Origin of the sequence: Pseudomonas sp. B22(2017), from assembly GCF_002113105.1 — a bacterium.
GTDB lineage: Bacteria > Pseudomonadota > Gammaproteobacteria > Pseudomonadales > Pseudomonadaceae > Aquipseudomonas > Aquipseudomonas asiatica.
The window spans coordinates 500,633-615,975 of the sequence record NZ_NEJN01000001.1; the positions used below are offsets into that span (position 1 = coordinate 500,633).

The 115,343-nt window shown below is 62.6% G+C and carries 96 protein-coding genes, 2 pseudogenes and 1 riboswitch (2 of these 99 running past the window's edge); of the genes and pseudogenes, 27 read left to right on the forward strand and 71 right to left on the reverse strand.

Annotated features, from left to right (window positions below; all coding sequences use genetic code 11):
• On the reverse strand, positions 1-215 hold the start of the coding sequence (locus tag CAG18_RS02605; protein WP_085720194.1) for a sterol desaturase family protein. Its footprint begins 253 nt before the window's first position; the window shows 215 of its 468 coding nt (coding positions 1-215); it begins with the start codon at positions 213-215; its stop codon lies off the left edge, out of view.
• Positions 216-611: 396 nt separating this feature from the next.
• Here CAG18_RS02605 and CAG18_RS02610 point away from each other — a divergent pair, with 396 nt between their 5' ends.
• Together CAG18_RS02610 and CAG18_RS02615 are read left to right on the forward strand one after the other, a co-directional pair.
• The gene (locus CAG18_RS02610) at positions 612-1,325 is read left to right on the forward strand and encodes an MgtC/SapB family protein (protein ID WP_085720196.1); all 714 of its coding nucleotides are present in this window, start codon (positions 612-614) and stop codon (positions 1,323-1,325) included.
• 17 nt (positions 1,326-1,342) lie between these two features.
• Positions 1,343-1,852 (forward strand): GNAT family N-acetyltransferase, encoded by a 510-nt coding sequence (locus tag CAG18_RS02615; protein ID WP_085720198.1) that lies wholly within the window; start codon positions 1,343-1,345, stop codon positions 1,850-1,852.
• Positions 1,853-2,186: 334 nt separating this feature from the next.
• Here CAG18_RS02615 and CAG18_RS02620 read toward each other — a convergent pair whose 3' ends face one another.
• On the reverse strand, positions 2,187-3,755 hold the full coding sequence (locus CAG18_RS02620) for a sensor domain-containing diguanylate cyclase (RefSeq protein WP_085720201.1): 1,569 nt from the start codon (positions 3,753-3,755) through the stop codon (positions 2,187-2,189).
• 152 nt (positions 3,756-3,907) lie between these two features.
• Here CAG18_RS02620 and CAG18_RS02625 point away from each other — a divergent pair, with 152 nt between their 5' ends.
• Both CAG18_RS02625 and CAG18_RS02630 read left to right on the forward strand, forming a co-directional pair.
• Positions 3,908-4,408: a DUF4142 domain-containing protein gene (locus CAG18_RS02625; RefSeq protein ID WP_013972651.1), complete on the forward strand. Its 501-nt coding sequence runs from the start codon at positions 3,908-3,910 to the stop codon at positions 4,406-4,408.
• Between the two features lie 8 nt (positions 4,409-4,416).
• The gene (locus tag CAG18_RS02630) at positions 4,417-4,668 is read left to right on the forward strand and encodes a hypothetical protein (protein ID WP_015270359.1); all 252 of its coding nucleotides are present in this window, start codon (positions 4,417-4,419) and stop codon (positions 4,666-4,668) included.
• Between the two features lie 174 nt (positions 4,669-4,842).
• On the opposite strand, the gene CAG18_RS02635 is transcribed toward CAG18_RS02630, so the two are convergent.
• The 4 genes from CAG18_RS02635 to CAG18_RS02650 form a co-directional block, all read right to left on the reverse strand.
• Positions 4,843-5,835 (reverse strand): DNA-binding protein, encoded by a 993-nt coding sequence (locus tag CAG18_RS02635; RefSeq protein WP_015270360.1) that lies wholly within the window; start codon positions 5,833-5,835, stop codon positions 4,843-4,845.
• Positions 5,836-6,063: 228 nt separating this feature from the next.
• Positions 6,064-7,305 carry a cytosine deaminase gene (gene codA / locus CAG18_RS02640; RefSeq protein ID WP_085720202.1) on the reverse strand — a complete coding sequence of 414 codons (1,242 nt, stop codon included), beginning with the start codon at positions 7,303-7,305 and terminating at the stop codon, positions 6,064-6,066.
• 178 nt (positions 7,306-7,483) lie between these two features.
• Positions 7,484-8,146: a thiaminase II gene (tenA, locus tag CAG18_RS02645; protein WP_085720204.1), complete on the reverse strand. Its 663-nt coding sequence runs from the start codon at positions 8,144-8,146 to the stop codon at positions 7,484-7,486.
• Positions 8,143-8,790: a TenA family protein gene (locus CAG18_RS02650; protein WP_024087147.1), complete on the reverse strand. Its 648-nt coding sequence runs from the start codon at positions 8,788-8,790 to the stop codon at positions 8,143-8,145. The genes tenA and CAG18_RS02650 overlap by 4 nt, the downstream gene beginning before the upstream one ends.
• A gap of 80 nt (positions 8,791-8,870) precedes the next feature.
• A riboswitch (TPP riboswitch) is annotated at positions 8,871-8,985 on the reverse strand.
• A gap of 225 nt (positions 8,986-9,210) precedes the next feature.
• Here CAG18_RS02650 and CAG18_RS02655 point away from each other — a divergent pair.
• The 4 genes from CAG18_RS02655 to CAG18_RS02670 all read left to right on the forward strand — a co-directional run bounded on the left by CAG18_RS02655 (position 9,211) and on the right by CAG18_RS02670 (position 17,283).
• Positions 9,211-12,603, forward strand: a complete 3,393-nt coding sequence (locus CAG18_RS02655; RefSeq protein ID WP_085720206.1) for an Ig-like domain-containing protein — start codon at positions 9,211-9,213, stop codon at positions 12,601-12,603.
• A 156-nt stretch (positions 12,604-12,759) separates the two neighbouring features.
• On the forward strand, positions 12,760-13,743 hold the full coding sequence (locus CAG18_RS02660; protein ID WP_085720209.1) for an SCO family protein: 984 nt from the start codon (positions 12,760-12,762) through the stop codon (positions 13,741-13,743).
• A gap of 81 nt (positions 13,744-13,824) precedes the next feature.
• On the forward strand, positions 13,825-16,146 hold the full coding sequence (locus CAG18_RS02665) for a bifunctional diguanylate cyclase/phosphodiesterase (RefSeq protein ID WP_085720211.1): 2,322 nt from the start codon (positions 13,825-13,827) through the stop codon (positions 16,144-16,146).
• 186 nt (positions 16,147-16,332) lie between these two features.
• A complete protein-coding gene (locus tag CAG18_RS02670) occupies positions 16,333-17,283 on the forward strand; it encodes a site-specific integrase (RefSeq protein ID WP_085720213.1) in 951 nt (316 codons plus the stop codon).
• Here CAG18_RS02670 and CAG18_RS02675 read toward each other — a convergent pair.
• The 3 genes from CAG18_RS02675 to CAG18_RS02685 all read right to left on the reverse strand — a co-directional run bounded on the left by CAG18_RS02675 (position 17,273) and on the right by CAG18_RS02685 (position 20,815).
• On the reverse strand, positions 17,273-18,190 hold the full coding sequence (locus CAG18_RS02675) for an SMP-30/gluconolactonase/LRE family protein (RefSeq protein ID WP_223998139.1): 918 nt from the start codon (positions 18,188-18,190) through the stop codon (positions 17,273-17,275). The two genes, CAG18_RS02670 and CAG18_RS02675, sit on opposite strands and share 11 nt — an antisense overlap.
• A gap of 165 nt (positions 18,191-18,355) precedes the next feature.
• Positions 18,356-19,495, reverse strand: a complete 1,140-nt coding sequence (locus CAG18_RS02680) for a glycerate kinase (protein ID WP_085720218.1) — start codon at positions 19,493-19,495, stop codon at positions 18,356-18,358.
• Between the two features lie 222 nt (positions 19,496-19,717).
• Positions 19,718-20,815: a sugar diacid recognition domain-containing protein gene (locus CAG18_RS02685; RefSeq protein WP_085720220.1), complete on the reverse strand. Its 1,098-nt coding sequence runs from the start codon at positions 20,813-20,815 to the stop codon at positions 19,718-19,720.
• Positions 20,816-20,978: 163 nt separating this feature from the next.
• Between CAG18_RS02685 and CAG18_RS02690 the strand changes: the two genes are divergently transcribed.
• The 3 genes from CAG18_RS02690 to CAG18_RS02700 all read left to right on the forward strand — a co-directional run bounded on the left by CAG18_RS02690 (position 20,979) and on the right by CAG18_RS02700 (position 25,108).
• Positions 20,979-22,307 carry an MFS transporter gene (locus tag CAG18_RS02690; protein WP_015270371.1) on the forward strand — a complete coding sequence of 443 codons (1,329 nt, stop codon included), beginning with the start codon at positions 20,979-20,981 and terminating at the stop codon, positions 22,305-22,307.
• A gap of 198 nt (positions 22,308-22,505) precedes the next feature.
• On the forward strand, positions 22,506-24,026 hold the full coding sequence (locus CAG18_RS02695) for an FAD-dependent oxidoreductase (RefSeq protein ID WP_085720222.1): 1,521 nt from the start codon (positions 22,506-22,508) through the stop codon (positions 24,024-24,026).
• Positions 24,027-24,097: 71 nt separating this feature from the next.
• Positions 24,098-25,108: an aldo/keto reductase gene (locus CAG18_RS02700; protein ID WP_015270373.1), complete on the forward strand. Its 1,011-nt coding sequence runs from the start codon at positions 24,098-24,100 to the stop codon at positions 25,106-25,108.
• 115 nt (positions 25,109-25,223) lie between these two features.
• Here CAG18_RS02700 and CAG18_RS02705 read toward each other — a convergent pair whose 3' ends face one another.
• The 16 genes from CAG18_RS02705 to hisN form a co-directional block, all read right to left on the reverse strand.
• A complete protein-coding gene (locus CAG18_RS02705) occupies positions 25,224-26,204 on the reverse strand; it encodes an LLM class flavin-dependent oxidoreductase (RefSeq protein WP_015270374.1) in 981 nt (326 codons plus the stop codon).
• A gap of 100 nt (positions 26,205-26,304) precedes the next feature.
• Complete coding sequence (locus CAG18_RS02710; RefSeq protein WP_085720224.1) at positions 26,305-27,216, reverse strand: LysR family transcriptional regulator; 912 nt, start codon at positions 27,214-27,216, stop codon at positions 26,305-26,307.
• Between the two features lie 77 nt (positions 27,217-27,293).
• Positions 27,294-27,986, reverse strand: a complete 693-nt coding sequence (locus CAG18_RS02715; protein ID WP_085720226.1) for a TraX family protein — start codon at positions 27,984-27,986, stop codon at positions 27,294-27,296.
• A 3-nt stretch (positions 27,987-27,989) separates the two neighbouring features.
• Positions 27,990-29,066, reverse strand: a complete 1,077-nt coding sequence (locus CAG18_RS02720) for a metal-dependent hydrolase (RefSeq protein WP_085720228.1) — start codon at positions 29,064-29,066, stop codon at positions 27,990-27,992.
• A gap of 252 nt (positions 29,067-29,318) precedes the next feature.
• Positions 29,319-30,569, reverse strand: a complete 1,251-nt coding sequence (locus tag CAG18_RS02725; protein WP_085720230.1) for an OprD family porin — start codon at positions 30,567-30,569, stop codon at positions 29,319-29,321.
• A 54-nt stretch (positions 30,570-30,623) separates the two neighbouring features.
• Complete coding sequence (locus CAG18_RS02730; RefSeq protein WP_015270379.1) at positions 30,624-31,823, reverse strand: benzoate/H(+) symporter BenE family transporter; 1,200 nt, start codon at positions 31,821-31,823, stop codon at positions 30,624-30,626.
• Positions 31,824-31,954: 131 nt separating this feature from the next.
• Positions 31,955-32,869 (reverse strand): catechol 1,2-dioxygenase, encoded by a 915-nt coding sequence (gene catA / locus CAG18_RS02735; protein WP_054573262.1) that lies wholly within the window; start codon positions 32,867-32,869, stop codon positions 31,955-31,957.
• Between the two features lie 30 nt (positions 32,870-32,899).
• A complete protein-coding gene (locus tag CAG18_RS02740; protein ID WP_054573261.1) occupies positions 32,900-34,228 on the reverse strand; it encodes an aromatic acid/H+ symport family MFS transporter in 1,329 nt (442 codons plus the stop codon).
• A 57-nt stretch (positions 34,229-34,285) separates the two neighbouring features.
• Positions 34,286-35,047: a 1,6-dihydroxycyclohexa-2,4-diene-1-carboxylate dehydrogenase gene (locus tag CAG18_RS02745; RefSeq protein ID WP_013972676.1), complete on the reverse strand. Its 762-nt coding sequence runs from the start codon at positions 35,045-35,047 to the stop codon at positions 34,286-34,288.
• Between the two features lie 145 nt (positions 35,048-35,192).
• Entirely contained in the window at positions 35,193-36,203 is a 1,011-nt protein-coding gene (gene benC / locus CAG18_RS02750) for a benzoate 1,2-dioxygenase electron transfer component BenC (RefSeq protein ID WP_085720232.1), read from the reverse strand.
• Between the two features lie 73 nt (positions 36,204-36,276).
• The gene (benB, locus tag CAG18_RS02755) at positions 36,277-36,762 is read right to left on the reverse strand and encodes a benzoate 1,2-dioxygenase small subunit (RefSeq protein WP_013972678.1); all 486 of its coding nucleotides are present in this window, start codon (positions 36,760-36,762) and stop codon (positions 36,277-36,279) included.
• Positions 36,759-38,117, reverse strand: coding sequence for a benzoate 1,2-dioxygenase large subunit (gene benA, locus CAG18_RS02760; RefSeq protein WP_085720234.1), 1,359 nt, complete (start codon positions 38,115-38,117; stop codon positions 36,759-36,761). The genes benB and benA overlap by 4 nt, the downstream gene beginning before the upstream one ends.
• Positions 38,118-38,200: 83 nt before the next feature.
• Positions 38,201-39,112, reverse strand: a complete 912-nt coding sequence (locus CAG18_RS02765; protein WP_236222134.1) for an RHS repeat-associated core domain-containing protein — start codon at positions 39,110-39,112, stop codon at positions 38,201-38,203.
• Between the two features lie 95 nt (positions 39,113-39,207).
• The gene (benR, locus tag CAG18_RS02770) at positions 39,208-40,164 is read right to left on the reverse strand and encodes a benABC operon transcriptional activator BenR (RefSeq protein ID WP_085720237.1); all 957 of its coding nucleotides are present in this window, start codon (positions 40,162-40,164) and stop codon (positions 39,208-39,210) included.
• A gap of 258 nt (positions 40,165-40,422) precedes the next feature.
• Positions 40,423-41,154, reverse strand: a complete 732-nt coding sequence (locus CAG18_RS02775; protein ID WP_043936158.1) for a hypothetical protein — start codon at positions 41,152-41,154, stop codon at positions 40,423-40,425.
• Between the two features lie 225 nt (positions 41,155-41,379).
• A complete protein-coding gene (gene hisN, locus CAG18_RS02780) occupies positions 41,380-42,171 on the reverse strand; it encodes a histidinol-phosphatase (RefSeq protein WP_061551251.1) in 792 nt (263 codons plus the stop codon).
• A 147-nt stretch (positions 42,172-42,318) separates the two neighbouring features.
• Between hisN and CAG18_RS02785 the strand changes: the two genes are divergently transcribed.
• Positions 42,319-43,209 carry a universal stress protein gene (locus tag CAG18_RS02785; protein ID WP_015270389.1) on the forward strand — a complete coding sequence of 297 codons (891 nt, stop codon included), beginning with the start codon at positions 42,319-42,321 and terminating at the stop codon, positions 43,207-43,209.
• Between the two features lie 446 nt (positions 43,210-43,655).
• The gene (locus CAG18_RS02790) at positions 43,656-45,791 is read left to right on the forward strand and encodes a TonB-dependent siderophore receptor (protein WP_085720239.1); all 2,136 of its coding nucleotides are present in this window, start codon (positions 43,656-43,658) and stop codon (positions 45,789-45,791) included.
• 168 nt (positions 45,792-45,959) lie between these two features.
• Here the strand turns inward: CAG18_RS02790 and CAG18_RS02795 are convergent, their stop codons facing one another.
• From CAG18_RS02795 to CAG18_RS02810, 4 genes are all read right to left on the reverse strand, one after another.
• The gene (locus CAG18_RS02795; protein WP_015270391.1) at positions 45,960-46,481 is read right to left on the reverse strand and encodes an acyloxyacyl hydrolase; all 522 of its coding nucleotides are present in this window, start codon (positions 46,479-46,481) and stop codon (positions 45,960-45,962) included.
• A gap of 197 nt (positions 46,482-46,678) precedes the next feature.
• Complete coding sequence (locus CAG18_RS02800; RefSeq protein WP_085720422.1) at positions 46,679-47,425, reverse strand: phytanoyl-CoA dioxygenase family protein; 747 nt, start codon at positions 47,423-47,425, stop codon at positions 46,679-46,681.
• A 55-nt stretch (positions 47,426-47,480) separates the two neighbouring features.
• Positions 47,481-47,924 (reverse strand): hypothetical protein, encoded by a 444-nt coding sequence (locus tag CAG18_RS02805; protein ID WP_085720241.1) that lies wholly within the window; start codon positions 47,922-47,924, stop codon positions 47,481-47,483.
• A gap of 125 nt (positions 47,925-48,049) precedes the next feature.
• The gene (locus tag CAG18_RS02810) at positions 48,050-48,916 is read right to left on the reverse strand and encodes a LysR family transcriptional regulator (RefSeq protein WP_085720423.1); all 867 of its coding nucleotides are present in this window, start codon (positions 48,914-48,916) and stop codon (positions 48,050-48,052) included.
• Between the two features lie 107 nt (positions 48,917-49,023).
• Here CAG18_RS02810 and CAG18_RS02815 point away from each other — a divergent pair, with 107 nt between their 5' ends.
• Complete coding sequence (locus CAG18_RS02815; RefSeq protein WP_015270394.1) at positions 49,024-50,409, forward strand: aldehyde dehydrogenase family protein; 1,386 nt, start codon at positions 49,024-49,026, stop codon at positions 50,407-50,409.
• 152 nt (positions 50,410-50,561) lie between these two features.
• Here the strand turns inward: CAG18_RS02815 and CAG18_RS02820 are convergent, their stop codons facing one another.
• Both CAG18_RS02820 and CAG18_RS02825 read right to left on the reverse strand, forming a co-directional pair.
• Positions 50,562-52,472 carry an AAA family ATPase gene (locus CAG18_RS02820; RefSeq protein WP_085720243.1) on the reverse strand — a complete coding sequence of 637 codons (1,911 nt, stop codon included), beginning with the start codon at positions 52,470-52,472 and terminating at the stop codon, positions 50,562-50,564.
• Positions 52,473-52,649: 177 nt separating this feature from the next.
• Positions 52,650-53,549: a helix-turn-helix domain-containing protein gene (locus CAG18_RS02825; RefSeq protein ID WP_015270396.1), complete on the reverse strand. Its 900-nt coding sequence runs from the start codon at positions 53,547-53,549 to the stop codon at positions 52,650-52,652.
• A gap of 183 nt (positions 53,550-53,732) precedes the next feature.
• Between CAG18_RS02825 and CAG18_RS02830 the strand changes: the two genes are divergently transcribed.
• The 3 genes from CAG18_RS02830 (at position 53,733) to CAG18_RS02840 (ending at position 57,679) form a co-directional block, all read left to right on the forward strand.
• Positions 53,733-55,091 (forward strand): glutamine synthetase family protein, encoded by a 1,359-nt coding sequence (locus CAG18_RS02830; protein WP_013972693.1) that lies wholly within the window; start codon positions 53,733-53,735, stop codon positions 55,089-55,091.
• A 190-nt stretch (positions 55,092-55,281) separates the two neighbouring features.
• Positions 55,282-56,370 (forward strand): polyamine ABC transporter substrate-binding protein, encoded by a 1,089-nt coding sequence (locus tag CAG18_RS02835; RefSeq protein ID WP_085720245.1) that lies wholly within the window; start codon positions 55,282-55,284, stop codon positions 56,368-56,370.
• Between the two features lie 13 nt (positions 56,371-56,383).
• The gene (locus CAG18_RS02840; RefSeq protein WP_085720246.1) at positions 56,384-57,679 is read left to right on the forward strand and encodes an FAD-binding oxidoreductase; all 1,296 of its coding nucleotides are present in this window, start codon (positions 56,384-56,386) and stop codon (positions 57,677-57,679) included.
• Positions 57,680-57,783: 104 nt separating this feature from the next.
• On the opposite strand, the gene CAG18_RS02845 is transcribed toward CAG18_RS02840, so the two are convergent.
• Positions 57,784-58,089 (reverse strand): DNA-binding transcriptional regulator, encoded by a 306-nt coding sequence (locus CAG18_RS02845; RefSeq protein ID WP_085720248.1) that lies wholly within the window; start codon positions 58,087-58,089, stop codon positions 57,784-57,786.
• A 270-nt stretch (positions 58,090-58,359) separates the two neighbouring features.
• Between CAG18_RS02845 and CAG18_RS02850 the strand changes: the two genes are divergently transcribed.
• Positions 58,360-59,037 carry a DUF3313 domain-containing protein gene (locus CAG18_RS02850; protein ID WP_085720250.1) on the forward strand — a complete coding sequence of 226 codons (678 nt, stop codon included), beginning with the start codon at positions 58,360-58,362 and terminating at the stop codon, positions 59,035-59,037.
• A 158-nt stretch (positions 59,038-59,195) separates the two neighbouring features.
• Here CAG18_RS02850 and CAG18_RS02855 read toward each other — a convergent pair whose 3' ends face one another.
• Positions 59,196-60,572, reverse strand: a complete 1,377-nt coding sequence (locus tag CAG18_RS02855; protein WP_015270401.1) for an L-serine ammonia-lyase — start codon at positions 60,570-60,572, stop codon at positions 59,196-59,198.
• Between the two features lie 146 nt (positions 60,573-60,718).
• Here CAG18_RS02855 and CAG18_RS02860 point away from each other — a divergent pair, with 146 nt between their 5' ends.
• Entirely contained in the window at positions 60,719-61,660 is a 942-nt protein-coding gene (locus CAG18_RS02860; RefSeq protein WP_013972698.1) for a LysR substrate-binding domain-containing protein, read from the forward strand.
• A gap of 226 nt (positions 61,661-61,886) precedes the next feature.
• Here the strand turns inward: CAG18_RS02860 and CAG18_RS02865 are convergent, their stop codons facing one another.
• The 11 genes from CAG18_RS02865 to CAG18_RS02920 form a co-directional block, all read right to left on the reverse strand.
• Positions 61,887-63,308 (reverse strand): undecaprenyl-phosphate glucose phosphotransferase, encoded by a 1,422-nt coding sequence (locus CAG18_RS02865; protein ID WP_085720252.1) that lies wholly within the window; start codon positions 63,306-63,308, stop codon positions 61,887-61,889.
• Positions 63,309-63,457: 149 nt separating this feature from the next.
• A complete protein-coding gene (locus tag CAG18_RS02870) occupies positions 63,458-64,234 on the reverse strand; it encodes a WecB/TagA/CpsF family glycosyltransferase (RefSeq protein WP_085720254.1) in 777 nt (258 codons plus the stop codon).
• Entirely contained in the window at positions 64,234-65,421 is a 1,188-nt protein-coding gene (locus CAG18_RS02875) for a glycosyltransferase family 2 protein (RefSeq protein WP_061551829.1), read from the reverse strand. The genes CAG18_RS02870 and CAG18_RS02875 overlap by 1 nt, the downstream gene beginning before the upstream one ends.
• Positions 65,418-66,620, reverse strand: a complete 1,203-nt coding sequence (locus tag CAG18_RS02880; protein WP_085720257.1) for a glycosyltransferase — start codon at positions 66,618-66,620, stop codon at positions 65,418-65,420. Before CAG18_RS02880 ends, CAG18_RS02875 begins: the two co-directional genes overlap by 4 nt.
• Before the next feature lie 60 nt (positions 66,621-66,680).
• Entirely contained in the window at positions 66,681-67,685 is a 1,005-nt protein-coding gene (locus CAG18_RS02885) for a VirK/YbjX family protein (protein WP_085720259.1), read from the reverse strand.
• Positions 67,686-67,694: 9 nt separating this feature from the next.
• Positions 67,695-68,672, reverse strand: coding sequence for a glycosyltransferase family 2 protein (locus tag CAG18_RS02890; protein ID WP_085720261.1), 978 nt, complete (start codon positions 68,670-68,672; stop codon positions 67,695-67,697).
• A gap of 5 nt (positions 68,673-68,677) precedes the next feature.
• Positions 68,678-69,202 carry a serine O-acetyltransferase gene (locus CAG18_RS02895; protein ID WP_013972705.1) on the reverse strand — a complete coding sequence of 175 codons (525 nt, stop codon included), beginning with the start codon at positions 69,200-69,202 and terminating at the stop codon, positions 68,678-68,680.
• Between the two features lie 8 nt (positions 69,203-69,210).
• The gene (locus CAG18_RS02900) at positions 69,211-70,167 is read right to left on the reverse strand and encodes a glycosyltransferase family 2 protein (protein ID WP_085720264.1); all 957 of its coding nucleotides are present in this window, start codon (positions 70,165-70,167) and stop codon (positions 69,211-69,213) included.
• On the reverse strand, positions 70,160-70,777 hold the full coding sequence (locus CAG18_RS02905) for an acyltransferase (protein ID WP_024087161.1): 618 nt from the start codon (positions 70,775-70,777) through the stop codon (positions 70,160-70,162). The genes CAG18_RS02900 and CAG18_RS02905 overlap by 8 nt, the downstream gene beginning before the upstream one ends.
• Before the next feature lie 105 nt (positions 70,778-70,882).
• Entirely contained in the window at positions 70,883-72,349 is a 1,467-nt protein-coding gene (locus CAG18_RS02910; RefSeq protein ID WP_085720266.1) for an FAD-dependent oxidoreductase, read from the reverse strand.
• A gap of 236 nt (positions 72,350-72,585) precedes the next feature.
• Positions 72,586-73,962, reverse strand: a complete 1,377-nt coding sequence (locus tag CAG18_RS02920) for an oligosaccharide flippase family protein (protein ID WP_085720270.1) — start codon at positions 73,960-73,962, stop codon at positions 72,586-72,588.
• Between the two features lie 96 nt (positions 73,963-74,058).
• On the opposite strand from CAG18_RS02920, the gene CAG18_RS02925 reads away from it, so the two are divergent.
• The 3 genes from CAG18_RS02925 (at position 74,059) to galE (ending at position 79,263) form a co-directional block, all read left to right on the forward strand.
• Positions 74,059-75,585: an O-antigen ligase gene (locus tag CAG18_RS02925; RefSeq protein WP_085720272.1), complete on the forward strand. Its 1,527-nt coding sequence runs from the start codon at positions 74,059-74,061 to the stop codon at positions 75,583-75,585.
• A 5-nt stretch (positions 75,586-75,590) separates the two neighbouring features.
• The gene (locus CAG18_RS02930; RefSeq protein ID WP_085720274.1) at positions 75,591-78,206 is read left to right on the forward strand and encodes a cellulase family glycosylhydrolase; all 2,616 of its coding nucleotides are present in this window, start codon (positions 75,591-75,593) and stop codon (positions 78,204-78,206) included.
• 79 nt (positions 78,207-78,285) lie between these two features.
• Positions 78,286-79,263, forward strand: coding sequence for a UDP-glucose 4-epimerase GalE (galE, locus tag CAG18_RS02935; RefSeq protein ID WP_085720276.1), 978 nt, complete (start codon positions 78,286-78,288; stop codon positions 79,261-79,263).
• 191 nt (positions 79,264-79,454) lie between these two features.
• Here galE and CAG18_RS02945 read toward each other — a convergent pair whose 3' ends face one another.
• The 9 genes from CAG18_RS02945 to CAG18_RS02980 all read right to left on the reverse strand — a co-directional run bounded on the left by CAG18_RS02945 (position 79,455) and on the right by CAG18_RS02980 (position 87,983).
• Positions 79,455-80,261 carry a CpsD/CapB family tyrosine-protein kinase gene (locus CAG18_RS02945; RefSeq protein ID WP_061304483.1) on the reverse strand — a complete coding sequence of 269 codons (807 nt, stop codon included), beginning with the start codon at positions 80,259-80,261 and terminating at the stop codon, positions 79,455-79,457.
• A gap of 10 nt (positions 80,262-80,271) precedes the next feature.
• Positions 80,272-81,834 (reverse strand): Wzz/FepE/Etk N-terminal domain-containing protein, encoded by a 1,563-nt coding sequence (locus CAG18_RS02950; RefSeq protein WP_043935638.1) that lies wholly within the window; start codon positions 81,832-81,834, stop codon positions 80,272-80,274.
• A 19-nt stretch (positions 81,835-81,853) separates the two neighbouring features.
• Entirely contained in the window at positions 81,854-82,969 is a 1,116-nt protein-coding gene (locus CAG18_RS02955) for a hypothetical protein (protein ID WP_085720278.1), read from the reverse strand.
• A gap of 24 nt (positions 82,970-82,993) precedes the next feature.
• A complete protein-coding gene (locus tag CAG18_RS02960) occupies positions 82,994-83,551 on the reverse strand; it encodes a polysaccharide biosynthesis/export family protein (protein WP_085720280.1) in 558 nt (185 codons plus the stop codon).
• A gap of 258 nt (positions 83,552-83,809) precedes the next feature.
• Complete coding sequence (eppA, locus tag CAG18_RS27050; protein WP_013972718.1) at positions 83,810-83,986, reverse strand: EPS-associated small membrane protein EppA; 177 nt, start codon at positions 83,984-83,986, stop codon at positions 83,810-83,812.
• 249 nt (positions 83,987-84,235) lie between these two features.
• Complete coding sequence (locus CAG18_RS02965; RefSeq protein WP_085720282.1) at positions 84,236-84,778, reverse strand: helix-turn-helix domain-containing protein; 543 nt, start codon at positions 84,776-84,778, stop codon at positions 84,236-84,238.
• 222 nt (positions 84,779-85,000) lie between these two features.
• Positions 85,001-86,419 carry a short-chain fatty acid transporter gene (locus CAG18_RS02970; RefSeq protein ID WP_013972720.1) on the reverse strand — a complete coding sequence of 473 codons (1,419 nt, stop codon included), beginning with the start codon at positions 86,417-86,419 and terminating at the stop codon, positions 85,001-85,003.
• 173 nt (positions 86,420-86,592) lie between these two features.
• Positions 86,593-87,249 (reverse strand): CoA transferase subunit B, encoded by a 657-nt coding sequence (locus tag CAG18_RS02975; RefSeq protein WP_015270420.1) that lies wholly within the window; start codon positions 87,247-87,249, stop codon positions 86,593-86,595.
• Positions 87,250-87,284: 35 nt separating this feature from the next.
• Positions 87,285-87,983 (reverse strand): CoA transferase subunit A, encoded by a 699-nt coding sequence (locus CAG18_RS02980; protein WP_015270421.1) that lies wholly within the window; start codon positions 87,981-87,983, stop codon positions 87,285-87,287.
• Positions 87,984-88,123: 140 nt separating this feature from the next.
• Here CAG18_RS02980 and CAG18_RS02985 point away from each other — a divergent pair, with 140 nt between their 5' ends.
• A complete protein-coding gene (locus CAG18_RS02985) occupies positions 88,124-89,029 on the forward strand; it encodes a LysR family transcriptional regulator (protein ID WP_013972722.1) in 906 nt (301 codons plus the stop codon).
• Positions 89,017-89,838, forward strand: coding sequence for an aldo/keto reductase (locus CAG18_RS02990; RefSeq protein ID WP_085720284.1), 822 nt, complete (start codon positions 89,017-89,019; stop codon positions 89,836-89,838). Before CAG18_RS02985 ends, CAG18_RS02990 begins: the two co-directional genes overlap by 13 nt.
• 172 nt (positions 89,839-90,010) lie before the next feature.
• Here the strand turns inward: CAG18_RS02990 and CAG18_RS02995 are convergent, their stop codons facing one another.
• From CAG18_RS02995 to CAG18_RS03015, 5 genes are all read right to left on the reverse strand, one after another.
• Positions 90,011-93,091: an error-prone DNA polymerase gene (locus CAG18_RS02995; RefSeq protein ID WP_085720287.1), complete on the reverse strand. Its 3,081-nt coding sequence runs from the start codon at positions 93,089-93,091 to the stop codon at positions 90,011-90,013.
• Positions 93,088-94,506: a DNA polymerase Y family protein gene (locus tag CAG18_RS03000; protein ID WP_054573245.1), complete on the reverse strand. Its 1,419-nt coding sequence runs from the start codon at positions 94,504-94,506 to the stop codon at positions 93,088-93,090. The genes CAG18_RS02995 and CAG18_RS03000 overlap by 4 nt, the downstream gene beginning before the upstream one ends.
• 6 nt (positions 94,507-94,512) lie before the next feature.
• Positions 94,513-95,133: a translesion DNA synthesis-associated protein ImuA gene (gene imuA, locus CAG18_RS03005; RefSeq protein WP_015270425.1), complete on the reverse strand. Its 621-nt coding sequence runs from the start codon at positions 95,131-95,133 to the stop codon at positions 94,513-94,515.
• Positions 95,133-95,750 carry a transcriptional repressor LexA gene (lexA, locus tag CAG18_RS03010; protein WP_085720289.1) on the reverse strand — a complete coding sequence of 206 codons (618 nt, stop codon included), beginning with the start codon at positions 95,748-95,750 and terminating at the stop codon, positions 95,133-95,135. Before lexA ends, imuA begins: the two co-directional genes overlap by 1 nt.
• 259 nt (positions 95,751-96,009) lie before the next feature.
• A complete protein-coding gene (locus CAG18_RS03015; RefSeq protein WP_085720291.1) occupies positions 96,010-97,059 on the reverse strand; it encodes an alpha/beta fold hydrolase in 1,050 nt (349 codons plus the stop codon).
• Between the two features lie 219 nt (positions 97,060-97,278).
• Between CAG18_RS03015 and CAG18_RS03020 the strand changes: the two genes are divergently transcribed.
• The 3 genes from CAG18_RS03020 (at position 97,279) to CAG18_RS03030 (ending at position 99,599) form a co-directional block, all read left to right on the forward strand.
• The gene (locus tag CAG18_RS03020; protein ID WP_015270475.1) at positions 97,279-97,524 is read left to right on the forward strand and encodes a DUF2790 domain-containing protein; all 246 of its coding nucleotides are present in this window, start codon (positions 97,279-97,281) and stop codon (positions 97,522-97,524) included.
• Positions 97,525-97,749: 225 nt separating this feature from the next.
• On the forward strand, positions 97,750-98,406 hold the full coding sequence (locus CAG18_RS03025; protein ID WP_085720293.1) for an HAD family phosphatase: 657 nt from the start codon (positions 97,750-97,752) through the stop codon (positions 98,404-98,406).
• A 281-nt stretch (positions 98,407-98,687) separates the two neighbouring features.
• Complete coding sequence (locus tag CAG18_RS03030) at positions 98,688-99,599, forward strand: LysR family transcriptional regulator (RefSeq protein ID WP_085720295.1); 912 nt, start codon at positions 98,688-98,690, stop codon at positions 99,597-99,599.
• A 349-nt stretch (positions 99,600-99,948) separates the two neighbouring features.
• On the opposite strand, the gene CAG18_RS03035 is transcribed toward CAG18_RS03030, so the two are convergent.
• From CAG18_RS03035 to CAG18_RS03085, 13 genes and pseudogenes are all read right to left on the reverse strand, one after another.
• Entirely contained in the window at positions 99,949-100,722 is a 774-nt protein-coding gene (locus tag CAG18_RS03035) for an IclR family transcriptional regulator (RefSeq protein WP_013972733.1), read from the reverse strand.
• A gap of 65 nt (positions 100,723-100,787) precedes the next feature.
• The gene (locus CAG18_RS03040) at positions 100,788-102,242 is read right to left on the reverse strand and encodes an amidase (protein ID WP_178075689.1); all 1,455 of its coding nucleotides are present in this window, start codon (positions 102,240-102,242) and stop codon (positions 100,788-100,790) included.
• Positions 102,242-103,552 carry a citrate-proton symporter gene (locus CAG18_RS03045; RefSeq protein WP_015270478.1) on the reverse strand — a complete coding sequence of 437 codons (1,311 nt, stop codon included), beginning with the start codon at positions 103,550-103,552 and terminating at the stop codon, positions 102,242-102,244. Before CAG18_RS03045 ends, CAG18_RS03040 begins: the two co-directional genes overlap by 1 nt.
• Before the next feature lie 82 nt (positions 103,553-103,634).
• Positions 103,635-104,810, reverse strand: a complete 1,176-nt coding sequence (locus CAG18_RS03050; protein ID WP_015270479.1) for a M20 aminoacylase family protein — start codon at positions 104,808-104,810, stop codon at positions 103,635-103,637.
• 406 nt (positions 104,811-105,216) lie between these two features.
• Positions 105,217-105,585: a hypothetical protein gene (locus CAG18_RS03055; RefSeq protein WP_015270480.1), complete on the reverse strand. Its 369-nt coding sequence runs from the start codon at positions 105,583-105,585 to the stop codon at positions 105,217-105,219.
• Between the two features lie 207 nt (positions 105,586-105,792).
• A complete protein-coding gene (locus CAG18_RS03060) occupies positions 105,793-106,377 on the reverse strand; it encodes an imm11 family protein (protein ID WP_137138408.1) in 585 nt (194 codons plus the stop codon).
• Positions 106,378-106,569: 192 nt separating this feature from the next.
• Positions 106,570-107,415 (reverse strand): hypothetical protein, encoded by an 846-nt coding sequence (locus tag CAG18_RS26020; protein ID WP_054573241.1) that lies wholly within the window; start codon positions 107,413-107,415, stop codon positions 106,570-106,572.
• A 66-nt stretch (positions 107,416-107,481) separates the two neighbouring features.
• The gene (locus tag CAG18_RS26025; RefSeq protein ID WP_143492617.1) at positions 107,482-107,736 is read right to left on the reverse strand and encodes a hypothetical protein; all 255 of its coding nucleotides are present in this window, start codon (positions 107,734-107,736) and stop codon (positions 107,482-107,484) included.
• A gap of 119 nt (positions 107,737-107,855) precedes the next feature.
• Positions 107,856-108,173 carry a hypothetical protein gene (locus CAG18_RS26030; RefSeq protein WP_054573240.1) on the reverse strand — a complete coding sequence of 106 codons (318 nt, stop codon included), beginning with the start codon at positions 108,171-108,173 and terminating at the stop codon, positions 107,856-107,858.
• A gap of 311 nt (positions 108,174-108,484) precedes the next feature.
• The gene (locus CAG18_RS03065; protein ID WP_256573334.1) at positions 108,485-109,081 is read right to left on the reverse strand and encodes a hypothetical protein; all 597 of its coding nucleotides are present in this window, start codon (positions 109,079-109,081) and stop codon (positions 108,485-108,487) included.
• 6 nt (positions 109,082-109,087) lie between these two features.
• A pseudogene (locus tag CAG18_RS03070) lies at positions 109,088-113,004 on the reverse strand (RHS repeat-associated core domain-containing protein).
• A gap of 103 nt (positions 113,005-113,107) precedes the next feature.
• Positions 113,108-113,899: a hypothetical protein gene (locus CAG18_RS03080; protein WP_223997961.1), complete on the reverse strand. Its 792-nt coding sequence runs from the start codon at positions 113,897-113,899 to the stop codon at positions 113,108-113,110.
• A gap of 19 nt (positions 113,900-113,918) precedes the next feature.
• Positions 113,919-115,343: pseudogene (locus CAG18_RS03085) on the reverse strand (RHS repeat-associated core domain-containing protein); its annotated part runs 2,042 nt beyond the window's last position; the annotation flags it as partial.

A 115,343-nucleotide genomic window follows, 5' to 3' on the forward strand; every position in this document is an offset into this window, starting at 1 on the left:
GCAAAACCACCCTTGCCCAGGGCCACCAGCAGCGTGGCGATCAGCCCTAGGGCCACCAGGTACAGGTCATTGGTTTCGAGCATGCCCAGTTGCGGCTCATGGTGCGAGCGGTGCAGCCACCAGCCCCAGCCATGCATGATGTACTTGTGAGCCAGCGTGCCAACGCCCTCCATGGCCACCAGGGTGCCGAACAGTACGGCGAGATTGAACAGCATGGAACGGTCCGGGGGATGGCAAGGGAAGGCGCAAGGGTACCGATTGCCCGCGTTTTTTTCCATGCAGGCGTGACCGGTTGCGGGCACTTGCGGATGAAGCCATTGTCATGTTTTTGCCCTTGACCTGGCATGCCACGGGGCGTAACGTCCGCGGCGCAATTTTGCATCCCTGAACAGGAGACCTGCATTGGACAGTAGCCCCAGTCGCATGCGACAGGCCCACGTGGCGCGCTAGTCCGGCAGTGTCCTGCACTGTCTGGCCGGCCTGGCAAGACGGTGGTTTCTTGTAATCCCCCTCTTCTTCCTCCCCCTTCGTGGTCCTGCGCATTTTCTGGTTTTTCAACCGCGCCAGCTGATGGCGTTCTTGCGGGCGTGTGCCCGTGGAAGAGGTTTGCTATGGATTGGAAAGTATTTCTGCTGCGTGTCAGCATCGCCCTGCTGCTGGGGGCGCTGATCGGTGCCGAACGTCAACTGCGCCAGCGCCTGACCGGGCTGCGCACCAATGCACTGGTCAGCACCGGTGCTTGCCTGTTCGTGCTGATGACCCAGGCGGTGCCGGGCATGGCGCCCACCGATGCGTCGCGTATCGCCGCGTACGTGGTATCGGGCATCGGTTTTCTGGGTGGCGGCGTGATCATGCGTGACGGGTTCAACGTGCGTGGCCTGAACACTGCCGCCACGCTGAGGTGCACGGCCGCAGTCGGCGTGCTGTGCAGCCTCGGGCTGCTGCTGGAAGCGACGCTGGGTAGCCTGGTGGTGCTGTGTGCCAACATCCTGTTGCGCGACATTGCCCAGCGCCTGGACCGCCAGGAAGTGGTGCCGGCCAGCGAGGTAGAGCAGCACTTCGAGGTGCGCATCGTCTGCCGCGCCGAGGACGAGATCCAGGTCCGCAGCCTGATGTTGCACAGCCTGGGCGACCCGCAGCTGCGCCTGCAGTCACTGCACAGCGAAGACCTGGCGAACCCCGCACGCCTGGAAGTACGCGCCGAACTGCTCGGCACCGCGCAGGCGCCAGCGCAACTGGAACGGTTGGTCAGCCGGGTGAGCCTGGAGAAAGGTGTAAGCTCGGTGCGCTGGCAATTGCAGCCGCAGGTGCTGGCGGCAGACTAGAACGAAAGGACTTCTTCATGCGCATTCGCCCTACCCTCGTGCAAGACATTCAATGGCTCCCGGGCGTCGAACGTTCGGCTGCCCAGGCCTTTGCCGCCCGGCCGGCGCTGGCATGGCTGGCGCAAGGAGATGTGATGGACTGCGGCGCCCATCAGGCATTTGTCGAAGCTGGCGGGAGCTGGGTGGCCGAGGGGCCAGATGGGCGCATTCTGGGGTTTGCCTGTGCCCGGTTCGTGGATCAGGCGCTGCATCTTCATGAAATTTCGGTGCGCCGGGAGGCCCAGGGGCAAGGTGTCGGGCGCAAGCTGTTGCAGCAGGTGGTCGATGCGGCGCGCCATGCGGGGGCGCGGGAGCTGACCTTGACCACCTTTGCCGATGTGCCATGGAATGCGCCGTTCTATGCGCGGTTAGGGTTCGAGGTGATCGATGAGGGGCTGCTGGATGCACGCTTGCAGCAGATTCTGGCCGACGAGCGTGCCCATGGGCTTGCGGGCCGTTGTGCGATGCGCCTTGGCGTGGATCACTAGACTCCGGGGCCGCTTTGCAGCCCATCGCCGGCAAGCCAGCTCTCATAGAACAATACATGACTCATTGGTTCGGCGAGGCTCTGTAGGAGCAGCCTTGTGCTGCGAAGAGGCCAGTACTGACAAAGCCTGTCTATTGCTTGTACCGGCCTCTTCGCAGCACAAGGCTGCTCCTACAAAGGACGCGTCAGACGAGCGATATTTGTTCTCTGCGCTACAGCGCAGCCCAAAAGGGATGGGCAATCTCCCACAGGTAATGTGCATCTCTTTGGCACTGCGCGGTCCCTGTGGGAGCTGGCTTGCCGGCGATGGGGCCGGTACAGGCAACCAAGGGCCTTTATTCATCTACGCCCACCACTGCACGTTCTGCCAGGCAATACCCGTCCCGACCCCGGCGCTTGGCCTGGTACAGCGCCGCATCCGCTGCCGCCATAAGGCGCTCGGCCGTCACCCCCTCCCGCGCCAGGTCACCCACCGCAATCCCCGCACTGCACGACACCCGCCCCAGTGGGCTACCTGCATGCTCCAGCATCTGACGCCGCAACAGCTGTTGCACTTCCTGCACCAGCAGCTCCGCCCCGCGGGCATCGGTATCGGGGAGCAGCAGTGTGAACTCCTCGCCCCCATAGCGCACAGCCAGGTCGGCCGGCCGCTTCAGTGCCTGCTGCAGCACCTCGGCAAAGCGCCGCAGGCACTGGTCGCCCGCTGGGTGCCCGTAACGGTCGTTGTAGGCCTTGAAGTAATCCAGGTCGAGCATCACCAGCGCCAGCGAGTAGCCCTGGCGTCGTGCCCGACGCAGCTCCGGCTCGAACACTGCGTCCAGCCGCCTGCGGTTACCCAGGCCGGTCAGGCTGTCGGTCAGTGCCAGGGCCTTGAGGGTCTGGTGTGCCTGGTGCAGCGCCCGCTCGATGACAATACGCTCTCGTAACTGGCGCAACACCACACCACCAAACGCTGCCAGCCCCACCAGCAACAGCAGCAACACTGCCACCGACTTGATCGCATCGTGCCGCCAGGGCGCGACGATCGATTCCCGCGACAAGCCGGCCTCCACCACCAACGGGTAGCTGGCCAGCGCGCGATAGCCATACAGCCGTGGCGTACCGTCCACCACGGCCACCGCCTCGGCCACCCCTTCGCTTGCATGCGGCAGGTGCTTGCGGAAGATCTCGCTGCTGCTAAGGCTGCGGCCAATCACCTGTTCGACGAACGGCCGCCGTACCAGGATAGTGCCGTCGCGCTTGGCCACTACCAGCGCGCCGCGTTCGTCGATCTTGAAGTCGCCGTAGTAGCGTACGAACCAGTCCACCTTGATGGTGCCTAGCAACACCCCGGCGAAGCTGCCATCGGCATATTGCAGGCGCCGTGAAATGGGGATGATCAGGTCGCCAGTAGAACGGCTGCGCACCACCGAGCCGATGTGGACCCTGCGGTCGGTATGCTCGCGGTGGTAGATGAAGTAGTCGCGGTCGGCATTGTTGGCATTGGGTGGGACTACCGCCTGGTCGGTAACGATCCAGCTGCCATCCGGGCCATACACGAACAACCCGTGCAACTGCGGCATGATGCTTTTCTGCTGGACCAGCAAGGTATGCAGGCGCGGCCGGTCGATGTGCTCGAAGCCGTCGCCTTCCAGGCGCTCGGCCAGCGCCGCGGTAATTGCGTCGACCTGGCGGATGGCATCTTCGGCATGCTGCGCCGTGGCCCGGGCCAGGTTGGAGACCATGTTCTCGGCATTGGTGAAGGCGTGCCGGTAGTCGCGCCAGATGCGCCAACCTTCCACCACGACGAAGGCGAGCATCACCACCAGCATGAACGCGAGTACCAGGCGGAACAGCGCCACGGCCCGGCCCTCGCCGGTTATCGCGAAGAGCCCGTCCTCATCCTGCTTCCTGGCTGCGCACATTGAAATCCCTAGCCTTACCGCGTTCGCCGCGTTTCACTATAGTTCAGCACCATCTGGGCGCAGCCGGCCAGGAAAAAGATTAAACCTTTGCTCCCCATTCACCCTCAACCGTACGCGACACTGAGGTCGCGCCACGGTTTAAGGAGTGAAGCATGAGCAGTCTCTTCATCAAGCGTGTCGGTTTTTCCATGGTGTTGGGCTTGGCATCGGTGCAGGCAATGGCGGCGAGTTCCGATGACTTCGTTGAAGCGGCCACCGAGGCCGGTATTGCCGAAGTGGTCACCGGCAAGCTGGCTCTGGAAAAAACTCAGAATGCCGAAATCAAGACCTTTGCCCAGCAGATGGTCAGCGACCACACCAAGGCCAATCAGAAACTCGGCGACATCGCTCGCAAGCTCGACATCTCCGTACCCGATGAGGCGGCAATAACCGACAAGGTCAAGAAAATGATCCTGGAATGGCGAGAGGAGTCGTTTGACAAGTCTTACGTCAACAACCAGGTCGACGCTCACGAAAAGGCGGTGGAGTTGTTCAAGAAGGAAGCTGCATCGTCCGACAAGGCTGAATTGAAGGCCTTTGCCAGCGAAACCCTGCCCAAGCTCGAACAGCATCTGGAGCATGCCAAGGCGCTTCAGGCCAAACACGGCAAGTGAGGCCCGCCATGAGTAACGATGCATTGAAAGCCGAAGTGCTGACTCGCCTGTTGCACGCTCACCCCCAAGGGTTGGGCAAGGAAGTGCTGGACAACTACCGGGGCGAGAAAGCCGTGGCCGGCATGCTCAAGACGCTGCAGGAGGCCGGTTTGATCCAGGATGGCAGCGTGGCGGTGAGCAGCGACCACCAGATCAGCGTGAACTACCCCATCAAGCTATCGGCGGCAGGTGTGGAGGCAGCCAGACAAGCCGAAGGCTGAGCGCGCCCTCCCGCCCAACCTTGTCGCACAGGGAACAAGGTTCGAGCGCATGCACATTCCTTGTGGGAGCGGGCGTGCCCGCGAAGGGCCCAACGCGTTGTAGGCACCGGCTCCGCCGGTGTTCGCGGCGGTTCGACGCCTCGACACGCCCGCTACCACAAGGCCTCTTCGCAGTTACTGCGCCGCGTTGGCGGCAGACAACTGCGACTGACACTGGTGCAGCGCTTCGTCTCGTGCCTTGAGTTGCTCTTCAAGCTGCCGCAACTGGCGAGCCTGTTCCGTGCACAAGTCGCGCCTGGCCTCCAGGTTCTGTGCCTGCACATCCAGCTGCCGACGCATTTCCTCGCTTGCACCCTGCGCCTGGGCCAGGATCGTGCGCAAGCCCTGGATCTGCGCATCACGCTGCTCCAGCAATTCGTCCTGCGCCCTGCAGGCGCTGGCGGCCTGGCGATGCTCACCCAGCAAGCGCTCGTTGTCGCGGTGCAGGCGGGTCAGCTCGTCCTGCTTGACGATCATGCCTTGCTGCAGTTGTCGCAACTCCACCTGCAACTGTTGCAGCTGCGCTTCGTGGCGGCGCTGCTCCTGTTCACGCTGTTCGCGGCTGGCGTTGCGATAGTGTTCCAGCGCATCGCGTGCATGACGGTGCTTGTCTTCCAGTGATTTTACCTGCTCCTCCTTGTCGGCCAGGCGCACCTGCAGCTCGCCCAGCGACTGGTTGAGGCTGGCACTGCGCAGCTGTTCGGCCTGCAGGGTGCTTTGGGTGGAAAGCAGTTTTTCCGATTCGGCGGCCAGTGCGGCCACATCGATCTGATGCTGTTGGTGCGCCGCAGCCAGTGCCTGTTGGGCAATGGCCAGTTGTGCCTCCAGCTGTTCGCGCTGTCGAGTGAAGGCGCTTTCGGCCTGCTCGATCTTCAGGTCGGCCTCGTCCTGCAGCTGGGTTGCCAGTTGCCCGACCATTCGGCTCAGCACGTCACTCAGCGCAATGCCGCCCTCGGAAGCCACGGGTTGCTGGCCGTTCAACTCTTTCAGGTAGCGGTGAATCGTGGTCTTGGAGCCGGTGTTGCCCAGCTCGATACGTATCGCATCGATGCTGGGGTTCTCGCCCCGGGCAATCAGCGCCTGACGTGCCTGCTGCACTACAACCTTGTTTATACCGCCCCGGGCCATGCTTGCTCCTACGATTTTGTACCGTGTTATGTACCATGTAATTACATACCGATTATGAATACAAGCAGTTGCCCGAGCAAACATTTCCTATGGTGGAATAATCACGGCTTATCGCATGTGAATGGTTCTTGGGAGCTGTGCGCGGGGATAAACCAGTACGCCAGACAGCAAAGCGCCCCGCTCGGCTTCAAGCCGGCGGGGCGCTGCAGAATGCTGAAGCAGGGAGCGTCAGCTGTAGTGTTCAACCCTGGCAGGTGTTCTACGCATGAGCACCTTGCCGTTGCGTACCGACACCAGCGCATGCCCCTGGCTGCGCACCATTTCGTAATCGTCCGGCGCAGAGAGCAGCAACAGGTTGGCCGGTCGCCCCACTTCGATGCCGTAACGCTCGCCCAGGTTCAGGGTGCGGGCGCTGTTGTCGGTGATCAGGTCCAGGCAACGCTGCAGGTCTTCGTAGCCAAGCATGTGGCAGATGTGCAGGCCGGCCTCCAGAATACGCAGGATGTTGCCATTGCCCAGCGGGTACCAAGGGTCGACGATGGAATCCTGGCCAAAGCACACGTTCATCCCGGCCCGGTCGAGTTCGGCCACGCGGGTGACGCCGCGGCGTTTCGGGTAGTTGTCAAAACGCCCTTGCAGGTGAATGCTCTCGGTCGGGCAAGATACGAAATTGATACCCGACTGCTTGAGCAGGCGGAACAGCTTGTAGCAGTAGGCATTGTCGTACGAGCCCATGGCCACGGTATGGCTGGCTGTCACCCGGGCGCCCATGTCGCGCACCCGCGCCTCTTCGGCCAGCACTTCGAGAAAGCGCGACTGCGGGTCGTCGGTCTCGTCGCAATGCACATCCACCAGGCAGCCGGTACGTTCGGCCAGGTCCATCAGGAACTTGACCGACGACACGCCCTGGTCGCGGGTGTTCTCGAAGTGTGGAATGCCGCCGACCACGTCGGCACCGATGGCCACCGCTTCGGTCATCAGCGCCCGGCCGTTGGCGTACGACTCGATACCCTCCTGGGGGAAGGCGACGATCTGCAGGTCGAGCAGGTGGCGCACTTCGTCACGCACTTCGACCATGGCCTTTAGCGCAGTCAGGGTGGGGTCGGTGACATCGACATGGGTACGCACATGCTGGATGCCATGATCCACCAGCATGCCGATGGCCTTCTTCGCGCGGTTCTTGATGTCGTCGTGGGTGGTGATTGCCTTGCGCTCGGCCCAGCGCTCGATGCCTTCGAACAGGGTCCCGCTCATGTTCCACTGCGGTTCGCCGGCAGTCAGCGTGGCGTCCAGGTGGATGTGCGGTTCGATAAAGGGCGCCACCACCAGGTTCTGCCCGGCATCCAGGTCATCGGCAGCGCGCGCCGCCACCCCTTCGGCCTGGGGCACGATGGCGACGATGCGTTCGCCGCTGAGTTCGATGCGGAACAGGCCAGGCTTGCCGCGCAGGCGTGCGTTGATGATGTTCATGATGCTTCTCCCTGGGCTTTGCGGGTGGCCCTACCAGCATAGTGGCCCAAGCCTTGTGGTATTTGCTACTGGCCCAATCGCCGGCAAGCCAGCTCCCACAGGTAAACCACAGCCCTGAAGTCTGTGCAGTACCTGTGGGAGCTGGCTTGCCGGCGATTGGGCCGGCGCAGGCAGCAAATCAGGCTCCGTCCAACCCCATCTGCCAGAAGTCCGCCTCCAGGCTGGACGCCTGGCCGAAGATCTCCACCAGCTCGGCAAACCGTTGCTCGGTCATGCTCCGCGCTGCCAGCTCGTCCAGATGCTTGCGCGCCGCTGTGGCGACACCCTGGTAGCCCTCGCCGGCATACTCGGCGATCCACTCGCGGTACGGGTGATTGCTCAGATCGCCAATCCGCTCGGACAACGCCCGGCCAATCTCGGCATAACCGATCACGCAAGGCGCCAGCGCCACATGCAACTCCAGCAGGTCACCCGCGGCACCGCAGTCCAGCACATAGCGGGTATAGGCAACCGTGGCCTGGTGTTCGGGCGCGGCCTCGATATCAGCCTGGGTCAGGCCCCAGCGCGCGCACAGGCGCAAGTGCAGCTCGGTTTCATCCAGAATCGCCGCCAGCCCCGCCTGCGCGGCGCGGATGTCGGCCGGTCGACGGCTCTTGTAGGCAGCCAGTGCCCAGGCGCGGGCGAACTGGATGAGGAACAGGTAATCCTGTACCAGGTAGGTGCGGAAGGCGGCTTCGCTCAACGTACCCTCGCCCATCTGGCGCACGAATTCGTGGTCGACGTAGCTGTTCCACTGCGGCGTGGCGGCAGCCTTGAGGCGGTCGAAGATATCCATGCTCATTTGTCCTCCGGGTAGACAGCATCGAAGAAGGCCAGCTCCAGCGCCACGGTGCGCTGGTAGAAGTCACCCGCCAGCACGGCGTCCTGCGGGCCGACGCGGTCGAGTTCGGCTTGCAGGAAGGCAACGAAGTCCTGGAATGCCGGGTTGTCGTGCAGGGTGATCCATTCAGCGTGGACGAAGTTGTCCGGCATCGGCTTTGGCGCCTTCAACGCCCAGTCCAGGTACAGGCCTTCGGCGACGTTGAGCACCGCCAGCGCGGCCGCATAGGATCGGGTGGCCGCCGCTTCGCGCATGATCGCCTTGAAGCCTGCGGTCGGGACGGTGTCGGCTGGTTCGCTGCGTTGTGCGGGGCTTACCCCCAAGGCCTCGAAGGCACGCAGGAAGTAGGTGTTCTCGTCACTGGAGATCATCCCGGCAAAGCGCCCGAAGCGCAGGCGCGCCTCGAAGGTGTCGGCGGTGGCGATGGCCGCGCCCAGCAGGGTCAGGAAGCTGTCGAGGAAGCGGTGGTCCTGCACCAGGTAGTCGACCATGATCGGGTCCGGCAGGCTGCCGTCGCACAATTGGGTGACGAAGCGGTGGCCAACGGCCGCCGACCAGGTCGGCTCGCTGCGGCGGCGCAGGGACTGGCTGAAGCGTTCGGTCATGTTGCTGTCCTTGATGGGGGGTGACAGCGAGACCGCGATGGTTGGCATGGACGGGCCTCGCAGTGAGGCCGGCAAAAAGGCAGGTTTCAAAGTCCCATCCCTTCGCCGGCATGATCCGGATCAGGTTCGAAGGGTCACCGCGCTGCAGCATCCAGCGGTTTCTCAGCCCGGTGCCGGGCTCCCCTTGGTGGCGCTCAGGTATACCCCAGGGCGCCGCGGCTGTCACCACCCAATCTGTGGGCAATGGGTGACCCACTAGTGGGGGCCCTCACCCATTTTTGACGCCGTGGCATTTAGCGCGCATCAGGCGCCACAAGGATTTATTTAGAAACATATTCCTCGTATTTGGGTTGGCACACCCGTTGCTCCAGCCCCGGAAACGGGCAAATAGCCATGACGGCGCAAACGAGGCGCAAGGCAATGAAAACACCTGCCATGATCCACCCTGCAAGGCATGCATTCCAGCTGTCCACCGTCGCTACGCTGATGCTCGGCCTTGGGCTGGTCACGGCGACAGCGGCGCCCATGGACGACAACAGCATGCCCCCGCCGACCGACCCGTCGGCCTACACTGATCAGCCGGCTGACCCGACCCAGCCCTTGCTGGACCTCTATAGCATGCCAGAGGCGAATCAAGGCTCACTCGAACTGACCGATGGCGTGTACGGTGACCGCAACACGGTAAGCGCAAACAACGTGTTGCCACCGGCCCTGCAAACCGGGGAAAAATACCCCACCAATGGCAAGCCAAGCCCGCTGTTCGGCGCGTTGCCGTTTACCCAGCAGTTACTGCTATTCGAGGAATTCGGCACGGAAAGGCTCGACCCCACGCTGCCGCCGCCCACTCTGACCTTCCCGGTGCCGACCCTGGGCGCGGCACCAGCGCAGGACCCCAACGTGGTGGCCCGCAGCGGCCCCAGCGGTACAGCCCTGGAAGCCTTCCTCAAACAGCCGGGCCTGTACCCCTTCCCGACCCAGTATTCCAACGTGCTCGACCGCAACCCATGGAAGGCGCAGATCGAGATGTTCCTCAACCGCCAACCGGTCGGTTCGCCTGCGGAAGGCCGGCCACCAGGAAAAGGTTGGTCGCACCAGCGCTGGAACGAGTTCTACCCGCAGGCGGGGTTCAAGACCGCCCAGGCCGGTGCGCGCATCAACCTCGGCATGCGTGACCGCAAGCAGCTGCACAACTATGCAGTTGGCGAGTTCGCCCCGGGCGGCCTGTACTACCAGACTTCCGATATCCCGAACACACTGGGCACCACCAAGGGCATCGACACCCGCTTCCACCCGAAGATGCCGCTGCAAAACCACAAGTCGCTATGGACCTTCGACGGCACCTTCCCGCCCAAGCTGCTGATGGTGCGCTATGGCCAACCGATCCTGATGCGCCATTACAACGCGTTGCCGATCGACCCCTCGGCCAACGCCGGGTTTGGCCTGCACACCCTTTCGACCCATGAGCACAACGGCCACTCCCCGGCCGAGAGCGATGGCTATGCAAACGCCTACTTCTTCCCGGGGCAGTACTACGATTACCGCTGGCCGCTGCAACTGGCTGGGTATGACACCATCAACACCCGTGCCGAAGACCCACGCGCTGCGTTCCCTTGCTCGGCGGGCGAAACCTTGTTCGTCAACGATGCCAACCCCGGCCTGAAAACCTGCCAGAACGGCAGCATCAAGATTCGTGGTGACTGGCGCGAAACCATGAGCACCCACTGGTTCCACGACCACATGATGGATTTCACAGCGCAGAACGTCTACAAGGGCAACGCCGTGATGATGAACTACTACAGCGCCCTGGATCGCGGCAACGAGGCCCTGCAGGATGGCGTCAACCTACGTTTCCCCAGTGGCTCGGGCATGCCGTGGGGTAACCGCGACTACGACGTCAACCTGGTGATCGCCGACAAGGCCTGGGATGCCAACGGCCAGCTGTGGTTCAACCCGTTCAACACCGATGGCTTCCTCGGCGACCAGATCCTGGTCAACTGGCAGTACCGGCCAACGCTCAAGGTACGCGCGCGCAGCTACCGCTTCCGTATCCTCAATGGCTCGGTGTCGCGCTACCTGAAGCTTGCCGTCGTGCGGGAGATCGCCGGCAACAGCGGGGAGTTCAAAGGCCCAACCGGCTCCAACCTTTCATATGCGCGGGTACCGTTCCACATGATCGCCAACGACGGCAACATCATGGAACACACCGTGCCGTTCGACGGCACCATGGACCTTAATGGTGACGGCAACCTGCAGGACAACAACGGCGTCCTGCCGCTGCAGGGTATCGCCGAACGCTACGACATCATCATCAATTTCGCCAAACACGGCATCAAGGTCGGCGACAAGCTGTACCTGGTCAACCTGGAGGAACATCAGAGCGGCAAGGGCCCGGAGGGTACCATTGCCCTGGCCGATGTGCTGTCGGAAAAATACAAGGCGGTAATCAAGCAGACCAGCAATGGGCCTGAGTGGGACAACGGCGACCCGGCGATCGGCAAGTTCATGCAGTTCGTGGTTCAGCCCTACAGCGGCCAGGACCTGAGCATGGACCCGGTTGCCTATGAACCGGCCAAACCGGGCAAGGCCGAAGGCCTGAAAATGCTGCCGCTGCCGATAGACCGTAATTCGGCCACCGACCAGGCCAAGCTCAAGGATGCCCGCCATCGCGAGTTCATCTTCGGCCGCTCGGACGGTACCGACACCCAGCCCTGGACCATCAAGACAGATGGCAGCTTTGGCTACTCCATGGACCCACGTCGCATCAACGCGGCGCCACAGTTGGCCCAGCAGTCTACCGACGGCGGTTTCAGCGGCGACGGTACCCTGGAAGTATGGAAGATCATCAATGGTGGCAATGGCTGGAGTCACCCGGTGCATGTGCACTTCGAGGAAGGGGTGATCCTCAGTCGCGACGGCAAGGCCCCGCCAGAATGGGAAAAATGGGCGCGCAAGGACGTGTATCGCATAGGGCCGGATACCGACTCGTCCAAAGAGGTGGAAATGGCCATCCGCTTCCGCGAATTCGCCGGTACCTACATGGAACATTGCCACAACACCCAGCATGAAGACTCGTCGATGCTGCTGCGCTGGGACCTGGAACACCCAGGCCAGTTCCAGGTGATGCCGACCCCACTACCGGGTTGGGATGGCGTGGAGTACGTGGCTTCGGTTGGGCTGCCGACCTTCCGCACCGAAGACCATGATAACGACGACCCGACCAACAAACCGCCGGTTGCGGCCAACGACAGCGCGGCTACCACGGCCGGCAAGCAGATCACCTTGAACGTGCTGGCCAACGACACCGACCCGGAAAACAACCTGCCGTTGACCGTAGTCGGCCTCAGCCAGCCGGACTCCGGCCAGGGCACTACCAGTACCGACGGCAGCACGGTCACCTACGTCCCACCGGCCACGGTAACCACAGCGTTCACCGCCAGCTTCAACTACACGGCTCGTGACGCCAAGGGCGCCGAATCGGTGGCCCCGGCCACGGTCAGCATTGCGGTGAGCCCGGCAGCGGCGGTCGACCAGATCCAGGTCACCAGTGCCACGGTGCAGGTGCGCAGCGGCAACCGCTTTACCTGGGATATTTCGGGCACCACCACGGTGGCCACCGGCAACAGCATCACCGTGACTGCGGCAACCACCAGTGGCCCGCTGCTGCTGGGTACGGCCACGCTGAGTACCACTACCAGCGGCGCCCGTTGGCGCTTGTCAACCACAACCACCGGCAGCGGCCCGGCCACACCGGCGACCGTGACCGTGAAATCGGCGCTGGGGCAGAGCGTGACGGCGCCAGTCAGCATCAGGTAATCGAAAAGCGGGGGCCGCTGTGCGGCCCATCGCTGGCAAGCCAGCTCCCACCTCGACCGCGTCGGCTCCAAGCCTTGTGCAGTACCTGTGGGAGCTGGCTTGCCGGCGATAGGGCTGCAGGGCAGCCCCAATACCGTTATTGACGAGGACCGCATCATGTCCGGTTCATGGCGTTTCCTGCTGGTGCTCTCGCTGTTCGCCGCCAGTATCCCGTTCTGGCCGTTGCAACCACAGCAACCCGTGGCCGAGGAAGCTGAAACTCCCTGGGGCGCCGATTACTTCCCCAACATCCCGCTGCTCACCCAGGACGGTGAGAAAGTGCATTTCTTCGACGACCTGATCAAGGACAAGGTGGTCGCCATCAACTTCATCTTCACCGGCTGCTCCGACTCCTGCCCGGTGGAAACCGCGCGCCTGCGCCAGGTACAGAAAATCCTCGGTGACCGGGTCGGCAAGGACATCTTCCTCTACTCCATCAGCATCGACCCCTACAACGACACCCCCGCCACACTCAAGCGCTACGCCGAAAAGTTTGGTATCGGCCCCGGCTGGACGCTGCTCACCGGCGAGCCGGCCGATATCGAACAATTGCGCCGCAGCCTGGGCCTGTACATCGATGGCCTGGAAAACGGCCGCTCCAAGGACCACAACCTGAGCCTGATCATCGGCAACCAGGCCACCGGCCGCTGGATGAAGGCCTCGCCCTTCGAAAACCCGTACATTCTCGCCGACCGCCTGGGCAACAGCCTGCACAACTGGAAACAGGCCAGTGCCATGGCCAATGACTACGCCCAGGCTCCCGAGGTGCGCGCCCCCAGCAGTGGCGAGCAGCTCTTCCGTACCCGCTGCTCGTCCTGCCACACCCTGGGCAATGCCGAGCCAGGGCAGCCCGGCATCGGCCCCGACCTGCTCGGCGTGACCCGCCAGCGTGATGCCAACTGGCTGACCCGCTGGCTGAAGGAGCCCGACCAGATGCTGGCCCAGAAAGACCCCCTGGCCATGCTGCTGTACGAACAATACAACCGCGTGGCCATGCCCAACATGCGCCTGGGCGATACCGAAGTCAGCGCGCTGATGAGTTACATGGAGGAAGAAACTGCGCGCCTGCAGACGCCGCTGGCCGATAAGGGAAATCCTTAAAGGCAATTGGCCACCAGTCATTAGGCTGTCATCTTACTGTCGTATTTTTCGACCATCACCCAGGGTCGGGAACTATCAGCAGTGATTCGCCGTTCGCTTTCATCCGCCAGCCTTCTGCGGCTGCTGATCCTGATGCTCTGTGCAGCCACCCTGGCCTTTGTCTGGGGACTGCATGTTTCGCAGAAGGTTGCCGCCCGCCAGGACGCGCTGTCGGCCAAGGCCGCCGAGCACCTGAACCTGGCCAGTATCGTTGGCGAAAGCCTGCGCCAGTTGGTGGATCGCGCCCAGGCCGTGGGCCGGGTCGCCCAGGACGACATGAAGATGCTGAGCCAGGGCAGCGTCAGCCTGGCGCGCATGCTTGCCGAAGACCCGGTATTCAAGCGCATGAGCCTGTACGACCGGCAAGGCCGGCTGTTGTCGGCCAGCCATGCCGACGAGGCCGCCGAGCTGCCCGAAGACTGGCTGCGCCAGCTGCAGCGGCACGTTGCCCGCTACGGTTTCAAACCGTTCCTGCCCAGCGTGCAGCCCCCCGGGCAAGCGACCACCGTGCCCAACCGGCACCTGCCCTTCCTGCTACCGCTGACCAACCTGCCGGGTCGCGAAATCGACAATATCCTGGTGGTGCAGCTGGACATCGGCTACCTGGCGGTGCTGCTGCAGCACATCGACCTGGGCGGCAGCGGGCTGGTGCGCCTGCTGCAGGATGACGGCCTGGAGCGGGTGCGCATCGATAGCAGCGGCGTGGTGGCCGGTGACGCACTGCTGCCCGGGCTGCCGGACAGCGGCAGTGAAGCAGGCATGCTGACCCAGTACGCGGCCGGCGCCCCCTACCAGAGCCTGTACCGGCGCCTGCCCGAGCGGGGTTTCAGCGTGGTGGTCAGCCAGCGCCAGGACGAAATCCTCGCGCCTTCGACGCTGGCCTATTCCCGGCAGTTCTGGTTGAACCTGAGCATGACCCTGATGATCCTCGCCAGCCTGCTGTGGACCTTGCGCCTGTTGCGCAAGCGCCAGGAGGCCTTCAGCGCGCTGGAACAGGCGCAGCAGGTCAACCAGCAGTTGATCGACCGCCTCGAGGACGAACATCGGCGCAGCAGCCATGCCGCGGCCACCGACCACCTCAGCGGCCTGCACAACCGCCGCCAGTTCGTCGAGGTGGCCGGCCAGGTGCTGACCCGGCAACGCGGCAAGCGCCGGCTGATGGCGATCCTGTTCATCGACATGGACCGCTTCAAGTCGATCAACGACTCGCTCGGGCACAAGATCGGCGACCTGCTGCTGCAGGCCGTTGCCGGGCGTATCCAGCGCCTGCTGGAGCCCGGTGACGAGGCTTCGCGCTTTGGTGGCGACGAGTTCGTGGTGCTGCTGGCCGGCGAGCGCAGCGAGGAACAGATCAATGCCTGGGTCCGCGTACTGGTGCAGAAGCTGTCGGCCACCTACGCGCTGGACGGCCAGGAGGTCAACACCAGCCCCAGCGTGGGCGTGAGTATCTGCCCGCGCGACGGCCAGGACATCGACAGCCTGATCCGCAGTGCCGATGCCGCGATGTACTCGGCCAAGCAGGCCGGGCGCGCGCAGTACCGTTTCTTCGACCCGTCGCTGAACCTGGCCGACATCCACGCCTTCACCCTCGAACAGGCCTTCGGCAGCGCCCTGGCCGAGCGCCAGTTCGTGCTGCACTACCAGCCACAGATCCGCCTCGACACCCAGCAGGTGCTGGGCTACGAAGCACTGGTGCGTTGGGACCACCCCGAGTTCGGCCTGCTGTACCCGGACCGGTTCATTGAACTTGCCGAGCGCAGCGGCTTCATTGTCGAGCTGGGCTGGGAGGTGTTGCGCCTGGCCTGCGAGGCCCTGTCGGGTTGGGACGCCCAAGGCCGGAAGACGCGGCTGGCGGTCAATGTATCTGCGCTGCAGCTACGCCAGGCAGACTTCGCTGCACGGCTACTGAGCGAACTGCAGCAGTACGCCATCGCCCCGCAGCGGCTGGAGCTGGAAATCACCGAAACCACCATTCTCGACCCCGAAGGCACGGCGGTGGCGCACCTGCACACTCTTCGCGACGCCGGCCTGGGCATCAGCCTGGACGATTTCGGCCGCGGCTACGCCGGTTTTGCCCACCTGCATTCGCTGCCGCTGAGCAAGCTGAAGATCGACCGCTCGCTGATTGCGCCGCTGTCCAACAGCCACGACGACAGCCCGATCGTGTCGTCCACCATCATCCTTGCCAAACGCCTGGGCCTGGAAGTGGTGGCCGAAGGCGTGGAAACCCGCGAACAAGTGGTGTGCCTGAAGCTTGCCGGCTGCGATATCGCCCAGGGCTACCACTTCAGCCGGCCGCTGTCACCGGCGCAGCTGCGTGACTACCCGCTCTTCAACGGTGTCGAGGACAAGGCCTGCGTGTAACGCAAGCCAGATTAAGGCCGCTCCCACAGGTATTGCGCTGGACCTGCAGGCAGCGCAACCCTGTGGGAGCGGCCTTGTGTCGCGAAAGGGGCGCAAAGCGCCCCCGACAATCTCGCCAGCATCGCAGCCAGGACAGGCAATCCATTTCGGTTTATCGTGTGCCCATCATCCACTTGCACCCGCACCATGACCGACATCGAGCGCTACCTCCGCGCCGCCACCCGTGACAACACCCGGCGCAGCTACCAGGCCGCCATCGAGCATTTCGAAACCCACTGGGGCGGTTTTCTCCCGGCCACGGCCGAGAGCATCACCCGCTACCTGGCCGACCACGCCGACCAACATGCCGTCAGCACCCTGCGCCAGCGCCTGGCGGCGCTCAGCCAATGGCACGTCGCCCAAGGTTTCCCCGACCCGACCAAGGCGCCGCTGGTGCGCCAGGTGCTGCGCGGCATCCGCACCTTGCACCCGACACCGCCCAGGCAGGCGGCGCCGCTGTTGCTGCAGCACCTGCAAAGCGCAGTGCAATGCTTCGAAGAAGAAGCCCGCCAGGCCCGGGAACAGCATGACCTGGCCTCCCTGCGCCGGGCGCGTCGCGACGCTGCGCTGCTATTGCTGGGCTTCTGGCGCGGTTTTCGGGGTGATGAACTGGCTCGCCTGCGCGTGGAGCACATCCAGGCCGAGGCCGGCGTCGGCATCACCCTGTTCCTGCCACGCAGCAAGGGCGACCGCGAAGCCCTGGGCGTACAGCATCGCACCCCGGCCCTCAAGGCCTTGTGCCCGGTCACGGCCTACCTGCAATGGCTGGAAGTCGCCGGCATCGCCCATGGGCCGGTGTTCCGCAAGCTCGACCGCTGGGGCAACCTCGGCGACACCGCGCTCAACAGCAACAGCCTGGTCGGCCTGCTGCGGCGCATGCTGGAGCGCGCCGGGGTACCGGCGGCGCTGTATACCGGGCACTCGCTGCGCCGAGGTTTTGCCACCTGGGCCACGGCCAACGGTTGGGAGCTGAAGGCGCTGATGAGCTATGTGGGCTGGAAAGACGCGAAGTCGGCGTTGCGCTACATCGACGCGGCGCAGCGCTTTGGCGAACTGGCCGTGCTACCGGCCAGCCAGGCGCAAAAGCTTATTCCTTGAAGGTGTGACGGGCGATGCCGCCAATTTCCGGGTTGATGGCATAGAGGTCGCCAGCGTCGGGGTAATGCTGCAAGTCTTCGGCACTCATGCCCAAGCGCGCGGTGCTGATGAACAAGGTATTCATCCCCTCCCCACCGAAGCAGCAACTGGTGGGGCACGGCACTGGCATCAGTACCTGGTCGGTGAGGTGGCCATGGCGGTCATAGCGTAACAGGCAACTGCCATGGTACTGGCACACCCACAGGCCGCCGTCACGGTCCAGCGCAAGGCCGTCCGGCCGCCCCAGTTCGGCAGGGGTTTCGGCAAACAGAGTGACCGCGCCAAGCCGGCCTTCGGCCAGGTAACTGGCGCGGTAGATCGAGCGCGCCGCCGAGTCCACGAAGTACACCGTGTGGCCGTCCTGCGACCAGGCCAGGCCGGTGGGCAACGCCATGTCGTCGTGGATCACCTGATCATTCAACTGCCCGTCAAAGCGGAACAGTGCCCCGGTGTTGCCGGTCAGGGCATCGTCCATCAGCCCGGTCACGAATCGGCCCTGCGGGTCGCAGGCGCCGTCGTTGAAACGGTAGGTCGACCGCGGGTGAACCGACACCGAATGCCGGCGCACCTTGCGCAGCGACACGTCGAAGATGGCCACGCTGGCGTCTTCGGTGAAAATCAGGTTGCCCTGGTCGGTCAGCGCCAGCGCACCAATGCGTGCCGCGGATTCGTACAGGCACTCGGCCTGGCCATCAGGCGTCAGGCGGTTGATTCGCCCGCCGGAGATATCGACAAAGTACAACGCGCCGCTGCCTTCATCCCAGACCAGGCTTTCGCCCAGGTCGGCGCGGGTGCTGGCGACGTTGACTGGCACGTAGCGGCATGCCTTGAGGCGGTTGCGCAACTCGCCCACCTCCGCCAGCGTCATGGAACAGGCCAGTCCCAGGCCCTGTGCGGCATCGGTAAAGACCGCAACGTTATCGTGGAAAGGCTCTGTGACGGGCATTTGCTGGCTACCTTCGATTCTCCTTTCTACGATAACAACAAAAAAATCAATGACCAAGCGCGGGGTGCGGCAGACTGCAGTGGTCGATCAAGTTCGCGTTGCGCAGCGCCACAGCCGCCCGATATCACAAGCCCGCGCCCGCAGCAGCTCAGCAGCATTGGCACAAGCCTGCTCCAGGCTCATCGGCCCGCTGGCCAAGGCAAAGGCAGCGTCGACGCCATGGGCATACAGCTGCTGGTAGCCTTCACCCAAGGTGCCGGCCAGCACCACCACCGGCACCCCATGGCGCTTGGCAACCCGAGCCACCCCCATCGGCGTCTTGCCACGCAAGGTCTGGGCGTCGAAGCGCCCTTCGCCGGTCACTACCAGGTCTGCACCTTGCACCATGGCATCCAGGCCGGCCAGTTCGGCCACCACTTCCACCCCAGGGCGGAATTGCGCGCCCATGAAGGCCCGGGCTGCGAACCCCATGCCACCAGCAGCGCCACAGCCTGGGTAGTCCCGCACATCCTCACCCAGCAGTTGCGCACAATGGTCGGCAAAATGCCCCAGGGCCTGGTCCAGCGCCTGCACCTGCTGTGGGTTGGCGCCCTTCTGCGGGCCGAAGATCGCCGATGCGCCGTTGGCGCCACACAGCGGGTTGTCGACGTCTGCCGCGACTTCGAACTGCACCTCGGCCAGGCGCGGGTCAAGGTCGCTGGCATCGATGCGGGCCAGCTTGGCCAAGGCCAGGCCGCCCTCTTCCAGCGCTTGCCCGTCGGCGTCCAGCAGGCGCAGGCCCAGCGCCCGCAACATGCCGCTACCCGCGTCGTTGGTGGCACTGCCACCGATAGCCAGCACTACCCTTTGCGCGCCCGCGGCCAGGGCGGCGGCAATCAGCTCGCCGGTACCCCAGGTGCTGCTGCGGCAGGCATCGCGGCGGCCAGTGGGCACCAGTTGCAGGCCACTGGCCTGGGCCATTTCGATGATCGCCGTGCGGCTTTGCGGCAGCCAGCCCCAGCCCGCCTCCACGCTTTGCCCCAACGGCCCGCGCACTGTCTGACGACGCAGCTCGCCGTGGCTGGCGGCAAGAATCGCATCCATGGTGCCTTCGCCACCGTCGGCCATCGGGCACTCGACCAGCTCGGCCTCCGGCCAGGCCTCGCCCAGGCCCGCCGCGATGGCGCGAGCGACACCGGCGGCGTCGAGGCTGTCCTTGAACGAGTCGGGGGCAATGACGATCTTCATGGGGTTTCTCCTGTCCTGATGAGCGGCATGCTGACAGGTGGCCGCAAAGGTGGCCTCGGTCAAATGCACAAAACGCCGGGCGGGTTGTTTGGGCAGATGCCTTTCACCTGCACTGGCCCTATCGCCGGCAAGCCAGCGCCCACAGGTTCAACACAGGCCTGAGAGCAGCATGCATCCTGTGGGAGCTGGCTTGCCGGCGATAGGGCCGGGGCAGGCGGCCCTTCAGTCGGCAGGCAGCAGCTGCAACCCCAGGTACAGGCTAAGCATCCCTTCCATGCGCAGCGGGTCGACCTCGCCCAGCTCGGCAATCCGCTCCAGGCGGTAGCGCAAGCTGTTGCGGTGGATGCCCAGGGCATCGGCACAGGCCTGGCTCTGGCCGTCATGGGCACACCAGGCGCGCAGGGTGGTGAGCAATTGCCCGCTGTTGTCCTTGCTGCGAATACGTTGCAACGGCTCCAGCAATTCATCCAGCGCATCATCGTTGCGATGCCGCCACAACAATGCCGGCAACCGGTAGCGCTGCAGGCTGAGCAAGCGCTCGCCGGGCAGTACCTCGCGCCCATAGGCCAACAGGTCGCGCACCCGGCGATAACCCCGGCGCAGTTGCTCCAGGCTTTGCGCGACACTGCCCAGGGCCAGCCGCTCCACGTCCCAGCCATGGCGCTGCAGGCGTTCCAGCAGGCGAGGTTCGTCCAGCGCCACACCTGCCGGGCGACACCACAACAACGACTGGCGGGCCGGGCTTACGCACCAACTGTCCGGGTAGCGGCTCATCAACCATGCCGCCAGGGTTTCGGCGGCTGGCCCCGAGGCCAGCTCGAACAGGCACGGTACCCGCGGCAGCTGGGGCTTGAGGCCCAGTTGCCGGGCCTCGTCGAGCAACCGGGGGGAATCGCCGCTGCCGCCCAGCAGCAGGGCCAGCAAATCGTCACAGCGCTGCCGTCGCCATTGCTGGTCGGCCTGCAAATGGCGCTGGGCCAGCAGCATTTCGGCGGTCATGCGCACCAGCTCGCCATAAGTGCGCACTTGCTGCGGATCACCGGTAAGGCCGAGTACGCCCATCAATCGGCCATCCAGCATCAGCGGCAGGTTCACCCCGGGCTGCACGCCCTTCAGGCACTTGGCAGCGTCCGTATCCAGTTCGACGATGCGGCCGTTGGCCAGCACCAGTTGCGCACCCTCGTGGCGGGTGTTGATACGCTCAGGTTCGCCACTGCCGAGGATCAACCCCTGGCTGTCCATGACATTGACGTTGCATGGCAGAATGGCCATCGCGCGGTCAACGATATCCTGCGCCAGGTCATGGTCGAGTTCGAACATTGAGCGGTCCTTTGGGTGTCAGGGATTTGGGCTCGGGCACAGCAGCCCGGTGCAAGTGCTGTGCAAAAGCACAAAGACAGGCACGCCGCAGTCCCCGAGACTCGTCAGGGCGAGCGCCGGAACAGGCGACGCGGCGACAACCATAACAACAGAGAACCCGATCATGGCATACAGCCCCGCCCCTGACCAAGGCACGGACACCACCCGCAACGCGCTGTACCGGCGCATCACCCTGCGGCTGATTCCGTTCATTTTCATCTGCTACCTGTTCAACTACCTGGACCGCGTCAACGTCGGCTTTGCCAAGCTGCAGATGCTCGACGCCCTGAAGTTCAGCGAAACGGTGTACGGCCTTGGCGCCGGCATCTTCTTCATCGGCTATGTGCTCTGCGGCCTGCCGAGCAACCTGGCGCTCAACCGCTTCGGCCCGCGGCGCTGGATCGCGCTGATGATGATCGCCTGGGGCAGCCTCTCCACCTGCCTGCTGTTCGTCACCACGCCCACCGAGTTCTACGCCTTGCGCCTGTTGACCGGCGCCGCCGAAGCCGGCTTCTTCCCGGGCGTGGTGCTGTACCTTTCGCGCTGGTTCCCGGCGGCCCGCCGCGGCCGCATCATGGCGCTGTTCATGTCGGCTATCCCGGTATCGGGCCTGCTCGGCGGGCCGTTCTCCGGCTGGATCCTCCAACACTTCGCCGCCGGCCAGCACGGCCTGGCCGGCTGGCAATGGATGTTCCTGATCCAGGGCCTGCCGACCGTTGCCCTGGGTGTACTGGCGGTGTTCCTGCTTAGTGACGGCTACCAGAAAGCCGCCTGGCTGAGCCCGGCCGAACGTCAGCTGATCGCCGCCGACCTGGACGCCGATGCCGCCAGCAAGCCGAGCACCACCGGCGACGGCGTGCTCGCCGTGCTGACCAACCCGCTGATCTGGACCTTCGGCTTTGTCTACTTCTGCATCCAGAGCGGTGTGTATGCGATCAACTTCTGGCTGCCGTCGATCATCAAGAACATGGGCTTCGACAACCCGCTGCTGATCGGCTGGCTAAGCGCCATCCCGTACCTGCTGGCCGGCGTGTTCATGATCCTCTGCGGGCGTTCTGCCGACCTGCGCAACGAACGCCGCTGGCATCTTGTGGTGCCGATGCTGATGGGCGCCATCGGCCTGCTGATCGCGGTGAACTTCGCCGGCAACCCGACCATTGCCATCCTCGGTCTGTCGATCGCCACCATGGGCGCGCTCACCGGCCTGCCGATGTTCTGGCCGATGCCCACCGCGCTGCTCAGCGCCGGCGCGGCTGTCGCGGGCCTGGCGATCATCAACTCGGTGGGCCAGATGGCCGGCTTCCTCAGCCCGTACCTGGTCGGTTTCATCAAGGACCAGACCGGCTCGACCGATGCTGCGCTGTATTCGCTGGCGGCGTTGATCGTGCTGGGTAGCCTGGTGGCCTTGCGGGTTACCCGGGCTGGTGCGCTGAGTACTGCAAGGGCCAGTTGAACCCATTCGCGGGCTCGCCCGCTCCCACAGGATCACCACAAGCTCAAACGCTGTGGTATCCCTGTGGGAGCGGGCAGGCCCGCGAAGAGGCCAGCCCAGGCCACATAAAATCCATACCCTCCACCGATCGTCAGCTCAACGCATCCCCTCCCCAGCCCAGGCGTCAAATGGTTCCAAAGGTCCCTTTGGAGAACCCCCATGACCCAGCACGCCGTGGCTCGCCTGGCCCAACTCGACGAACACCGCCCCCTGCGCGTCCAGGCCGGCAGCGAGGAGATCATCCTCATCCGCCAGGGCGACCAGGTGCACGCCTACCAGGGCAACTGCCCCCACGAAGGCGCGCCACTCAATGAAGGCGTGGTGTGCGGCGGCCTGCTGGTATGCCCCTGGCACAAGGCCGCGTTCGCCGTGGACGAGGGCGCGGTCTGCGAGCCGCCGGCCCTGGCCGACCTGCGTCGCTACAAAACCTGGGTCAAGGGCGACGAGGTCTGGGTCGACGACCAACCCCTGCCCAGAACCGAGCCGCCCCGCCACAGCGACGCCCGCTGTTTCGTGGTAGTCGGCGCTGGTGCCGCGGGCAGTGCCGCAGTGTCCACCCTGCTGGCCCATGGCTTTGCCGGCCGCCTGGTCTGGATCGATCAGGAGCGCCAACCAGCCTACGATCGTACTTCCCTGAGCAAATTCGTGATCGCCGGGCAGATGCCGCCCGATGAAGTGCCGGCCCTGCTTGACGCCGACGCCCTGCGCAAGGGCCAGCTGGAGCGCAAGCATGGCAAGGTGCGCACACTGAACACCCAGAAACGCCAGGTCACCCTGGCCGACGGCCAGCAGATCGACTATGACGCCTGCCTGCTGGCCACCGGCGGCAAGGCGCTGCGGCCCGATATCCCGGGCGTCGACCTGCCTGGGGTATTCACCCTGCGTTCACGGGAGGATGCCGCGCACCTGCTGGATGCTGCCGAGCCCGGCCAGCCGGCAGTGATCGTCGGCGATGGCTTCATCGGCCTGGAAGCCGCGTCGGCCTTGCGCAAGTACGGCGTGCAGGTGCACCTGATCACCCGCCATGAGGTCCCCCTGGCCCGGCAATTGGGCGAGCGCATTGGCCGTAGCATCCGCGAGTTGCACGAACGCAAGGGGGTCACCTTCCACGGCCCTACCGAGGTCGAACGGATCGAGGGCCAGGGCAAGGTCGAGGCCGTGCTGCTGGCCAACGGTGAGCGGCTACAGACGCCATTGGTGCTGCTGGGTACCGGGGTAAGACCTGCGACCGCGTTCATTCAGGGCGTGCTGCTGACCGAGGACAAGTCGGTGCAAGTGGACGCTGAAATGCGCGCTGCAGATGGCCTGTGGGCCGCGGGGGATATCGCCACCTTCCCCCTCAGCGGGCGCCCGGTGCGTATCGAACACTGGCGGCTGGCCCAGCAACATGGGGTGATCGCCGCGGCCAACATGCTCGGCGAGCAGCGCCGCTACGCCGACGTACCGTTCTTCTGGACCTACCAGCACGGCCGCACCTACGAAGTACTGGGCCACGCGCGGGACTGGAACCGTATCGAGTTCGTCGGCGAGCCGGAAAAAGGCGACTTCATTGCCTTGCAATGCGTGGATGAGCGGGTCGAGGCAGTTATCGCCAAGGGCTATTCCGATGCCATGGCGACGCTGTCGCAACGCCTGAAGCGCCCGTTGACCTTGCAGGAGGCCTTGGCGCTGATCGGCTGAAGCTGCCTTTCATTGCGCCCCGGTTGTGTGTAAAACGGGTAGATCTGCCGACTGCACAAGGACCCAAGCGCATGATCTACCGCCCCCTCGGCCACAGTGGCCTGCAGGTTTCCGCCCTTACCCTGGGCAGCATGATGTTCGGCGAGCAAACCAGCACCGAAGACGCCCTGCGCATCATCGACAAGGCCTGGGACCAGGGCATCAACTTCATCGACACCGCAGACGTTTACAACGCCGGGCGTGCGGAGGAAATCGTCGGCGAAGCGGTGGCCCGTCATCGCCATGACTGGATCGTGGCCAGCAAGGTCGGCTTTGGCCCGGCCGATGGCCTTCCCAACCGCAGCGGCCTGTCGCGCAAGCACATCTTCAATGCCCTCGATGCCACGCTGACGCGCATGGACATGGACTACCTGGACATCTACTACCTGCACCGCGAAGACCACAAGGTGCCGCTGGAGGAAACCGTGCAGGCCATCGGCGACCTGCTGCGCCAAGGCAAGATCCGCTACTGGGGCGTGTCCAACTTCCGCGGCTGGCGCATCGCCGAGGCCTGCCACATTGCTGAGCGCCTGGGCGTGCCCAGGCCGGTGGTGAGCCAGCCGCTGTACAACATCGTCAATCGCCAGGCCGAACCGGAGCAGCTCACCGCTGCGGCCGCCCATGGTCTGGGCGTGGTGCCATTCAGCCCGCTCGCGCGGGGCGTGCTCAGCGGCAAGTATGCGCCGGGGGCGGTACCGGATGCCGGTAGCCGTGCCGGGCGCCAGGACAAGCGCATCATGGAGGTGGAATGGCGGCAGGAGTCGTTGGCCATTGCCCGGCAGATCCAGGCCTATGTGCAAGCCAAGGGCGTGGGTATCGTCGAATTCGCGATTGCCTGGGTACTGAACAATCGGCTGGTCAGTTCGGCGATTGTCGGGCCGCGGACCGAAGAACAGTGGGATACCTATGGCGGGGCGCTGGCGGTGAAGATTACCGCGGAGGATGAAGCGTTCATTGATTCGCTGGTCACGCCGGGGCATGCCTCGACGCCGGGGTTCAATGATGTGGCGCATTATGTGAGTGGGCGGTTGGCCCGTAGCTGATCGCTCTCCTGTTCTGCCTCTTCGCGGGTAAACCCGCTCCTACAGGATTGCCCATGACTCCAGGGCCTGTGCAACCGCTGTGGGAGCGGGTTCACCCGCGAAGAGGCCGGTAGCTTTAACCCAGCTGCGCCAGGGCCTGCGCGGCATAGGCATGCGAACGCTGCCGCGCCAGCGGGTCGTGGATGCGGCAGTCGATCATCAGTTCATCCGCACCGGTCTGCTCGATCAGCGTGCGCAACCCTTCCCTTACCCGGTCCGGCCCGCCGGCCACGGTGCAGGCCATCACCTGCTCAAGTACCTCGCGTTCATGGTCCGGCAGGCTCTCGACATAGCCCTCCTGCGGCTTGGGCAACAGGCCGACGCGCCCGACGTGCAAGTCCAGCATCCACTTGCGATGGGAGCTGGCCAGATAATCCGCCTCGGCATCGCTGTCGGCGGCGAACAGGTTCATGCCCACCATCACATACGGCTTGGCCAGTTGTGCCGAAGGCTGGAAGTTGGCCCGGTAATGGGCAATGGCCTGCAGCAGGTAGCGCGGGGCAAAGTGCGAGGCGAAGGCATAGGGCAGGCCCAGTTTCGCTGCCAGGTCGGCGCCGAACAGGCTGGAGCCGAGGATCCACACCGGGATGTCATGCTTGCCCGGCACGCCGCGCACGCGGCGCTGGCCGTTGTCGGCCAGGTAGTCACGCAGCTCGGCGATGTCCTGGCTGAAGTCGCGCTCTGGCGCAGCACCACGCAAGGCGCGCACGGTAGGCCCGGAACTGCCCGGCGCACGGCCGAGGCCCAGATCGATGCGGCCAGGGTGCAGGGTGTCGAGCGTACCGAACTGCTCGGCCACCACCAGCGGCGCGTGGTTGGGCAGCATGATGCCACCGGCGCCGACGCGGATATGCCGGGTGGCGTTGGCGATTTCGTTGATGACCAGTGACGTGGCGGCCGAGCCGATGCCCGGCATGTCGTGGTGCTCGGCGATCCAGTAGCGGCTGTAGTGCTGTTGCTCGACATGGCGCGCCAGTTGGCGGGACTCTTCGATCGCGTCGGCGAAGGTCTTGCCTTCGCCGATCATGACCAGGTCCAGTACGGACAGTGCAGTCATGGGGTCTCCACAGGGATTATCAGTGACTGCCAGTTTCCCTGCTGCGCAGCCAGTGATAAACCCGGCTTCAGGCCCGGCATAGGGGCCTGCCATTCCCCAATCAGTCTTCCCAGGGCACGCCCGGTTCCCAGCTGGCTACCAGCAGGTCGATGAAGCCGCGTACCCGTGGCGACAGGTGGCGCTTGCTTGGGTAGACGATGCGAATCGGGTCCGCTGGCGGCCGATAGGCTTGCAGCACCTCCACCAGGGTGCCGGCGCGCAGGTCGTCGCCGGTGATGTAGGTGGGCAGGTGAATCAGCCCGAAACCCGCCCGGGCGCCGGCGAGCATCGCCTCGGAGCTGTCGATGTTCAGCCGCCCGGGGTCTTCGCACAGGTGCAGCCCCGCTTCGGTATGAAAGCGCCACGGCATGACCTTTTCGCCGGCCAGGAAGGCGATCTTGTCATGGCCGTAGAGGTCGCCGGGCACCTGTGGTACGCCGCGTGCGTCCAGGTATGCGGGCGAGGCGCAGGTGACGAACTGCTGCCAGGCCACCGTACGGGTCAAGAGTTGCGAGTCTTCCTTCGGCACACCGATACGCACCGCAACGTCGATACCCTCCTCGACCAGGTCGACGAAACGGTCGGTGAAGCGTATATCCGCGCGCAGCTCGGGCCACTGCTTCAGGTAGCGGTCGAGAATCGGCAGCACATGGCGCTGGCCGAACGACAGGGGTGCTGTCAGGCGCAGGGTGCCGGTGGGCTTGCCACGGCGCTGGGCCATAGTGCTTTCCACCTCGTCCAGGTCATCCAGAATCTGCCGCCAGCGTTCATAGGCCACCAGGCCCTCGTCGGTCAGGCTCAGCTTGCGCGTGGTGCGGTTGAGCAAGCGCACGGCCATGCGCGCCTCCAGGCGAGCGATGCTCTTGCCCACCGCCGAGCGCGTCAGGCCCAAGGTGGCGGCGGCGGCGGTAAAACTGCCAGCCTTCGCGGCGCTGACGAAGGCGGCGATGTCGCCGAAGCGGTTGGGTTCCATGGGTGGTTCCTGAGTCTGGTGCGGCTGGTTTAGATAGGTATGGATTTGTGAAATGCAAGCAGGACTGTCGAGAGCGATCAAGCGAAGACCTTGATCACCACTAAATGCACCGGATAGAACAGGTAACCCCAACGCCCCACCGCAGGCACCCGCCAACCCTCCTGACGCAGCAACGACCACCCGAGCGGAATCGCCAAGGCCGCGGCCATCAGCGTTAGCACGGTAAACGGCGCCAACAGATGCTCCTGCAACCAACTGTTGGTCAGGTTCCCCCCCATGGCCAACAGGCAGGGCAACAACCAGGCCGCCCCTTCCTTGCGCCGAGCCATCAACCAGGCGCCCGGCAGCATCACCCCCGGCAGCCCGTACATCAGCTGTTCGCTGAACAGCCACCCTGCAAGCAGACCGGCAAAGCCAAGCACGCGCGCTGAAATCAACGGATGATGCACACCCCAGGCAACCAGCAACCCCAACACCAGGGTCGGCATCACACTGAACGTTGACGAACCACTGTCCAGCCAACGGTACGCAGGTTCCGACAGCACCGCGAACACCAGCATCAGCCCCAGATAACGCAGGTTGCCGCGGGTATAGAGCGTCCCGCACCTGGTGCGCGCCACATTCACCGCAATCGCCAGGCAAAACAGTGGAAACGCCAACCGGCCAACCACGAACAGGCCATCGGCAGCAGGCCACAGGAAACGCAGGTGGTCGGCGACCATGGTCAGCATCGCCGTCCACTTGACCAGGTCCAGCCCGGCTGAACGCACGCCTCAGCGCCCGCGCTCGACTGTGGCAGGCCCCAGGTAGCGATCGGTCCAGGCGGCCAGCGGCAAAGGTGGCTGCTGCTCGACGATCCGTCGCCAGATCAGCACCAGGTCGTCGCCATTGAACGCCGCCCCTGGCCCGGCACCCTCCCACAGCGACGGCACATCGGCAATCCAGTGCCCCTGGCTGTCTCGGTGGGCCATGTTGAAGCGGAACGTGTAGTTACCCGGGATACCCATGCGCAGGTCGCTGACCACCAGCGCATCGCCGACCTGGTCGTAGCGCAGCCAGTCGTCGGTGAACCAGCGCAGGCGCTGGTGCAACGGGTGCCCGGCCAGCGCTTGCGCCAGTTGAAGATTACGCGGCAAACGTTGCATTTCTGGCGGGTGCTGGTCGAACCCGCTGCTGATGCCCTCGTAGTAATCGCCATCCGGGGTCTTGGCCAGCACCCGCCAGACCAGGCTGTTGAACGCTATTGGCACGGCACGCACCTGGCTGACGGCGATGCCTTGGCGGTCGAGGGCAGCCTGGAACCGCTGCTCGGCCGCCATGCGTCCGGCCAGGCCGAACCCCAGGTAGGCTGCGCTGAAGAGCAAGGCCAAGGTCATTAGCTGCACCGCCTTGCTTGTCAGCCCCTTGATGCTTGCGTAGATCACCGCGGCCAGCAGCGGCACGGTGTAGACCGGGTCGATGATGAACACCGCCGCCCAGCTTTCCGGGGTGGCCTGCAAGGGCCAGAACAATTGCGTGCCGTAGACCGTGAAGGCGTCGAGCAACGGGTGGGTGACCAGCACCAGCCAGAACGCCAGGAACAGCCTGGGCAAGGTATAGCCTTTGCCTGGCCAGCATTTGTTGACCAGCCAGGCCAGCAGCAAGGCCAGCCCGGTGAGCACGAACAAGGAATGAGAAAAGCCGCGGTGGTAGGTCATCTGCGACACCGGGTCGGCGTAGCGGATGATCACGTCCAGGTCGGGAAGCGTGCCCAGCGCCGCACCATACAACAGTGAGCGGCGGCCCTGGATGCGGCCAAGCACGGTACCTTGCAAGGCCGCGCCGAGTACGGCCTGGGTGATGGAGTCCAAGGGTGGCATTCCTGAAAGGGAGGTTTCCGGAAGCTAACTTCATCCGGGCCCAATGCGCAATTCCTCTTGAAGGTGCATCTGTAACGGGCTGCCTGCACTGGCCTCATCGCCGGCAAGCCAGCTCCCACCCCGACCGCGTTGAGCTCAAGGTATGCGCTATCCCTGTGGGAGCTGGCTTGCCGGCGATGAGGTCAGTGCAGGCAACATAAGACAGCTGCTCCCACCGGGTTTGCACATGCCTCTATGGATGATTCAGAACAACTGCCAGGTGTACACCAGCGTCAAGCGGTTCTCGTCGATGTCGCTGCGGTAGTTGGACCGGGCCATGGCATTGCGCACCCGGATCCCCAGCCCCTTCAGCACACCGCCCTGCACCGCATAACCGATGTCCAGGTCGCGCTCGCGGTCGCGCCCTTCATAACCCAGCCCGGTGTCGACATTGTTACCCGTGATGTAGCGCACGGTCGCTGTCAGCCCCGGCACGCCCATGGCCGCGAAGTTGTAGTCGTAGCGCACCTGGTACGAGCGTTCGTCGGTGTAGGCGAACTCATAGGTCGGTACTTCGTTACCCAGCGGCGAGATGTTGGCGAACATCCGTGGGAAAGGGCTGTCGCCATAAATGCCCTGGTAGCCGACATGTAAGCTGTGCCCGCCATGCCGGGCAGTGAACATCGAAAAGAACGCCTGGTTGTCGATGTTGCCGAGCAACGCATCGCCGTCCTCGCGCGCGGTGAAATACCCCAGGTTGGCACTGAGCACCCAGTTGCCCAGGGGCTTGCTGTGCTTGAGGCCGACAAAGCCCTGTTCGTAAATGTCCTCAAGCTGCCCATACCACAGGCTGACGCTGCTCTGGTTGGCATTGAACGCATAGTCACCGCCCAGGTAGTTGAAGGCGTCGCTTTCTACCTGGCGGATCGGCACATGGCCGAGCATGGCGTTCATCTTGCCGTCACCGCCTTCGTTGCGCAGGTGGGTGCTTGCCAGGTGCCCGGCCTGCACGGTCAGGCCGTCGATTTCCGCCGAGCTAAGGCTGGCGCCCTGGTAGGTCGGTGGCAACAGGCGGATGTCGCTGAAGGTCAGCACCGGCAGGTTGGGTTGCAGTTCGCCGACGCGCAATTCGGTTTTGGACAGCCGGGCCTTGAAGGTGGGCGCCATGCGGCTGTATTCGTCGGCGGCGCGGCCATCGCCGTGCACCGGCAGCAACCCGGTGTTGGTGCGGTCTGGGCTGCTGTCGAGCTTGATGCCCAGCAGGCCCAGGGCATCAATGCCAAAGCCGACCGTGCCCGGGGTGTAGCCCGACTTGAAGTCGAGGATGAAGCCCTGGGCCCACTCCTCGGCCTTGGACTGCCGGTTTGCCCCGACGATGTCGGAGAAGTCGCGGCTGAAGTAGTAGTTACGGGCACTCAGGGTGGCCTTCGAATCTTCGAAGAAGCCGCCTTCGGCGGCCAGCAACGGTTGGCTGAGCAAAGTCAGGCCCAGGGCGACGCAAGGGGTGTGGTTCATTCCGAAGCTCTCTTGATCTTGTTTTTATGGGTAAAGCGTTGGAAGCACGGCGGTTCATGGGGTACGGCGCAGCACCTCCCGGGCACGTGGCTGGCGCAGCCTCAGCAACCCATGGCTCAGCAGGCCGAACAGCAGGCCCCAGAAGGCTGCCGACAGGCCCAGGAAGGCCACCCCCGAAGCGGTGACCAGGAAGGTGAACAGCCCGGCATCGCGCTCGGTTGGTTCCGCCAGGCTGCGGGCCAGGGCTTCGCTGATGGCGCCATACAGGGCCAGCCCGGCCAGGGCGGCGATCAGGGCGGCGGGGAATGCTGCAAACAGCGACATCAGCGTGGCCCCGGCGATCCCCAGCAGCAGGTACAGCGCACTGCCAGCCACCGCCGCGACATAGCGCCGCCGTGGGTTTTCATGGGCCTCATGCCCGGTGCACAGGCTGGCGGTGACCGCCGCCAGGTTCAGCCCGTGGCAACCGAACGGCGCCAGCGCGGCACCGGCCAGGGCGCTAGCGCTGATGATCGGGCTGGCCGGCGTGGGGTAGCCGGCGTTGCGCAGTACTGCCATGCCCGGCATGAACTGCCCGGTAAGGGCCACCAGCACCAGCGGCAGTGCCAGGCTGAATACCGCTGCCAGGCTGAACTGCGGGGTGACCCACTGCGGCGACGCCAGCTCCAGCACCAAGGCCTCGCTGCGAAACGCCCCGCTGGCCACGGTCACCAGCGTGCCCACGCACAGCACCGCCGCCACGGCGTAGCGCGGCTGCACCCGTCGCATCAGCACGTAGGTGACGAACATTGCCAGTACCAGCAGCGGTTGCACCGGCAAGGCGCGGAACACCTCGATGCCGAAGCTGAACAGGATGCCGGCCTGCATGCCGGCGGCGATGGAGCCCGGCAGGCGCGCGATGATGCGGTCGAAGGCCCCGCTGATGCCGATCAGCAGCAGGAACAGGTTGGCTACCAGGTAGGCGCCAACGGCCTGTTCCAGGCCCAGTTGCGGCAAGGCGGTGACCAGCAGCGCCGAGCCAGGGATCGACCAGGCGATCACCACCGGCACCCGGTAGCGCAGGCTGAGCAGCGCGCCGAGTACGGCACTGCCCATGGACACTGCCCAGACCCAGGAGGACAGTTGCCGATGGGACAGGCCGGCAGCTTCTGCGGCGTGGAAGATGATCACCAAGGGGCCTGCGTAGGAGATCATCGTGGCGATGCAGCCGGCGACGATGGCGGACAGTGAACTGTCCTTGATCAGGGTTTTCATGGCACCTCTCGCATCGGTGATGTATGGCAAGGGCTGCGCCCTTGATCGCCGGCAAGCCAGCTCCCACAGGGATCCCACTGGTTTCAGCCCTGTGGTGATCCTGTGGGAGCTGGCTTGCCGGCGATAAGGCCTCAGGCCTCTTGCAAAGCCCGCGGCCGCCCACTGCGCTGCTCATTGGCACCGCCCCGGGCCTGCTGCAACTGGAAGTCGAATTTCAACTCGGCATGTCGCCCCGCCTCGCCCTCGACGAACACCACCTCGCCCACCAGCCCATCCCGCGTGGCATAGGCAAAGTCATCCCACAGGTACTTGTCTCCGGCCAGGTTGATCTGCGTGGTCAGGTGTCGGTACCCCGGTGCCGAGATAAAGAAGTGCACATGCGCCGGACGCTGGCCGTGACGGCCCAGCAGGTCCAGGCACTCCTGGGTCGGCCCCTGTGGATCGCAGCCATACCCGGACGGCACGATGGAGCGCGCGCGGTAGCGGCCTTCGCCATCGGTGATGATGCGTCGGCGCAGGTTGTACTCGGACTGGCTCTGGTCGAAGAACGAATAGGTGCCACGGGTATTGGCATGCCACAGGTCGACCGTGGCCCCAGGCAACGGCCGCCCTTGTGGGTCGAGCACCTGGCCCTCGAGGTACATCGGCGTGGCCACGCCCTCCTCGCTACCGTCATCCATGCGTACTTCACCTTCGGCGATCGGCGCGCCGGCCACGTACAGCGGGCCTTCGATGGTGCGTGGAGTACCGCCGACAAGGCCTGCTTGCTGGTCCTTGGCATCCTGCAGCAGGTCTAGGAAGTGCTCGATGCCCAACCCAGCCACCAGCAACCCGGCCTCGCCGCGGCCACCCAGGCGGTTGAGGTAGTCGACGGCATGCCAGAACTCGTCTTCGCTGATGTCCAGGTCTTCGATCAGCCGCGCGGTGTCTTGCAGCACGCGTTGCACGATGCGCTTAAGGCGCGGGCTGCCGGCATCGTTGCCAAAGCCTGCGGCCTCTTCGAAGAACTGCTGTACCTCGGCAGTGTGGGAAATTTTCACGGTCATGGTGGTTTACCTCATGTTGTTTTTCTGGAGTTACGCCTGTGCCGCAACCGCCTGGGCGTGCCGACGGCCGCTGGCCAGGTGCACGGCCATGGCCAGCGCGGCAATTGCGCCAGGGATGGCGAAAGCAATGAAATTGAGCTGCAGGGGCAGGTTGATGCCCATCAGCGCACCACCCAGCAGCGGGCCGACGATGGCACCGTTGCGGCCGATGCCCGAGGCCCAGCCCAGCCCGGTGGAGCGCACCGATAGCCCGTAGAGTTGAGCGGCGCCGGCATACAGCAGGATCTGCGTGCCGATGGTGGTGGCGCCGGCAATGAAGATCAGCAGGTACAGCACCGGCATCGGGCTGTTGACGCCCAGCAGGCTGATCGACAGCGCGGCGGCGATGAAGAACGCCACTTTGACTTTGACCAGGCTGTAACGGTCGCCCAGCCAGCCACCGAGAATCGCCCCGGCCATACCACCGAAGTTCAGCGCCAGCAGGAACGACAGGCTCGAGCCCAGGCTGTAGCCGGCGTTGGCCATCAGCTTCGGCAGCCAGGAGCTGAGCGCGTAGACCATCAGCAGGCAGCAGAAGAACGCCAGCCACAGCGCCAGGGTGCGAATGGCCAGGCCGTTGCGGAACAGTTCCAGCACCGACGCCCCGCTGCCTTTGCGGTCGGCCGCCTGCAGCGCATCGTCCGCCTTCACGTCGCAATCCGGGTCCAGCCGCTTGAGCAGCTTGCGGGCCTCGTCGGTACGGCCCTGGCGTACCAGGAAACCGATCGATTCAGGGAGGTAGTACAGGATTACCGGCAACAACAGCAGTGGCACCGCGGCGGCGAAGAACATCGATTCCCAGCCGAAACGCGGCAGCATGAAGATGCCGACACCCGCCGAGAGCATGCCGCCCAGCGAGTAGCCACTGAACATGATCGCTACCAACGTGCTGCGCAGTCGCTTGGGCGCGTACTCGTTCATCAGTGCCACGGCGTTGGGCATCAGGCCGCCACAGCCCAGGCCGGCAATGAAGCGGTAGATGCCGAACTCGCTCGGGCTGCTGGCAAACCCGTTGAGGATGGTCGCCCCGGAGAACAAGGCAAAACAGATGGCGATGCCCTTCTTGCGCCCGATGCGATCGGCCAGGCTGCCGAACGCCAGGGCGCCGAACATCATGCCGAACAGCGCATAGCTGCCCAGTGCACCGGCCTGCAACGGGGTCAGGCCCCACTCTTTCATGATGACCGGCAGTACCACGCCGTAGATGAACAAGTCATAGCCGTCGAAGATCAGCAGCAGGCCGCACCAGGCCATGACCATCCAGTGGAAGGGGGTAAAGCGCGCATTATCGATGATCGGGTGTACGTCAAGGGTTCGCATGGCATCTGTCGCTCTTGTTTTTGTTGTGAAAGAAAGCTTTTTGCCTAGGGGTGTCGCTCAGCCGAGGTCGCCGCCCCCTACCGGCAAGGTCACGCCGGTGATGTACGAGGCTTCGTCGGAAGCCAGGAACAGGATTGCGCCCACCTGCTCGTCGATGCTGCCGTAGCGGTGCATCAGGCTGCTGTCGAGGGTCTGGTCGACGATCTGCTGGTACCAGTGCTTTTCCTGTTCGGTCTGCTCGGCACTGTTGCGCGGTACGCGCCGGGGTGGCGCTTCGGTGCCGCCGGGAGCAGTGGCGTTGACCCGGATGCCACGGCCGGCGGTTTCAAAGGCCAGGCACGCAGTCAGCGCGTTGACGCCACCCTTGGCTGCGCCGTAGGGCACGCGGTTGACGCCACGGGTGGCGATGGACGAGACGTTGACGATGGCGCCGCTGCCACGCTCGAGCATGTATGGCAGTGCGGCATGGCAGCACCACAGGGTGGGGAACAGCGAACGGCGTACTTCGGCTTCGATCTGGTCCACTTCGTAGTGTTCGAAGGGCTTGGCCCAGATGGTGCCGCCAACGTTGTTGACCAGGATGTCGAGGCGGCCGAACGCTTCAACCGCGTTGGCCATGACCCTGGCGCAGTCACCATATTGTTCCAGGTCGGCGGTGAGGGTGAGCATGCCCTCGCTGGCCAGTTCGTGAACCAGTTCGGAGCGGTCTACCGCTATCACTTGCGCGCCTTCGGCCTTAAGCCGCCAGCACACGCCACGGCCGATGCCCTGGGCGGCACCGGTGACCAGGGCGACCTTGCCTTGGAATCGGTTGTTCATATCCATCTCTCCGGTTCGCCACGGTTCCTGTGGGAGCGGGCATGCCCGCGAATGCGTCCGACCAGACAAAGTTGTTGAACCTGCTGGCCTCTTCGCGGGCACGCCCGCTCCCACAGGGTCGGCGTATTACTTGGAATAAAAGGAATCAGGCCGCCGCCGCGAACTTCTCGTAGTAGAAGTTCGCCGGGGTAATGCCCTGCTCGCGCACGTACTGGCTGACCGCCTCGACCATCGGTGGCGGGCCGCACAGGTACACATCCACATCACCATCGTTGAGGTGGCGCGGTTCGATGTGCTGGGTCACGTAGCCCTTCTGCGGGTACTGGCTGTCCGGGTTGGCCACGCAGGCACTGAAGGTGAAGTTGGGGATGCGCGCCGCCAGCGCCTGCAGGCGGTCGAGTTCGACCAGGTCGAAGTCGTTGGTCACGCCGTAGATCAGGTGCAGCGGGTGCTCGCTACCCTGCTCGGCGATCTTCTCCAGCATCGCCGTGAACGGCGCCAGGCCCGTACCACCGGCCAGCAGCAACAGCGGGCGCTGGATCGGCCGCAGGTAGAAGCTGCCCAGCGGCCCGGCCAGGGTCATGCTGTCGCCCGCCTTGGCCAGGTTGGTCAGGAAACTGCTCATCAACCCACCCGGCACGTTGCGGATCAGGAAGCTGACCTCGCCGTCCTTCTGCAGCGAGCTGAACGAATAGGCTCGGCTCTGCTCGCTGCCCGGCACCTTGAGGTTGACATATTGCCCCGGCAGGAAGGCCAGGCGGCTGAGGGATTCACCCTTGATCGACAGGGCAATGGTGCTGGCCGACAATTGGCGGACATCACTGATGGCGGCCTCGAAACTGGCCTGTTCGGTCTTGCACAGCTGCGACGAGGCCGGGATGCGGATGACGCAGTCGCTCTCGGCGCGCATCTGGCAGGTCAGTACGTAACCTTCGGCGATTTCATCTTCGCTCAGGGCATCTTCGATGAAGTTGTCGCCCAGGTCGTAGCGGCCGGACTCGGCCTTGCACTTGCAGGTACCGCAGGCGCCGTCGCGGCAGTCCAGCGGGATGTTGATGCCCTGGCGGTAGGCGGCGTCGGCCACGGTTTCATGGCCGGCGGCCTCGATGAAGCGGGTAACCCCGTCTTCGAAATTCAGTGCGATCTGGTAGCTCATGTTGCACCTCGCGGGCGAGCCTGGCCACGGCACGTCGCAGGACGCTCCGGGCAGCGCTCGCAAAAACCCTGGATCAGATGTGGTAGATGTCGATGACCTGGCGAACGTAGTCGTTCTTCAGCACCACCTTCTTGGCCTTGATCAGCGGCTGCTCGCCGCGCAGGTCGAGGGTGTAGAAGCTGGTGCCGAAGTAACTGTCGGTGGTCTTGTAGCGGAAGCTCAGGGTGTGCCAGTTGAAGCGCACCTGGCAGCTGCCCTCGCCCTGCTCGACGATCTCGATGTTGCTGATGTTGTGCGAGGTGCGGGTGTCGGGCACGGTTGCACTGGAGCGCTCGGTCTTGATGCGGAACACCCGGTCTTCCAGGCCGCCTCGGTTGCCGTACCAGATCAGCGAGATTTCGCTTTGTGGGTCTTCGGTAAGGGTGTCGTCATCGTCCCAGCTCGGCATCCAGAAGGTGCAATCACTGGCGTACATTTCCAGCCACTGATCCCACTGGGCGTCATCCAGGTAACGCGCTTCGCGGAAAAGGAAGTCGCGCACGGTTGCATACAGGCTCATTGCACGGCCTCCACGGGGATCAGTTGCTGTTCATCCTTCAAGGCCTGGATCATGGTTTCCTGCCAGTACTTGTGCTGCAGCACGAACAGGCCTTCGTCCTCGGTGCGTACGCCCGACAGCAGCGGCTTGAGCTCGATTTCCCGGGCCGCCTCGTCGGCGCCTTCCACCCAGTGTTCAGCGCCGCGGGACATGTCGTTCCAGCCGGTACCGCCGCCGTAGCCGGTCTGGCACGAGCGAAACTCTTCCAGGTCGTCGGGGGTGGCCATGCCGCTGACGTTGAAGAAGTCTTCGTACTGGCGAATGCGCTTGGCGCGGGCATCGGCGCTCTCGCCTTTCGGCGCGATGCAGTAGATGGTGATTTCGGTCTTGTTCACCGAAATCGGCCGGGCGATGCGGATCTGCGAGCTGAACTGGTCCATCAGGTACACGTTCGGGTACAGGCACAGGTTGCGCGAGTTCTCGATCATCCAGTCGGCACGGGCCTGGCCGAAGTCGGCGGCGAGTTGGTCGCGGCGCTCGTAGGCCGGGCGGTCCTCGGGGTTGGCCCAGCGGGTCCACAGCAGCAGGTGGCCGTGGTCGAAGGAGTAGAAGCCACCGCCCTGCTTGGCCCAGGCACCGGCGCTCATGGTCTTGATCTCGTCACCCGCCTCGCGCTGCTTGCGCTGGTTCTGGGTGGCGGCATAGTTCCAGTGCACGGAGCTGACGTGGTAGCCGTCGGCGCCGTTCTCGGCGGTTAGCTTCCAGTTGCCTTCGTAGATGTACGAACTGGCGCCACGCAGCACTTCCAGGCCTTCCGGCGACTGGTCGACGATCATGTCGATGATCTTGGCCGACTCGCCCAGGTGCTCGACCAACGGCTTGACGTCGGCCTTCAGGCTGCCGAACAGGAAGCCACGGTACGACTCGAAGCGTGCCACCTTGGTCAGGTCGTGGGAGCCGTCGCAGTTGAAGCTGTCGGGGTAGCCGGCGTTGCTTGGGTCTTTGACCTTGAGCAGCTTGCCGCTGTTGTTGAAGGTCCAGCCGTGGAACGGGCAGGTGTAGCTGGCGCGGTTGCCGCGCTTGTGCCGGCAGAGCATGGCGCCGCGGTGGCTGCAGGCGTTGAGGAAGGCGTTGAGCTCACCGTCCTTGTTGCGCGCGATGAAGATCGGCTGGCGCCCCATGGTCAGGGTGAGGAAGTCGTTTTTCTCGGGAATCTGGCTTTCATGGGCCAGGTAGATCCAGTTGCCCTCGAAGATGTGTTTCATCTCCAGGTCGAACAGGCGTGGGTCGGTGAACATCTCACGCTTGCAGCGGTAGATGCCCTTTTCACGGTCGTCCTCGAGCAAGGCATTAAGGTAGTCGAATCCCAGGGACATGGCCAGGGTCTCCCTTGTTATTGTTTAGACCTGGTCAGGTTAGGGAGACGGCTGGCGGGGGACTATCCGGATTGTGCAGAGTATTATCCGCCTTCACGCACTTTCGACGCTTGTTCAGCGGGTTGGGAAAATGGCAATGCATTGATCAATTCGCGCCTTTTGTACACTTCTTTAGCTTTTACCAGCTTTCGATCAACCCAATGCTTGATAGCTAAAATCTCTTTGCGTGTCTCGTGAGCTGCTTGGGCTTCCAAAGGGACCCTCTCAGTTGCAAAATACTTTTCAGCCAACTCGAAACGATTCGCTATGCCTTGCAGAGTAGCCGTAGCACTCTCTAGTCGCTGTACATCGCCCAACTTCCAGGATTGATTTCTTTCTGCATGTTTTATCCTGCCCTTCAGATTAGGGTCAATTTCAGACAATCCCTTCTTCACGCTAAGGGTTTTTAACGCTGGAGCTTTTTGACCAAATGTATAGGACGCAGCCGAACGAAGCCCCCATCGATTGGTGAACAGGCGGCTATTGTTCAGGAAGCTATTGGGTGGCAGGCCGGTGTGTCCACTTGGATCCACTTTATTCACAGGATCATTGGTACAGTAGCAGTACGAATTGGGACCTCCATCACCGAACGGGCTCAAGCTGTCTGGCGCATTGAATCGCATCAACTCCGAACTGTATGCACGATATCCATCCCCCAACAAATAGTGCCCGGTGAGCGTCTCTTTCCGTTGACCGGTGTATTGCAGCATTGACGCACCTTGACGGCTGTCCCACCCATACACTGTGTACTCCATCGAACTCGATGAATTTCGCCAATTCCAGCGGAGAACCGAACCTTGTAAATCCGTTGCGTAAAACGCTAGCTGGCTATCATCACGCTGCCCCAAAACCAGATCAGCAGCGCGCATCAACGCCGAGGCCCCGCCGTCCGGATTCTTGATCAGCGACAGGCCTTTGGAGGAGTAAAAATAGAGCTGTTTTTGCGACATCGACATGGTTGCCACCATTTACCCCGTGATGAAGCAAATAGTGGTTTGGAGCCATCGTGCATGCAACTGGCAGAAATATCAGGTAGACAAGCTAAACGTCTTCACGCGCGCCGCTTGAACGTCTGCGACGGCAACTCACCAAACTGCTGCCGATAGACCTCGGAAAAACGCCCCAGATGAAGGAAACCGTAATCCAGGGCCAGCTCCGTCACACTACGCACGCCACAGGTCGGGTCGCTCAGGCATGCATGCACCCGCTCCAGCTTACGCTGGCGCACGTAATGTTTGGGTGTAGTGCCCAGATGCTGGTCAAACAACGCATACAGCGAGCGCAAACTCATGCAGGCCTGCTTCGCCAGTACCTCAGCCGACAACTCCAGCTTCAGGTTGCGCTCAATGTACTCAAGAATGCGCTCAAGCCCCGCTTGCGGTGCGCTCAGGCATTCGCGACGGATATTGGTGCTCATCAGGGTCAGCAGCTTGCTGGCGACGATCTGGCTGTAGTGGCCCTGCACCCTGGGCAGCGAATCGCTCACCTCTGCTTCCTGGCAGACCATGCCCAGCAGGTTGACGAACCCGTCCAGCTCGTCCAGCCGGTAATGGTTGCGCAAGAACCGCACCCCGCCATCAGGGCGGTGCCAGCGCTGTTCGTCGCAGATCGAATCCAGTAGCCGGGTCGGTACCTTCAGGATGAACTTCTCGCAGTCTTCCGAGTAGGTCAGGTCAACCGGGTCGTCGGGGTTGATCAACAATAGTTCGCCCGGCACCAGGTGGTGCTCGCGCTTGTGCCCGCGCCACAAGCAGTTGCCATTGAGCAGCACCTGCAGGTGGTAGATGGTTTCCAGTGCCGGCGAGGTAACGCGCACGCTGCCGCCGTAGCTGATGCGGCAAAGGTCCAGCTCAGCGAACTTGCGGTGGCTGAGGCTGGCTTGCGGATGAGTGGTGCGAGACAAACCGATGCAATGCTGGCCTACGTGCTGGTTGACATAATCGGACACAGCATAAGGGTCGGCGTGATGAAACACGCTACTGCGCTCGCTCAGCAGGCGGCTTTCCATAGGCAAGGTTACCCGGATCGTTATTGTTCTGGTTGCCGCATCCTACGGCCCGGCGGGCTGTGGTTGCGGTCGTCACGGTCATTCTACCGAGCCGGTTGCGGGTCGCGGGGGCAGGCGACAACCGGTGGATGGGCACACTTAAGCAAAAAGGCGGGGGTTGGGCAATGCGACCTTGGGAATGGATGGGCGGATAGCGAACAGTAAGGACAGGTCAGTGTTCGTTTATCGAACGGCTCAGGCAACCCGGCAACGCTCACTTCACTGCACCGGCAGGAAGTTCATCAACAACAGGCTTTGCGCATAATTCAACCCAATCCTCCTATACCGCTCATCCAGCAACTCCGCCAGCAAATCCAGCCGTGCCACGATCTTGCCGAACTCCACGGCAAAACTCAGGTTGCTGCCCTCTTCCGAGATTTCGTTGGAGAACAACAGCAGCACACCATTGGCATCCTGCCGCTGGCTCAACATCCAGGTGGCCTTCTCGATATTGCGTGCCGCGTTGTTGACGAACAGCGGGTCGATGGTATCGGTCATGTAGAACTCCGTACGGCCGCCGTGCGCGGTAATCAGCATGCTGCCGATGGCGTAGATGAACGCACCGACCCGGTCACCGCGAAACTCGGGGCTCAGGGCGTAGCTCAAGGCTGCCAGGTCGCGACGGTTGCCTAGTTGTGGCAAGGGCTGGCGTTGCTCGATGGCGATACGGATCTGCCCCTCGGCAGTTGCAGCATCCACGTAGCCGGACAGCTTCCACTGATTGGGGTTGCGCAGGTACAGCTTGTTCATCAGCAGGTACAAGCTCTGCAGGTTATCGCGCATGGACAGCGTGGCCAGGCGATCGACGCTGGTCTGGAACAGCTCGCTGGGCTTGCCGTTGCCGAACTGGTCGAGCACGTCGCGGCCCTGCTGCTGGGTGCAGGCGCACAGGCATGTGAGGGCGCCTGCCATTAGCAGGCGGGGGAAGAATTTTGGCTTGCTTGCAACCATCGGCACCGGGTCGATATTCGGCGGCCGCACCGTGGATCAGTGTGGCCTGGCCATGCATAGAGCCCGGAAATTGGAAAAAGTGCGGTGATCGGGGGTTTTGCATACCTGTGCCGGCCGCTTCGCGGGTAAACCCGCGCCCACAGGATCACCACAAATCTTGAAAACTGCGCAGAACCTGTAGGAGCGGGTTTACCCGCGAAGAGGCCGGCGCAGGCATTACATGAATTACATGGCGTGACGCAACATCTCCACCACCTGCGCATGCAGCGCCGGGTCACCACAGGCCACCACGCACCCGCCATTCTGCGCGCTGCTGCCATCCCACGCCGTGATCACCCCGCCCGCCCCTTCGATGATCGGCATCAGCGCCTGCACGTCATATGGCTGCAGGCTCGCCTCGACAATCACGTCGACGAACCCGGAAGCCAGCATGCAATAGGCATAGCAATCGCCACCGTAACGCATCAGGCGCGCCTTGCCGGCAACGGCCTCGAACGCGGCCTTCCGCGCGGCGGTATCGAACATGTCCGGCGTGGTGCACATCAACGTGGCGGAGGCCAGGTCGGCACAGGCGCGGGTCTTTAACGGCGCACCGCTGCGCCAGGCGCCTTCCGGCGTTCCGACAAAGCGTTCGCCGGTGAACGGCTGGTTCATCACCCCGACCACCGGGCGGGTGCCGTCGTTCAGGGCAATCAGCGTGCCCCACAGCGGCAGGCCGGTGATGAAGGCGCGGGTGCCGTCGATCGGGTCGAGCACCCAGGTCAGCGGGCTGCTGCCGACTGCCACGCCGGCTTCTTCACCGAGGATGCCGTGGTCGGGATAGCGGGCCTGGATCAGCTCGCGCATGGCGTCCTCGGCTGCCTTGTCGGCCACGGTCACCGGGTCGTACAGGCGCCCACCCTTGTCCTCGACGTCCAGGCTGGCGCGAAAGTATGGCTTGATCGCCACGGCAGCGGCATCGGCCAGCTGCTCGGCAAAGGCGCGGAATTCGCCGATCTGTTCAGCACTCAGGGACATGGGGCGGGCCTCGTGAAAATGATGGGGCCCGCATCATACCCGACACGCCGTTCCGCGCCAGCCTCCGCCAGGCTGCTCATGCGCCCTGCGCGGTCTAGACTGAACAAGACCAGATCACCGGGGGGCTGCCACACGTGGAGGTGTGAGATGAGCCAGTTCAAGCGTCTGTTCGTCATGCTCGGCCCGCAGATGCGCCACACGCCGGCGCTGCAACGCGCTGCGGCGCTGGCGGAATCCAGCGGTGCCTTGCTGGATATCAACGTGTTCGTCGACGATGTCGACACCTTCGGTTTGATGAGCGATAGCCGCGAGCGGGAACGGCTGCTCAGTGACAACCGCCAATGGCTGGCGGACGAAGCCGAGCAACTGGCCAACGCCGGCCTGGATGTATCTACCGAACTGCTGCTGACCCGCGACCCGCTGAACAGTGTGCTGGAACGGGTCGAGCGACTGGGTTGCGACCTGCTGATCAAGGATGTGCAGCACGAACCGGTGCTCAAGCGCCTGCTGGTAACGCCACTGGACTGGCAGTTGCTGAAGGACAGCCCGGTCGCCGTGCACCTGGTCAGCGATATCCGCCTTCCCCTGCCCCGGCAGATTGCCGCCGCGGTGGACCTGAACAGCCATGGCGCAGGCGAGCATCTGGATGAGCAGGTGATCCGCTGCGCCCATGCCCTGGCCCTGCAGTGCAATGCCGAGTTGCACCTGCTGCATGTGTGCGACGCGGCCAAGACACACATTGCCGACTTCGGCGCTGGCACGGTGACCATGCCCGGCTTCGATGTCAGCGTGCGCACCGCGCAGCGGGCGGCGTTCAACCGGCTGGGCGACCACCACCAGATCCCGCTGGAGCGCAGGCACTTTCTGGAAGGGGCTGCGATCAAGGCGATTGCCCAGTTCGTCGGCCACAGCCGGGCGGATGTGATCGTGATGGGCAGCCACCGGCATGATGCCATGCAGACGTTCCTGGGCGGGACGACAGCGCATGTGCTGGAGCATCCGCTGTGCAATGTGCTGGCGATCAAGGCGGTTCGGTGAGTACTGGTATACCTGCACCGGCTTCTTCGCGGGTGAACCCGCTCTCATTGAACAACACATGACTCATTGGTTCGGCGAGGTTCTGTAGGAGCAGCCTTCTGCTGCGAAGAGGCCGGGGCTGACAAAGCCTGTCTATTGGCTGTACCGGCCTCTTCGCAGCACAAGGCTGCTCCTACAAAGGACGCGTCAGACGAGCGATATTGGTTCTCTGCGCGAAAGCGCAGCCCAAAGGGTTGGGCAATCTCCCACAGGAATTCCACTGACCTCAGGCTTGGTGAAACCCCTGTGGGAGCGGGTTTACCCGCGAAGAAGCCAACACGGATTCTACCCTTGGCATCTGGTACACCAGTGCCACATAAAAAGAATGCATTTGATAATGATTCGTAGTAGTTTCTCGGCGCTTGCCCACCCTACCCTCAGCGCCCTACTCCAGGATCGTACCGTCGATGCGTCGCACGTTCGTTTCGCTTTGTGTGCTTCATGCTGTCTCTCCGCTGGCCTTTGCCGAGCCTGAACCGCTCAGCGAACCCACCCAGATCGAACTCCAGGCCCTGAACATCACCAGCAGCGCCGACAGCGAACGTGCCGAAGGCCCGGTCGAGGGTTACAAGGCTACCCGCTCGGCCAGCGCCACTCGCACCGACACTGCCCTGCACGAAACCCCGCAATCGGTCAGCGTGGTGCCCAAGGATGTACTGGAAGACACCGGCGCCACGCGTCTGCAGGACGGCCTGGACTACGCTGGCGGCGTCGGCCGCGCCAACAACTTCGGCGGCCAGGGCCTGACCACTTTCACCGTGCGTGGCTTCACCACCGGTGAGTTCTACCGCAACGGTTTCCCGATCAACCGCGGCTACCCTAGCGCCCCCGACGCCAACACCGTCGAACGCCTGGAAGTGATCCGTGGCCCGGCCAGCAGCTTGTACGGCCGTGGCGACCCTGGCGGCACTTTCAACGTGGTCAGCAAGCAGCCGCTGCCAGAGTCGAAAGTCACCCTGGGCAGCCAGTTCGATGACCAGGGCATGCACCGCGCTACCCTGGACGCTACCGGGCCGCTGAATCAGGACGGCTCGCTGGCCTACCGCCTGAACCTGCTGGGTGAAGGCGGCGAAAGCTTCCGTGACGATGTGGAAAGCGAGCGCTATGACGTGGCGCCAGTGCTCAGCTGGCAGGTCAACGACAGCACGAAGATCGTCTTCGAGGGCGACTTCATGCGCAACAACCACCCGCTGGACCGTGGCCTGACCCGCCTGCCCGGCCAGCTCGGCACAGCTTCGCGCGACACCAACATCTGGGAAAAAGGCAGCGACAACCTGCTGCACAACGACAACAACATGGCCCAGTTGCGTTTCGAGCACCTGCTCAACGACAACTGGACGCTGGGCGGTGGCATGCAGTGGCTCGACGGCTCGCTCAAGGGCAATGCCGTGGAAGCCAACGCATTGCAGGCTGACGGTCGCACGCTGGGGCGCAACTTCAACTACCGCAAACTCGAGTGGACCGACCGCGACTACCAGCTCAACCTCACCGGCCACTTCGACACCGGCGGCTACGCTCATACACTGCTGACGGGCATCGAGTACGAAGACTACGACTACAACTCGATCATCCAGCGCTCGGCCAGCGGTGCCGATAAGTACCCGATTGACATCTTCGACCCGGTACTGGGCCAGCCACGCCCTGCCCTGACCCGCACCACCACCCATGACAAGGAAAACCTGAAGACCTGGGCGGCATTCATCCAGGACCAGGTGGCCCTGACCGAGCGACTGAAGGCGCTGGCGGGTGTGCGCTTCGAGCGCTTCGAGCACGATTACGACGACAAGCTGCCGACCAACCGCGACTTCAGCAAGGGCGAAAACGGCGTCACCCCACGCTTCGGCCTGATCTACGACCTGACCGATACGGTTGCGGTCTATGCCAACACCGCGCGCTCGTTCAAGCCCAACACCGGCACGCCAAACGGAGGCGGAGGCTTCGACCCGGAGAAAGGCAAGTCCTACGAACTGGGTGTGAAATGGGAGGCACTCGACCGCCAGCTGAGCATCGACGCGGCGATCTATCACATCGTCAAAGAGAACGTCCTGGCGCGCGACCCGAACGACTCAACCGGTACCTACAGTATTGCGGCCGGCGAAGTGCGCAGCCGTGGCCTGGACATCAACATCGCCGGCAACCTGACGCCAGAGTGGCGCGTGATCGGTGGCTATGCCTACGTGGACGCCGAAGTCACCCAGGATACGACCCTGCCCAAGGGCACGCGCCTGGCCAACATCCCGCGCAACAGTTTCAGCCTGCTGAACACCTACGAGTTCCAGGATGGCTTGGCCAAGGGGCTGGGGTTGGGGGTTGGGGTGAAGTACGTGGATGATCGCGCCGGCCAGACGGCAGCCACGACCTACACCATGGAGCGCTACAGCGTGGTGGACCTGCTGAGCTTCTACAAGGTCAACGAACACGTGCGGTTGAACCTGGATGTGAAGAACGTGTTCAACAAGGGCTATGACGAGGGCGCGTTCAACAACTACGTCTACCCGGGTGCGCCAAGGACAGTGCAAGCTGGGGTTTCGTATACCTTCTGACAGTTAATGGGGCTGCTTTGCAGCCCATCGCCGGCAAGCCAGCTCCCACCTCGACCGCATCGTCCCAGCCATACGCAGTCCCTTTAGGGGCCAGCGCAGATCCAAAGAACTGCGCGGTCCCTGTGGGAGCTGGCTTGCCGGCGATGGGCCGCAAAGCGGCCCCCGGTCTCAGAACCCTTTGCTATAGAACAGCGAGTACGACTCGATGCCGTCGTTAGGCTGCTTGAGCCCCGCGTTGGAGTAGTGCATCGCGCGGATCCCCACCTTCTGCTCCCCCGGCAGTTTCAGGCCGAAGCCGATGCGGTCTTCGAAGTTGACCGACGAGCCCAGGCGCTGGTCGCCCACGTCGGTCTTGGAAAACGCCGCCAGGCCAATGCCGGCTTCGATGTACGGGGTATAGGTGAAACCGCTGAACTCGTAGGTGAACACCGGGCTGAACGACAGCGAGTGCGCGCCACTGGCCTCACCGCCTTCCCAATAGGTGTAGGCCGCATCCCAGTACCCGGTCAGATGACCGGTGCTGCTTTCCAGCCATTTCTTGTCCCAGTCAAACGACAGGCCAATACGGTAGGTCATGTCACCTTGGCCAGTGGCGCCAACGGCACCGCTCACCTGCGCTGCCTGGGCCAGATTCGCCCCGGCAAAGGCCAGCACTGCAGCAGCCAGCGAAGCTGCTAGACGGGTTTTCATCAATGACTTCTCCTGATGGTCTATACGGCAAGCGGGGGCTTGAGCCCCTCGATCTTATGCGGTGACCGGATGCATCCACACCGGTCACAGGAAGTAATACTTTTCTGATTATCGTCCAGATAAACAGAAAGTTGAAAGTGAATTGCCACCATTGGCTAATACCCTGCGCCAGCATCTGCCATGCCGAGCAGCAGCACTCAGTCGTATTCCGCTTCTTCGTGCTCGCCCAACAGGCGCCTTTGCCTGGGTGTGGCCTCCTCCAGTACCTGCGGGTTGAAACGCCAGTTCAGGTATGGCGAAAACTTCTGCGCGACCATGCGCCGGCCATAGTGCACTTGCAGCATGTCGCGCTGGCTTGATTGGGTGCAGTTGGCCCCGCCGCTATGCCAGACATCGCTGCGAAACACCAGCGCGTCCCCGGCCTTGCACAGCACCGGCTGGGCCTTTCGGCCCTGCCAGTGTTGCTCGCCAGCCTGCGGTGGCCGCGCCGCGCGGTGGCTGCCGGGCACAATCCAGGTCGGCCCGATGTGATGGTCGATATCGCTGAGGTACAGCTGCGCAGTCAGGATTTGCGGGGGCTGGGTGAAGTCGCCGCGCTCGCTGAGCCAGTCGGGCAACTGCATGGGCAGATGGTCCAGGTGCAGGGCCATGCCGGGGTAGCCCGGGTGGCTGCGCCAGGCAGTCTGGCCGATCACATGGCAGTCGGCGCCCAGTGCCGCTTCGGCCAGGGCAATCAGCGGCGGCAGGTCGAGAAAGGGTAACCACAGCGGGTTGCGGTTGAATACGCACTTGTAGTGTTCCAGCAGACCCTGGTAATCCCAGTGGATGGGCTGCAGGTCATCGATGGCGCAGCGCAGCAAGGCGATACGCAAGGGTTCGAGCACACCGGGGAGCAAAACATAGCCCCGCTCGTCCAACATCTCCAGCTGAAGATCCAGGCTCATGGCGATGTGCTCCTTTTCAGGCAGGAGCACATCCGTACTCCTGCCCGTTTTTCCATCAACGCCAGTTCAGGTTCACGGTCGCGGGGGTCTTGCCATTCACGGTCACCAATTGCTGCACCGTCTCACCCTGGGCGTTGCCAGTCACTTTGTATTTGCCGGGAGGCAACTGCACGTACAGCAGCGGCCCGGCATCCGTAAGACTGAGCACGGGCTGGCCCTGTGCATTCTGGATGTCGACGGTAGCACCGCTCTGGAACTTGCCTTCCGGGCCGGTGGAGAGTTCTACGTGCAGGTCATAGCCCGGGGTCTTGCGCAGGGCGTTGGCTTCATCCTGGCCGATGCCGCCTTGCAGGTAGCGGACGCCGTTCTGCTCCTGCTGTTGCAGTTGCACGGCCTGCATGTCGATAGGGGCATTGAGGTCGGCGGCGGCCGCCAGGGTCCATGGCAGTGCCAGGGCGATCAGCAGCGCCGCGCCGAGGGCATAGTGATGGTTACGCATGGTACGACCCTCCTTTCGAGGATGGCTTACCTATTATCTGATCCTTCGGGCGTAACGGCGTTCGTGCTGATGCGTGGTCGTGTGGATGAAATTCGCTTCATCGGGGTAAATATTGCGCAGGAACATCATGTTGCACGGCCTTCCTCAAGCAGTTTCACGAACATGCTCAAACTGCGCGAAAAGGTGCCACGTCGCCATACCAGCCAGGTTTTCAGGTAGCGGAAATCCTCCGACATCGGCCAGGCACTGACGGTGCTGCAACCGGGCATGTTGTCGAGCATGCTGCGCGGCATCATGGCCAGGCCGGCGCCGGCGCTGACGCAGGCCAGCATGCCGTGGTACGACTCCATTTCGTGGATCTTGCCCGGTACCGCCTGGTCCTGCACGAACCAGTTCTCGAAGTGATGCCGGTATGAACAGTTGGCGCGGAAGGCGTAGATGCTTTCGCCGTTGACGTCCTGGGCGCGGGTTACCGGGGCGTGGTTGAGCGGCGCGATGACCATCATTTCTTCCTCGAACACCGGCATGCCCTCCAGCGTCGGATGCAGCACCGGGCCGTCGACGAACGCCGCTACCAGGCGCCCCGACAGCACGCCTTCGAGCATGGTCCCGGAAGGCCCCGTGGACAGGTCCAGGTCGACCTTGGGGTAACGCTGGTTATAGGCCGCCAGCAAGGCCGGAATGCGCACCGCCGCCGTGCTTTCCAGCGACCCCAGGGCGAAAGTGCCCTGCGGGTCCTCACCGGCCACTGTCAGCCGCGCCTCGTGCACCAGGTCAAGGATGCGCCGGGTGTACTCGAGGAAGTTCCAGCCTGCGGGGGAAAGACGCAGGCGGCTCTTTTCACGTATGAAAAGCTCCACGCCCAGGTCCTCCTCCAGTTGCTTGATACGCGTGGTCAGGTTCGACGGCACCCGGTGGATATGCTGCGCAGCGGCACTGATGCTGCCCTGCTCTGCCACGGCCTTGAAGATCTCGAGTTGCACCAGGTCCACAGCCATTCTCCAAACGTGAATGTTTCGCTCATTATTATTCAGTTTTCATTAAAGCCATAGCCCGCTAGTCTGGCGTCACGGATCAATTACAACGAGAGTGTCCCGCCATGAGTGCGATCAGCAGCCTGACCCACGCCATCTCCCTCGACCCGTACAGCGGCGAGCAGATCGGCGCCTACCCGTTCGACACCGACGCCGCACTGGAAGCGGCGCTGCAACGCGCCAAGGTTGGCTACCGCCAGTGGCGCCAGGTGTCGCTGGGTCAGCGCAGCGAGTACCTGCTCGCCCTGGCCAGTACCCTCGAAACCAAGGCCGAAGCCTTCGCGCAAATGATCAGCCGCGAAATCGGCAAGCCTGTCGCCCAGGCCCGCGGTGAGGTCAGCAAGTGCGTTGGCCTGTGCCGCTGGTACGCCGAACACGGCCCGGCCATGCTCGCCCCCGAGCCGACCCAGGTCGAGAAAGCCCGCATCGAATACCGCCCGCTGGGCCCGATCCTGGCGGTGATGCCTTGGAACTTCCCGGTCTGGCAGGTACTGCGTGGCGCCGTGCCGGCAATCCTGGCCGGCAATACCTACGTACTCAAGCACGCGCCGAACGTGATGGGCAGCGCCTACCTGCTGGGCGAGCTGTTCAAGGATGCCGGCCTGCCGGAAGGCGTGTTCGAAGTGCTGAACGTGACCCCGGACGGCGTCACCCGCGCCATCAACGACCCGCGCATCGCCGCTGTGACCCTGACCGGCAGCGTGCGTGCCGGCATGGCGATTGGTGCGCAAGCCGGCGCTGCGCTGAAGAAGTGCGTGCTGGAGCTGGGCGGTTCCGACCCGTTCATCGTGCTGGCCGACGCGGACCTGGATGCCGCCGTCAAGGCTGCCGTGATCGGCCGTTATCAGAACACCGGCCAGGTCTGCGCTGCGGCCAAGCGCCTGATCGTCGAGGAAAGCATCGTTGACGAATTCACCCGCAAGTTCGTCGAGGCTACTCGCGAGCTGAAGGTCGGCAACCCGCTGGAAGAAAGTACCTACATCGGCCCGATGGCCCGTTACGACCTGCGCGACGAGCTGGATGGCCAGGTCCAGGCGACCATCGCCGAAGGCGCCACCCTGCTGCTGGGCGGCCACAAGGTCGATGGCGTGGCCAACTTCTACGCGCCGACCGTGTTCGCCAACGTCACCCCGCAGATGACTGCGTTCAAGCAGGAGCTGTTCGGGCCGGTGGCGGCGATCATCAGCGCACGTGATGCGGAGCATGCGGTGGAGCTGGCCAACGACAGCGAATTCGGCCTGGCCTCGACCATCTACACCGCCGACTACGCGCTGGCCGAACGCATGACCGCGGCGCTGGATACCGGCGGCGTGTTCATCAACGGCTATTGCGCTTCCGACCCCCGCGTAGCGTTTGGCGGGGTGAAGAAGAGCGGCTTCGGGCGTGAACTGTCGCACTTTGGTGTACGTGAGTTCACCAATGCCCAGACTGTGTGGCTGGACCGTAACTGATCCAGCGTAACAGGGGCCGCTTTGCGGCCCATCGCGACACAAGGCCGCTCCTACAGACGATCACGGTGCGATCCTGTGGGGTCGGCCTGTATCGCGGTCCCTTGTAGGAGCGGCCTTGTGTCGCGATGGGCTGCAAAGCAGCCCCAACAATCTCAATCCCGAACCTGGTCCTTGACCCAGTCCAGCATCCCCCCCGGCACGATCAGTTCATGCCGCGCCCGCGAACAGGCGGTATACAATCCCGCCAGCATCCGCGCCCGTTCATTGCGGTTCCCCGCTACCTGCGGCGCTACCATCAGCTCCGGCGACACCATCACCCGGGCGAATTCCATGTTCTTCACATCGCGCACCCGCCCCAGGAACAGCTTGGGCGCCTTGTCCCAACGGTAACGGCTCTTGGCCCTGGCAAAGTGCTCTGGCGTGTAGCCCTTGCGCAGCATGTTGGCCACGGCGACGAACGCCTTGTCATCACCCTTGTCCTGCTCCAGCGCCTGCCAGCTGGCATAGCGGAACAGCATCGGGTGACGCGGCCGGGTGCCATGGCGATACAACTCGATGCAGTCTTCGACGAACAGCTCGAAGTCCTTGCGCGCGCTTTTCAGCAGCACGAACGGCACGCCTTGGTGGGTCAGGCGCTGGAACCAGCCAAACAGGCCCCATTCATCGTCGACGATCAGCGCCGTTGGCTGTTCCGGCACCGTTACCGCATCGAAGAAGCTGACCCGGGTGTAATGCTCGGCGCTGCCGCTGAAGGCTGCCTGGATCGCCGCCGGGTGGGCATTGATCAGCGGGTTGAGCACGTTGTCCATCGCCGGCCCGGCCCGCAGCGAGTGGTCGATGTAACGCTGGCGGATAAAGCCGCCATGGTGCGCGCTGAGGCCGTTGAGGTTCTGCAGCTCGTCACCCAGGGCAATGATCGACTGCGGGCTGCGGTCGAGCACGGCAAGCATCGGTGCCGACAGCTCGTGGGCCTCGTCGACGATGACATGGGTGTAGCGGCTATCGATCACATGACCGGTCAGCGACAGCAGTTTGACCCGGTGGTAGTCGCGCACCGGCAACTGGATTTCCCGTGCCGACGGGCGAATCAGCTCCTGCCAGTACAGCCGTGCCTTTTCCAGCAAGACTTCCTGGTCCAGTGGCGTGGTCCCCGGCCCGGCCCAGGGCAGGTGGTGCAACTGCAGCTGGGTGTCGGCGCTGTGGCAAAACGTGCGTACCGCGCGGATGCACAAGGCAACCACATCGCGCGCGGCGAGCGGGCCGATGTCGGGGATGGCCAGCCAACGTACCACCTGCGCATCCTGCGGGCGCCACGAAAGCTTGGTGCGATACGGGTCGCGCAGGCGCCAGCCATTGCTGGTGAGGTCGCGGTTGAGCAGCTCGTCGGCCAGCTGGCCGAAGGTCAGCGCGGTGTAGGCGGCGGCGTCCTTGACCCGCGCCTGCAGGGCGCGCAGCTGGCCTTCGGTCAAGGCCAGCAACAGCGTGCGCTGGGGCTCGAGCAGGCGGGCGAACTGGTGAATCAGGAAGGTCTTGCCGGTGCCGGCAAAGCCCTGCACCGCCACCGACTCATCGATACCACTGAGGAATTCGCGCAGCAGGCGGTTCTGTTGGTCGCTGAGCATCAGGTCGCTGGCCAGGGAAGGCAGGTACACCGGGTGCAGCGGGGTTGCCCGCTGGCGGTAGCTGTCGGCGAACTGGAAATTCCACTGGCCCTCGGCGTCCAGCAACTCCTCGGCCTGGTACTCCACCTCGGTCGACAGCAGTGCGATCCCGTTTTCGCCCAGCATGCCCAGGCCCATGGCGAAGGCTTCGCGATCGAAGTGCTGCGCCACCTGGCCCTGGAAGCGCCCCGGTGCGGCGCTTTCGACCTCGTTGGCAATGCGCACGATTTCGGCAAAGCGGCGTTCCTGCGCATCCGCCGAGGCGGCGGCGGGCTGGCGCGGCAGGTTCTGCACGAACAGCACGGCGGCGGCGGCGAGCACGCTGGCGGTGGTGAAGAAGTCGGTGGTGGGCTCGCTGGCGAGGCGGTCGGCCTGGTCGCTGGGCAAAGGCAGGTAGAACATCGGCACCTCGGGTGAAATCAGGGCGGCACGATAGCAATTTTTGCTGTGGAATGCTGGGTTGTGTATTGCCTGGCCCGGCCTCTTCGCGGGTGAACCCGCTCCCACAGGGACCTCACAATGCCTGGCACTGAGGTAATCCTGTAAGAGCAGCTATACCACCAAGCTACACCACCAGATTCAGCCCCTGCCCCGCTTCAAGGTCTCGCTGGGAAACTCCTTGAACAACTGCCGGTAACTCTCTGAAAACCTTCCCAAATGCCAGAACGACCAACGCATCGCCACCTCGGCCACGGTCACTTCACCGCCATGCAGCAGATCGCGCCGCGCACCGTTCAACCGGCGCAGGCGCAACCAGTGCGCCGGCGGCATCCCGGTAAACGCCTTGAAGGCTTGCTGCAACTGACGCAAGGAAACCCCGGCAACATCCGCCAGCTCCACCAGATTCAGCGTTTCCTCCGGGCAGTCGGCCGCCCACTCGCTCACCCGCCGCATGATCGCCCGTTCCTCGTCACGCCGGCCCAACGCCACGCCCTGCAGGCGCTGGCAGGCGTTGTCGAGGATGAACAGGCAGTCCTCGAGCAATTGCTCCGCCAGGGCCTGCCCCTGCAGAGGGCAATCCGCCTGGCCCAGGCGGGTCAGTGTCGCACTCAGCCAACTGCCGAACAGCGCATTCTGCCCGCTGCCCAGCGGCACCATGAACAACCCTTCCAGGCGCTGCGGGTCAAGCCCATGGCGGGCCAGGAAGGCCTGGTCGAACACGACCGCCACTTCCTGGTAGTTCTCTGGCGTGATCCAGATGTTCCGGCTCTGTTCGTTCAGCAGGTACAAGCTGTTCTCGCTGCGGTCGAAGCAGAACGCCAGCGAACCGCTCGGCGCGCGGAAAAACTGCTCCACCCGGGTGTTCAGCCGCTCCTCGTACACCTCCACCCCGTCCAGCCCCAGGCAACGCAGCTCACCGCTGAAATGCCCGGGCGACATCTGCCGGTACTGCTGCTGCCAGCCAGGGGTGGCACGTACTTGTTCGGTTACGTCGGTGGTGTGGTAAGCCTGGACTTGCAGGGCATTGGCGGTTGTCACGCTCGGTCCTAGTCGCACTCTTTTGGTGCATTCATTGCCGGAGAAAGTGGATAGATCAGCCTTGCGGGCTGCGACCAAGATAGTCTCCAGCGCGTCACCTGGGAAGCGGGACGCCTTCGAAACCCTGGAACGGTTTACGCTGGCACGCTTGCTCCCACACCAAAACCCAACCAAGAGGTCTGTATGAACGCCCCCTTCGATCAGCTGTCCGCCTGGCTGAAAGAACACCGTATCACCGAAGTCGAATGCGTGATCAGCGACCTGACCGGCATCGCCCGCGGCAAGATCGCACCCACCGCCAAGTTTCTCCACGAGCGTGGCATGCGCCTGCCCGAGAGCGTGCTGCTGCAGACGGTCACCGGCGACTATGTCGACGATGACATCTACTACAACCTGCTCGATGCCGCCGACATCGACATGGTCTGCCGCCCAGACCCGAGTGCCGTGTACCAGATCCCGTGGGCGATCGAGCCGACCGCGATCGTTATCCACGACACCTTCGACAAGCAAGGCAACCCCATCGAACTGTCGCCGCGCAACGTGCTGAAGAAAGTGCTCAAGCTTTATGCAGACAAAGGCTGGCAGCCAATCGTGGCACCGGAGATGGAGTTCTACCTGACCCAGCGCTGCGAAGACCCGGACTTGCCGCTGCAAGTGCCGCTGGGGCGTTCCGGCCGTGCCGAAAGCGGCCGCCAGTCGTTCTCGATCGATGCCGCCAACGAGTTCGATCCGCTGTTCGAAGACGTCTACGACTGGTGCGAGATCCAGGGCCTGGACCTGGACACGCTTATCCATGAAGACGGCCCGGCGCAGATGGAGATCAACTTCCGCCACGGCGACGCCCTGGACCTGGCCGACCAGATCACCGTGTTCAAGCGCACCATGCGTGAAGCCGCGCTCAAGCACAACGTGGCCGCCACCTTCATGGCCAAGCCGATCACCGACGAGCCCGGCAGCGCCATGCACCTGCACCAGAGCGTGGTCGACATCGCCACCGGCAAGCCGATCTTCGCCAATGAAGACGGCAGCATGAGCCAGCTGTTCCTGTACCACATCGGCGGTTTGCAGAAGTACATCCCCAAGCTGCTGCCGATGTTCGCGCCCAACGTCAACTCGTTCCGCCGCTTCCTGCCGGACACCTCGGCACCAGTGAACGTCGAGTGGGGTGAGGAAAACCGTACCGCCGGGCTGCGCGTACCCACCTCAAGCCCCGAGGCAATGCGCGTGGAAAACCGCCTGCCGGGCGCCGACGCCAACCCGTACCTGGCAATCGCCGCCAGCCTTCTGTGCGGCTACCTGGGCATGGTCGAGCGCATCGAGCCCAGCGCACCTGTGCAGGGCCGTGCCTACGAGCGGCGCAACCTGCGCCTGCCGATCACCATCGAGGACGCGCTGCAGCACATGGAAGACTGCGAGACCGTGCAGCAATACCTGGGCAAGCAATTCGTCCAGGGTTACGTGGCGGTCAAGCGTGCCGAGCACGAGAACTACAAGCGCGTGATCAGCTCCTGGGAGCGTGAATTCCTGATGCTGAGCGTGTAATCACCTTCCAGGGCATGCACTGGACCTGCAGGAGCAGCCTTGTGCTGCGAAGGGGCCAGTGCCGCCACAGCTGATCTTTTGCCCTACCGGCCTGTTCGCAGCACAAGGCTGCTCCTACAAGGTGATGAGTCACCTGTGGGAGCGGCCGCCATAAACCGAACGCCAAGAACAATACCAACGAGGTGTCCCCATGCGTCATCTGCAAGCCCTGATCCCCGCCGCATTCACCCTGCTGTTCGCCACCACTACCCAGGCCACTCCCTCGGTCAGCGTGTACAACTGGACCGACTACATCGGTGACACCACCGTGGCCGACTTCCAGGCCAGCAGCGGGATCAAGGTGGTTTATGACGTGTTCGACTCCAACGAAACACTGGAAGGCAAGCTGCTGGCCGGGCGCACCGGCTATGACGTAGTGGTGCCATCCAACCACTTCCTCGCACGCCAGGCACAGGCGGGTGCCTTCCTGCCGCTGGACCGCAGCAAGCTGCCGAACTGGCAGCACCTGGACCCCAAGCTGCTCAAGCAACTTGAACAGAACGACCCGGGCAACCAGTACGCCGTACCCTACCTGTGGGGTACCAACGGCATCGGCTACAACATCGACAAGGTCAAGGCGGCCCTGGGCGTCGACCATATCGATTCATGGGCGGTGCTGTTCGAGCCCGAGAACCTGAAAAAGCTCAAGCAATGCGGCGTGGCGTTCATGGACTCGCCCGATGAACTGTTCCCGGCCGTGCTCAACTACCTGGGCATGGACCCGCGCAGCGAGAAACCGGCCGACTACGCCAAGGCGGAAGCCCGCCTGCTCGAACTGCGCCCCTACATCACCTACTTCCACTCCTCCAAGTACGTTTCCGACCTGGCCAATGGCAATGTCTGCGTGGCCTTCGGCTACTCCGGCGACGTGTTCCAGGCCGCCAACCGCGCCGTGGAAGCGAAGAACGGGGTAAAGATCGCCTACAGCATTCCCAAGGAAGGCAGCAACTTGTGGTTCGACCTGCTGGCCATCCCCAAGGACGCCAACAACCCCGAACAAGCCCTGGCGTTCATCAACTACCTGCTCGACCCCAAGGTGATCGCCAAGGTCAGCGCCACGGTCGGATATGCCAATGCAAACCCCGATGCCCAGGCCTACATGGACGCATCGCTGGTAAACAACCCTGAGATCTACCCACCCCAGGACGTGCTGGACAAGCTGTACATCTCCAGCACGCCGAGCCCGAAAATCATGCGTGTCATGACTCGCTCCTGGAGCAAGATCAAGTCCAACCGCTGAGCCGAGAACGCCCATGTCTTTCACTACCCAACACACCGCTTCGTACTATGCCGCCACGGCACGCGATGCGGCGCCCTACCCCAGCCTGGACGGCGAGCTGAGCGCCGATGTGTGCGTGGTCGGCGGCGGGCTGACCGGGGTCAATACCGCCCTGGAACTGGCCGAGCGCGGCCTCTCGGTGGTGCTGCTGGAGGGCCGACGCATCGGCTGGGGTGCCAGCGGCCGCAATGGCGGCCAGCTGATTCGCGGCATCGGCCATGACGTCAGCGGCTTTGCCCGGCATGTCGGCCAGGACGGTGTGCACTACCTGAAACAGGCCGGCATCGATTCGGTAGCGCTGGTGGCCAGCCGTATCGCCCGGTACGGCATTGCCTGCGACCTGCGCTGGGGCTTCTGCGAACTGGCCAACACCCCTGCGCAGTTCGCCGCCTTCAAGGACGAACAGGACGATCTCGACGCACTCGGCTATCGCCCTGAAACCCGCCTGGTCAGTGCCGACCGGCTGCATGAAATCGTTGCCAGCGACCAATACGCCGGCGGCCTGGTAGACATGGGCTCGGGCCACCTGCACCCGCTTGACCTGGTTCAGGGCGAAGCCCGCGCCGCCCACGGCCTGGGCGTACGCATCTTCGAGCAGAGCCCGGTGCTGCGCATCGAGCACGGCCCCCGCGTGACACTGCACACAGCCCGTGGCAAGGTGCGGGCAAGCAGCCTGGTGCTGGGCTGCAACGCCCACCTCGATGAACTGGAACCACGCCTGAGCGGCAAGGTGCTGCCGGCCGGCAGCTACGTGGTGGCCACCGAGCCATTGCCCGAAGCGCTGGCCAACAGCCTGATCCCGCAGAACATGGCGCTGTGCGACCAGAAAGTCGGCCTGGACTACTACCGCCTCACGGCAGACCGGCGCCTGCTGTTCGGCGGCGCCTGCCACTATTCCGGCCGCGACCCCAAGGACATCGGCGCCTACATGCGGCCCAAGGTGCTGAAGGTGTTTCCGCAACTGGCCAACGTGCGTATCGAATACCAGTGGGGAGGCATGATCGGCATCACCGCCAACCGCTTCCCCCAAGTCGGGCGCCTCAGCCAGCACCCCAATGTTTACTACGCCCAGGGCTATTCCGGGCATGGGCTGAACGTGACGCACTGGACGGCGAAACTGCTGGCCGAAAGCATCGCCCTCGGCCACAGCCAGGGGCTGGACGTGTTCAGCGCCGTGCCGCACCTGACCTTCCCCGGTGGCAAGGCACTACGCTCACCGCTGCTGGCGCTGGGGATGTTGTGGTATCGACTGCGGGAGGTGCTGGGTTGACGTGGCAGCAGGCTTGCCTGCGAATCGGAAGTTAAAGGAAATTTTTCAAAAAATTCCGTAATTCACTGTTTTTAAAGGGCTTTCAAAAAAACAAGACAAAGGACTCAAAGAAGAACCTGTAACCCTTTGGTTTTAATGATATTAAGCAGCTTCAAAGCCGGTCCCGATGGACGCGTCTCGCCCTGCTCCCATTTGCGCACTGTCGATGCGCTCGTGTGCAAATGCATCGCAAAGACCGGCTGGCTGAAGTTGAGTGCCTCGCGCAAACGGTGTATGTCCAGTGCGCTGAAATCTCGCACCGGTGCAGGGCATAGCGCTTCGTAATCCCGAAGCGTGACCTTGCCGATCGCTCCGGCCTCGTGCAGGGCGACAAGGTCCTCGCGTAACGATTCAATCAGTTTGCTGCTCACAACATACCTCCACCCGCCTGCAACGCCCGGCAGAGCAAACCCAGAAAGACTTTGCCCGCGAATCGCAGCACTTCTGCTCCTTAACGGGCATAGTTTTCCAAGGGCGGCAGAAACTGAAAAGCCAGCGAAGTCCCAAGACACTGTAGGAATTTGCGCGCTTGGGAAAGTGACCGTAGCCACTTCCCACTACAGATTGAACCAGCCCACTGGCCAACTGCCCCGCACCTGCTAGCGTTGTTCTGGCCGACCTATCATGGATGCATCTTCATCATGAAATCATTGCCCCGCATTACCCTGTTGTGCGCCGCACTGCTTACCATGGCCGCCTGCTCCAGCAATCGCGTGGACCCAAAGGACTACTCCGGCTTCCTCAAGGATTACAGCCGTCTGCAGGAAACCAAGAGCCCGTCGGGTGACCCGGTGATGCGCTGGATCGACCCCAAGGTCAACGTCAACCAGTACAGCCAGGTGTTCATCGAGCCCAGCCAGTTCTACCCCAAGCCGCAGCCGACGCCGGTCATCTCGGCGCAGACGCTGCAGGAAATCACCCGCTACTTCAACGAAGCGCTGCGCCGTGAAATGGGCAGCGTGGTACCACTGGCCAAGGGCCCTGGCCCGGGCGTGATCGTGGTGCGCCCGGCCATCACTGCGGTGTCCACCAGCAACGAGGGTCTCAAGCCTTATGAGGTCATCCCTATCGCGCTGATTTCAGCCGGTGTGAACACCGCCATGGGCGGCCGTGACCAAGAGGTGGATGTCGGCGTGGAAGCTGCGTTCCTCGATGGTGCCAGTCAGAAAGTGCTGGCCCAGGTCGTGCGCAAGGGCACGGGGCAGGAGCTGGAGAACAAGACCACGCAACTGACCCTGAATGACGTCAAGCCGGTGCTGGATGGCTGGGCCAAGGACATGCGTGCGAGCTTCCTGGAAGCGAAGCAGAAAGCCCGCTGATACCGACCGGACACGGAACCTGTGGGAGCGGCCTTGTGTCGCGAAAGGGCCGCAGAGCGGCCCCGGGATCTCAGCTCAAGCGTATGAATGGGGCTGCTTCGCAGCCCTTTCGCGACACAAGGCCGCTCCCACAAGACCGCGCTGACCGTTGCGGTGACTCAGCACTCGACGAAGGCAACGGCAAGGCCTCCACGCGAGGTCTCCTTGTAGTTGGCATGCATGTCCGCCCCGGTATCACGCATGGTGCGGATCACCCGGTCGAGCGAGATGAAGTGCTCGCCATCCCCTCGCAACGCCATCTGCACGGCGTTGATCGCCTTCACCGCAGCAATCGCGTTGCGCTCGATACACGGCACCTGCACCAGGCCGCCGACAGGGTCGCAGGTCAGCCCAAGGTTATGCTCCAGGGCAATCTCGGCGGCATTTTCCAGCTGCGGCGGCGTAGCGCCCAGCACCTGGGCAAGGCCGGCAGCGGCCATCGAACAGGCCGAACCTACCTCGCCCTGGCAACCAACCTCAGCCCCGGAAATCGACGCATTCTTCTTGCACAGGATGCCGACCGCCGCTGCCGCCAGCAGGAAGTCCACCACGTCCGCGTCGCACGCCCCCGGGTTGAACTTCATGTAGTAATGCAGCACCGCCGGGATGATGCCGGCAGCACCATTGGTAGGTGCTGTGACCATGCGCCCGCCGGCGGCATTCTCTTCATTCACCGCAAGGGCGAACAGGTTGACCCATTCCATGGCGCTGAGGGTGGAGCCGATCACGTTGGGCTTGCCCAGCTCCTGCAGGCTGCGATGCAGCCGCGCCGCACGGCGCTTGACGTGCAACCCGCCCGGCAGGATGCCTTCATTGCGCAGGCCATTGTCGACGCATTCACGCATGGCACCCCAGATCCGCAGCAGGCCCTCGCGTACCTCGGCCTCCGAGCGCCAGGCGCATTCGTTGGCCATCATCAGCTGCGCCACACTCAAGCCATGGCCCTTGCACAAAGCCAGCAATTGCGCAGCGCTGTCGAACTCGTACGGCAGCACCACCGCGTTCGCTTCGACCGCTGGCGCATCGATCTCGGCTTGCTCGACGATAAAGCCTCCGCCCACCGAATAGTAGGTCTGGCGCAACAGGCTGCCCTGCCCGTCCATGGCTTCCAGGCTCATGGCATTGGGGTGATACGGCAGGTTCTCGTCAAGCAGCAGCATGTCGCGGCTGTACTCGAACGCCAGCGGGTGGCTGCCATCGAGCATCAGGCAGTGCTCCTGCATCACCTGGCCAATGCGCGACTCAATGGTGGCCGGATCGATGCGGTCCGGCCACTGGCCCATCAGGCCGAGCAGGCAGGCGCGATCGGTGGCATGGCCAACCCCGGTGGCCGACAGCGACCCGTACAACCGCACCTCGACACGGCTTGCCCGGGCCAGCAGCCCCTGTTCGCGCAGGGCCTGGGCAAAGGTAGCCGCCGCCCGCATCGGACCGACGGTGTGGGAACTGGACGGCCCGATGCCGATTTTGAAAAGGTCGAAAACACTGATAGCCATGCTAATGCCTGACCGTGCCCGGGTATGAAGCCGCAGCGCGGTTATCTGGAGAAATTGAGCGATATTGCGATTTTGCGCGATACTGCCGCGCTGGCTCACGGATGACCAACGAAACTTCCTAAGCAAGGCTTTAGTGGTACTAAACGATGCGACGACAACTCAATGGCCAGACGTTCGTCTGGCTACACGTGTTCGCCTGTGCGGCCCGGCACTTGTCCTTCACCCGCTGTGCCGAAGAGCTGCACATTACCCCGGGCGCTGTCAGCCAACAGATGCGCCAGCTGGAGGAACGCCTGGGCTACCAGCTGTTCCTGCGTCGGGCACGTGGTGTGGAACTGAGCGCCGAAGGGCAACGCCTGGCACAGACGGTGACCGAAGCCTACGGCAGCATCGAAGCCGAACTGCTGCGCCTGGACGCGGGTGAGATCCGCGGCACCTTGCGCCTGCGCTCGATCCCGTCGTTCCTGGCCAAATGGCTCACGCCTCGTCTTCCGCGTTTTCAACAACGCTACCCGGACATCGAGCTGCGTCTGGTGGCCGAAGACAGTGCCCAGGCGTTGACCCCGGGCGATTTCGACCTGGCCATCGACCTGAACGATGGCAGCTACCCCGGCATGCTCTCGACACCACTGCTGGACGAGCAGATCTTCCCCGTGTGCTCCCCCACCTTGCTGCGCGGGCGCCCGCCGCTGCACGGGCCGGCGGACCTAGTGCACTACCCGCTGCTGCACGACATAACGGCCTGGCGCGGCAGTTCGGAATATGCCGAATGGGAGTTCTACCTGGAGGGCATCGGCGCCGCCGGCCTGGATGTGCGGCGCGGGCATACCTTCAACCGCAACCACCTGACCATCGAGGCGGCGATTGCCGGCATTGGCGTGGCGATCGCCCGACGCACGCTGCTCAACGACGAACTGGAGCGCGGCGCACTGATCGTGCCGTTCGGGGTGCCTATCGCCAATCACAAGCGCTATGTAGTGCATTACCCACCGGGCGGGCTTAACCAGCCGGGGGCGCGGGCGGTGCATGACTGGCTGGTGGAGGAAGCGCGGGGGTTCAGGGAATTGCACCCGCTGAACAAGGACTAGGCCAACCAATTGCGGCTGCACGAAATCGCTCCCACAGAACAGTACATGAATCATTGATTCGGCAGGTCCTGTAGGAGCAGCCTTGTGCTGCGAAGAGGCCGGTACAGGCAACAGATATGTAGTGTCAGTACGGGCCTATTCGCAGCACAAGGCTGCTCCTACAAAGGACGCGCCAAGCGAGCGATATTTGTTCTCCGGCGACAGCGCAGCCACACCTGGGGAGGTCTCAATAAGCCTGCTTGCCGGTAAAGGCGCTAAGTGTGCGCACCAGAATCACGAAATCCAGCCACAGCGACCAGTTGTTGATGTACTCGATGTCCGAGTCCACCCGCTGGATCATCTGTTCGATATCCCTGGTTTCGCCCCTGAACCCACGCACCTGCGCCAGGCCGGTCATGCCAGGCTTGATATTGTGGCGAGCGAAGTAGTCGACGATGTCCTGCGAATACAGCGTGTCATGCTGCAACGCATGCGGCCGCGGCCCTACCAGCGACATCTCCCCGGTCAGCACATTGAACAACTGCGGCAGTTCATCGAGGCTGGTGCGGCGGATAAAGGCGCCGACCCGGGTCAGCCGTGGGTCATCCCTCTGCGCCTGCTTCACCACGCCATCTTCCGGCTGGTGGACATGCATGCTCCTGAACTTCCAGATACGGAACGCTTCCCCGGTCCAGCCGGTGCGCTCCTGACGGAAGAACACCGGGCCGCGGCTATCGAGCTTGATGGCCAGCGCAACGGCCAGCAACACCGGCGATGCCAGCAGCAGGATCAGCGCCGCCAACACCCTGTCCTCGAGGTTCTTCAAGAACAGGCTCATGCCCGTCAGCGGTGTTTCCGACAAGGTCAGCACAGGTATGCCGGCAATTTCCCGCACGCTGTGATTGATCAGGCGCAACGAGAAGATATCCGGTACCCAGTTCACCGCAATGCACTTGTCGAGCAACTTGAGATACACATCGTTGATGACCTCGGAACCGCCCAGCGGGGTCACCAGGTACACCGTGCGAATGCCATGGCGGGCCACGATATCGTCGAGGTCGCCAATAAGCCCGAGCACCGGCATGCGCTGCTTTCCTTCGGCACTTTCGCGCCCCGACTCATCGGCATTGTCGATCAGCACGCAACCCAGCACGCGTTCGCCGAACCAGGGGTTGTTGCTGATTTTCTGATACAGGAAGTTGGCCAAGTCACCGGCGCCAATGATCAGGGCGTTGTCCAGGCGTGCATGGGCGCTAAAGCGCTTTTGCAATTCGCGCACGGCAAAGTGCAGGAACAACTGGGCGATGTAGCCAATGATGAACAACTGCACGACCAGCAGTCGCGAATAGGTTTCGCTCTGTTTGGCCAGGAAGGCCATGACCACCAGGAAGCAAAAGGTTGCCGACCAGGCCTTGAACAGCCGGAAAGCCTTGATGGAAAGCCCGACGTTGGTACGGTAGATCGCATAGTGATCGTAGATGACTGCCAGTGCGCCAACCAGCAACAGCAGCATGATCACGTAATCGGAAGTGATGTAGCCGAACTGGTCGTAGATCAGGTACCAGGCAATACCGATGACTGCAATTCCATCGAGGCCGGCCTGAATGGCGTTACTTACGCTGCTTCTTCTCTGCAGTAAGGAACGACTGCTTCTCGGCTCTAAGACCATTTCAGACCTCATCAATTTGCGCGCAGCAAATGCCTTCCACCAACAAGCAAGCCTTGACAACGGCTCATGCAAAGCCCGTGGAGCAAAATCCTGCAGCCGCAAGCCATTGATCAAACTGTAGCAGCCATCCGCCATCAGCGTGCCCGGAATCACCGTTCGTGCGGATTCTGACGCTCATACGGTGTGCCTGGCCGCCCACCGTCGCGGCGGAACAGCAGGGTACGCACGAGGAACAACGGGTTGCCCACAACATAGCGAATGAACAAACGCTTCGGCTCGCGCAACAGCCGGTACAGCCATTCCCCACCCAACCGCCGCAACCACTCGGGCGCCCGGTTGACCTTGCCGCCGAGAAAATCCAGGATCGCGCCGCCGCACACGATCAGGCACGGCCCCCCAGCGGCCGCCAGCCTTGCCGCCACAACCTCCTGCCTGGGCATTCCCATGCCCAGCACGATCAGCTCAGGTTGCAACTCCCTGGCCAGTTGCAGGTAGGTATCGACGCTGGCAAAGCCATCGTGGACCGACACCGGCACCACCCCGAACGTGGCTGTGCTGCGCTGCACGGCCTGGTCCAGGTAAGGCTGTCGGGTGCCCCAGAACGCAACCCGCCGCCCACGGTAGGCAGCCAGAAGCCGAGGAATGAAGTCGGTGCCATTCATGTTGAGCCCTGGCTCAAGCCCCAGCCGGCGATACAGGATCGCCAGGCCGGAACCGTCGCGCAGCAGTACGTCGGCCGCCGACAATGCCTGGTGGCAGGCGCCATCACGAACCACCAGGTTCATTGCATGGGCATTGACGAAGCCCAGCATGGTCGCGGCTTCCGGGGCGCTGAGCCTGTCCAGCAGGCGCTGCGCGGCAGTGGCATCCGGCACCACTTCGAGCTTGCCGACAAGGGTGTTCCAGCGTTCCTGCCACTGAGCCATCAGTCTTCATCCCGTTTCGAACGTACCCATTCAACCTGTCGCTTGATCAGGAACCGCAGATACAAGGGGAGCTTCCTTGCAGCGTAGAACGGCGCGTACAGCAGCACGGAGAACGGGATCAGTTCGCGACAGAAACGCGCCCAGGCCACTGCGACAGCAAGGCCGAGCAATGCCAGCGCGCAAAGGGCGATCCACGCAGGTGCCGCCAGGCCGAACAGCAGGTACGCCAGCCAGGCCACCAGGTTAAGGCCGAGCAAGGCCAGCACCAGCAACGCCAGCGGCGGCACCAGCAGGTCCAGGGTCATGGCCAGCAAGCTGCCGTTACGCTGGGTGATTGCCGCCAGCGCACGCTTGGGCGCATCGGCCAGCATCAGGCTCAGGTGCCCATGTTCCCAGCGGGTACGCTGGCTGCCCAGGCCTTGCTGGCTGGCAGGGAACCGGCTGCTGACCACGGCCTCGGGGCAGAACACTGGCGGCTTGCCCTGCTGGCACAGGTCCAGGCCCAGCTTCACATCCTCCACCAGGTGCCCGTTGGCCAGGTCGATCAAGGCCAGGTCACGCCAGCCGAATGCCATGCCGGCGCCCATCAACTGGCATGGCAGGCCCAGCCGCGCCCAACCACGCGGGCGCACCAGGTTCTTGACACGCCAGGCGAACTCGGCAACCTGCACTGTCAACCCAGCCCCTGCCGGTGCGTACATCAGGTACAGCGCCTGCACCGGGCGAGCGACTTCTCGGTAGCGCCGCGCCAGGCGCTCGATCGCCCCCTCGCCCACCTGGCAGTCGGCATCCACCACGATCACCACCTCGGGCGGCTGGTTGGCCAGGTGGCGCACGCCGAAGTCCAAGGCGTAGCCCTTGCCGCGCAACCGTGCATCGTGGCGCTCCACCACTTCGGCACCCGCCTCGCGCGCCAGTTGCGCGGTGTCGTCAGTGCAGTTGTCCGCCACCACCAGCAAGCGGTCGCCAGGCCGCAACTGCGGGGCAATGCTCGCCAGCGTGGCACCAATTATCGAAGCCTCGTCGTGAGCTGGCACCAGCACTGCCACCTGCGGACGGGCGGTGTTGCCCATCGGCTGCGCGCGTGCAGGCAGGCAGGCCATCAGCACCTGCACCAACAGCAGCAGCACCGGCAACAGGACGATGGCCGCCAGCATACCCAGTAGCCAAGCCAATACACTCATCATGCGGATGCCTTGAAATAGCTGGCCAGCCTGGCCGCCTCGGTATCGATGTCATGCCGTTGCAGGACACGCTGGCGTGCCGCCTCGCCCATGCGCTGCAGCACTTCGACAGGTTGTGCCAGGCAATCGGCCATGGCCGCTGCCAGCTCGTCCACGGCGCCGGCAGGGAACAACCAGCCGTTTTCGCCAGGCCGCACCAGCTCGGGAATGCCTGCCACATAGGTGGTCAGCACTGGCCTGCGCAAGGCCATCGCCTCCATGATCACCACCGGCAAACCCTCGGCAAAGCTGGGCAGCACCAGCGCACGCGCCGCCAGGATTTCCTCGCGCACCTGTGCGCTGCTGATCCAGCCGGTGATGCGCGCCTGCTGCTGCAAGCCATACCGTGCAATCAACGCCTCGACCTGGCCACGCATTTCACCGTCGCCGGCCAGCACCAGTTCGAAGGCGATCGACCGGGCGGCCAGTACTCGCGCGGCCTCGAGCAGCAGCAGCTGGCCTTTCTGTTCGCACAGGCGGCCGACGCACACCAGGCGCGGCGCCGTGGGCACGCCAACCGGCGCCACCTCATGGAAACTGCGCTCGAGGCCGCAATGCACTACCTTCACCTTGGCCCAGTGGTCGTGTGCCACCCAGCGAAACAACTGGCTGCGCCCGTACGAGCTGACCGCCGCGACAAATGCGGCACGCCGCACCTTCTCGCCCATGTGCAGAAACTGCGGCTTGTCGAACTCCTCCGGCCCGTGCACGGTAAAGCTGTAGGCCGGCCCGCCCAGCACATTGGCCAGCATCACCACCTCGGTGGAATTGGTGCCGAAATGTGCATGCACATGTCTTGCCTCGCCAGCCTGCAACCATTGCAGTACCTGGCAGGCCTCGGCCAGGTAGACCAGGTGGTAGGGCCAGGCGCGGTCGGCCCGCAAGCCAACGCGCATGGCCAGCTGCAGCGCCCGGAAGAACCGGCGCGGCTGTGCCCGCAGCACTTGCCAGGCCGGTGCCAGCAAACCCTTGATGCCACGCTGCAGCACATAGCGGGTCTTGGCCCGTTCGCTCGCGTCGTCGGCATCCTGCAACTCGGCGTCCCACCCGCGCAGGGCAATACGCTGCACCTCTACCCCCTGGCGCTCCAGCGCCAGGATCTCGCGGCGGATGAAACTGTGGCTGACCTTCGGGTACTGGTTTATGAAGTAAGCAATGCGCATAGAAATCCAGATCAAGACCCGCGTAGTGAACATTCAGACCTGCCGCGGCAGGGCTGGCGATTACTTCAGGCTGTCGACAACCGGCGGCCGGCGCCCCGCCGATGCCACCTTGTCAGATGCATCCCCCTGTTCCCCTTGTAGTCCAAGGTTGTGACCGCTGCCTGGCAACACGGCCTGCAAGCGGGCGAAAACATCGTCGAGCAGCACCTGGCGGCGGCGGTACATTGCCCGTTTCTTCGCCGGAATATCCTGTTCCGCCCGCTGTACCGTAGCCAGCGGAAGGGCGAAGAAGTCAGCATGGTTCGATGCAGTAGCACCGTGTTCCAGCCAGATCACATCATAATTGGCCGCCAGGTCGTGGCCTTTGTCGCTGCCAAAATACGCGTGCCGATGGTGGCGGCAGGCATCACTGACGGCATACAGGTGCGCCACGTCCAGGGTCCTGGCCAGGCACTTCAATGCCTCGAGCAACAGGCTGCGCGGGCGCAGCCCTTCGAAGTCCTTGGTCAGGTCGCGGTAGATGGCCAGTGAGGTTTCGCTGTCGATACCCTTGTGGATGCCCTGCACGGCACCAATGAACAGGCACAGTTCGCCCTGGCTGCGGCACAGGCTGAATGCCAGGGATGCCACGCGCAGGTCGCTCTGGAACAGGTTCAATACCAACTCGCCTTCGCGCTTGAACCAGATCGGTCGGTCCAAAACCAGACGACAACCCGTCGAATGGCTGGACAGCTCGCACAACGTCAGGCTTTCGTCCCGCCCCAGCAGCAACAGCGCCGGAAACTGCCCGGCCAGCACTTCGAAGTGCGAAGCCACCACCTCCAGGCGCTGCGGGGCTTCCCAGCATTTGCTGAGGTAAGGCCACTGCACGACACCGATGCAGTCCACCCCTAGCCGCTGCAAGCCTTGCTGGCCCAACGCCGCCGTCATGCGCTGCAGGAAGGCATTCAGTTCAGGCCATTGCCTGGCAATCTGCAGCGCCAACCTGTACTTGTTGTTCAGCGCCCGCAACGAGTAGCCCGGTTGCAAGGTAAACACGCTTTTGACGATCGTACCGAGCATCATGGGCCTCTCTCACTTGTACTCGATCAACGTCGACTTGCCGGCCGCGATGCGGTGGCGCAGGAACTTCAGTTGCCCGAGCATTTCCGGGAACTTGCCCAATACCAGAAACACCGCCTGTAGCCAGTTCTCCCTCACCGACTTGCCACCACGGCGGGCCAGGCGTACGGCCTGCAGCGGGTAGACCACCAGCAACAGCAGGCCCCAGCCGCCCAGCAGCAGGCAGGCCAGCACGATTGCCACGGGGATGCCCAGACCCCACAGCCAAGCCCGGCGCGATTCGCGCAACCAGTGCCGCTCGGGTGGCTGACCATGCAGGTAAGCCCCTTCGGCATAGGCGTGGCCAGCGCGCAGGCTACGCCGCCACCACTGGCTGAAACGGGTCATGCCGGCGTCGTGCAGGGTCATCTCGGCGTCCAGGCGCCAGACTTTCCAGCCCTTTGCCCGCAGGCGCACGCACAGCTCGGGCTCCTCTCCGGCAATCAGCTCGGGGCGAAAGCCGCCGACGGCGGCAAAGGCATCTGCTCGCATCAGGGCATCGCCACCACACGCCTTGGCCTCGCCAATGGGGGTGTCCCACTCCAGGTCACACAACAGGTTGTACACCGACCGCTGGGGGAAGCGCTCGCGTCGGCGGCCACACACCACGGCCACGTCGGGGTGGTCGTCGAGAAACGCCTGCGCCGCGGCCAGCCAGCCGCCATCCACCTCGCAATCGCCATCGACGAACTGCACCCGTTGCAGCGACGGCAACCGCCGTTGCAAGGCGAAAAAGCCTTCGTTGCGCGCGCGTGCGGCAGTGAACGGGGTGTCCATGTCCAGCGCCAATACCTCTACCCCCAGGCTGCGGGCCAGGTGCGGTGAACCATCGGTAGAGCCGGAGTCGACGTACATGATCTTGTCGGTACCCTGTAGCAGCGAACGCAGGCAACGCTCCAGGCGCAGGCCTTCGTTGCGGCCAATCACCACCACACCGATGCCGCTCGCCATGGGCCTCACTCGACGGGCGCCGTGGCGGCCGGTTGCCTGGCCTTGATGATGGCCGGCACCCCCACCGCCAGCGAATTGTCCGGCACATCCACCAGCACCACGGCGTTGGCACCGATGATCACGTCGTTGCCGATACGGATGCTTCCCAGCACCTTGGCCCCGGTGCCGATATCGACGTTGTTGCCGAACACTGGTGCAATCGGCTCATCGACGTTCTTCAGGCCCACCACTACCCCGTTGCGGATGCGGCAGTCATCGCCAAACCGGGCATAGCCGCTGACTACGATGCCGCCAAAATGGTCGATGACGAAGTTGCGGCCGATCACCACCTCGCACGGCAGCTCCACACCCGTGATGATCTGCACGAACTTGAACAGGACCTTGTAGATGAGCGAAAACAGTTTTCGCAGCAGTGCCGGGCGCACCCCATAGCGCCAGCGGCCGAAGCGGTACACCAGCAATACCCAGAAGCCCTGGGCGCCCCAGTCGCCACCATGGGCACGCAGGTCGGCACGTATATTCTCGAACATGGCTCCACCTACCTTGTCGGTTGGCTGGCGTACCGGGTCTTGAACAACAGAGACCAGGTCGCCCGGCAGTGACGCCAGCAGGCCTGTATTGCGCCCCGACCGCGTCGTTTCAACAGCGCCTTGAGTGCCAGTACCAGGTCGCCCAAGGTGACAAGCAGCATGTGCAGGGCAAGGCCCGCCAGCCCATGATGCTTGCGGAAGTACAGCAGCTCGCTTTCGATCTGGTATGACGAGATCTGCCGGCTGGCCGCCTCCAGTTCGGCCACCGATCTGGAGCTTTCCCCTCCGATGTGCACCACCGTGGTATGCGGGTAGAACACCACCTTCCAGCCTGCAGCCTTCACCCGCTTGCAGTGGTCGACCTCCTCGTAATAAAGAAAGTAGCGCGGGTCGAACAGGCCCACCTGGTCGAGCACTTCGCGGCGCACCAGGTAGAAGCAGCCAGGCAGCCAGTCGCACTCGCGGACCGAAGCGTGGTCCCAATCCATTTCGTCGACCATTTTCAAGCCCGGGAAGAAGCGCCCCAGCCCGGTACGCCCGACGAACACGTTGAACGGTGTGGGGAAGTAGCGGCAACTGGGCTGCAGGGCGCCGTCGCGTCCCTCCAGGCGGACCCCCAGCACACCGCACTCCGGGTGGGCTTCCATGTAGTCGAGGGTTTTCTGCAGTGAATCGGTGGCGACAAAGGCGTCGGTGTTCAGCAGCAAGGCGTACTTGCCCTTCAGGTGCGCCAGCAACTGGTTGTTGGCCCGGCCGAACCCCACGTTCTGCTTGTTGCTCAGCAGCAGCGCCTGCGGGCATACCTCGGCCATGCGCTGCAGCGAGTCATCGGCGGAGGCATTGTCCACCACCAGGTAGCTGGCCAGCCGTTCGCTGTCGGCCCGACGCAGTGCATCGAACATCGGCTGCAGCAGCCCGGCCGTGTTGAAGTTGACCACCATGACGTCCACAGGTTTGCTAGCCATTGTTGCCGTCCCCGAAGAAATACTGGCGCCTTTGCGCCATCAGCTGCGGCTCCAGTTGCGGGTCGTAGGCACCATTGCGCTGCTTGACCAGGTCGATCCATGGGTAGGCTTCGCAACGTGCCTCAACCCGCTTGATCAACGCCTCGGTGGTGCATATGAACTCTGCAGGGTTGCCACCGAACACCGTGCCCGGCGGCACATCCTTGGTCACCACGGCACCGGCGGCCACGATCGACTCAGGCCCGATGGTGACGCGAGGCATGACGATTGCACCGTGGCCGATGAAGCAGTTGTCCTTGATGTCGATGAAACCGACCGAATCCAGGTGCTTGCCGAAGCGATGTTCGATCAGCAATACCACCCCGTCATGACCGATCAGGGTGCAGTCGGACAGCCCCACACTGTTGCCGATGCGAACCAGCGAAGGGTCGAGGAACTTGCAGCCTGTATTGACATAAAAGTTGCTGCCTACCGAGTGGAAGTTGCCCCAGCGGGCAAGGTATGCCCCCCACTCAAGCCCTGACGGCTTGCAGAACCTCCTGTAGAAGGAGCTTCCTCGCCCCGTTGCATGGACATAGTGCGCCACTGCCTTGCGTATCCATCCCTTCATTCTGCCAGCCTCGCAATCAAAGCCATCTGGACTGTCCCTGAGGCGCATCCGGTCTCGTTCTTGTGGGTGCTGACCGTCGCGCACTCAACCCGTTTACAACATGCATCACCCCACGGCGTCGCTGGCCGCGCTCAGCCTGGCATCGAGGTGGTCGGCCAGGCGTACCGCAAACTGCAGCAGCGGCATGGTCGGATTGCAAGCGCCGCCCGTGGCAAAGATGCTGCTGCCGGCGACATAAAGATTTTCGGTACCGAACACCTTGCAGTTGGTATCGACAACACCAAACTGCGCCGAAGACGCCATGCGCGTGGTACCCATGTGATGGGCATGTGGCGACAACTTCAGCGGTATCGAGGTGTCGTAAACGAAGTCATTGAGCTTGATGTAGCCCAGGTCCATGGCAGCCCACTGCTTGGCCAGCTCGCTTCCGATGCACTTGATGGTGTGCCGGTCATCAGCGGTCAGGGCCCAGTTGACATTGACCTTGGCCACGCCCAGGGCGTCCTTCTCCTCCAGCAGCGAAATACGGCTGTGCAGGTTGGGAAACTGCTCGATCATGGTGCTGATGACGCCATCACCGGGGCAGTTGAACTTGGCCACGAAGGCGATCTTGCTGGCTACTCCCATGTCGCAGACCAGGTTCTCCAGAAAATGCTTCACCTCGGCAGTACGACCATAGGTTTGCACATCAGCCAGCAAGGCGGCCCTGACGTTGCCCTTGCCTGCCTTGTACTCCTCAACGAAGGCATCGGTGGTGTAGTACTCGCGCGGATCAGGGGCCAGCCCCGAGTTGAGGATGAAGGTGCCCAGGTCAATGTTCAGATGCTCCATGAAACACCCACCGACCAGCCCGTCCTTGCTCACTATCCCCGCCGCCGCCAACGACTCGCTGTTGAGCAGTTGCCGGGCATTCTCGATGGCACCTGTAGCGAGTACGAAGTTTCTTGCAACCAGGCGCTGGCGATTGCACTCGTAATCGGAAAGCACGACTGCAGCCAGGTGACCGGAGGCCTGGTCGAACTCCAGGTTCACGCAATTGCAGTTGATGAATACGTCCAGGCCCTGGGTCTGCTCCAGGGCCGTGGCGTACTTCTGCGCAAAGCGCGTTGGCGGGCTGAGCAGAAAGCGGTCCGGTTCGAAGTCACCGCCGTCGAGGCCATCATTCAACGCGTGAAAGTCCGCCCCTGGCGGCAGGTCGACGATATCCATGGCAGCAGGCAGGTAGCCTGCGATCTCCGAATAAGGAATGGGCCAGCCAGGCAAGTCGCCAATGGGGGGAACTGCGAAGTCCGAGGGGCTGAACGGCCGGCAACGGCCGGCCCAATGGTTGGATGTGCCGCCCAGGTAACGCAGGCGAGCTTCCCCGGCATACAGCTCCAGGCCAGTGGATGCACAGGCGTACAAGGCTTGCGAGTTCGCCGAGTACTCGCGCCCGCCACCTTCGGCAAGCAGGACGCTCCAGCCGGCGGCGGCCAGGCGCAGGCCCAGGGTGATACCGGCCGGGCCGGCGCCGATGATGCAGACATCGTAACTGTCGCGCAGCGCCTTCTGCTGCTGATAGTCCCTGATCATGCGTGCTCGTTCCGGAAGTAACGGGACGGTAGTACCCAGCCGTTGATCACCACGAACCCAGGCCTGCCAGCAGGTTGGCTGGTGATGGCTGGCGTAGCAGCGAACACCACACCACCTACACCCAGCAAGACACAACTCTGGAGAAACCCCCTACGACCCAATTGCGCAGTACAAAACGTAAGCTTCCCCATGATCAAATGACCTGCATCTTAGAAAGTTTCACCCGACAAGCCGAATTACACCCAGTTGAAAAAGGCTGTCAGCAGCGCCCCGCAAAGCGCCCCGACCAGTAGCATCGGCAGTACCACCAGCTCACGCCTCAGGCTGAACATATCCAGCTTGCGATTCACGTACACGATCAACACAAGGGTTGGCACGGTATGCAGGGCAACCCCCCAGATCGCCCAGTCAACGCCACCGATCGCCAGCAACAGTGGCAGCCCCCCCCACAACGAGACCAGGCGGATGATGTTATCCATGGCCTGGTACCTGGTCAGGCCCAGGGCAATCCACACCTGATGAGCCAAGGTATAGCGCAATGTGAGGAAGGACAGCGAAAGAATGGCCATCATCGGGCCAGCTTCACGGTAGCGATCGTCGTACAGCCAACCGATCAGCAACGGGCTGGCGGTCAGGAAACCGCCACAGATGAACAGCACCAGCAGGTCGACCAGCAGGCGGAAGCGGTAATACAGCGCCTTGAGGCGCTCCTTGTCATCGGCCCGTGCCGCTTCGCTGAAGGCGGGCAGCGCCACCGCGCCGAAAACCTTCATCAGCGCGGTCTGCACGGCCCCCAGGATCAACACGGCAATCGAATACACACCCAGTTGTGCCGCTGTCATGCTGGCACCAAACCACATGCGGTCACCGTACATGGCCAGCACGCCGACCATCGACGACAACAGGATCCAGCGGCCGAACACGATCAGTTCAGTCAGCGCGCTGCGGTCCCACTGCAGGCGGTTGTCATGCCCCTCCAGGGCGGTGTGACCGAGCAGGGTCCAGGCCACGGCAGACACCAGGCCGGCGATCACCAGTGCCCACACTGAATGGGTCAGGTAGCCCAGCACCAGCATCACCACCAGGCCGGCCGCCTGCGAGGCCAGGTCCACCAGCACCACGCGCTTCTGTTGGAAAGTCCGTACCGCGACATCTATCTTGGTGGACTGGAAGCCCCAGATCACCGCCGACAGCCCGGTTGCCGCCAGCACCATCGGCAACACCGGTGCGGCATAGGTGGAGTCCGCCGGCCACAGCTCGGCGAGCTGGGCGAACCAGGCCCCCAAGGCCAGCAGCAAGGTCAGGGCGAACAGCACGAAGCCGCGGATGATCTGCACGGTCCATGCAGTATTGAGAAAATCCGGGTCGTCACCGCGATGGCTCTGGATGATGTTCTGCCGCAGGCCGACATCGGACAGTAGATGCAGGAGTACCGAAACGGTGGTGGCGATGACCATCACCCCGAACATTTCCGGCAGCAGCAAGCGGGCCATGATCAGGTTGCCGCCAAGGCGCATCACCTGTGACGCCACTTGTGCAACCAGGTTCCATGACCCGGCCCTCAGGGCCCGCTTGCGCAGGCTCGCGGTGGCAGACACATCAATCGACGGCATGAGAGCAATCTCTGACTGACTGGCTAAAAGGTCACTATAGTTTCAATCAGCCACGACGCTAGCCGTTGCCCAACGATGCAAAGGTGCACATAGCCAATGCCTGAACATTTTCGTGCGTTGATCGTCATCCTTTTTCTGGCGAGCGTGGTCTTCCTGCTGGCGCGGCGGCCTGCCACCGACCTGATTCCGCTGAGCGACTTCAAGCGCCGACGCAACCTGTGGTTCCTGCTTACCCTGCTGGCCTTCTTCTCGCACAGCTTCTGGCTGTACCTGGGTGCTGGCGCCGTCATCCTGTACATCGCCGGGCGCCGCGAACACAACCCCATGGCGCTGTTCTACATGCTGCTGTTCCTGATCCCGCCGGCTTCGGTGCAGGTGCCCGGGTTTGGCGTGGTCAATTACCTGGTCGACCTCAACCATATCCGCCTGCTGGCCCTGTGCGTGCTGTTGCCGGCGGCGCTGGCCCTGCGCCGGCAAGGCGACACCCTGCGCTTCGGCCGCACCTGGCCCGACAGGTTGTTGGCGGCCGGCCTGCTGCTGATGAGCGTGCTGTACCTGCGCGAGACCACCCTGACCGACACCCTGCGCCAGACGCTGTACCTGTTTGTCGACGTGTTACTGCCGTATTACGTGGCCAGCCGTGGCCTGCGCCAGATCAGCGACTTCAAGGACACCCTGCTGGCCTTCGTGCTTGCCTCATTCGTTCTGGCCCTGATTGGCGTGGCCGAGTACGTGCGCCACTGGCTGCTGTACAGTGCCCTGGTCGACGCCATGGGCGTGCCGTGGAGCATGTCCGGCTACCTGAGCCGTGGCGGTTCGCTGCGCGCCAGCGTCACCACCGGGCAGGCGATTGCCCTGGGCTATGTGATGAGCGTGGCCATCGGCCTGTTCCTGTTCGTCCAGGGTTACGTGCGCCGCCCCCTGCAACGGGCCCTGGGCGCGCTGCTGCTGGCCGCAGGGCTGTTCGCGCCACTGTCCCGCGGCCCGTGGATCGGTGCCGTGGTCATCGTGGTGGTGTTCATCGCCCTGGGCAAAGGTGCAGTCAGGCGCCTGGCGCTGCTCGCTGCGGCCGGCATGCTGGCCCTGCCCTTGCTGACCATCGTGCCCGGTGGCGACAAGGTACTGGACATGCTGCCGTTCATCGGCAACCTCGAGAAAGAGAACATCACTTACCGCGAACGGCTGATGGACAACTCGTGGATCGTCATCCAGCGCAACCCGTTGTTCGGCTCGTTCGACTTCCGCAACACCCCGGAAATGCAATCGATGATCCAGGGTGACGGCATCATCGACATCGTCAACACCTATATAAACCTGGCACTGCGGGTCGGGCTGGTCGGGCTGGGCCTGTTCGTGGCGTTCTTCGCTGCCGTACTGCACGGTATCCGCAAGGCCATGCGCAGTTTCCCCGACAAGGACGACGAGCGACGCCAGCTCGGCCGGGCATTGCTGGCGACACTGATCGGCATCCTGGTGATCATCTTCACCGTCAGCAGCATCACCTTCATCCCGGTGGTGTACTGGACTGTCGCCGGACTGTGCGTGGCCTATGTCCAGATGGTTCGCAAGCTGCACAACAGCCAGGCCATCGCGCTGGCCGACCCCGCCCTTCAACCCAGGTGACGCCTATGAACCTGCTCCCCCTGCGCCGCTGGGGTTTTCAAACCCTGCTGCGGGTTTCGGCCATCGCCGGCCTGACCTCACTGCCGCTCACCGGCTGGGCCTCAGCGTGGCAAGTCAGTGTCGATGAACAGAACGGCCTGCCCTTGGTGACCCGCGGTGGTGGGCCAGTGATGAAAGCCAAGTTCGACTTCTGGGCGGCCAACTGGAGCTGGACCGGTTTTTCCACCACGTTCAAGGTAGTTGGCCCCGGCCACTACACGCTGCTGGGCAAGAACAAGGAACTGGACTTCGATCTGGCGGCGGATATCCGCAAGGAGCAGGCGCAAACCCTGGGCTGGGCCTTCGACCTCGAGGCCCACAGCCGCCAGGCCGGAGTAATGGGCGGTGGCATGGTGTTCGAGTTCGACCCTGGGCAAATTGCCGGGGGCATGGGTGCACCGCAGCTGCTGCCCGGCAACCGTGGCTGGTCATGGGGCAAGGCTGACCAGGGCCGACGCATCGAAATGCGCTTCGACCCGCCGCTGGCCAAGGTGTATTTCGAGCGCGGCAACCCGTCCGAACTGCGTGCGTTCATTTACAGCGACCCGATCAACGCTGGTCGGCAGCAGATCAAGGCGGTGCTGAACATCACCGGCGACATCGACCTGGGTCCCACGCCCAGCGAACGCTTCGGCCTGGCCGACCCCGCCGGTTGGCCCGACGACCAACTGGACTGGCGCACCTCGCCCGTGGACCTGTCATTCCTCAACGCCCCGGAAAAGCCTGCCGGCAAGCATGGCTTCGTCAAGGCCGTCGGCGAGCAGCTGATGTTCGAAAACAACACCCCAGTGCGCTTCTGGGGCACCAACCTGTCCGCCTATTCGCTGTTCAAGAGCCCCGACGAAGAAATCCGCCAACAGGCCAAGCGCCTGTCGGCACTGGGGTTCAACCTGGTGCGTTTGCATCACCACGACTCGCCCTGGGTCAGCCCGAACGTGTTCGGCGACGGCACCCTGGTGCGCGATACCCAGCAGCTCAGTGCCGAATCGCTGCGCAAGCTCGATTTGTGGATCAAGGCGCTCAAGGACGAGGGCATCTATATCTGGCTGGACCTGCACGTGCAGCGGGCGCTTACTGCCAATGACAATATCGATGACTTCAAGGAACTGGCCAAGGGTGAGAGCCAGGTCGACCTGAAGGGTTACGCCTATGTGAACCGAAGCATCCAACAGGCGATGAAACGCTTTGCCGAGCAGTACCTGACTCATGTGAATGAATACACCGGCCTGGCTTACAAGGACGACCCCGCCATCGCTGCCGTGCTGCTCACCAATGAGAACGACCTCACCCAGCATTACGGTAACGCCCTGATGCCGAACAAGGACGTGCCGCGCCATAGCGAGCGCTACATGGAAGCGGCAAAAGCCTTCGCCAAACAATATGACCTGCCCACCGACCTCACCTGGCGCGCCTGGGAGCATGGCCCTTCGAAGCTGTTTCTCAACGACCTGGAACAGCGCTTCAACACCGACATGATCACTCACCTGCGCGGCCTCGGCGTGAAAGTGCCGATCGCCACCACCAGTACCTGGGGCGGCAATGGCCTGAGCGCGCTGCCGGCACTGACCACAGGCGATGTCATCGATGCCCATGGCTACGGTGCCAATGGCCAATTGGAGAAGAACCCGTTGACCAGCGACGGCGTGATCGACTGGCTCGCTGCCGCCCAGGTAGTCGGCAAGCCGCTGACCGTCACCGAGTGGAACGCCGAACCCTTCCCGCTGCCCGACCGCCACTCGCTGCCGCTGTACGTGGCCGGCACCGCTGCCCACCAGGGCTGGGACGCCATGATGCAGTACGCTTACAGCCAGCAGGCCTTCAACCCTGGCTGGCGCACGGCGGATAACTGGCACGCGTACAACGACCCGGCGATGATCGCCACCCTGCCCGCTGCCGCCCTGCTCTATCGCCGTGCGGATGTGAAGCCGGCCACTACCCGATACGTGTTCGCGCCGACGCCCGCCACTCTGTACAACCAGGAGATCACTCCGCGCAACTCGCCACTGCTGCGCACGGCCATGGAAAAGGGCCAACTGCAGATCGCCCTGCCACAGACGCCGGAGTTGCCCTGGCTGAAACCCGCCGCCATCCCTGCCGGTGCGCAGGTACTGCAGGATCCGGAGCAGTCCTTGCTACCGGCCGACGCCACGGAAGCGGTCAGCGATACGGGCGAACTCAAGCGCAACTGGCAACAGGGCATCTATACCATCGATACACCGCTGACCCAGGCCGCCACCGGATGGCTGGGAGGTCGCTTGATCAGCATGGGCGCCATCCAGGTGCAAGCACGAACGCCGTACGCCAGCGTCGTGGTGCAAAGCCTGGACGGCAACCCCCTGGGCCAGTCGCGCGAACTGCTGCTGTCGCTGGGTACCCGGGCCGTGCCCAAGGCCGATGACAAGACACCGTTCAACGTAGAGCCGCTTGCCGGCACCTTGAGCATCAAGGCGCCTGCTGGCCTGAAGCTGTTCGCCCGGGATGCACAGGCCCAGTTGAAACCCTTGCCGATGGCTTACCAGGATGGACGCTACAGCATCACGTTCGACGGCAAGTACATGTCCAACTGGCTGTTCTTGAAATAGGGCATATGGCCATCTACCCTCACAACAGTCCTGTAGCTGAAAAGCGCAGCTGTACAACAGCAGAGTCCAGGAGGCATGGATGAAGTTTCTGGTTGTCGGTGGCGCAGGCTACATTGGCTCGCACATGGTCAAACACCTGCTCGGTACGGGCCATGAGGTGGTGGTGGCGGACCTCGTCTCGCCCGGCCCCGGCGTCCAGTGGGCGAAACTGGACATCGCCGACGAACCCGCCCTGGATGTGCTGTTCGGTGTTTGCCGCTTCGATGCCGTGTTCCACTTTGCCTCGTTCATCCAGGTGGGCGAGTCGGTCAGCGTGCCCGGCAAGTACTACCAGAACAATGTCGCGGCCACCCTTTCCCTCCTGCAGGCCATGGTGAATGCCGGTATCAGGCACCTGGTGTTTTCTTCCAGCGCAGCCGTCTACGGCAACCCGCAGTACGTGCCGATCGACGAAGCACATGCCAAGGGGCCGATCAACCCGTATGGGTTGAGCAAATGGATGGTCGAGCAGATTCTCGAGGACTTCGACCGGGCCTATGGCTTGAAGTCGGTATGCCTGCGTTACTTCAACGCAGCGGGCGCAGACCCGGAGGGCCAGCTGGGAGAGCGTCATGACCCGGAAACCCACCTGATCCCGCTGATCCTGCAGGCCGCTTCGGGCCGGCGTGATGCAGTAACGGTGTTTGGCCGCGACTACGACACGCCGGATGGCACCTGCATACGCGACTATGTGCATGTGGCCGACCTGGCGGCGGCTCATGCACTGGCGGTGGATTACCTGCTGGCGGGTGGCGAGCGAACCGCGTTCAACCTGGGCAACGGGCTGGGCTTTTCGGTGCAGCAGGTGATCGATACGGCCCGGACGGTGACTGGCCGGCAGATCCGCACCCTCGACGCCCCCCGCCGCCCCGGCGACCCGCCCCGGTTGGTGGCGGATGCTGGCAAGGCCATGCACATGCTGGGCTGGCGGCCGGAGTTTGCCACGCTGGAGTCGATTGTGCGGCATGCGTGGCAGTGGGAGTTGCAGTACCCCTGGGCTCGCTACCCCACAAGCTGAAAAGAGTGCGCCATACCTGTGGGAGCGGGCGCGCCCGCGAACACCGGCGCAGCCGGTGCCATCCACCGCGTCGCCTGCTTCGCGGGCATGCCCGCTCCCACAGAGACCCCACCAGCTGAAGGAATGCGCTGTACCTGTAGGAGCGGCCTTGTGTCGCGATGGGCTGCGAAGCAGCCCAACAATACCGAGACTCAATAATAGGTTCGAGGCTGCTCGTCAGCTTTGTTCAATACCGTTCCCACCAGGTTCACCCTTGCCAGGTGATGCAGGCAATCCTCGATCTCCTTCCTGTTGTTCATACCGTTGGCCACCACCAGCAGCACACAGTCGAACTTGGGTATCACGGTGATCGCATCGTCAGAACTGAGCAATGGCGGCAAATCGAAAATGCAGATGCGCGACTCGTAGCGGTTGCGTAGTTCGCTGATCAGGTTGCTCACTTTGGGCGACGACAGCATTTCGGTGGACAACGGCACCGGCACCCGCGTGGGCAGCACCACGAACCGAGGCAAGGTCGGATTGACCAGGCAGTCCTGCAACTCGGCCTTGTCCGTCAGAAACTCGTTCAACGCCTGGTCCATGGGCAGGCCCAGGCTGCTGCCAACCTTGGGTCGACGCAGGTCGAAGTCCACCAGCAAAGCGGTCTTGGTGGTGTGGTGGGCGATGCTCATGGCCAGGTTGATCGCCAGCACCGTCTTGCCCGCTTCAGGGGTTGGCGAGGTGATGGCCAGGGTTCGCCAGCCATTCTCGTCCATGGTCCTGAGCACTTGCGTGCGCAGCAGGTCGATCGGCCCGTTCATGTTGGAGTTCTTGTTGTAGGCGACGATACGGTGACGCTCCAGGTGCTCCGCGCGCAGCGGCACCACCTTGGTGTTCACGTAATCGAACTGGCCAGGCACTTCCGCAAGTCCCGTACCAGGGGCGGGTGACAAGGCCTGCGGGGTACCCGGGGTAACCTGGTGAAGATTATTGCCAACAGCCGGCTTGGTCCTGTCCATCACTGCTTCCCTATGCAAACCGAGACATGACTTTGAACAACAGCACATCCAGTGGCATGTAGAACACGTGCACCAGCACTACCATGATAGCCGCCAGCGCCAGTGCCGCCACGATCAGCCAGTTGCGCCAACGCTTGCGCCTGGCCACATCGGCCTTGGTATCGATGTATGGCAGCGCCACCAGCACCCGCCTGCCCAGCAGGTTCTCCAGTGCACCGACGCCGCGAATGCGCTGGTTGAACATCTCCAGCAGCATCACCAGCGCACCGCCACCTGCCGGTGCCAGCACCAGGCCCAGCGCAGCGATCTTCTTGCGGTTGGGCTTGATCGGTTTCTCGGGCATCAGTGGTGGCTCAAGCAGTACAAAGCGCTCGGCCTTGTTTTCCTGCTCCAGGCTTTCGGTAATCTTCGCGCCCATTTCCTTGGCGCGGATTTCCTCGTACTTCTTGCGCGCGTTGTCGTGGTCACGCATCAAGGTCACCAGGCCACGCTCGACCTGCGGCGCCTCGAGGATCTCGGCCTCGTAGCCTTCCATCTTGCGGGTCAACTCGCGCTTCTGCTCGGCCAGCGAAGCAATGCGTTCCTGTGCCGCGCTCATCTTGGCGCGCACGCGGGCGACATCGAGGCCGACCGTGGAGGCCGCCGCCGTGCGATTGCCACTGGCTTCGAGCGCCTGGATCCTGCGCTTGACCGCCACCACATCGGGGTGGGCTTCCTTGTAGCGGCTCAGCAGCCGGGCATATTCGGCCTTCAGGCTGGGCAGGTCCTGGGGCTGCTCGGCACCGGCCGCCCTGGGGCCTTCGCCGGCCTTGGTTGCCAGCCCGGCATTGGCCGCGGACAGTTCCAGCTCAAGGTAACGCAGTTCTTCCTGGGCGGCCTTGTAATCACGGTCGACCTCGCGGAACTCCAGCTCCGACCGTGACAGCATGTTCATGCGCAAGGTCTGGTGCTCGGGCAAGGCGTTGGCGTGGGCCTGCTTGAAATCCGCCAGCTGGTTTTCCAGGTTGGCCAGCTCGGCACCCAGCTTGTTCGCCTCCTGGGTGAGGAACTCGGTGGTTTCGTTGGCCCGCTCGGTACGCTGCTTGAGGTTCTCGTTGAGGAACAGCGTCACCAACTCGTCGGCGACTTCCTTGGCCACCTCGGGCTGCTTGTGCTCGAAGGACACATTGAACGCCACGGTCGCTTCACCCCGCCCGCGCACGTATGTGGTAAGGGTTTCGACGACGATGGCGCTGCGCATGTGGTCGATCTTGTCGCTATCGCTGAAACGCTTGTCGGGAAACAGGTTGTACTTGTCGATGATGCGCAGCAGGTTCTCGCGGGTCATCACCCGCTGGCGAATCACTTCGATGCGTTCATCGGCAAAGCTGGTGTTGTTGGTCGACACCAGCTCAGGGGAAATCTGCTGCGACTCCACCAGGATGGTGCCGGTCGATTGGTAGATCGGCGGCACCATCACCGCGACTGCGACGGTCGCGGCCAGGATGACTACGATGCTCACCCCCAATAACAGGGCCCTGTCCTTGATTATGGCAATGTAATCTCTGAGGGAGAGCTCGTAGTCAGACTTCATGGGGCCACCTGCCTGAAGTTCAGATGTCGGGGTACCTGTACGTCAACGTCAAACCCACGATCGTAGCGTTCGCATCGGCTTCGTTATCCTGCTGCCGATCCTTGTACATCAGCGACAGGCGCAGGTCCCAGTACGGCGAAAACTCGCGGCTGGCCCACACGCTGTAAGTCTGCAGGGTGTTGGGGGTCTGCCCTTTGCTGTCTTGCCAGGCAGCGTCCGCGCCCACCCGTGTCAGTTCGGTGACGGCGTAACTCCACACACCGCGCACCTGGTCCAGCTCGGCGAAGCCGCCTTCGGCGCTGGCTACCGTGCTGCGTTCGGCGGTGAAGCTGGCGACGGCGCGCGCACCGGTGTACAGCAGCGCAACCCCACCCTCCCCGCGTCGGCCACCTTCGTCACCGGAAACCTCGGTGACACCCACATGCGCATCGGCGCTGAGGCTTTCGGAAAACTGGTACTTGACCCCGACCGCGGGGCTGTAGCTGTTGGACGCCGTCGCCGTCTGGTCCTCCTCGGGCTCATAACGCCGGGCACCAAAGCGGCTGTACAGATCAGCCCGCTCGCTCCAGGCGTAGGTCCAGGTGAACACGTTGCCCAGTTCTTCGTAACCCGTCAGCGTACTGATGTCATAACGGGCACGGTTGTACGTGGTTTCGTTGCTCAAGGTGCTACGCTCGGTAACCGCCTGGCTCCAGTTGCCGGTCAGCGTATACAGCTTTTGCGTGCCATCGGTGGTGACCACGCCGGTATCCAGCACCGTTCCCGACAGCGTCGAACTTTCGTTGTAACGCGCCAGCAGGCCAAACCGCCCGCGCTCGGTCTGACGCTGCCAGCCCAGGCTCACATCAGGGTCCTCACGGTTGTCGACCACCGCCGTGTCGGACGAGCGCAATACATTCATGCCCAGCCCCAACCTCAGTTCGTCACGGTCGAAGGTACCGATCAGGGTGTAATCCGGCGCGATGATCGTGCGCGTTATGCCCTTTTCACCCGACGACAGCAGCAAGGGGTTGCTGTCATGTTCGACGGATGTCGGTACCACTACCGTAGACTGCCAATTTGCTGCCAAGACCGTGTTCGTAAACGGCAACACCAAGATTGCCGTTGCAATACTAGTTGTTCTGAGAAGAGGCATTAAGTGTTCTTATTAAAGGCAAGATCAAGGGACGACCAGCGTATCGCCAGCCTGAAGTTGGATGTTGGTGGACATATCCCGGCCAGACACCAGGTCTCTATATCGCACGGGCAGGATTTTTTGGGAAGCGCCAGTGCCGCGCACCACTTTGATTTCGCTTTCATCTGCAAACTTGTCCAGGCCGCCGGACATGCTCAGGGCCTGCAACACTGCGGTAGGGCCCGCCATCTGTACCGGCCCGGGCTTTATCACTTTGCCTTGTACATAGACCAGGTTGCCGGCGATGCTCTTGACGACAACGCTGACGTTCGGGTCGGGGAGGAATTTCTCGAGTTTGGCAGCCACTTGTTTTTCAACGGTCGTCACATCCAGCCCGGCAACATCGATGCGACCTGCCAGGGGGAACGTGATACTGCCATCGGGAAGTACGGTGGCTTCCTGGCGCAGGCTATCTTCCTGCCACACCGAAACCATCACCACATCGCCGGGGCTGAGCAGGTAGGTAGCACTGCTCGGGTCGGCCTTACCGGCACCAGACCACACCATCAGCATGCAGAACGCGGTAAACATTGAACGCACCATGAGGGTCCCTCCGGCCGAAAAGGCCCGACAAAGAGCACTGAATGAGAACAGCACACCAACTCTCGCTCCGCTTCGCGGCATACGCCAACCGCGATGACCTCGATCTTTACGAGGCCTTGCCTTGACGCTGTGCAGCCTGGGCTTTGCTGCCTGCAACCGTGGACCTGCACGGGCTACTGGCAATATAGCAACGGCTGGGGAATTGACAAGCGAGGCCCCGGGCCGCTGGCGTCAAGGGTAGAACCCAGGCTGGCGGATTCAGATCTTTCTCCTGTTGGCGACAGCTACAAAGCCAACGACAGCAAATGCAAAGAACCACCCTGCCGTTGAAACAGGGACGATACTGTTCTGATTGATATACATATCCGCCGCACGCGCTGCGCCACTTAACAGCGCCAGCAAAGACATCGATTTGATAATCAGAGCCGTGCGCATACGCCCTCCTGGGAAGAGGAATCAATTGTTTGTTGGCGTGGTGTTCGGGAGTTGTTTCACCGTTGAGATGAGCTTATGAACACAATGACATTGCGTCAACGATTCGACACTATAATAAAATTCAATGGGCGCCGGACTATATAGTCAAAATATCGACGCGCAAATTGAGCATAGGGCGCTGCATGGGTGGCGCCATAGTTTCATCGCTGAGAAAGGCAAGGCCGTGGGGCGGTTTGGCGCCCCGGCATGTTATTCGTCTGCGTGATGCACCACGACCAGCAACTGCGCCGGCAGCGGCCCGACCGACCTCAGCCGATGTGGTGTCTGGGCATTGAAATGCAAGGCATCGCCTTGCTCCAGCAGTACCCGCTCGCTCATGAAGTCCACTTCCACCTGGCCGGTGTGGACGAACAGGAATTCTTCGCCCAAGTGCTCCTTGAACGTAGGGTCGCTGAACTCGGTCGGCGGCTGGATCAGGAACGGCAGCAGGCTGCGCTGCCCGACCTGGCTGGTGAGGGCCGAGTACCCCGGCCCTGCCCCGTCACCCACCAATGCCTGGCGCTCGCCATGGCGTACCAGGCTGTAGCGGTTCTGGCCGGTCTGCTCTTCGGCGAACAGTTCTTCGACATTGACATTCAGTGCCCGCGCCAGCTTCAGCGCGGCGGCGATCGAGGGGGTGTTCAGGCCACGTTCGACCTTGGACAGGTAGCTCTTGGTCATGCCGGTCTTGTCGGCCAGCAGCTCCAGGGTCATCCCCAGTTTCTTTCGCAGCAGTTTCAATCGGATAGACATGTGACGCGGATTTCCCAGGCGAAGGCAGCCTGGTAATGATACGTGGACTGCTCAGGAAATGCTGGGGCTGCTGCGCTGAGTCTTGTAGGAGCGGCCTTGTGTCGCGATAGGGCTGCAGAGCAGCCCCGGCAATTTGTGCACTATTGCTGAAACCCTGGGGCCGCTTTGCGGCCCTATCGCGACACAAGGCCGCTCCTACAAAAAGCCAGCGCAGGCCCAGGGTTACGGCATCACCGGCGGCAGGTACTGCAAAGTCGTACCCAATGCCCACAGCAACACCAGCACCAGCGGCACGTGCACCAGCAACTGCACGAACGAGAAGCCGATCAGGTCGCGTGCCTTGAGCCCCAGTACCCCCAGCAGCGGCAGCATGTAGAACGGGTTGATCAGGTTCGGCAAGGCTTCTGCGGCGTTGTAGATCTGCACTGCCCAGCCCAGGTGGTACTGCAGGTCATTGGCCACCAGCATCACGTACGGGGCCTCGATGATCCACTTGCCACCACCCGATGGGATGAAGAAGCCCAGCACCGCCGAATACACGCCCATCAGCACGGCATAGGTGTCATGCGTGGCGATCTGGGTGAAGAACAGTGAAATGTGGTGGGCCAAAGTCTGCTCGTCGACGCCCTTCACCTGGGTGAGAATGGCAGCGATCGAACCATACAGCGGGAACTGGATCAGCACCCCGGTGGTGGTCGGAACCGCACGCGCCACCGCATCGAGGAAGCTGCGCGGGCGCCAGTGCAGCAAGGCACCGAGCATGATGAACAACAGGTTGTAGGTGTTCAGCCCGGAAATGGCGGTAATCGCCGGTTTGGTGGCGAACTCCTGGTACAGCCAGCCGGCGGCCAGGGCCACCAGCAACAGGATCAGGATGGGGCTGTGTTCCAGCCACTCGCCCGGGCGGGTGCGCTGGGGTGCCGGTGGCGCGGTGAAGCTGGGGTCGACCCCGCAGTCCTGGGCGCTGCGCGCGCTGTTCGGGCCCGGCGCCGTGGCGTAGGCGATCACCAGCGAGACTACTACCAATGCCGCCAGCATCACGCCGGACTGCCAGAGGAAGATGGTCTCGGTGAACGGGATCACCCCGGTAATCGACAGGATCGACGGTGGCAGGCTGGCCGGGTTGGCCTGCAATTGCGCCGCCGACGAAGACAGGCCCAGCGCCCACACGGCGCCCAGGCCCAGGTAGGCGGCGGCGCCGGCGGCGCGGTAGTCCATCTTCAGTTCGGTGCGCCGCGCCAGGGCGCGCACCAGCAGGCCGCCGAACACCAGCGACAGGCCCCAGTTGAGCAGCGATGCCAGCATCGAGATCAGCGCCACCCAGCACACGGCCGAACGGCCATTGCCGGGGATGCGCGCCAGGCGGTCGATCAGCCGCGCCGCGGGCGGCGAGCTGGCCACCACATAGCCGCCGATGACCACGAAGGCCATCTGCATGGTGAAGGGGATCAGGCTCCAGAAGCCATCGCCAAAGGCCTTGGCGGTGTCGGTCGGCTTGGCGCCCATGGCCAGGGCGCCGATGCACACCAGCAGTACTGCCAGGGCGGCAAACACCCAGGAATCGGGGAACCAGCGTTCGGCCCAGTTGGAGCAGCGCAAGGCAAAGCGCGCGGAACGGCTGTCTTGGATTTCAGCGGCCACAGTTCAATTCCTTTTATTGGTTTTATCGGATACATCAGCAAAAACGCAAAACCCCTGTAGGAGCAGCCTTGTGCTGCGAAGCGGCCAGTACAGACAACACATCTCGTGCATGCCTGCGCTGGCCGCTTCGCAGCACAAGGCTGCTCCTACAGGGGGGCGTGACGCTTGCGATCTTAGAAGGTCATTTCCTTCACATCATCCGGCACGATCAGCTTGCCGGCGGTTTTCTCGATGATTTCCTCGATGCTCACCCCAGGCGCGGTCTCGCGCAGGATGAAGGCGCCGTTTTCGATTTCCAGGTAGGCCAGGTCGGTCAGCACCTTGCGGATGCAGCCAGCACCGGTCAATGGCAGGCTGCACTGCGGCAGCAGCTTGGACTCGCCGTCCTTGGACGCGTGGGTCATGGTGACAATGATGTTCTCGGCACCGGCCACCAGGTCCATGGCGCCGCCCATGCCCTTCACCAGCTTGCCCGGGATCATCCACGAAGCGATGTTGCCTTGCACATCCACCTCGAAAGCGCCGAGCACGGTCAGGTCGACGTGGCCGCCACGGATCATGGCGAACGACTGCGCCGAATCGAAGATCGAGGCACCGCGGCGGGCGGTGACGGTCTGCTTGCCGGCGTTGATCATGTCGGCATCGATGGTGCCTTCGGTGGGGAATTCGCCCATGCCGAGCAGGCCGTTTTCCGATTGCAGCATCACATCCATGTCGGCGGGTACGTAGTTGGCCACCAGGGTCGGAATGCCGATGCCCAGGTTTACGTAGTAGCCGTCCTTCAGTTCACGGGCGACGCGTTGCGCCATCTGTTCGCGGGTCAGTGCCATGGTCAGGATCTCTTTGTTGTTCTGGTGGATGGCGCTCAGGCCTTGACGGTGCGCTTTTCGATACGCTTTTCGAAGGTGCCGACGATGACGCGGTCCACGTAGATGCCCGGGGTGTGGATCTCGCTGGGCAGCAGCACGCCAGGTTCGACGATCTCTTCCACTTCGACCACGGTGATCTTGCCGGCGGTGGCCGCCAGCGGGTTGAAGTTTTGCGCGGTGTTGCGGTACACCACGTTGCCGTAGTGGTCGGCCTTCCAGCCCTTGACGATGGCGAAGTCGCCGGTGATGGATTCTTCGAGGATGTACTTGCGGCCGTTGAATTCGCGCACTTCCTTGCCGTCGGCAACCGGGGTGCCGTAGCCGGTGGCCGTGTAGAAGGCCGGGATGCCGGCGCCACCGGCGCGCATTTTCTCGGCGAGGGTGCCTTGCGGGGTCAGTTCCACTTCCAGCTCGCCGCTCAGCAGCTGGCGTTCGAACTCGGCGTTCTCGCCCACGTAGGAAGCGACCATCTTGCGGATCTGCCGGTCTTCCAGCAGCACGCCCAGGCCAAAGCCGTCGACACCGCAGTTGTTGGAGACCACGGTCAGGCCCTTGACGCCACGGCGCTTGATTTCGCTGATAAGGTTTTCAGGGATACCGCACAGGCCGAAACCACCAGCCAGTACCGTCATGTTGTCGGTCAGGCCTTCGAGGGCCTGTTCATAGGTTGCAACGCGCTTGTCCAGTCCGGCCATGCTGATCCGCCTTTTGTAGTTGTTGAACCGACGAGGCTGTCGGTGAGCGTGTGGGGACATCTTCACCGCAAGCGACTGATTTGTTAATTTTGTTTTCATCATCGATTGATAACTTTTGCAAAACAACCAACAGGCCTGTCATGAACGTCAAGCAACTGCGCGCCTTTGTCGCTGTGGCCAAATACCAGAGCTTCGCCCAGGCCGGTGAACACCTGCATGTCTCGCAACCGGCACTGAGCCTGACCATCAAGGCCCTGGAAGAAAACCTTGGCGGCGCCCTGCTCAGCCGCACCACGCGCAGCGTCAGCCTGACTGCCGAGGGCGAGGTGCTGCTGCCGCTGGCACGGCGCCTGCTGGCCGACTGGGACGACACCGAAGAAATGCTGCGCCAGCGTTTCACCCTGCAACTGGGCCGGGTTTCGGTGGCGGCCATGCCGGCCTTTGCCGGCAACCTGCTGCCCCACTCGCTGAAGGTATTTCGCCAGCGTTACCCGAAGGTCAACGTCACGGTGCACGATGTGATCAACGAACAGGTGCAGGAACTGGTGCGCCATCGCCGCGTCGAACTGGGCATCGGCTTCGAACCGGACAACAACGATGGCCTGGATTTCCACCCGTTGTACATGGACCGTTTCGTCGCCGTGGTGCCCGCCGATTCGCCCTTGGCGCAGCTGCCCCAGGTCAGCTGGGCACAATTGCTGGCCGAAGACTTCGTGGCCCTGCAACGCCCTTCGGCGGTGCGCCTGCTGATGGAGCAGAACGTGGCCGCCCGCCACGGCAAACTGGCGGTGGCTTTCGAGAGCCATCAGTTGTCTACCGTCGGGCGCATGGTCGCCAGTGGGCTGGGGGTCAGTGCCGTGCCGGCACTTTGCATCAATCAGATGCAGGAGCTTGGCGCCCGCTGCGTGCCCTTGGTCGAGCCCACGGTCGAGCGCCGCATCGGTGTGATTGCTCTTAGCGAACACAAGCTTTCCACGGCAGCGCAAGCGCTGCTCGAGGTACTGCTTTCCAATACCCGCATCCCGGAGGTGACATGCGTTACGTGAAACTGGCAGGTTCGAGCGTTCCGGCCATCGGCCAGGGCACCTGGTACATGGGTGAAGATCCGGCTCGCAAGGCGGCCGAGGTGGCGGCCCTGCAACAGGGTATCGAACTTGGGCTGAGCCTGATCGATACCGCCGAGATGTATGCCGAAGGTGGCGCGGAAGAAGTGGTTGGCCAGGCCATTGCCGGCCGCCGCGACCAGGTGTTCCTGGTCAGCAAGGTGTATCCGCACAATGCCAGCCTGCGCGCCATGGCCGCCGCCTGCGAGCGCAGCCTCACCCGCCTGGGCACCGACTGCATCGACCTGTACCTGCTGCACTGGCGCGGCCAGCACCCACTGGAGGAAACCGTCGAAGCGTTCGAGCGCTTGCGCGAGCAAGGCAAGATCAAGCGCTGGGGTGTTTCCAATTTCGATGTCGACGACCTGCGCGAACTGCACAACCCCGATTGCGCCACCAACCAGGTGCTGTACAACCCGGCCCAGCGTGGCATCGAGTTCGACCTGTTGCCTTGGTGCGAAAAGCGTGCGCTGCCGATCATGGCCTACTGCCCGCTGGCCCAGGCCGGGCGCCTGCTGCAGCACCCGGTGCTGGCGGAAATCGCCGAGCGCCATGGGGCCACGGTGGCCCAGGTCAGCCTGGCGTGGGTGACACGCAATGACGGGGTGATAGCCATCCCCAAGGCCGTGACACCCGAGCATGTGCGGTTGAATGCCGCTGCGGGTGCGCTGACCCTGACCGGCGAAGACCTGCGGGCGATCGACCGGGCGTTCCCGGCACCGATGCGCAAGCAGCGGTTGGCGATGGTGTAGCGACTGGCACGAAGATAACTGAATTCGCAAGCAATCCTCGTACCCTGTGGGAGCGGCTTTAGCCGCGAAGAATCCAGCGCGGTGCATGGCACCGGCTGCGCCGGTGTTCGCGGCTAAAGCCGCTCCCACAGGGACCGCGCAAAAATCAGGATTTTGCGTGAGGTGCCGGGGATCAATGGAAATCCCGGCTGCGTACATCCAGCCCTTGCAACAGCGGGCTCACATCCTCCAGCCGCCGTGCTATCAGGTGGCGCACGCCATTCTCCTGCTCCAGCCGCCCGCTGACCTTGAGCAACTGCGCCCCCACCAGTGCCCGCCGCTGCCGCTCGGCAAGATCCCGCCACACCACCACATTGACCATGCCGTGCTCGTCCTCCAGGGTGACGAAGGTCACGCCGCTGGCGGTCTGTGGCCGCTGGCGGCCCACCACCAGCCCTGCCACGGCAATGTTGTCACCATGCCCGACATCTTGCAGCTCGCGCGAACTGCGACAGCCCAGGGCCCGCAGGCGTGAGCGCAACAAGGTCAGGGGATGCGGCCCAAGCGTGGTACCCAGGGTCTGGTAATCGGCCATCAGGTCCTCTGCCACACTGGGGACGGGCAGTTCGACGGTACGTTCCGGCAAGGCTTCGATATCGGCGAACAAAGGCAGTTGCGGCTGCACCGCCGCCACCTGCCAGCGCGCCTGGTGCCGGTCCCTGGCCAAGGCGCGCAGCGCGCCGGCATCGGCCAACTGGGCCCGGGCTCGCGAATCGAGCCCGGCACGCAGGCACAGGTCTTCGACATCGCGCCATGGCCGCTGTGCCCTCGCCTGCTCCAGGCGCCTGGCATCAGCCTCGGCAAGGCCGCGTACCAGGCGCAAGCCCATGCGAATGGCCAGCACCTCGCCAGGCTCAGGCTCGAGCGTGCAGTCCCAGTCACTGTGGCATACATCGACCGGCCTGACCTCGATCCCCTGGCGCCGGGCCTCTTGCAGCAACTGGTCGGGGCTGTAGAAACCCATGGGCCAGCTGTTGACCAGCGCGCAGGTGAAAATCGCCGGTTCATGGCACTTGAGCCAGCTGCTGGCATAGCATAACAAGGCAAAACTGGCCGCGTGCGATTCCGGAAAGCCATAGCTGCCAAAGCCCTTGATCTGCTCGAAGATGCGCTCGGCAAACGCCAGGTCATAACCATTGCGCAACATGCCCTGCACCAGCCGCTCGCGGTGCGGTTCCAGGCCGCCGTGACGCTTCCAGGCGGCCATGCTGCGGCGCAACTGGTCGGCCTCGCCCGGGGTGTAGTCGGCCGCGACCATCGCCAGCTCCATCACCTGCTCCTGGAACAGCGGCACACCCAGGGTGCGCTCGAACACTGCCTTCAGTTGCGGCGAGGGATAGGTCACCGGTTCCTGCTTCAGGCGCCGGCGCAGGTAAGGGTGGACCATGTCGCCCTGGATCGGCCCGGGGCGGACGATGGCCACCTCGATGACCAGGTCGTAGAACTTTTCCGGCCGAAGCCGCGGCAACATGGCCATTTGCGCGCGCGATTCGATCTGGAACACGCCCATGGTCTCGGCACGGCTGATCATCGCGTAGGTGGCCGGGTCTTCGGCGGGGATGGACGCCAGGGTCAGGTGCCGGCCACGGTGGCGTTGCAGCAGGTCGAAGCAACGGCGCAAGGCGCTGAGCATGCCCAGCGCCAGCACGTCGACCTTGAGCAGGCCGACCATGTCCAGGTCGTCCTTGTCCCACTGGATCACCGTGCGCTCCGGCATCGCGGCATTCTCCACCGGCACCAGTTCGTCCAAGGGTTGCTGCGAGATGACGAAGCCGCCCGGGTGCTGTGACAGGTGCCGAGGGAAGCCGATCAGTTCGCCGGCCAGCACCAGTACCCGGCGCAGCGAAGGGCTGCCCGCCTCGAAGCCGGCCTCGGCCAGGCGCTGGTCGTCGGGTATGCGATCGCTCCAGCGGCCACAGCATTTGGCCAGGGCGTCCACCTGGTCGGCGGGCAGCCCCAGCACCCGCGCCACATCCCGCACCGCACCGGCGGCATGGTAGGTGTTGACCACCGCAGTGAGCGCCGCCCGGTGCCGGCCGTAGCGACGGAAAACATACTGGATCACCTCCTCGCGCCGGTCGTGCTCGAAGTCCACGTCGATGTCCGGCGGTTCGTTGCGCTCGCGCGACAGGAAGCGCTCGAACAACAGGTGGTGTTGCATGGGGTCGAGCTCGGTGATGCCCAGCACGAAGCACACCACCGAGTTGGCAGCCGAGCCCCGCCCCTGGCACAGAATGCGCTGGCTGCGGGCGAAGGCGACGATGTCGTGCACAGTCAGGAAGTAGCTTTCGTAGCCCAGCTCCTCGATCAGCGCCAGCTCCTTGGCCAGCACATCCCTCACTTTGCTGCTCGGCCCGTTTGGCCAGCGCGACGGCAAACCCTGCTGGCACAATTCGCGCAACCAGCTCGCCGGGCTATGCCCCTGGGGCACCAGTTCGCGTGGGTACTGGTATTTCAATTCGCTCAGCTCGAACTGGCAGCGCGCAGCGATGGCCAGGGTCTCGGCCAGCAAGTCGGCGGGATAGAGCTCGCCCAGTTGCGCCTGGCTGCGCAGGTGCCGCTCGCCATTGGCAAACAGGAAGCGCCCGGCCTCGGCCACCAGGCAATGCTGGCGAATGGCGGTCATGCAATCTTGCAGGGCGCGGCGACCGCGCACGTGCATGTGCACGTCGCCACAGGCCACGGCGCGGATGCCGACCCTGGCCGCCAGGCTACGCAAGCGTTCAAGGCGCAAGGTATCGTCACTGCCGCGGTGCAGGTGCACGGCCAGCCACAGGCGCTCACCGAACACGCCGTGCAGCCACTGCCCGGGGGTGGCATCGCCGCTGTCATCGGCTACCCATAATGCCAGCAGGCCCTGATGGTGCTGCTGCAGATCATCGCGAAACAGTTGGTACTCGCCCTTCTGCGCCCGCCGCCGGGCCCGGGTGATCAGCGCGCACAGGTTCTGGTAGCCGGCCAGGTCCTGCACCAGCAGCACCAGCCTGGGGCCGTCCTGCAACTGCACTTCACTGCCCACGATCAGCCGCAGCTGGTGTTCCTTGGCCGCCTGCCAGGCACGGACGATGCCGGCCAGGGTGCATTCGTCGGTGATCGCCAGCGCCTGGTAGCCCTGTTCACGCGCGCGCCGGAACAGTTCGTCGGCGCTCGACGCGCCGCGCTGGAAGCTGAAGTTGGACAGGCAGTGCAGCTCGGCATAACCCGGGGTGTTCATGCGAACCAGCCCTGCAGCCACAACGGGCCGGCCTTGCCCAGGTCGCGGTAGGCCCAGCCGCGCAGGCCGTCGCGGGTTTCGATACGGTAATAGTCGCGGCGCACATCGCCGCCATCCCACCAGCCCGATTCGATGCGCTCGGCATGGCCTTGCAGGCGATAGCCGCCTTCGTCCAGCGCCATGGGGGCCGACAGCAGCCAGCCAGGGCGGCTGCCAGGAACGACCGGCATGCTGCCCTGGGCACCCTGCTCTACCGCTTGCCAGGCGCATTCGGGGCGATGATCGGCTGCCGCGCTCAGGCCCTTGACCGCCTCATCCCCCAGGCGGGCGCGTAGCCGTTCGCGCAATTGTTCCCAAGGTTGCGCCTGCTGCGCACGCGGGTCGAACAATGCCTGGTGTTGCGGCACGAAGGGTGGCAGGTCCTCGGCAACCAGCCGCAGGTTGCGCACCGGTGCGGGAATGCGTAGCGGCTCCAGGCGCCCGCGCGCCAGTTCGAACAGCATCGCGGCATCGCGTTCGGCGGCCAGCAGGCCTACCTTCAGCAAGGTATCCGGCCCTTCGGCATGCTCCAGGTGCAGGCAGAAACGCTGCACGCCACAGTCACGCCCGGCGAGGAACGCGGCAAGGTCGTTGAGCATGCGCCGCAGCGGAAACAGCAGGGCCTGGTGCGATTCGACGTCGAAGTTCAGCTCCAGCCGGGTCTCGAAACGGTCCGGGGGCTGGTAGAAGCCCAGCCCCAGGTTGCGCAGGCCGAGCAGCTGATCAAGGTGCAGCTGCACCTGGGCCGGAAAGCGCCTGGCCAGGCTGTCGCGGGGCAAGGCCAGCACCTGGCTCAACTGGCGCAGGCCCATGCGGGCAAAGGCCTCGGCAGCCTGCGCAGGCAGGCCGATACGCTCGATGGGCATGCCCAGCAGCGCCGCACGGGTGGCATCTGCATCCATCACGGCCAGGCCATCGTGAGCATTGGCGAGCATGCGCGCCGCCACCGGGTTGCTGGCCAGGACGATGCGTTGGCGCAAGCCCAGTTCCGCCAGCTCCTGGCGCAGGCGGGCCTCGAACAGCGGCCAGGGGCCGAACAGCTGCAGGCTGGAGCCGACCTCCAGCAACAGCGCCCGTGGGTAGTGCAGGCTGACCTGGGCACTGAAGCGGTAGGCCCAGGCTGCCAGCAACTGCTGCACCTGGTCGATGCGCTTGGGGTCGGCCTCGACGCAGCTGAAGCCATCGGCCAGCGCACGCGCCGCCGTCAGGGTTTGCCCGGCCCGCAGGCCGAGCGCCGCCGCCGCCGGGTTGACCGCCTGCAGCACACGTCGCTGGGTCGGCCCGCCAAGCAGCACCAGGGGGGTATCGGGGTCGTCACGCTCACGCAGGACCGTGTCCAGCGCCAGCTGCGGAAGCAGGATGCAGGCCCAGAGCATGTTGCATCAGCCCCGCCCCGGGCAGGCGATGGGCAGCGCCGGGGGCATGCCGCCACGGCTTTTCAGCACGCGCCATTGTGCCGGGCGGGTGTCGACGGCAATGCGCAGCGCTGCGGGCGAAGGGTTGTGCGCCGCCTGTTGCGGCCGGCAGGCGAAGGCCAGCGCCTGGCCGGTTTCGGCAGCCACCTGCAAGCGCCGCAGGGCGCGGTCATCGGCACGTTCCGGCCAGCACAGCACCGCCGCGCAACTGCCGGAGCGCAGGCACTGCTCGGCGGCCCACAGGGCATCGGCAGGTTCGGCGTCCACCTGTACCAGCCAGCGCAGGTCCACCCCCGCGGCCTGCCAGGCCGGGGCGTAAGGAATGAATGGCGGAGCCACCAGCACGATTCGGCTGGCTTCAGCGCTCAAGCGGGCCAGGGTCGGCCACAGCAGCTGCAATTCGCCGCAGCCGGGGCTGGCCAGCAACAGTTCACTGAGCGCAGCCGCCGGCCAGCCACCTTCCGGCAGGCATTGGTCAAGGGCGACATGGCCCGTGGGCTGCAGGCCGAGCGGCCGCGCCTGGGCCTGCCGGCCGCGCCATACCCGGCGCTGGTCGAGCAACCTGTCGAGGTCGACCACCGCGCCCATCAGTCACGCCTCAGCAAGCCGCAGAACACGCCTTCGATGAAGAACTCCTGTTCAGGCCGCACATCGATGGACGCATAGGCCGGGTTGCGTGGCAACAGCCGGTAATTGCCACCCTGGCGCTGCAGGCGCTTGATGGTCACCTCGCCGTCCAGGCGGGCGACCACGATCTGGCCATCGCGGGCGTCGGCCTGCTGGAGGATGCCGACCAGGTCGCCGTCGAAAATGCCGTCGTCGATCATCGAATCGCCACGCACCTTCAGAAGGTAGTCGGGGGTACGGCGGAACAGGCTGGGGTCGAGCAGCAGTTGCTCGTGAATGTCGAGGTCCGGGCCGATGGGGGCGCCTGCCGCCACCTGGCCCAGCACCGGCACTTCGAGGATTTCCGGGCGGCGCAGCCGTTCGGCCAGGCGTATGCCCCGCGCCTGGTTCGGCGTGACGTCGATGTAGCCGGCCTGGCACAGGGCGGTGATGTGCTTGCGCGCCACGCTGCGCGAGGCAAAACCGAAGCGCGTGGCGATATCGGCCAGGCTCGGCGGCTGGCCGTGGTCGGCGATGCGCTCACGGATGAACTCGAAGATGGCGCGGCGTTTTGGGGTAAGATTGTCCATGGAGCACATTTGTACTCTTTTCGGAGCACGCTGAACAGCCCCCTTCGTCGACGGCTTGGCGGCTGCGATCCGCGAAACTACCGCAATGATGCTGAAGGCTATATGGCTGGTCCCAAACCTGACTGCACATGGCGAATTGAATCAGCAGAGACACTGTGGGAGCCGCGCTTGCCGGCGATGGGGCGCGAAGCGGCCCCGGTTACAGATGCCCGCTGTGGGTCGGTAACAGCCAGTCACAGCAGACCGTTCCCGCCCCATCGCTGCGTCGTTACATAGACCAACGACCAAAATGCTGCTCCAGGAACTCAGTCACCAGCGAGGCGATCTGCAACTGGATTGCCCCCCGAGACCGGGCGTTATCGCCGTCCCGGCAAATGACACCATCCCCTGGAGCATCGTCTTCGAGCAACGCCATCGCGCCTGGTTTGCACGTCGACAAGAAGCTGAAATGGCTGGCGTCCTCGATCTCGACATAACGACTCATCGCCGAAGGCAGACGCTTGGCAAGGTCAGCAGATTCCAGCTGCGCGGGAAGGTCTTCAGAAGGCGCGCCGGCCGCAATCACCAACGTCGGCACTGGCAAAGCCGCAAGGCTTTCATCGGTCAGGCCACGTGACAGGCCAAGATCCAGGGTAACGATGGCGGTGACACGACTGTCGCGCAAATCGCCACCCAGTCGAGCTTTCGATGCCGGGGCGCTGTCGGCATTGATCTGCTTGTAGACGCTGCAACTCGACAGCTGCGGATGGATGGAACAGTCCTGGGCAAAACGCTTGGGATCAAAGCGGGCGCCGGCAATTTCCAGCGCGGTCCAGCCGCCCAGTGAGTGGCCGACCACTGCAACTTGGCCCTTCGCCACCCGCCCGAACTGATCCGCCTGGGCCATGACCGTATTGATGGCCCGCTGCAAGTCAATGGGACGCCGCCACAACTGTGCCGCGGCTTCAGGGTTGCGATCGCGGGTAGTAGTGCCGGGGTGGTTGACCGCCGCCACGATGTAGCCTTGGTGAGCCAGTGCACTGGCCAGCCACGACTGGTTTCCCCAATTGCCGCGAAAGCCGTGGGAAAACACCACCAATGGATACGTGCCTGCAGTTGGAGGTGCATCGCGCACAGCGAGGTCACCACTGAAAACCGGGGTATCAGCGATCAACTGTGGTGGCGCAGTGGTCGTACTCGGGTACCAGACGACCAGCTCCAGCGGACGGTCAGTTTGCCTGTCCGATAATGTCGAGGTCTTGAAGCCAATGGTCTTGTAGCCAGCGAATGCAGGTATGTCCAGACAGATAAAAAACAACAAGCCGAGCACTGTTTTCATTGTTTTTCTTCCTTGATAGGTCAGCGTCGATCAGATGCAAACCGGTACGCGGGAAACATATCAGCCCTCGCCGCGACCCACACAATCTTTCCGGCGATGCAGCGCTCCAATAGACCAGATAGCGGAAATATATTTTGCGCACTAAATATTATCGCGCAATATTCAGCCCAGACAGCAAGCAGTTGCTGATCCCACTACCCAAGCTAACGGAGCATGATCATGACCTTCATCAAAGCAATCGCCATCACCACCCTGACCTTCGGCAGCAGCGTCGGCGCCTTCGCCCAGACCGCCTCCCCGTACCAGTACGGCATGAACCTGGACATCGCCCAAGTGATCGCGGTGGAGGCCTCGGGCCACGCCACCGACCACGCCGACACCGCCACCCTCACCTACCGTGACAGCGACGGCAAGGTGCAGAAGATCAGCTACCTGCGCCCAGCCACCTCCGCCAACCAGAACTGATGACAAAGCTTCGAAAGCCGGAGCGTGCCAACGGCCGGTTTCTCGGGTTGGCTTTCCAGCCTTGGCAGTTGCTGACTCGACGCGCAGGCGTCAACCTCGCGTTCGAGCACAGCTCTGCCAAGGCTGCCGTACTCCAGTACACTCAGGAAGTCGCGTAGTTGACGTGACTCCAAAGGCAAAGAATCTCCCTTCTGGCCCGCCCATGATTTTGCACCTGGATACCCAATGCTGACTGCCCTGCTGTTCGACCTCGACGGAACCCTCACCGACACTGACACCTTGCATCTGCAGGCCTTTCGCCAACTGTTGCGCGAGCATGACGGCCGCGAGCTGAGCCAGGCGCAGTTCGATGCCCAGGTCAGCGGCCGCGCCAACGGCGAGCTGTTCGCCGAGCTGTTTGCCGGCGCCAGTGCCGAGCAGTGCCAGGTGCTGGCCGACCGCAAGGAGGCGCTGTTCCGCGACATGTCGCCGGCTCTTGAGCCGATGCCGGGCCTAGTGCGCCTGCTGGAACATGCCCAGGCTCGTGACATCGGCATGTGCGTGGTGACCAATGCACCGCGGCTGAACGCCGAACACATGTTGAACGCCATGGGCCTGGGCCAGCGTTTCGCGCACGTGCTGGTGGCCGAGGAACTGGCACGGCCCAAGCCGGACCCGTTGCCTTACCTGACCGGGTTGCAGCGGCTGGGTGCCGAGGCCGGGCAGGCACTGGCCTTCGAGGATTCGCTGCCGGGGGTGACGGCCGCGAGTGGCGCTGGGATCTTTACCGTGGGCGTGGCCACTACGCAGACGCCGGAGCGGTTGCTGGCGGCGGGGGCCGGATTGGTGATCGATGATTTCAACGACCCGGCGTTGTGGGCGTTGATCGAGCGTCGGGCTTGAGGTATGTGGTGGATTTGAGATCGAGCGCCGCCCGCGCGGCGCTTCGCAGCACAAGGCTGCTCCTACATCTGTTTCGGGCCAGTATCGCCTGTTCCAATGCACGCGACCGCCTTGTTTGCCCGGCACGATATCGAGGTGGACGCCAAGGGACCGCGCGCTTTCGCCTCAGGAATAACTGGCCCGAAACAGATGTAGGAGCAGCCTTGTGCTGCGAAGCGCCGCGCGGGCGGCGCTCGATCTCAAATCCACCATAACCCCCAAGCCGCACACCCCAGGCCCCCATGCTGATCGACGAAGAACTGACCCTCAAGAAGCTGGAAACCTTCCTCGCCTTCATGCGCACTGGCAACCTCGGCCGCGCCGCCGCGGAGCTGGCCACCAGTGCCGTCAGCGTGCACCGCGCCATCCACTCGCTGGAAAGCGCACTGCGCTGCCCGCTGTTCAAGCACGAAGGCCGCCAGCTGATCCCGCTGGAAAGCGCCTACGTGCTGGAAAAGAAAGCCCGCCAGCTGATCCAGGACGCCGAGCAGATGGTCCGCCTTACCCGCGAGGCCGCCGGCTTCTACGCCGAGCGCTTCCGCCTGGGCGCGCTGTACTCGCTGACGGTGAAAACCGTGCCCAAGCTGGTCATGGGCCTGAAGCTGCGCCGCAGCGAACTCAACATCGACCTGACCCTGGGCTCCAACGTCGACCTGCTGCAGCGCCTGAAGAACCACGAGCTGGAGGCCATCCTCGTGTCGCTCGACGAAAGCGTCAGCGACCCGGCCTGCGAGCAGTTGCCGCTGTTCTCCGACGACATCTTCCTTGCCGTGCCCATCGATTCACCCTTCGCCGAGCAGGCCGAGGTGGACCTGGCCGCCCTGGCCGACTCCACCTTCATCACCCTGACCCAGGGCTTTGCCACCCACCGCGATGGTGCCCGGGTGTTCCAGCAGGCCGGCTTTGAACCCAAGGTAGCCATGCAGGTGAACGATATCTTCACCCTGCTGAGCATGGTCAGCTCGGGCGTGGGCTTTGCCTTGCTGCCTGGGCGGATCGCAGCGGTGTACGAAAACCGGGTCAGGCTGATTGCCCTGAAGCCGCAATATCGCTTGCAGCAGCATATTGGCGTGGTGTTCCTCAAGGCGCGGGAGCGGGAACCGAACCTGCTGGCGTTGCTGGCGGAGTGCCGGATGTACAGCCTGGAGCGCTGAGGGGCCTCGGAACACAGCTTCTTTTGTTGTTTGCTGCACTGGCCTCTTCGCGGGTAAACCCGCTCTCATAGAACAACACATGACTCATTGGTTCGGCGAGGTTCTGTAGGAGCAGCCTTGTGCTGCGAAGAGGCCGGTACTGACAAAGCCTGTCTGTTGCTTGTACCGGCCTCTTCGCAGCACAAGGCTGCTTCTACAAAGGCCGCGTCAGACGAGCGATATTTGTTCTCTGCGCGACAGCGCAGCCCAAAAGGGCTGGGTAATCTCCCACAGGTACCGAGCAAGCCTCGGGCAATGCATTTTCCCTGTGGGAGCGGGTTTACCCGCGAAGAGGCCGGTACAGGCTGACTCAAACAATCAGGGCCCGCTGCACCTCCCCCACCGTTGTAGCCAGGCTGTTCAGGTGCAGGTTCAACACCCGCTCCACCGGCGCCTGGTCCAGCGGCCAGTGCAAGGCAATGCTCCCGGCCAGGCGCCCTTCGGCATGCACCGGCAGGGCAATGGCGCGGATCAGGAACGGCAAGCGCACCGGGTACTCCCAGTGCCCTTCGGTGCGCTGGCCGAACCCCTTGTTCGCTTCCTCCTCGATGTCGCGCAGCACCGTCTCGTCGCCCACCCGCTCATGGGCCGCCAGGCGCTGCACTTCATCGACCGCCAACTCACCCAGGCATGCCCGCCCCATCGCCGAGTGAAACAGGCTGGCATGATGGCCGACGATCTGGCAGGTGTGCGGGTAACGCTTGCGCAATACCTGGGGCACAGCGCTTTCCATCACCTCCAGCCGCTCGCCGTCGAAACACGACAGGTCGGCCACCAGCCCGGTGCGTTCGCTCAATTCCAGCAGCATGGGCGCGGCGTGTTCCACCAGGCGCCGCTTGAAACGCAGCTGGCGGTCACCGAACAGGCGCCGCGCGCACAGCCGGTAACGCCTGTCGCTGAGGCCGCGGTAAACCCAGCCCTGCTCCTGCAAGGTGGCGAGCATGCGCGACACCGTGGCCTTGGGCAGCGCCGTCAGGTAATGCAGTTCTTCCAGGCCCAGCGCCTGGTGTTCGCCAAGCAGGTCGACGATGGCCAGCGCCCGTTCCACCGAACGCACGCCGCCACTGTCTGCCGTGATGCCCATGAGTGTGACCTCCCTGTAACTGGATGGTCAGGATAGCCAGCAAGATCCGCGCCTGCCCAGCGGTTTCATGGCGCTTGCAGGCTCCGGGGTGGGCGCCGCGCTACCCAACGGGTGAGCTGTTCATGGGCATGGGCCAGCTGCAACACCGCATGGTCGGCCTGGGCCGGGCCGATGATCTGCAGGCCCATGGGCAACCCGGCAGCGTTGAAACCGACCGGTACGCTGATGCTCGGCAAGCCGGCCAGGGTCGGCCCAATCACCACTTCCATCCAGCGGTGATAGGTGTCCATCGCCCGCCCTCCGACCACCGTTGGCCACGGTTGCCGTGCATCGAATGGGAACACCTGGGCCGATGGCAACAGCAGGTAATCGTAACGCTCGAACAGCTTGCCCAGCACGCGGTACCAGTCGCTGCGGGCCACCGAAGCCTGGTACACCGCCGCCGCGCTCAGTTGCAGGCCACCCTCCACCTCCCACTGCGCCTCGGGCTTGAGCAGCGCGCGCTTGCCCGGGTCGGCATAGGCCGCAGCGAGGTTGCCGTGCACCAGGAAGTGGCGATGGGTCAGCCAGCACTGCCACAAACGCGCCATGTCGAACGCCGGCTGGCAGGCCTCGACCCGGCAGCCCAGTTCGGCGAAGTCTGCCAGGGCCGCTTCGCACAGGCTCAGCACCCCGTCATCCATCGCCAGGTAGCCGTCGTAGTCGCCCAGCCAGCCGACCCGCACGCCGCGGAAATCGCGCTGCAACCCGGCGGCAAAATCGTGCCGGCCATCGCCCAGCGACAACGGCGCTCGCGCATCGAAGCCCGCCTGGGTCGACAACAGCCGCGCCACATCCACCACGCTGCGGCCCATCGGCCCCTCGGTGGCCAGCTGCTGCACGAACAGTTCCGGCGCCGGCCCGTGGGGTACGCGGCCCTGCGACGGGCGCAGGCCATACACGTTGTTGAACGCCGCCGGGTTGCGCAGCGAGCCCATCATGTCGCTGCCGTCGGCGACCGGCAGCAGGCGCATGGCCAGCGCCGCCGCCGCCCCGCCGCTGCTGCCCCCGGCCACCTTGCCCGGGTCGTAGGCGTTGGTGGTGGTGCCGAACAGGGTGTTGTAGGTCTGCGAACCAAGGCCGAATTCCGGCACATTGCTCTTGCCCACGATCAGCGCACCACTGGCTCGCACCCGCGCCACGCTGATCGCGTCCTGCTCGGGCACCTGCTCGGCGAACAGCGGCGAGCCCAGGGTGGTGCGCAGCCCGGCTGTGGCGGCCAGGTCCTTGATCGCCTGGGGCATGCCATGCATCCAGCCGCGCGAATGGCCACGGCCCAGCTCGCGGTCACGCTCATCGGCCTCGGCCAGCAGTGCCTCGGCCGGGCGCAGCGACACCAGCGCGTTGACCTGCGGGTTGAAGCGTTCGATGTGCGCCAGATAAGCCTGCATCACCTCCCGGCACGATATCTGGCGGGCATGGATGGCCCGGGACAATGCCTCGGCATCGAGGGCAACGATGGGGTCGATGGCTAGCGGCATCACGGTTTCACTCCAAGGTTGAAAGCGGCAGGCTTGCCCGCGCGTGGGGCTTCTTTCAGGCAATAGGTGCCCAGCAGTGTCAGCAGGCAGGCGAACAGCACGTAGAACGACGGCGCCACCGGGGTACCGAGCACCTTGCTCAGCCAGGTGACGATCAACGGGGCGAAGCCGCCGAACACCATCACCGCCACGTTATAGGCCACCGACACACCGGTAGAACGCACCTCGACCGGGAACTGCTCGGCCAGGGCCGTGGGCGCCGGCCCGAAGAAGCCACCGATGGCGGTGCACAGCAGCAGTTGCATCACCAGCAGGCGCTCCAGCGACGGCGCGGCAGCCACCCACACATACAACGGGTAGACCATGACGAAGAACGCCAGGGTGAAGGCCATCAGCACCGGGCGCCGCCCCAGCCGGTCAGACAACGCCCCGGACAGCGGGATCACCACGGTCATCAGCCCAACCGCAAGCATCTGCACCAGCAGCACCTGGTCCAGCGGCAGGCCGAGGTTCTTGTGGGCGAAGGTCGGCATGTTCACCAGCACCACGTAGAACGACACCGTCGCGCCACAGGCCAGGCCCATCGATACCAACAGGCTGCGCCGATGCTCACGCAGCACCTGCCACAGGCTGGGCGACTGGCCCTTGGCCTGGCGGCGCGCCTCGATGAATTCCTCGGGCTCCTCCATGTGCTTGCGAATCCACAGCCCCACCGGGCCGATCAGCAGGCCAAGCACGAACGGGATACGCCAGCCCCAGCTGTCCAGCGCCGCAGGCGTGCACAAGTGGGTGACCAGGGCCACCATCGCCGCCCCGGAGAACACTGCCAGGCACTGCCCCACCAGCTGCCACGAGCCATACAGGCCCTTGCGGTGGGCCGGCGCGCTCTCCACCAGAAAGGCCGTGGCGCTGGCGTACTCGCCGCCGGTAGCAAAACCCTGCAGCATGCGCGCCACCACGATCAGCATCGGCGCGGCCATGCCGATGGCCAGGTAGTCGGGGGCAAAGGCGATCATGGCAATGGACACGGTCATCAGCCGGATGATCATCTGCATCGCCGCCTTGCGGCCCTTGCGGTCGGAATACATGCCCAGCAGCACACCGCCCACCGGGCGCATGAAAAAGCCGACGCCGAAGGTGGCCAGGGCCATCAGCAGCGAGGCGTATTCGTCGTCGGAGGGGAAGAACTGCCGGGCGATGATGCTGGCCAGAAAGCCGTACACGATAAAGTCATACCACTCCAGGGCGTTGCCGATGACGGCGGCGACCACTTGCCGGGTACGCGACACGCCGGTGCTCGAAGTCTGCATAGGAAACACTCCACACAATGATTGGGTGAACGCCCAGGCGCGGTCGCGCCCGGGTTCCAGCGGCAGTCGTCAAAAGGAAAGGTCAGGCGGGCGCGAGCCAGCGCTCTGCCAGCGCGCCCCAATAGGCGGCACCGGTCAGCAGGATCTCGTCGTTGAAGTCGTAGGCCGGGTTGTGCACCATCGGCCGCGATACGCCATTGCCGATGAACAGGTAGGCGCCCGGGCAGCGTTGCAGCATCCAGGCGAAGTCTTCGCTGCCCATCAGCTTGCGGGTGTTGCCATCCACAGCCTCGGCACCGAGCAGTTCTACCCCCACCTGCCGGGCGAAGGCGTTTTCCGCGGCGTGGTTGACCAACACCGGGTAGGCCGGGCGGTGTTCGATGGTGGCGCGGCAGCCGAAGCTCTCGGCCTGGCTGACAATTATCGCCCGCACCCGCTCCAGGGTCTGCGCCCGCACCTCGGCGTTCAGCGCGCGCAGGCTCAGGCGCAGCAGTGCCTGCTGCGGGATCACGTTGGCCGCTTCGCCGGCCTGCAAGGCGCCGACGGTAACCACCGCCGCCTCCTGTGCATCGATATTGCGCGCCACCACGGTTTGCAGGGCCATCACCACACTGGCCGCCGCCACCAGCGGGTCGACGGTCAGGTGCGGCATCGAGCCATGGCCGCCAACCCCGTCGAGGGTCACCGTGAGCAGGTCTTGCGAGGCCATCATCGGCCCCTCGCGAAAGCCCAGGTGCCCGGCCGGCAGCCCGGGCATGTTGTGCATGCCGAACAGTGCATCGCAAGGGAAGCGCTCCAGCAGGCCGTCGGCAAGCATCGCCTCGGCGCCACCCTGGCCCTCCTCGGCCGGCTGGAAGATCAGCGTCAGCGTCCCGTCGAACTGCCGGGTCGCCGCCAGGTAGCGTGCGGCGCCAAGCAGCATGGTGGTATGCCCGTCATGGCCGCAGGCGTGCATGCAGCCCTGGTGCTGGCTGCTGTACGCGGCGCCGGTGGCCTCGTGGATGGGCAACGCGTCCATGTCGGCGCGCAGGCCCAGGCGGCGTGGGCTGCTGCCATTGCGCAGTACGCCGACCACGCCGGTCTTGCCGATACCGGTGTGCACTTCATAGCCCCATTCTTCGAGCAGACGGGCGACCAGCGCCGAAGTGCGGCTTTCTTCGAAACCCAGTTCCGGGTGAGCGTGGATATCGTGACGGATTGCGTGCAGGTCGCTGGCCACATCGTTCAGCCAGGCCAGGATGTGCTGATGTCGGGACATGTAGAGTCTCCTCGCGCGGGTGGTTTCCCGTTCTTGTTGTTCGCCTTGAGGTCACGACGGGTGAGGCAGGTCGTGCTTGGCTGACAGATAAGCGCGAGGAGCGATGAAGCACAATCGAATCTGGTTTCGCACGGTGGAACCGAAACGTGGCTTGCCGGGGAGGCAGTCACTTTGGCGGCCCTACCTGCTGGCCGTAACCATCTCATCCAGACGCACGAGAAGGCCGCCAGTGTTCCAGCTGAAGCGCCGCGCCACTTTTGAACCCCCAAGGCATGGGCAATCCCTGTAGGAGCGGGTTTACCCGCGAACACAGGCGAAGCCTGTGCCATCCACCACGGTACTTACCATTCAGCACGCACGCGTGAGCTCTACTCGATAAGCCGAATATCGCTTCAGAAAACCTCGGCTAGCACGGGAAATGCCCAGATTGGTAACTGGCAAGCAACTTTTCACACCATGTCGTCAGGTGACCTTTTGCCAGCGCCTCAGCAAGCAAGCCGATATCGTCAGATATGTAACCTGCAATTTCGGCATCCGCAGTGAGACGAAACATCTCCTTGAAGGCAAACTCTCTAAGCACGGTTACATTAGCTTCGCTATTTGGTTCCTGATAGCTAATCCCTTGCAGCGTTTTAAAATTGCTTATCCAAGCATTGTCAAAAGATGGTCGCTCTCGGCTATCGAGGAGCTCCTCCCAATTTTCGACGCTCGCAGCAAGGGCTTCAAATAAACCCTTGCCATAAATCAGATGTGTGAATGTTATCAGGTCCTTCAATCGATACCCCTTCATCCTGGCAACCGCGCAGCCGGCTGAATCGCCCCATGAGCGATACCTCGCCTGCCAGACGATCTTGGCCAGCCGCCCCAGCAGGTCGCAGGCGTACTCCGGCGTCTACTCAGTCACCCCGAGTTGTATGTTATCCCACCCAACTAAAAACGACTCATATAAAAAATCACGCACAAGTAACCTATCAGCTTTCAATCACCCAATAGCACTGAACCTGACCAGCAATTTATTGCTTTCAACCTTGCGCACCAATACCTCTGAGACAATAGGGTCGATCCAGATCACACCTGCCACAAAGAAAAGGTCCAGCGAACCAGTTTTTGCCTCATCAATACACATCTTCTTTACGCCTCGGACCTTGTAATCAGCAGTCAGCTCACCGGCCTGAATCTTACTCATAACCAAAGACTTACCAGAGTACTCCGAAAGCCCGTAGTCAAAGCATGCGCACCTGTCATTAACGTGAATAAAATAATACTTTTTGACCGCAGGCCTTCCATTAAAGTGTTTTACATCCGCAGGGGAAAATTGCAGGCTAGTATTTAGACCCCCAAGAACATCCTTAAAATCTTGGGACACAAAAAAAGCACCGGAAGTTGTCAAGAAAAAATCAGACTTAAGAGCACGAACCGTTTTATCCAAAATCACAGAAACCGACACGCCAATCAAGGAGAGACTCATCCCTACCTGATAATAATCAGATAGGGTTGGGTAGAACACTACATCTCCATCTGTATACCCACCTTTCACCACTTCATGACACATTGAATAATAGTTCATCTTTCTTCCTAGCATGTCAAGCGGGTGCCTTTTGGCCTAAGATCTGTATTTCGTAATCGTATCGGCAATCTCGCCAGGGCCAGTGTCAAAATAGAAAGCAATACATACGACCGCCTCAAAGCCAGCGGTCGTCACCTAGAATTTTCATTTTAATGACCGCCAAGCTCAGAACCTTCTGCCTAGTAAACTCCATCATCCAGCAAGAACAAAACCATTCAAAGCCTCGACCAATTTAGAATGCGTGAGCACTTCTTCATCTTTCCGGTTGCGAACTAGAGTAAACACATCTTTTTTTGGAGAAAGGACTTCTACCACCTGGCCCTTATAGTTTGTAACCTCAACAAACCCACTAACTACACCATTGAGATTCTCTATCTCCGATAGGAGTGTAGGATACTTCATCAACACGCCAGCCTCATCAGTGCCGGCTTCAGTCCCCGGATTATCAAAATACACTTTAATTTTAGGACAAACGCTCCTACTCCAATGAAAGATAGGAATCATACGCTGAATAATTTCTTTAAATTCACCCTCAGATTCGCTTCCCGAAAACTCACACCGATGTATAGGAATACAAAGATACAAGTTCTCTCGCTTACCGTCCAGTCGTCCTTTCAAGCTTCCGTGATAAGTATTGGGCACAACCAACACATGAGTAAAGCCATACTTATTCGGAGCAATATCGAATATTGTAGTCTTATCTTGGCTCAAAGAGTCAGGCGCCCGCTCAACAACCTCCACAGAAAACGCCCTGTCACTTACGCCCTCAGATATAACCAGCAAATCTTTCCTATCTGTACTTTTCAAACAATATTCATAAACCACTTTTGGAAGCTTGTGCTGAAAAAAATAGCAACCAGCGTATTCATCCACGCAAGCAAAGGACTGCAATAAGTCATCTTTAGAGAACATACCAACCTCATTCATCGTCTCGCCCTCATGCCCTATGGCGATCAGGTCGCGAAAGCGAAATCGACCGAAAATTGCTAGCCGAGAAATAGTCTTCGAATCATCATCTAGCCTGAAAGCTTCGCGCAAAGCCACTTCCCCTGGGCTCGCTGGCTTACGGCATGCACTGCCTGTATTCAATCTTCTCGCAAAAATTCATACCTGACAATACTCGTTAGAGTCAGAGCTCTCCAAAAAAATTGACATCCATGAGTCCATCACATTCCATAAATCGATTCCTTCTGTGGGACTTTCTGGCTTTTCATGCCACCCGATAAAAGCCTCGCCTTTGAATGAGCCATCACCCAAAGCCAAATAATCACCAGCCCCGCTAGAAAAAACTCCTAGCATATCAGGAAGCGCCGGATAATCTTCATCGCACAAATCCTTGATTGGAACAAAATCTTGCAACCTTGATGGCCCCATAGTACAACCAATATAAAACCCAAAGCCATTATGCAATCTTGAATAGAACTGCCTGAAGCTCGCAGGAAGGCTGGGATAACCATCGAGATCTGACCCTTCAACGCCTAGCGGAGCCCCCCCATATAGAAATACAAATCACCACCCTCGCCATATACATACATGAGATACGGCCTATCACTCACTGCCAAAACAGTTCCTAACACACATTTGTCGAGCCACGCGCTTACCCAAGGCAAAAACTCAGAAAAATCAGCCCATTCCACAGGAATATGATTTTTTCCACTATCTAAAAAACCAAACCCAAGCCACTGCTCGGGAAAGTCGACTTCAAGAGGAACATCGTCAGCTGAAAAATACACATCATAACCCTTTAGCTCGCTTGCAATACGCAGCTTTAATGAATCAGACCAATCCATTTTCATATCACCTCAATACCCCAAAAGCAAACCATTGATATATTGCTGTAATTCCGGCTCCAATTTAGCGGCCTTATCCATCATGGCGGAACGAAACGCCGGATCAACAGATATATTCCCCTTCTTGTACAGCTCCACTCGCCCTTGGCATCCTGACGGCTGCTTACGATTGCCCAGTTCGATCAATTGGAAATGAGACGACTGAGGTACAGCAGGCAGCCATCACAAACCGAAATGTTAAAGAACCTTATGCTATTGAATAGTTTTTTGGCCAAGCACTAAAAACCGCAAGAAGCAAAATACAACCCAACCAAGAATCAGCCCCAAGGGGCATAAATGAAATCGCCATCAATTTTCGTGAACTCTAGCCCTGCAAGATTTCTCTCCAAGTAACCGCGTTTGAATTCTGAAGAGCAGACCATTTGTTTTATCTCCACACAATAAAAAAGATCCTCATCAACACCCCCCCTTATAACAAACTTCTCGATCCTATCATAAACCACAGGCATGCCTTGGCGCTCGCTCTCAGGCCTCAACAGCCCCTCATCCATGAGAGCAAATTTGGATTTGCCCACATCTAGAATTGAACATCTGCTCTGGACAAAAAACAGACTATAACCCTTACTTGCCTCACGCCCTTTGCGCAACTCAATCGCCAAAGGCACACTAAAATATTTGCAATTATACAAATCACAAAGACTCACAAAATCTAAAGACACGATGTATTGTTCAAAGAACGCATCGCCATAAAATACATCCAGATCAATTTTAGCTTGATATGCATCTCCAAACATATCTCCACTGGGATTCTCTGAAACCTGATTAAACTCCGGCAGTTTAGGAGTCCATTCAATATCAAAAAAAAGCGGAACCCCATGACCTTCATCAGCATTAATCATATAAAATTCTTTCATAACACCTCACAACAACCTACCCGAAACAGGATCGACTTTAAATAGACCATTCTGGAGACCTGACCTTGCCCAATCCTGAATATTTTTTATACGCAAAAAAATTAGTTGCGCATCGCTCAATTGAGGAGCCAGTTTGTTAAGCTCAAGTAGCTTTTTACCCACTGCCGTTGTATACGCATCATGATTCGTCCAATGCCCAGGCAAATCAATATACTGAACGTTTTTCTTGTCTGGCAAAAAAATTCCGTTTGATGCGCCGTCACCATCAAAACCCAAACCCTTTAAACGCTTAGACATAGATCCAAATATAGGCTTATTCATCAATTGCTCAGGTATGAGATGGTGATTAGCCATCCCACCACCTGTTCTATGCCCCATATTTTGACCTAGCTTAGTAGAACACCACCCCAGCGGATCAATTTCTAAGGTAGGCTTTGCAGCGTACAAATAAATATTAATTCCACCTGCAAGTCCTATCGGATCTTGCAAAAGGAACCGTCCTACCTCTGCGTCGTAGAAACGGAACGTATTGTAGTGCAGCCCTGTTTCAGAATCGAAGTACTGCCCCTGGAAGCGCAGATTCTGCTCGACCTGATCGATTACCAGCCTTTCAATTGTCCCCCACGAGCGATACGTCGCCTGCCAAACAATCGTGCCATCACTGTCCGTCAGCTCCAGCGGCGTACCAATCTGGTCAGTATGGAAGTAGTAGACCTGCTGCTCTTCCCCTTCTGCCTGATCAACCCGCACCAACGGCGCATAGCTACCCGGCTCATACAGGTACAGAATGCTCTGCCCCGGCGTCTCCTCACGCAGCATCCGCAAGCCTTGCCAGAGGAAGCGCTTCTGTTCGACTTCGCCGTTGATTTCCGCCTGCTTGGCTATTCGCCGCCCCAGGCTGTCATAGCGATACTCGCCTCGGCTCTCCAGCTTGCCATTGACCAATGTCTCCGCCCGCACCAGCCGGTTCTCGCAGTCATAGCTAAAGCTCTGCAGCTTGCTGTGCCCCGAGCGCTTCTCGATCAGGTTGCCCCACGGATCGTAACGGTACTCCTGATCCCGCCACTGTTTGATCCGGTTGTCCTTGACCTTGTCGAACTGCCGCGCATTGAAGTCCAGCCGGTTGGCCGCCGCGTCGTAGCGGAATTCCTCGCTGCCCACCAGCGAGCCGGTATCGCGGCTGCGCAACTGCCCGTTGGCTTCGTACTCGTATTTGATCTCACCCCGCAGCTTGTCCAGCGTGCGCACCAGTTCACCCGCCGGGTCGTACTGATAGCGACGGTGGATCGGGTTATACGCATGCTCCACCAGCAACGAGGTATTGATCCCGGTGTTGTGCACCTGCGAGAGCTTGTCGGCCGGCAAGTTCGAGGCAAACTGCCAGGCCTTGCGCCCCATCGCGTCATAACCGAAGCAACTGGTGAGCTTGCCCTGAGTCCGGTACACCTCACGGTGAAGGTCATCACGCTCCATATCGCTGATCACCTGACCGTCCAGGTTCAGCTGGTGCAGATGCCCGCTGCCGTAGTACAGGTGGTTGACCTTGCGGCCATCCGGCAGGGTCAATGTGGTCAGATTGCTGAGTGGATCGTACTCGTAGCCGAGCGTGCCGTCGGGGGTAATTTCTTTGGTCAGCCGCCCCAGCAGATCGTAGGTGTACTCCAGCTTCTCTTCCGTGATCCCAAGCTGCTTGCCGATCCCGGTCGGTTGCCGCTCGATGCTCAGCAACCGGTCGCCGTCGTCGTACGCGAAGGTCTGGCTCGCATCGCGATTGATCTTGGCGACCAGACGGCCAATGGCATCGCGCTCGAACAGCGTATGACGTTCCGGGCGTTCGGCATTTTCACCGTAGCCAATCTCATCCAGTCGCATGAGATGGCCGCCGACGTTGTAGCTGAAACGCCGGGTCAGGTTATCCACCCGCACTTCTTCAGTCAGCCGGTCCGAGGCGTCGTAGGCAAAGCTGTACGTGGCGTTGTTCTCATTGACCAGCGCGATCAGGCGCACGGCCTTGTCGTACTCGTAGCGTACCCGCTGGCCCTTGGCATCCTGGCGGCTGCTCGGCAGGCCACGGGCCGTACGCATCAAACGGGTGGTCTGGCCTTTGCCGTCGGTGTGGCTGATTACCTGGCCGTAGACGTTGTAGGTGAAGGTTTCCGCAGTACCGTCCGGGTGCCTGATACGCAGCACTTCGCCGTCGGGCTTGCGCTCCAGGGTGGTGGTCTGGTTCAGCGCATCGGTCACCGCAACAAGGTGCTGACGCTCGTCGTAGCGGTACCAGGTGCTCTTGCCCGAGCAGTCCTGATAACGCTCGACCTGGGCCAGGGTATTCCACCACAGGTACTTGGACTTGTAAGTTGCATCGATGATGGTATGCGGCAGGCCGTCATCGCTGTTCAGGTACTCGGTCATCTGGCCGAGGGCATCGAATTCGGCGAGCAGGTTGCCCTTGTCGTCGTAGCGCGCTCGCCAGGTGCTGCCGTCCGGATAGCTGACCTGGGTCACCAGCGTGGTCAGGTGGTGATATTCGTAGGTGGTCTTGCGGCCCAGCGGGTCGGTTTCTTCTAGCAGGCGGGCGTATTCATCGTACTTGAAGGCGAGCCGGTTGCCGTCCGGCAAATCCAGGCCAACCATGTTGCCCTGCTCGTCCAACTCGATGGCGTAGCGTTCACCACCGTAGTCACGGCTGGCGAGTACGCGGTGGTCGGCGTTGTACTGCACTTCCAGCTCGCGGCCGAGCACGTCGGTGGCCCAGCTGGTGCGGGCGTCTAGGTCGTAGCGGAAGTGGTAGTGCTCGCCATCGCTGGTCCAGTGCTCGACCACGCGTGGCTTGTCGCCGAGGGTTTCCCAACGGTAGTGACAGCCCAGGCCCAGCGCGTTGCTGTGGGTCACCATCAGGCCTTCGGCGTAGCTGAAGCTGCGCACCGTGTCGCCGTTGCGGTTGATCACCGCGCTCAGTTGGCCGTGTTCGTCGTAGCGGTACTGGGTGAGCGTTTCCACCGCTTCGTTGTTCACCACGCGCTTGATGTCGGTCAGGCGACCCAGCGGGTTGTCGTAGTGCAGGTGCACGCGGGTGCCGCCGGTGGCGCTGATGTCGGTCAGCGTACCGTCGGGCGTGCGGGTGAAATGCAGGAAGTGGCCGAGGGCGTTCTCGATGCGTTGCAGCGGCACTTCGCTGTTGGTGTCTGGCACTTCGCCGAAGTAGAAGAACAGGTTGTCGAGGGTTTGCAGGATGTAGTGGCCGCCCTCGGTGCATACCAGGTACACCTGCTCGTGCGGGTTGTAGATGCGCTGGCCCGGTTGCAGGGTCACGAACGGCACTTCGCGGCCCTGGTTGTCGGTGAGGTAGATGAACGAGCCCTGGCGGCGCAGGCTCTGCTCCCAAGGCAGCACCCAGCCGCGACCGAGCACGCTATCGACAGTCAGGTCGCTGGCGTAGAAGCGTGACCACTCGATCGGCATCAGGCCAGGCAGGCTGAAGTCGATTTCGTCGGGGATCAGTTTGCGGCCGGTGGTGAGGTCGACCGGGTTGCCGACTAGGCCGCCGATGGCCCTGCGGGCGACGGGTTCTACCACGTAGCGGCTGGCCACCTCGCCGGCGACGAAGCCGGCGGTGAACTTCAGGGCGCAAGGCATGACGGCTTTCATGCCGGCCTGGGTACCCGCCTTGATCAACTGCGCGATACCACCCGCGGCACCGGCGATGGCCATCAGCACATCCACGGTGGTGCGCAGCCACTCCGGGATCTCGTCATCCACTGGCAGATAGCGAGGCCGGCCAGCAAGGCCACGCCGAACCCACAGGTGAAGGTGGCGATGGCCACCGTCGCCACCAGTGCGATGCCCAGGGCGGCCCCGATCAGGAAGCCCCCCAGCGCGCTGCTGTGCGATATCTCGTCGCCGAACCTGGCCGCTTCGAACATGAGGGATTACTCCTGTTCGCCGGACTCGGCGCTGGTTACGGACGGGGCTCGCGGCGTGAAGCTGGCCAGCAGAGTGGCCCAGTCCTGTTACACAGATGGCAAATTAAGGAATCTTTTTTGCCGACACCTTCGTAGCAGTTGCTTTCCAAGACAATAACAAACCTAATTTCCCAAACTTCTCATTAATGGCATTAAGGCTCTCCGCCTGAACCACCCAGACAAATATCGATTCGGAAACTCTCTCTAGCACACCGCTATTTCGATCTTGAAGAATCCAGTCCCCCAATTTCACTCCTGACACATCCAGCTCGATATGAGAAGCATTGAGAAGATTGACTTCATAAACCATGCGAAGAAGCCGCCCCTTATATCTCTCCTGACCACCATGTCGACCAGGCACCTCTTTTTTGAATACCCCGGAGTTCTCAAACGGATAAATCGAGATAAAATTCTCTCCCGCGGCATAATTAAAACCCTTGCTTACACTCGCGCACTGGTAAGCAATACCATAGAACGAAGACTCAGGCGACTCCCGAACAATCTCCTTGAGAAAATCGACATAGGAATCAAGCGAGGATCGCTCACTGCTTGATTGAGCATCTATATGAGGAAAATTTGAGAAGCTGTCGGTATTATAACCATAAGACGCATACCACGGAACTACACCATTACTCTCATTGTAAAGCCTGAAAGAAGACGCGGAGCCGGCAGCAATTTTTTCAGCTAGATCTCCCAGCGACACCTCGACTAAGTCATGATCACCAAGGTGGTCACCATCAGAAAGGTACTCGTAGTACGCAGCGCCCGTGATCGGCAAATTAATAAGTGAGAAATATGCCATTCCCAGCTTCAAAGCCAACTCAGGCGAAATATTTTCAGTACCGTATAAAGCCATTGCCAAGCACATAAAGCACCTATATACCCGAAATAAAATCGTCCAGTATAGCTTTCATGTCAGATGCACTATACAGGTGTTCAAGAACCACAACCTCCCCTCGTTTACTGCTCGGCAGATTGTTCATGGCAGAATTATTTCGAGAGGTCAGGGTGGGTAGTTTTTTCCCCATGTCCGTCTTCGATGCCAACTCTATCGCGTGAACCTTGCCATTGACATCAACAGCCATAACATCGGGCCTTCTTGCAGAAATGCCGCGACCGCTAGCGAAACTATAAGACCTATTTAGGTAAACATCTGTAAATTTTCCACTCATTGCCAGCTTATTTGTAATTGCTTCAGAAAACTGATCATGACCCGGTGTGCCATCTACTTGACCACGCCCATGAATTTTTGTGTTATTAACCACCCGTACCGGGCATGGCGCGAGGCCGGCAGGATCAATCCACATAATCGGATTGAGATTATACCTAAATAGGTTAAATCCACCTCGAAGCCCTATCGGATCGGGCGACATAAATCGACCAACATCAGGCGCATAATAACGGTATGTATTATAATGAAGCCCTGTTTCAGAATCGAAATATTGCCCCTGAAAGCGTAAACTCTGATCGACTTCACTAACGGCTACCTGCTCTACAGATCCCCACGAACGATACGTCGCCTGCCAAACGATCTTCCCATCACTGTCCGTCAGCTCCAGCGGCGTACCAATCTGGTCAGTATGGAAGTAGTAGACCTGCTGCTCTTCCCCTTCTGCCTGATCAACCCGCGCCAACGGCGCATAGCTACCCGGCTCATACAGGTACAGAATGCTCTGCCTCGGCGTCTCCTCCCGCAGCATCCGCAAGCCTTGCCAGAGGAAGCGCTTCTGTTCGACTTCGCCGTTGATCTCCGCCTGCTTGGCAACCCGTCGCCCCAGGCTGTCGTAACGGTAGTGCCCGGTACTCTCGAGCTTGCCATTGACCAATGTCTCCGCCCGCACCAGCCGGTTCTCGCAGTCATAGGCAAAGCTCTGCAGCTTGCTGTGCCCCGAGCGCTTTTCGATCAGGTTGCCCCACGGGTCGTAGCGGTACTCCTGATCCCGCCACTGCCTGATCCGGTTGTCCTTGACCTTGTCGAACTGCCGCGCATTGAAGTCCAGGCGGTTGGCCGCGGCGTCGTAGCGGAACTCCTCGCTGCCGATCAGCGAGCCGGTATCACGGCTGCGCAACTGCCCGTTGGCTTCGTATTCGTACTTGATCTCGCCACGCAGCTTGTCCAGCGTGCGCACCAGTTCACCCGCCGGGTCGTACTGATAGCGACGGTGGATCGGGTTGTAGGCATGCTCCACCAGCAGCGAGGTATTGATCCCGGTGTTGTGCACCTGCGAGAGCTTGTCAGCGGGCAGCATCGAGGCGTATTGCCACGCCTTGCGTCCCATCGCGTCATAACCGAAGCAACT

Excerpts from the sequence above, each read along its gene's own strand:
- CAG18_RS02650 (WP_024087147.1), bottom strand. The coding sequence starts at position 8,790 with ATGACCGAACGCTTCAGCCAGTCCCTGCGCCGCCGCAGCGAGCCGACC.
- imuA (WP_015270425.1), bottom strand. The coding sequence starts at position 95,133 with ATGGGCGCGGTGGTCGACCTCGACAGGTTGCTCGACCAGCGCCGGGTA.
- CAG18_RS02850 (WP_085720250.1), top strand. The coding sequence starts at position 58,360 with ATGAAATCATTGCCCCGCATTACCCTGTTGTGCGCCGCACTGCTTACC.
- CAG18_RS02945 (WP_061304483.1), bottom strand. The coding sequence starts at position 80,261 with ATGGACAGGACCAAGCCGGCTGTTGGCAATAATCTTCACCAGGTTACC.
- CAG18_RS03050 (WP_015270479.1), bottom strand. The coding sequence starts at position 104,810 with ATGTCCCGACATCAGCACATCCTGGCCTGGCTGAACGATGTGGCCAGC.
- CAG18_RS02860 (WP_013972698.1), top strand. The coding sequence starts at position 60,719 with ATGCGACGACAACTCAATGGCCAGACGTTCGTCTGGCTACACGTGTTC.
- CAG18_RS02695 (WP_085720222.1), top strand. The coding sequence starts at position 22,506 with ATGACCCAGCACGCCGTGGCTCGCCTGGCCCAACTCGACGAACACCGC.
- CAG18_RS03080 (WP_223997961.1), bottom strand. The coding sequence starts at position 113,899 with ATGGCTTTATACGGTACTGAAAATATTTCGCCTGAGTTGGCTTTGAAG.
- CAG18_RS02885 (WP_085720259.1), bottom strand. The coding sequence starts at position 67,685 with ATGATGCTCGGTACGATCGTCAAAAGCGTGTTTACCTTGCAACCGGGC.
- CAG18_RS02930 (WP_085720274.1), top strand. The coding sequence starts at position 75,591 with ATGAACCTGCTCCCCCTGCGCCGCTGGGGTTTTCAAACCCTGCTGCGG.
- benB (WP_013972678.1), bottom strand. The coding sequence starts at position 36,762 with ATGAGCCTGTATGCAACCGTGCGCGACTTCCTTTTCCGCGAAGCGCGT.
- CAG18_RS26030 (WP_054573240.1), bottom strand. The coding sequence starts at position 108,173 with ATGAAAATGGATTGGTCTGATTCATTAAAGCTGCGTATTGCAAGCGAG.
- CAG18_RS02625 (WP_013972651.1), top strand. The coding sequence starts at position 3,908 with ATGAGCAGTCTCTTCATCAAGCGTGTCGGTTTTTCCATGGTGTTGGGC.
- CAG18_RS03030 (WP_085720295.1), top strand. The coding sequence starts at position 98,688 with ATGCTGATCGACGAAGAACTGACCCTCAAGAAGCTGGAAACCTTCCTC.
- CAG18_RS03065 (WP_256573334.1), bottom strand. The coding sequence starts at position 109,081 with ATGAAAGAATTTTATATGATTAATGCTGATGAAGGTCATGGGGTTCCG.
- CAG18_RS02875 (WP_061551829.1), bottom strand. The coding sequence starts at position 65,421 with ATGATGAGTGTATTGGCTTGGCTACTGGGTATGCTGGCGGCCATCGTC.
- CAG18_RS02985 (WP_013972722.1), top strand. The coding sequence starts at position 88,124 with ATGAACGTCAAGCAACTGCGCGCCTTTGTCGCTGTGGCCAAATACCAG.
- CAG18_RS03060 (WP_137138408.1), bottom strand. The coding sequence starts at position 106,377 with ATGAACTATTATTCAATGTGTCATGAAGTGGTGAAAGGTGGGTATACA.
- CAG18_RS02685 (WP_085720220.1), bottom strand. The coding sequence starts at position 20,815 with ATGTTCGAACTCGACCATGACCTGGCGCAGGATATCGTTGACCGCGCG.
- CAG18_RS02670 (WP_085720213.1), top strand. The coding sequence starts at position 16,333 with ATGACCGACATCGAGCGCTACCTCCGCGCCGCCACCCGTGACAACACC.
- CAG18_RS02840 (WP_085720246.1), top strand. The coding sequence starts at position 56,384 with ATGTCTTTCACTACCCAACACACCGCTTCGTACTATGCCGCCACGGCA.
- CAG18_RS02705 (WP_015270374.1), bottom strand. The coding sequence starts at position 26,204 with ATGACTGCACTGTCCGTACTGGACCTGGTCATGATCGGCGAAGGCAAG.
- CAG18_RS02890 (WP_085720261.1), bottom strand. The coding sequence starts at position 68,672 with ATGGCGAGCGGCATCGGTGTGGTGGTGATTGGCCGCAACGAAGGCCTG.
- CAG18_RS02675 (WP_223998139.1), bottom strand. The coding sequence starts at position 18,190 with ATGACGCTGGCGGAGGTGGGCGAGTTGCGCAACCGCCTCAAGGCATGC.
- CAG18_RS02965 (WP_085720282.1), bottom strand. The coding sequence starts at position 84,778 with ATGTCTATCCGATTGAAACTGCTGCGAAAGAAACTGGGGATGACCCTG.
- CAG18_RS03015 (WP_085720291.1), bottom strand. The coding sequence starts at position 97,059 with ATGAAAACAGTGCTCGGCTTGTTGTTTTTTATCTGTCTGGACATACCT.
- CAG18_RS02820 (WP_085720243.1), bottom strand. The coding sequence starts at position 52,472 with ATGTTCTACCTGCCTTTGCCCAGCGACCAGGCCGACCGCCTCGCCAGC.
- CAG18_RS02815 (WP_015270394.1), top strand. The coding sequence starts at position 49,024 with ATGAGTGCGATCAGCAGCCTGACCCACGCCATCTCCCTCGACCCGTAC.
- CAG18_RS02950 (WP_043935638.1), bottom strand. The coding sequence starts at position 81,834 with ATGAAGTCTGACTACGAGCTCTCCCTCAGAGATTACATTGCCATAATC.
- benA (WP_085720234.1), bottom strand. The coding sequence starts at position 38,117 with ATGTCCCTGGGATTCGACTACCTTAATGCCTTGCTCGAGGACGACCGT.
- galE (WP_085720276.1), top strand. The coding sequence starts at position 78,286 with ATGAAGTTTCTGGTTGTCGGTGGCGCAGGCTACATTGGCTCGCACATG.
- CAG18_RS03045 (WP_015270478.1), bottom strand. The coding sequence starts at position 103,552 with ATGCAGACTTCGAGCACCGGCGTGTCGCGTACCCGGCAAGTGGTCGCC.
- CAG18_RS02975 (WP_015270420.1), bottom strand. The coding sequence starts at position 87,249 with ATGGCACTGACCCGCGAACAGATGGCGCAACGCGTCGCCCGTGAACTG.
- CAG18_RS02880 (WP_085720257.1), bottom strand. The coding sequence starts at position 66,620 with ATGCGCATTGCTTACTTCATAAACCAGTACCCGAAGGTCAGCCACAGT.
- CAG18_RS03000 (WP_054573245.1), bottom strand. The coding sequence starts at position 94,506 with ATGCTCTGGGCCTGCATCCTGCTTCCGCAGCTGGCGCTGGACACGGTC.
- CAG18_RS02765 (WP_236222134.1), bottom strand. The coding sequence starts at position 39,112 with ATGTCGATGTCGCAAAAACAGCTCTATTTTTACTCCTCCAAAGGCCTG.
- CAG18_RS03025 (WP_085720293.1), top strand. The coding sequence starts at position 97,750 with ATGCTGACTGCCCTGCTGTTCGACCTCGACGGAACCCTCACCGACACT.
- CAG18_RS02905 (WP_024087161.1), bottom strand. The coding sequence starts at position 70,777 with ATGAAGGGATGGATACGCAAGGCAGTGGCGCACTATGTCCATGCAACG.
- CAG18_RS02800 (WP_085720422.1), bottom strand. The coding sequence starts at position 47,425 with ATGAGCCTGGATCTTCAGCTGGAGATGTTGGACGAGCGGGGCTATGTT.
- tenA (WP_085720204.1), bottom strand. The coding sequence starts at position 8,146 with ATGAGCATGGATATCTTCGACCGCCTCAAGGCTGCCGCCACGCCGCAG.
- CAG18_RS02730 (WP_015270379.1), bottom strand. The coding sequence starts at position 31,823 with ATGAAAACCCTGATCAAGGACAGTTCACTGTCCGCCATCGTCGCCGGC.
- CAG18_RS02955 (WP_085720278.1), bottom strand. The coding sequence starts at position 82,969 with ATGCCTCTTCTCAGAACAACTAGTATTGCAACGGCAATCTTGGTGTTG.
- CAG18_RS03035 (WP_013972733.1), bottom strand. The coding sequence starts at position 100,722 with ATGGGCATCACGGCAGACAGTGGCGGCGTGCGTTCGGTGGAACGGGCG.
- CAG18_RS02895 (WP_013972705.1), bottom strand. The coding sequence starts at position 69,202 with ATGTTCGAGAATATACGTGCCGACCTGCGTGCCCATGGTGGCGACTGG.
- CAG18_RS02920 (WP_085720270.1), bottom strand. The coding sequence starts at position 73,962 with ATGCCGTCGATTGATGTGTCTGCCACCGCGAGCCTGCGCAAGCGGGCC.
- CAG18_RS02960 (WP_085720280.1), bottom strand. The coding sequence starts at position 83,551 with ATGGTGCGTTCAATGTTTACCGCGTTCTGCATGCTGATGGTGTGGTCT.
- CAG18_RS02655 (WP_085720206.1), top strand. The coding sequence starts at position 9,211 with ATGAAAACACCTGCCATGATCCACCCTGCAAGGCATGCATTCCAGCTG.
- codA (WP_085720202.1), bottom strand. The coding sequence starts at position 7,305 with ATGAACATCATCAACGCACGCCTGCGCGGCAAGCCTGGCCTGTTCCGC.
- CAG18_RS02805 (WP_085720241.1), bottom strand. The coding sequence starts at position 47,924 with ATGCGTAACCATCACTATGCCCTCGGCGCGGCGCTGCTGATCGCCCTG.
- eppA (WP_013972718.1), bottom strand. The coding sequence starts at position 83,986 with ATGCGCACGGCTCTGATTATCAAATCGATGTCTTTGCTGGCGCTGTTA.
- CAG18_RS02865 (WP_085720252.1), bottom strand. The coding sequence starts at position 63,308 with ATGGTCTTAGAGCCGAGAAGCAGTCGTTCCTTACTGCAGAGAAGAAGC.
- CAG18_RS02995 (WP_085720287.1), bottom strand. The coding sequence starts at position 93,091 with ATGAACACCCCGGGTTATGCCGAGCTGCACTGCCTGTCCAACTTCAGC.
- CAG18_RS02925 (WP_085720272.1), top strand. The coding sequence starts at position 74,059 with ATGCCTGAACATTTTCGTGCGTTGATCGTCATCCTTTTTCTGGCGAGC.
- CAG18_RS02690 (WP_015270371.1), top strand. The coding sequence starts at position 20,979 with ATGGCATACAGCCCCGCCCCTGACCAAGGCACGGACACCACCCGCAAC.
- CAG18_RS02990 (WP_085720284.1), top strand. The coding sequence starts at position 89,017 with ATGCGTTACGTGAAACTGGCAGGTTCGAGCGTTCCGGCCATCGGCCAG.
- CAG18_RS02710 (WP_085720224.1), bottom strand. The coding sequence starts at position 27,216 with ATGGAACCCAACCGCTTCGGCGACATCGCCGCCTTCGTCAGCGCCGCG.
- benR (WP_085720237.1), bottom strand. The coding sequence starts at position 40,164 with ATGGAAAGCCGCCTGCTGAGCGAGCGCAGTAGCGTGTTTCATCACGCC.
- hisN (WP_061551251.1), bottom strand. The coding sequence starts at position 42,171 with ATGTCCCTGAGTGCTGAACAGATCGGCGAATTCCGCGCCTTTGCCGAG.
- CAG18_RS02870 (WP_085720254.1), bottom strand. The coding sequence starts at position 64,234 with ATGGCTCAGTGGCAGGAACGCTGGAACACCCTTGTCGGCAAGCTCGAA.
- CAG18_RS02795 (WP_015270391.1), bottom strand. The coding sequence starts at position 46,481 with ATGAAAACCCGTCTAGCAGCTTCGCTGGCTGCTGCAGTGCTGGCCTTT.
- CAG18_RS02745 (WP_013972676.1), bottom strand. The coding sequence starts at position 35,047 with ATGAACAACCGATTCCAAGGCAAGGTCGCCCTGGTCACCGGTGCCGCC.
- CAG18_RS02740 (WP_054573261.1), bottom strand. The coding sequence starts at position 34,228 with ATGCGAACCCTTGACGTACACCCGATCATCGATAATGCGCGCTTTACC.
- CAG18_RS02725 (WP_085720230.1), bottom strand. The coding sequence starts at position 30,569 with ATGAACCACACCCCTTGCGTCGCCCTGGGCCTGACTTTGCTCAGCCAA.
- CAG18_RS02635 (WP_015270360.1), bottom strand. The coding sequence starts at position 5,835 with ATGGCCCGGGGCGGTATAAACAAGGTTGTAGTGCAGCAGGCACGTCAG.
- CAG18_RS02855 (WP_015270401.1), bottom strand. The coding sequence starts at position 60,572 with ATGGCTATCAGTGTTTTCGACCTTTTCAAAATCGGCATCGGGCCGTCC.
- catA (WP_054573262.1), bottom strand. The coding sequence starts at position 32,869 with ATGACCGTGAAAATTTCCCACACTGCCGAGGTACAGCAGTTCTTCGAA.
- CAG18_RS03020 (WP_015270475.1), top strand. The coding sequence starts at position 97,279 with ATGACCTTCATCAAAGCAATCGCCATCACCACCCTGACCTTCGGCAGC.
- CAG18_RS02620 (WP_085720201.1), bottom strand. The coding sequence starts at position 3,755 with ATGTGCGCAGCCAGGAAGCAGGATGAGGACGGGCTCTTCGCGATAACC.
- CAG18_RS02900 (WP_085720264.1), bottom strand. The coding sequence starts at position 70,167 with ATGGCTAGCAAACCTGTGGACGTCATGGTGGTCAACTTCAACACGGCC.
- CAG18_RS02615 (WP_085720198.1), top strand. The coding sequence starts at position 1,343 with ATGCGCATTCGCCCTACCCTCGTGCAAGACATTCAATGGCTCCCGGGC.
- CAG18_RS02700 (WP_015270373.1), top strand. The coding sequence starts at position 24,098 with ATGATCTACCGCCCCCTCGGCCACAGTGGCCTGCAGGTTTCCGCCCTT.
- CAG18_RS02785 (WP_015270389.1), top strand. The coding sequence starts at position 42,319 with ATGAGCCAGTTCAAGCGTCTGTTCGTCATGCTCGGCCCGCAGATGCGC.
- CAG18_RS02660 (WP_085720209.1), top strand. The coding sequence starts at position 12,760 with ATGTCCGGTTCATGGCGTTTCCTGCTGGTGCTCTCGCTGTTCGCCGCC.
- CAG18_RS02835 (WP_085720245.1), top strand. The coding sequence starts at position 55,282 with ATGCGTCATCTGCAAGCCCTGATCCCCGCCGCATTCACCCTGCTGTTC.
- CAG18_RS02630 (WP_015270359.1), top strand. The coding sequence starts at position 4,417 with ATGAGTAACGATGCATTGAAAGCCGAAGTGCTGACTCGCCTGTTGCAC.
- CAG18_RS02680 (WP_085720218.1), bottom strand. The coding sequence starts at position 19,495 with ATGAAGATCGTCATTGCCCCCGACTCGTTCAAGGACAGCCTCGACGCC.
- lexA (WP_085720289.1), bottom strand. The coding sequence starts at position 95,750 with ATGTGCTCCATGGACAATCTTACCCCAAAACGCCGCGCCATCTTCGAG.
- CAG18_RS03040 (WP_178075689.1), bottom strand. The coding sequence starts at position 102,242 with ATGCCGCTAGCCATCGACCCCATCGTTGCCCTCGATGCCGAGGCATTG.
- CAG18_RS02610 (WP_085720196.1), top strand. The coding sequence starts at position 612 with ATGGATTGGAAAGTATTTCTGCTGCGTGTCAGCATCGCCCTGCTGCTG.
- CAG18_RS02910 (WP_085720266.1), bottom strand. The coding sequence starts at position 72,349 with ATGATCAGGGACTATCAGCAGCAGAAGGCGCTGCGCGACAGTTACGAT.
- CAG18_RS02980 (WP_015270421.1), bottom strand. The coding sequence starts at position 87,983 with ATGGCCGGACTGGACAAGCGCGTTGCAACCTATGAACAGGCCCTCGAA.
- CAG18_RS02830 (WP_013972693.1), top strand. The coding sequence starts at position 53,733 with ATGAACGCCCCCTTCGATCAGCTGTCCGCCTGGCTGAAAGAACACCGT.
- CAG18_RS02790 (WP_085720239.1), top strand. The coding sequence starts at position 43,656 with ATGCGTCGCACGTTCGTTTCGCTTTGTGTGCTTCATGCTGTCTCTCCG.
- benC (WP_085720232.1), bottom strand. The coding sequence starts at position 36,203 with ATGAGCTACCAGATCGCACTGAATTTCGAAGACGGGGTTACCCGCTTC.
- CAG18_RS02775 (WP_043936158.1), bottom strand. The coding sequence starts at position 41,154 with ATGGTTGCAAGCAAGCCAAAATTCTTCCCCCGCCTGCTAATGGCAGGC.